We start from the raw sequence: 115,343 nt of genomic DNA on the forward strand, positions 1-115,343 counted from the left end.
CCAAATGAAACTGGGGTTGTTGGTGGCAGCCGCAATTCCAGTAGGCGTTACATCGATAATGTGGACAGCCCTTGCTCAGGGCAATATACCCATAGCCCTTGTGGCTGTTACTTTTGATACTCTCATTGTTCCTGCGCTGCTGCCAGTTTACTTTAATATAATAATGGGTCAGATGGTGGATATCAACTATGTTTCCTTGGTAATACAGCTTCTTTTAATGGTGACTATTCCGAGCATAGCAGGAATGCTGTTTTATGATTGGACAGGTGGTAAAACAGCTGGTTTTTCGAAGGGCGTGGGAGGGATTACTTCCAAACTGGCTTTGTTCATTATTATGCTTTTTAACGGGTCGCTCGTATCACCAGCCATTAGTTGGTCACTAGATACCGTTCAGATGATCATTGTTGCATTGATTATGGTAATTTCCGCTTACGCTCTCGGATATATAGGTTCCTTATGTATACCTAACAGATCCCGCGATATTACGATGGCGATGGTCTATAGTGTCGGTATGCGTAATGCCAGTTGCGGACTTGTCATAGCCATTACCTACTTCCCGCCGACGGTAGCTATTCCCATTGCTCTGCTTATGCTGTTCCAGCAGCCAATTGCTGCGGCGATTCCGAATATCTTCAGATACTTTGAGGAAGGCAGTGCGAGGAGTCGGCGGGAAACAACCGCTTTATAATTGAATAATTCTGTTTCTTTGATAGTTTAAAATGATGATGTAGAGGTCGGCGGCTCGATCTTGCGTATTTCCTTCTAGGTAAATCAAGACTTTGTAATCAATTACAAAGTCTTGATTTTTTTGCGTAAGCGAATATCACATGCTAAGGAACTGAATGAAAAGGTATGCGGTTGGTGGAATCTTTCCGCGAGTATTGAAATTGGAGGGTCCGGACTATCTTCTTTTACCATTCATTGGAACATTACATGATTATTAACATAATATGTAACAGGTTAACTAATAGTGGGGAGCCAAATGAAACTTTCTTTGTATAAGACAATGTTAAACTATCTTTATGATTTTCCAAAATTTCAGAGTGAGCCGATACCGAATGATTGAAATAAAAAATAGGCACACAGATATGCTTGTGATACGCATAGTTACAATCACATAAAATTGTGGAGGATAACGTGAATATGAAACTGGAAGATATCCAAGTAAAATTGTCAGAACAATTTAACATCATAAACTCGTTTTTGTTACCCAGGGGAAGGGCAGTATTATAATTGAAAAAAAGGAATTCGGTTAAAGAAGGTATGCTATTTTAGAATTACTCAACTTCTTTAAAAGTGGAAAACATTATTCAATATATGCATCAAAATATAAATAATAGAGTGACTATGACTGAATTGTCAGAGCTGGTGCAGTTATCATCTCCTTATTTATCAAGCGTTTTCAGACTACAGGATATTCTGTCATTGAACTTTTTAATAAGATGAAAATTGATAAAGCGAAAGAGCTTATTATTGAAGGTAATAAAAGAGTAAAGGAAGATCACAAACACTTGGATTTACTGATGAATTTTATTTTAGCAGGATATTTAAAAGAATTGAAGGGATGAGCCCATCAGAATTTTATAGCAAAAATGTCCATGGAATTTAATATAATGCATGGTATAAAGCCAATCCGTAAGTAAAATGAGGACGTTGTTGCTCAGAAAGGACTATGTTGGGTGGGTATTACGTTAGCTTTTGTAAAAATTTATGGCAGTTAACGGGTTTTCGTTTTTATTAGTATTAGCGGGCGACAAGGGATTTAGGTGCATTTGGAAGGTTAAATTTTAAGTGGACAAGTGTCAGCAAAGTACTTGTTACTGATAAATGCAATATGGATTGTATTTTAAGGTGTATAACATAACTGAATACTCCGTTTCGTGAAGTCATCCCTTTGGGAAGTTAACATATCACGTATAATAAATCAATGAATAGTATATATTAGGATACCAATAAAGAAGCTCGGGAGGGTTTTTATATGTCAAGTGATTGGTTGTCTGAGTTTTTGCGTAACAAACATTCAAGTAATTTGTTGTGTAACGAAAAAGCAAAAGAATTGTTGTGTAAAGCAAGAAAAATGTTGTGTAACAAAAATTTTTGGGAAGCTTGTCGACAATTAACTTTTAAAACCTTAAAAGACAAATTTGATATCAATCAAATTAATGATCTTCTCAAACACATGCCTTATAGTGATGGTGTTTTAACTTGTATAAATGGAATGCCAAGTGGAATAATTGGAGCAGCTGCTACTATTGAGTGTACTCCGTTTACGCTTAGTGAAATTCTCTGTGCTCCATTTGATCAACCATGGTATTTTAAAGAAGAGTCATATTGTCCTCTGGTAGGCGAAGGAGGAACTATTGGTGGTATATATAATGTAGTTGATTGGGATGTCTTTTTTCGTGATACAGCTCAATATTTTGCAGCGGGAGGGGGATATGAAGGTGGTCTCATTCAAATTACTTGGATGAAAAGTGATGGTTACCCAACGGGACAATATAATGGTGTTGGAGAAGGGCATGGTGCTTGTTCATTCGGGGGTACTTGTCATTGGAGAAGTAAGTAGAACTGAAAAAGGGGCCTATTCGCTTCGCCATTTATCGTGCTTTTTTGAGTCCGTTGATACAATCTAACATTGCCTGAAATAATCTCCACAAATTTTGTGGAGATTATTTCTTTATTCTCCGCTTTTTTCCAGTACCAGCGAAGCTGACACCACCCGCAAAGTAGATGGGGTTATATGGTAATACAGCGCAGTTAAACTTAATTGTCAATATCTGGTTAGCGTACGATTTTTTCCGTTTCGTGACGTGATCCCTAGTAAATCAAGATAATTATGCCGGTCATGAATTTCAATAGCTAAATCATTTAAATCCTGGCTTAAATTCAATAAATAAGCAAGAATAACATATCTTTTATCTTTTTTAAACCTACGGAATGAATATGGTTCATATCTAGCTCCCGTTCGGGATAATGAAAGTATAATATGTGGTTTTTCGACATTGCTACCCCTAATATACATTGTTGACCCAATAGGAGCATCCATGACAGCTATGCTTCCGCTGGGCTTTATAGACTATTTCGGAAGTTTATCCGTTATATCCAAAATAAAAAATGTAGAACCCCGGCAGGATACGGCCCGCAAATTTACGGTATCAGCCTTACTCCATTTTTTTATTATATCAGCAGCAAATCAGTGGAAATACAGCTAAATTTATTATCATAGATACCACAAAAAGTTGTTGAAACCACTGGGTAAGCATGATAGTCCTATTTTAGATGAATTGCTTGATAATCGTTATATTATGGTTGCTGATCGAACTTATTTTCAAGTTGACCGTTCTGATAAATTTTTGGAAGAAAACAAATAGCGGAGTGGGTTTTGATGGCGAGACTCATTATATTGCTAACATACCTCGATCATGATCTTACTTTGCCCCTAGTGACACGGATGATCCCACTACCCCGTATAGCTGACTTTTGGTGTCGATTATGCACAAGCCATGCGGAACGGCAAGCTTTTGCAGATGATAAAGTTGCTTAGTTTAGACAGGGAAAAGATGATTAAATTACCGCTTCCATCATCAGAAACAATGAAAAAAGCTTTAACCTGAGCTTGTCTTGGGTTAGATTTTTTTGTCAAAATAGATTTTTTTTGCAGGAATACTAGATATACCGTATAATTAGATTTATACATACCAGATATAGTATATTCTGTTGAGAGGCCTTTTTTGAGGTTTGGTTTTTTGCTTAACTTATCATACAATAAGAAGGTGAAAAAATGAAATGTCCCTACTGCGGTTATGGAGAAAGCAAAGTAATTGATTCTCGGGCAGCTGATGAAGGAAGTTCCATTCGGCGCCGTCGCGAGTGTTTAGCTTGCGCCAAGCGTTTCACTACCTATGAAATGATTGAAAAATTGCCCCTTGTTGTAATAAAAAAAGATGGTCGTCGAGAATTTTTTGATCGGGAAAAGTTGTTAACAGGGATTATCCGTTCTTGTGAAAAACGCCCCATTTCTTTAGATATTATGGAAAATTTAGTCGATGAGGTAGAAAAGGAAATCCGCAATACGATTGAGAAGGAAGTAGCGACGGAACTCATTGGTGAAATTGTTATGCGTTATCTGAAAAATGTAGATCAAGTGGCTTATGTGCGATTTGCCTCGGTTTACCGTCAATTTGCGGATATTGAAAATTTCATGCAGGAACTCCAAAAATTGATGGAAAATCAAAAATTAGCTAAAAAGTAAAGATATATTGGGTAGGGAGAGGAATTTTTATGTTGCAAAAAGTAAAAAAAAGAGATGGACGCGAAGTCGATTTTGATGAAACGAAAATAACGGAGGCTGTGTTTAAGGCTGCTAAAGCCGTAGGTGGCGCGAATAGACAGCTTGCTATGGAAGTGACCCTTGAGGTCATGAAGTATCTTGAGAAAAATTATACTCAGGATGTTTTTGCAGTCGATGATATCCAAGATGCCGTAGAAAAAATATTGATCGAACAAGGTCACGCGAAAACAGCGAAAGCTTACATTCTTTATCGTGCAGAACGTACAAGGATTCGCGAAGGTAAATCCGATTTAATGGATGCAGTGGCAGATATTTTGGTTGAAACAAGTCGGGAAAATGCCAATGTATCTAATTCTCCCTCAGCTAAGATGTTGCAAATTGCCAGTGCAGCAAGTAAAACTTATTATTTGCATCGATTAATTCCTGAGAAAATGGCTGCGGCCCACACGAGGGGGGATATTCATATTCATGACCTCGATTTTTATGGAAAGACTTTAACTTGTGTGCAAATTCCCCTCGGAAAATTACTCCAACATGGTTTTAATAATGGACACGGTTTTATTCGTCCGCCCAAGCGGCCATCATCAGCCACTGCACTTGCTGCTATTATTTTGCAAAGTTCGCAAAATGATATGCATGGCGGTCAGAGCTTCGCTTTTTTTGATCGCGATATGGCACCTTATATGGAAAATGCTAGTGATGACGAAGTATATCAAGCCATGGAGGCACTGATTTATAATCTCAATAGCATGCATTCACGTGCGGGAGCTCAGGTTCCCTTTTCCAGCCTGAATTTGGGGCAAGATACCTCAAAGGGTGGACGAGCTGTGACGAAAAATGTGTTATTAGCTTATGAAAAAGGCTTGGGGTATGGCGAAAATCCTATTTTCCCAAATATTATTTTTCGTTTAAAGGCGGGGGTTAATTTTAATCCAGGCGATCCCAATTATGATTTGTTTAAATTAGCTATTCGCGTGGCTGCGCAGCGTTTAAATCCTACATTTAGTTTTATGGATGCTTCATTTAATGCTGCTTATGGTGATCAAGTGGGGTATATGGGGTGTCGAACACGGACAGTTGCCAATCGGCGAGGGCCGGAAGTAACAGATGGACGTGGTAATTTAAGTTTTACAACGATTAATCTGCCGCGTTTGGCTATTAAGGCCAAGCGGGATGTCATGAAGTTCTATCAAAACCTCTCGGATATTTTTGATTTAGTTTGTGAGCAACTATTTCACCGTTATGAAGTGCAAGCGGCTCTTAGGGTAAAAGATATGCCATTTTTGATGGGACAGCATCTATATTTAGATTCGGATGAGTTAAAGCCAACAGATCGCATTGAAAAAGCCATTAAACATGGTACTTTATCGATTGGTTTTATTGGTTTGGCTGAAGCTCTAGTTTCTCTTACGGGGCATCATCATGGTGAAAGTGAGGACAGTCAAGTTCTTGGTGAAGAAATTGTGGCTTTTATGCGTGATAAGGCCGACAAGGCCTGTGATTATTACAATCTAAACTACTCTTTGTTAGCAACGCCTGCCGAAGGGCTATCAGGCCGCTTTGTTAAGATGGATCGCAAGGAATATGGTGTTCTGCCTGGTGTAACGGATCAAGAATATTATACGAATTCTTTTCATGTTCCTGTGCACTATTCCATCAGTGCATATGATAAAATTTGTAAAGAAGGCGTTTATCACAAATACTGCAATGCCGGGCATATTAGTTATGTCGAATTTACATCTCCGCCCGTAAATAACTTGTCTGCTGTTGAAGACATTATTCGCCATATGGCACGCTGCGATTTTGGTTATGCTGGTATTAATTTTCCTGTTGATTTTTGTGAAAAATGCGGTTATCTTGGTGTGATTGAAAGCGATGCCTGCCCCTCTTGCGGAACGACTATTACAAGACGGATACATCGTCAAGACACCTAAGCTTTATTCGATGAAGTGGAGGATTCGGTATGATTCGATATAAAGATATTTTGGCTGAATCTCTTGTCGATGGCGTAGGGTTGCGTGTGACAGCTTTTTTGCAAGGCTGCCCGCGTCATTGTCAAGGTTGTCATAATCCCTTGTTGCTTCCCATGGAAGGGGGGTATGAGGTATCAGAAGAAAAATTTGTTGATAAAATTTTAGCCCTTGTAACGCCTATCCATCATGGCATTACGTTTAGTGGCGGTGATCCCTTGGCGCAGCCGGAAGCTTTGTTTAAGACAATTGATCTTATTAAACGTCGTCAGCCACGTCTCAATATTTGGGTTTACACAGGCTATACGTATGAAGAGGTACAACGAGTACCGGTATTGTCATTGATTGATGTCCTTGTAGATGGACCCTTTGTAATGGCTGAAAAGGATCTTGATCTACCTTTTCGGGGATCAGCCAATCAGCGAATTATTGATATGGAGCAAACTCGTCAAAAGGGTTGCGTTACTGTCTTGCCTCTCGAGAAGACGGCGCGATCTTGGGCAAGCTAACATCATAGTATCAAGTAAAAAAAGCGGATTTGGGCAGTCTCATTTTAGATGGGACTGCTTTTTTACATAATTTATCTGAGCAAGACAAAGAATACAGTGGTTGCAGAATAAAATTACATCAGTAGCAGGAAAAAATTAACCACGTGGTAAACTTTCTATGTAGATGCATTATTTGGGAGGCTGTCTTATGTCCTGGTCTATTAAACAAAAATTATATGAACGTTATCAACAAGAAGAACAGCCAAAAAGGAGTCAGTCCGGCGATCGGCTGGAAGTGGCACTCGCTTTCCCGAATACGTATCATGTGGGTATGTCTAATTTGGGTTTTCAGGTTATCTATCGGGAGATTAATTCGAGAGTTGGTACGCTTTGTGACCGTTTTTTTTATCCTGATAAGGCTGATTTAGTTGATCATGAACGTACCGAAATGCCGTTACTCAGTTTGGAACGGCAAAAGGTGCTATCTTCTTATAACATCGTTGCTTTTGCGGTTTCATTTGAAATGGACTATCTTCATTTACTCGCGATGTTAAAGCTCGGACGAGTACCGATCTGGTCCAAAGAACGTAAAAATAAGGACCCTTTTGTTGTTGTTGGCGGTCCCTGTGCCACCTTTAATCCGGAGCCTTTGGCTGAATTTGTGGATGCTTTTGTGATTGGTGAGGGAGAAGAAGTGATTCACGAAATTCTTGCTGTTTATGAGAAAGGACAACAAGAAGGTCTCAGTAGAGATGAGGTTTTACTGGAGATAGCGAGCGTTCCGGGTGTGTATGTGCCACGTTTTTATCAGCCTGTATATGGTACAGAGGGCATTATTGAACGATTTGATTGTCTGCAAGCTGTCCCGGAACGTGTTGAACGACGTTGGATTAAAAATATTGGGCACCATCCAGCCGAAACGACAGTTGTTACCGGAAATACGGAATTTAAGGATATGTATTTAATTGAAATTGCCCGCGGTTGCGGGCGGCATTGTCGTTTTTGCATGGCTGGTTATTGTTTCAGGAGACCACGGGTTCAGCCACTTTCTGTACTGGAACAGGCTATTGACCGCGCTCAAAAGTACCGTAATAAAGTGGGATTGGTTGGGGCGGCTATTTCGGATTACCCTGAAATTGATGCATTGTGTGCGATGATTTTAAAGAAAAATATGACGTTATCTGTGGCTTCGCTCCGGGCGGATACACTTACGCCCGCATTAGCAGCTATGTTAGCTCGAAGTGGTCAGCGAACCATAACTTTAGCACCTGAGGCAGGCAGTACTAAGTTGCGACAGGTCATTAATAAGGGGATTAGTAATGATGATTTAGAACGGGCTATGGACCTTGCCGTTCAGGCCAAAATTCCTCATGTTCGTTTTTATATTATGGTCGGGCTGCCTTTTGAGCAAGACGAAGATATTGAGGCCATTATTACTCTTGCTCGTTATATGAAGGCAAAAATGGATCAGTCACAGAGTAATGGCAAGTTAACGCTCAGTATTAATCCCTTTGTTCCCAAGCCGTTTACACCTTTTCAATGGCTCCCAATGACGCCGATGAAGATCGTTGAAGATCGTCTGAAAAAAATCAAGAAATCTTTGCGTGGTGACAGGCGAATTGAAGTTTTAATTGAATCACCGAAAGAAGCCTATATTCAAGGCATACTTGCCCGGGGTGATCGGCGGTTGGCTCAGCCTCTTGTTCATTGTTTAGAAAAGGGCAATTTAAAAGCCTTGAAAAAAGGCTTGGATCAGGCTGGACTCAATGAAGATTTTTATCTTTATCGTTCACGTGAATTTGGTGAATGTCTCCCCTGGCATGTACTTGATATGGGATTAAATCCAGGCTATTTAGAGCAGGAATTAGAAAAATCTCGACGCCTGCAAGCAACAGAACCTTGCAGGGAAGGTTGTCGTCGCTGCGGCGTCTGTATAGAAGGAGAATCTCATGAATGAGTTTCAGTTACGACAGATTCGAGGAATGAAAATAGGAACATTTACCCATTTTGATAAGTATAGTATTTCTCATGGTATTTCTACACGACATGGCGGTGTTAGCAAAAAGCCGTATGAATCACTTAATCTTGCTCTTCATACGGGAGACCAAAAAAATGACGTGCTTACGAACCGGAGACGGTTTTGTCAGGCTGTTGGTGTATCTTTTGATGATACCGTCACAGCGGAGCAAGTCCACGGTTCTCACATTACCGTGGTTACAGCCGTGGATGCTGGTAAAGGAATGCTCAATTACGAGGATTCCATCGCGAAAACAGATGCTCTTATTACGAATGTAGCCGGACTTTCTCTTATGTTGTGTTACGCCGATTGTGTTCCTGTACTTATTGCTGACCCCAAACAAAAAGTAGTGGCAGTCAGTCATGCTGGCTGGAAGGGAACGGTGGCGGCGATTGCTCAAAAAACAGTGCAAAAAATGATGGACGAATTTGGTTGTCAGGCTGTCGATTGTCTTGTAGGCATTGGTCCTTCTATTGGTTTTTGCAGTTATGAGGTAGACGAGCAGGTGATTTCTGAATTGCAACGAGCCTTTTCCTGGTGGGCACGTGTTGTCAAACCAGAAGGAAAGAAGTGGAAATTTGATTTATGGCAAGCCAATGCGAAGCAGCTTATGGATATTGGCGTCGCGGAAGAGAATATTATTTGCAGCAATTTTTGTACAGCATGTAATAAGGATTTATTTTTTTCCCATCGTGCTGAACGGGGGCAAACAGGCCGTATGGCGGCCATTATTTCTTTGCCTTAAGCCTTAAATGAAACACAAGTCTTATTGTTTGGATGAACGAATGTGATATAATTATGTTAATTTAGGAATTTTATTACTATTTATGTAAATTTTCTATTTGCAAAGAGGAAAAATTTATTTATCAGCGAATAATTCAAATTAGGAACGGAGGGGCGACTCATGTCCATTCAAAATAATATTGCAATTGTTGAACGAAACATTCAGACAGCCATGAGAGAGCGGGCGAATATTTCTGGTCAAGCACTTGTACCTGTCAAGCTAATTGCCGTGACGAAAAATCATACGCCAGCAGAAATGCAGCAAGCCATTGATTATGGATTAACGACGATTGGTGAAAATCGAGTTCAAGAGGCTGTCGCGAAGTATGACATTTTCGGGCGCAAACTGGAATATCACTTGTTAGGACATCTGCAGACAAATAAGGTTAAGCAAGCCGTTCCGTTATTTGATTTAATCCATTCACTTGACAGCGAGAAACTTGCCAGACATATTAGCAGGGTTGCTGGCGAATTGGCTAAAATTCAGCCTGCGCTGCTTGAGGTCAATGTGGCAGGAGAAGCAACAAAACAGGGCGTTTCTCTTGCAGATGTTCTTGATTTTGCACGTATGGTGAGTTCATTGCCCAACCTTGTTGTTGCGGGATTAATGACAGTGGCGCCTCATTTTGATGATCCCGAGGAGACGCGACCGTTATTTCACACTTTATATGACAAATTTATGGAATTGAAGCAAGCTTGTATACCTAACTGTACCATGGAATGGTTGTCGATGGGAATGACGAATGATTATTCTGTGGCCATTGAAGAAGGTGCCAATATGGTCAGGGTCGGTACAGCCATTTTCGGTGCCCGTAATTATGATATTGAGCTGACGAGGAGGTAGTAATATGAAATTAATGGAAAAAGTATGGGGTAGTTTAGGTTTGTTGGAACCTGTAGAAGATGACGAACGGATAAAGCCAGAAGATTTTGAACCGAAAAACAAGAAAGGTGTAGGAACACTGATAGCAGGTAGTAATGTTGTTAATTTACCCACGGCCCAAAAACAGCTGAAAGTGATGGTTGTCGAACCATTATCTTTTGACGATGCTCAGAATGTAGCAGAGTATCTGAAAAATCGTAAGCCTGTCGTAGTCAATTTTGAGCATTGCGAGGATAATCTTTCTAAGCGGATGATTGATTTTATTAGTGGGACAACTTATGCTTTAAATGGCAGTATTCAAAAAATCGGTAATCATATCTTTTTGTGTGCTCCCAATAATGTCGATGTGTCTTTTGCATCGCGTGATGATGGTGAAAAGACGGTTTTACCCTGGATGAAGTAAGGTGGAGCTATAGGAGGATAATATGTTAAGTCAAGCAAAAATTAGTTTTATTGGCGGCGGAGCTATGGCTGAAGCGCTGCTTTCAGGCCTGCTCAAAACAGGTCTTGTTGCGGCTGACCAGATTTGTGTTGCTGATATTAATGTGGACAGATTAGCTACTTTGGAAAAAAAGTTTCAAATTACAACAAATGTTAATAGCAGACAGGTAGCTGAAAAGTCCGATATTTTATTTTTAACGGTTAAACCACAAGTTGTGGAGACAGTATTTAAAACACTTCAGTCGGCGGTGAAGCCTGAGACGCTTGTTGTCTCGATTGTGGCTGGCTTGACACTAGAGCGTCTTGAAGCGGCTTTTGCTCAAAACAGTGTCATTCGAGTGATGCCGAATACGCCCCTTGCTGTCGGGCAAGGAATGGCTGCGATTGCTGTGGGTAGTAAAGCAACAGAAGAGCAGGCGCAGGATGTACTGACGATTTTTCAGTCAGCAGGGAAAGCTGTTCGGGTGGCTGAAAAAGACTTGGATGCAGTGACAGGGTTATCTGGCAGCGGTCCAGCGTATGCTTTCCTAATGGTCGATGCTTTGGCTGATGCAGGTGTGCGTGCTGGATTACCACGGGCCATGTCGATTACGCTTGCGGCGCAGACATTGCTTGGAGCTGCTAAGATGGTGCTTGAAACAGGGGAGCATCCGGCTCAGTTGCGCGATATGGTGACATCGCCAGGAGGAACAGCGATTGCTGGCGTACATGCTCTTGAGCGTGGTGGTGTTCGCGTAGCTCTAATTGATGCCGTTATGGCGGCAACAAAGAGATCAAAGGATTTGGGGAAAAAGCATGAGTGAACGGGAAAAAATTCTGCGGTATTATCGCGCAGAAGGGGAAGGCGACATTGCAGCTAAACTGGTTGATGCAGCTGAAAGCGTCGCTCGTAATACAAAGGTAAAGGTATCGGAATTTCTAGATCCTCGTGGCTTTGCCATAGCTGAAACGGTCATTGCTCATTATGAAGGGGTACGACTCGAAGCTTTTGGTGGTTATCAAGGTGCAGAAAGAGTGAAGGTTGCTTTTGTCCAACAAGATTTTGCTGGCAAGATTTCTTATAATCTGACCGCTGTAGCCATTCAATGGGACAAACGTTTTGCCCATGTGGGTCATCGAGATATTCTTGGAGCTGTGCTCGGTCTAGGTATAGAGCGTGGCGTGCTAGGTGATATTGTTATGAGCAGTGACGGTTGTTATGTTATGCTTGATAAAACGCTAATCGATTTTTTGTTAACGGGGTTAACGCAGGTAGGTGCAACAAGTGTTACTGTGAGTGAAATAAATTTAGCTGAAATTCCCCCGAAGGAGGAAAAATTAAAAGAAATTCGCACTACAGCGGCTTCACTCCGATTGGATGTTATTGCTGCGGCGGGTTTCGGAACGAGCCGGACGAAAATGGCTGATGATATTGTCGCTGATAAGGTGAAATTGAATTGGCAGGGAGTACGAAAAAGTGATCATGCTGTGAAAGCAGGTGACATTATTTCGATGCGGGGCCGTGGTCGTTTGGAAGTTAGCGAAATTTTAGGGACAACGAAAAAAGGTCGTTTGAGCTTGCTTTTAAAACGCTACATGTGAATGGGCGAGAAGGATGACATGGAGGAGTGTTCATGCTAACACCGCTGGATATTCAAAATAGAGAATTCAAACGTAGTTTTCGTGGCTACAATGAGGATGAGATTGACAGTTTTTTAGATCAAGTAATCAAAGATTACGAGCAGCTATATCGAGAAAACGTGGAATTGAAAGAAACGATTGAACGCATAAGCGGTAAGCTGGAGAATTATCAGCATATGGAAAACACGCTGCATAGTACGCTCGTTATTGCTCAGGAAACTGCTGAGGAAGTCAAATTAAATGCTAAAAAAGAGTCGGAACTTGTCATGAAAGAAGCCGAGATTCAGGCGCAGCGCATGATTGATGAAGCAACAAGCAAAGTACGGCGTATGACAGGTGAGTATGAAGAAATTAACAAGCAATTGCAGATTTATCGTACGCGCATGAAAACCTTGCTGCAAGCACAGCTTGAAATGATAGCTCAAGCTGCAGAAGATGAAGATTCTTAATTTGACTAATGGATATTAATTCGGTATAATGCAGGTATATTCGTAAGTAAAGTGATGATAGGGATAAGTAATCTGCCATGTGCTTCGTCAGCGAGCTAGGAAGAGTGTAAGCCTAGTAGTGTCATGCAGTTGAATATCACCCTGGAACTGTAAGGCTGAACCTTTTTTAAGTAGGCTTTGACGTTTAACGGGCGTTACTCCGTTACTTAAGTGACAGTAAACATCTGTCATGAGGGTGGTACCACGAGAATAGCCTCTCGTCCCTTAGGGATGAGGGGTTTTTTGATATTTTTGGAGGTGTGAACATGGCAGAAGATTACAGTAAAACATTAAATTTGCCTAAAACAGATTTTCCGATGCGAGGGAACCTTCCCGAGCGGGAACCGGAATTCCTCGAATTTTGGACAAAGGAAAAACTTTATGAACAGAAGAAGGCGGCAGCAAAAGGTAAACCGAAATTTGTCTTACATGATGGTCCGCCTTATGCCAATGGGAATATTCATCTTGGCACAGCTCTGAACAAAATTTTAAAGGATATTATTATTAAATATAAAGGGCTGCGCGGTTTTGATGCACCGTATGTTCCTGGCTGGGACACACATGGACTCCCGATTGAACATGCGGCAATTAAAAATTTGGGCCTCAATCGTCATGAATTAGATCCCCTTACTTTGCGTAACGAGTGTAAACAGTATGCCCTGAAATGTCTCAATATGCAGCGAGAGGATTTCAAACGGTTGGGTGTTATTGGGGACTGGGAAAATCCCTATATTACACTTCGTCCTTATTTTGAGGCCAAACAAATTGAAGTTTTTGGTGAAATGGCTAAAAAAGGCTATATCTATAAAGGATTAAAAACAGTTTATTGGTGTCCTTCCTGTGAAACGGCTTTGGCTGAAGCGGAAATTGAGTATGCTGAAAAGAAATCTCATTCCCTCTTTGTCAAATTTCCTTTAGTTGATGCAAAAGGGAAGTTACCTGAAGGTGTTTGTCCTGAACAGGTCTTTGCTGTTATTTGGACGACAACACCTTGGACGATTCCTGCTAATATGGCTATTTCACTCCATCCTCGGTTTGACTATTCGTGGGTGCAATTTGGTGATGAAGTTTATTTGCTTGCAACAGAATTGATTGATTCTGTTGTGGCTGCGAATCATTTAGGTGAATATACTATTTTAGGCCATGTGACAGGCCAGGATTTAGAGGGACTTATCTTTAAACATCCCTTCCTTGATCGTCAGTCACCCATTTTAGTTGGCGAACATGTAACGCTTGAGGCAGGTACGGGCTGTGTACATACGGCACCTGGACATGGTCAGGAAGACTTTGAAATTGGAATGAAGTATAAACTTCCCATCTATTGCCCTGTCGATGCGCAAGGTAAAATGACGAAAGAAGCCGGAAAATTTGAAGGCCTCTCTGTGGAAGATGCCAATGTTCCTGTCATTAAAGAATTGGCTGCTGTGCATATGTTACTTGGAAAAGGAACGATTCGCCATCAGTATGCCCATTGCTGGCGTTGCAAGAATCCTGTTATCTATCGGGCTACGGAGCAATGGTTTGCCTCTGTTGACGGGTTCCGCGCTGAAGCTCTCAAAGCCATTCAAGATGTTAAGTGGATTCCATCCTGGGGTGAAGAACGTATTCATAATATGGTTGCGGATCGTCATGACTGGTGTATTTCCCGTCAGAGAGTTTGGGGTGTTCCCATTCCAATTTTCTACTGTAATCACTGCAATGAGCATATTATTAATGATGATACTATTCAGGTAGTCAAAACGTTGTTTGCCAGTGAAGGATCGGATGCTTGGTGGGCCAAGAGTGCTGAAGAGATTTTGCCGGAGGGCTTTGCTTGTCCGCATTGCGGCAAAAAGGGCTTCCGTAAGGAATCGGATATTATGGATGTGTGGTTTGACAGCGGTTCTTCTCATGCAGCCGTTCTTGAACAGCGCGAAGAATTGAAATGGCCGGCTGATATTTATTTAGAAGGCAGCGATCAGCATCGTGGGTGGTTCCAGTCTTCACTATTAACTTCTGTGGCAACAAAAGGCCGTGCACCTTATGATTCTGTTTTAACGCATGGCTTTGTTGTTGATGGCGAAGGTCGTAAGATGTCCAAGTCTATTGGAAATGTTATTTTCCCGCCCGAAGTTATTAAAAAATATGGCGCTGATATCTTAAGACTGTGGGTGGCGTCAGCTGATTATAAAGCAGATATTCGTATTTCACCGGCTATTTTGAAGCAAATGTCGGAAGTTTATCGGAAAATTCGTAATACTTTTCGATATATTCTGGGGAATTTGGCTGATTTTGATCCCGAAAAGGATCAAGTGCCTTATGGTGATTTGTTTGAAATTGATCGTTGGGCCTTGTTACGACTTGAGCAGGTTCGTGCTAAAGTAACGCAGGCATATGAAGACTACGAATATCATACGCTGTATCATACGGTACATAACTTCTGTACGGTTGATTTAAGCGCGATTTACCTTGATATTTTGAAAGACCGTTTGTATACGGAAAGACCGAATTCTGTCGGGCGGCGGGCGGCTCAGACGGCGATCTATACAATTATGATGGATCTGCTTACAATGCTTACACCTGTATTAAGTTTTACTTGTGAAGAAATCTGGCGTTATGTTCCGAAAACGGCTGGAATGCCTACGAGTGTTCAATTAACGAAATGGCCAGTGGAACATCGTGAGTATTTAGACAGCAAGCTAGAAGAAAAGTGGACGCAAATTCTTGCTTTGCGCGGAGAAATTACGAAAGCCTTGGAAGAAGCAAGAAGATCCAAGACAATTGGTCATTCGCTTGATGCGGACGTAACTATTTATGCCGCAGGGGATGTTTATCAGGCATTACAGGCTGTGCAAGATGAACTTGCGACGATTTTGATTGTGTCGAAGGTTTCTCTTGTTGAAGGCTTTGATTTGGCGAATGAAGCTGATTTTGCCTCAACAGAATTTGATTTAAAAGTAGCTGTCAAGACTGCAACCGGTGAAAAGTGCGAACGTTGTTGGATGTATAGCGATACAGTCGGAAAGAATGCGGAACATCAAACCTTATGTAAACGCTGTGCTTCTGTCTTAGCAGAATAAATTGATTTCATCTCTTATGAGCATTAAACCGGAAAGGTTTCTTTCCGGTTTTTTTGTTTTTTCCCTGGTCATACTAATAGAGGAGGAAGAAAAAATGAAAAAATCCGGTACATCCTTTGATAACCTCAATCCTGATGAGAAAAATGTGTTTATTGATCGTAAGCTTGAACTTCTGCTCAGGCACTTTGAGTCCATGCGGATTGCTCAATACATGGAAATGCTGGAGAAACCGGCTAAACTTATTTTTACTAATTTTATTGCTGGCATTGCTCGGGGACTCGGAATAGCTCTGGGAGCTACACTGGTTTTTGCTTTAATGCTGGAACTCTTACGGCGAGTCATTCTACTAAATATACCGGGAATTGGCAGTTTCGTAGCTGAAATCATGAAGATTGTTGAAACGCACAGTACAAGATTTTAAGTAAAGACAGTAGGGATAGGAGGAGAGGCTATGACGGAAAACATTCAAAAAATGAAGCAATTATTGGAAAAACAGCGGCAGGAACTACAAAGTGAATGGGATCAACTTCATGAAACAGGCTTGAATTTAGCTCAGGGAGAATCAACAGGCGAATTATCCGCCTATGACAATCATCCGGCTGATTTGGGGAGCGAAACATTTGAACGAAGTAAAGACAGCGCTCTGGCAGATCATACGCGATTTTTACTTGAGCAAATTGATTCGGCTCTCGAAAAAATAGCAAACGGCAGTTATGGTTTGTGTGTAGATTGTGGGCAAGCGATTGATGTCGAACGTTTGCAGGCAGTTCCCTATACTACTCGCTGTCATATTTGTCAGCAGAGCAGAGAACAAGCGGATACGACGCCGCGCCCCTTAGAAGAAACTGTTCTAACGCCGCCGTTTGTCAGAACATTTATCGATGAACAAGATCAGACGGGTTTTGATGGAGAGGACGCCCTGCAGGCTGTTATGCGTTTTGGGAGTTCTGATACACCTCAGGACTTAGCTGGCATGGAAGACTTTTCGGCTCGCATTATTGATAGCAATGAAGAATCGGGGTTAGTTGAACGGATTGATGGAATCCCTGCTTTAGGGCCGCTTGGTACCGGTGGGGCTCCTGATCATTTTGTAGCCAAAAAGAAGTCCTAACTTTTTGGGAGTTATGACTTCTTAAGCAGGAATTATCTGTCTTTATCGCTAACAAGTAAGTAAAAGAATGGTTTGTTTTTGTAAGGAGTTGGTAAGATGAGCCAGCCTGCCCCCTGGACTCTGAATGTAATAAAAATTGGCGTGCTCATCATGGCTGTAACTTTTTATTTTACTGTACCCGAGGTTCATTATTTTTTTGTGATGAGTAGCGAAATTCTTTATGCTCATCACTTTCATGAGCTGAAAGAATTCATCTTGTCGTATGGTGTCTGGGCGCCAATGATGTCCATTTGCCTTATGACGGTGCAGTCTTTATTTCCCTTTGTACCAGGTTTGGCTATTACTATTGCTAATGCCTGGATATTTGGCTGGCTGTGGGGCTCTTTCTATTCATGGACAGGTTCTCTTGTCGGGGCTGCTCTTGATTTTGGTATCGCCCGCTGGTATGGTCATCCAGTAGTAAAAAAGTTTGTAAGCAGCAAATATTTGGATCGCCTGAATACTTTCTTTGAGACCTATGGTTTGGCAGCCATTGCTTTAGCTCGCTTAACGCCTGTTGTTCCCTATAAAGTCGTTAGTTATGGGGCAGGTTTTACAACGCTTGCATTCAGTAAATATTTATTTGCCACAGGGTTTGGACAAACGCCAGCTATTTTGCTTTATTCGTATTTGGGGCAAAATATTACGCGTAGTTTGCATGGTGTTATTTTCGCTACTTCGTTATTTTTACTGATTTTGATTGTGCTTTATGTTTATCGCGAGGCTATTGAAAAATATTTTTTTCGGAAAAGTGAGTAAATAATGATTTGCTGGAATTGATGAATTTTTTGATAACCGGCTATATTTAGGCAAAAAATGTGATTTTTAACACGTTCTTTGTCCACGAATATGGTATAATAAAATTACTATTTCATGGGAGGTGAATCTTGATGTACGTAATTAATAGTGATTGTGTTAAATGTGGTGCTTGTGCTTCTTCGTGTCCTGTTGGGGCCATTTCCGAAGGTGATAGCCAATATGCAATTGATGAAAATTGTGTAGACTGTGGAACGTGCGCAGGCAATTGCCCAGTTGGAGCTATTAGCGCAGGTGAATAATTCGTTCAATGACCAAGGTTACTTGGTTCATATGTTTTGAATTGTTAGGAAGCGTAGCGAAAGCTATGCTTCTTTCCGTTAATCGAACATTTTAGTCGATAGGAGACTTTTTGTGAATCCTTTATTGGTTGCTTTGTTGATCGTCATTTTCGATCAGCTGTCAAAATATTATATTTCTCATAGTCTTGGGTTAGGAATGTCCATACCCGTTGTTCCTAATATCTTTCATATTACTTACATTTTAAACGCGGGAGCGGCTTTTGGTATTTTTGCGAATCAACGATTGTTGTTTATTGTTATTGCGTTACTTATTTTGGGCGGAGTCGGCTATTTTTATCGCAAAATTCCGTCAACTTACAATTTGTTTCGATTCGGTCTGGGTCTTATGGCTGGTGGTGCAGTAGGAAATTTAATTGATCGTATTGCTACAGGCTATGTAATTGACTTTTTTGATTTTCGCATTTGGCCGATATTTAACATTGCTGATATTGCGATTGTTTGCGGTGTGACAATGATGATTGTTACCATTTTATTTATGAAAAAAAAGGATGAAGCGTAATGCAGTTTGAACAAGGTGAAAGTCAAGAAAATACCGTCATCATTGTGCCTAAAGAGAACGAGGGACAAAGGGTGGATGTATTTTTAACAAGTAAGCTTATTGAACTGACGCGGACTCATGTACAGAAGCTGATTACAGCGGAAAAAGTCTTAGTGAATGATAAGAAAGTTAAAGCCAATTATAAAATTCAAGCCGACGATGTCATTCAATTGAGCATTCCTGAACCTGAGCAGGGAACGGTATTACCAGAAAATTTACCGCTTCAAATCTTATATGAAGATGATGAGTTGATTGTAGTGAATAAGGCGCGAGGCATGGTTGTCCATCCTGCTCCAGGCAATGTTAAAGGAACACTTGTAAATGCCCTTTTGTATCATTGTACGCATTTGTCAGGGATTAATGGGGTTATTCGTCCGGGAATTGTTCATCGCCTTGATAAAGATACGACAGGTGTTATGGTTGTAGCTAAAACAGATCGGGCTCATCTATCTCTTTCTAAGCAGATCCAGGAGCGTTCAGCGAGTCGGGAATATTTTGCTTTAGTTCAGGGAGTTATTGGTGAAGAACAGGGGTTGATTGAAGCTCCGATTGGTCGTCATCCTGTGGATCGTAAAAAAATGGCTGTTGTTTTTGCTCATTCTAAGCCAGCTATTACGCGATTTCACGTTGTGGAACGCTTCAGAGGTTATACTCTTGTAAAATGTAAATTACTTACAGGACGGACACATCAAATTCGTGTACATATGGCGTACATTCACCATCCTGTTGTCGGTGATCCGATATATGGGCCGACGCATAGTCCTTTTGCTCAGCTGATTGCAGGTCAGGCGCTTCATTCGGCCAAGCTATCGTTAACACATCCCGTAACACAGAAATCCCTTGTTTTTGAAGCACCCATGCCGGCTGATATGACAGAATTGCTTGCATTTATTCGCCGTCGTGGTACTTGATAAGAAAGAGGTGGATTGCTCATGGAACTAATTGAAAAAACCAGTTTGATGGATGAACAAGCCATTCGCCGCACCATTACGCGCATGGCTCATGAAGTGATTGAAAAGAATAAAGGAGTCAGTGATTTGGCTTTGGCTGGTATTCGGACGCGGGGAGTTCCTCTTGCTTATCGATTGGCTGAAGCTATTCAGAAAATTGAAGGTGTTGAAGTTCCTGTTGGCATTTTAGATATTACGCTGTATCGTGATGATCTGTCGACATTAAGTTATCAGCCTGTTGTGCATGGAACGGAATTTCCCATGGATATTAACGGGAAAACATTAGTTCTTGTTGATGATGTGCTTTTTACTGGCCGGACAGCGAGATCCGCCTTAAATGCCATTATTGATTTGGGACGTCCCAAGATGATTCAGCTGGCTGTACTTGTGGATCGTGGGCACCGTGAATTGCCGATTCGGGCCGATTTTGTCGGTAAAAATGTGCCAACATCTCGGCGGGAAATTGTCAGTGTTCAGTTAACTCCTGTCGATTCTTGTGATCAAGTCATTATTAAGGTTCAGGCTGAAGATAAAGAGTGAATGAAGAATAAAAAGACGGGTGCAGGAAGGCCTTACGGCTGATTCTTGCGCTCGTCTTTTTTTATAATAGTTTTTCACCTTGTTCTGTAGCAGGGTCGACATAGAGAGTCGTTTGTTTTTCGTAAATCACAAAACCGGGTTTGGCACCAGACGGCTTTCTTACATAGCAACGTTTTGTATAATCGACAGGTACTTTCGAGGAATTTCGCGCTTTGCTGAAGTAGGCGGCAAGTGCTGCAGCAAAGCCAATTTGTTCAGAATCAATTTTACCTGTGCTTTGCAAAATGACATGGGACCCTGGAATGTCTTTTGTATGAAACCATAAATCGTCTTTATGGGCGATTTTGAAGGTAAGTACATCATTTTGCTTGTTATTTTTACCAATTAGAATTCGAGTGCCTTGAGCATCGATTACTTCAAGTGGTTTCGAGGGCGGTACAGATTGCCTTCGTTTTGTAGGTTTAATATATTTCGCGGCGACTAATTCCTGGCGAATTTCTTCAATATCACTATTGCGGTAGGCTTGTTCGAGTGACACGAGGACAGTGTCGAGATAAGCCTGTTCTTGCTGACATGTTGCAATTTGTTCAGCAAGAAGTTCTTTTGCGCGTTTTTGTTTGTGATAGGCTCCGTAATATTTTTGCGCATTATCAGCAGCTGTTTTGGCCGGGTTTAGTTCAATCGTAATTTGCGCGTCTTGGTGGGGACTGTAAAAGTCAGCAAGCGTGACAGAATCACTATGAGGGGGGATCTCAGTTAAATTAGCCATTAAGATATCCCCTTGTTGTTTTAACTTATCGGCAGCAAGAGATTCAGCTAATTCCTCAGCTAGTTTTTCGGCTTTGCGTTCTAGTTTGTGCAGTTCTGCAGTCATTTGTCTGACAAGTAAGTCCTTCTCAGGTAAGATTCGGATGGGACGCAACTTGTGAGTATATTCAACAGCTTGGCTCATGGTGGAAAATTGTTTGCAAGTTGCTTCCACTTGCGATGGCCTCAGCGGCTTTACAGCTGAAATGCTGAGTAAGCGGTTACAGGTATCGATGCAGAGGGTTGGCATTGTTTGATGTGTTTTAAAATAGGCTAAATAAGTCGTGACGACGTCTTGGAGTGAGGCTAAATCATCTTTATCTAGTTCAGCTACTTTGATTGAAGGCGGAAGGCCTGCCTGCCATAACCACTCTTTGGCTGTTACCGGACCAATGCCAAATGCTAAATTGACGAGGGCCTTTTCAGCTGTTAATGTTGTTGCGTCTAAAAAGAGCTGCCAGAACTCGGTAAGATCAGTTTGAGTTAACAAGTTGATTTTTTGTTGGCCTGGCGGGGATTCATAGGTTTTTCCAGGCACAATTTGTCGAAATCGGCTGATATTGAGACCGACACGGCGCAGCGAATCAATAATCACATTATTCTGGAGGAGAATAATATTACTGTGTTTACCCATTATTTCAAATACTAATCGCTTGGTGATAATTATTCCTTGCGGTCCCAACGTATCAATATCTATATAGAGGACACGATCCAGTTCTTGCTGGACAATTTGGGCTATACGGCCGTCTTCCAGATGTTTGCGTAATAACATGCAAAAACCAGGTGGCTGGAGGGGACTTTCAAAATTTTCATTCGTAAGATAAATGCTGGCTTGTTCCGGATTGCCGGCGAGCAGTAATTTTAACGTTTGACCAGGCAGACGTAGCCAAAAAAGCAAAGTAAATTTATCTAGCTGAAAGATGCGATCAATTCTTCCACCAGCTAGCTCTGTGTTTAATTCTTGTACCAAAGCAGATAAGTTTAGTCCATCCAAGCTCACGGGTGTATCCCTCCATTATTTCTCACTAGTATAGCATTGAGGCAGGGAAATGGTCAAACTGGGACTGAACTGGACTGGTCTAATTCACTTCTGATTAGAATAATATGGTAAAAAACCCTGTTGTGAGGTGCAAATTCAGTGGTGAAAGAAAAATGGTATTTACGTTCAGCTGATGATGTGATTGACTATTTTAGAAGTCATGGCGAAGAAGGACTGACAACGCAGGAGGTGCGAAGCCGGTTGTCACGTCATGGATATAATGAAATGGCAGCAGCGCAGCGCGCATCGCGTTGGCAGATTTTTATTAGTCAGTTTCAAGATTTTATGGTTCTGGTACTTCTGGCTGCTACACTTATTTCCGCTTTTCTTGGCGAATATGCCGATTCCTTTACTATTCTTGTGATTGTCATCGTTAACGCTGCACTCGGCTATTTTCAAGAATATCGGGCTGAAGAATCCATTGAAACACTAAAAAAAATGGTTGCACCCATAGCGTTAGTCATTCGAAATGGCATGGTCCAGCAAGTGCCGGCACGCTCGCTTGTGCCAGGTGATATTCTGGTCCTTGAGGCTGGTCAAAAAATTGCAGCTGATGCCCGATTGATTGAATGTCAATTTTTAGAGGCCGACGAGGCCGTATTGACAGGAGAATCGCTGTCTGTTCGCAAAAACTGTTACCCTATAGCAGCGGAAAATAGCTCGTTAGGTGATCAAAATAATATGACTTTTAGTGGAACGACTGTGACACGCGGCAGAGGAAAGGGCGTTGTATGTGCTACAGGTATGGACACTGAAGTTGGACAAATTGCCGATCTGATGAGTGCTATTGGACATGAAGAAACGCCTTTGGAAAAACGTCTGGAACAGTTAGGTAAAAAATTAGTCTGGAGTTGCTTAATTATTTGTTTATTAGTTGTTATTACGGGCGTAATGAAAGGTGAGTCGCTGTTTTTAATGTGCATGGCTGGCATTAGTCTCGCTGTGGCGGCTATTCCAGAAGGCTTACCAGCTATTGTGACAGTTGCCCTCGCGTTAGGAGTACAACGAATGATTCGCCGGAATGCTATTATCCGCAAATTACCTGCGGTAGAAACGTTGGGTTGTATTACGGCCATATGTTCCGATAAAACGGGAACCTTAACACAGAATGTCATGACAGTGAGAGAAATTTATATAAACGGTACATCCTATGAGACTACTGGCTTAGGTTATGAAATTCAAGGCGAATTTTTATGTAATAAGCAAAAAGTTTCGTTACAAGCGGAATCTATTTTAGATCGTTGTTTAAGAGTTGGGGTTTATTGTAATAATAGTGTGTTAAAGAAAAATACCGTTTCTATTGGTGGCAGCTGGCGAAAACGAACGACAGAATTTAGTATTGAAGGCGATCCGACAGAAGGGGCCTTAATAATTGCTGGAGCAAAAGCAGGAATTTGGCGTAATGACTTAGAAAAACAAGCTAAAAGAATATGTGAGATTCCCTTTGAACCTGAAAGACGGCGTATGTCTGTTCTTTATGAAGAGAGCCCACAGGAATGGACGCTTTATACGAAAGGCGCTGTGGATACGATACTCGACTTGTGTCGTTATCAAGAATCAGCGACAGGGCCTGCTCTCTTTTCAGATGATGACAAACAATCTATTTTAGCTGCGAATGCTCAGTTAACAGATAAAGCACTACGTGTTTTGGCTTTAGCTTATCGCAAAATCTCTGCACTACCCGTTGTTCAAAGTGAAACGGAAAATTTAGAATGCGACCTTGTTTTTGTTGGGCTCATGGGAATGATTGATCCGCCGCGGGAGGCAGCGAAACAATCTATTATGGTTTGTCGCCAAGCTGGAATTAAAACGATTATGATTACGGGGGATCATCCCAATACTGCTGTGGCTATTGCTCAGGAGCTTTCTATGTATCAAGCGGGAAAGTCCCGCGTATTAACAGGTGCTGAATTAGATGCATTAAATGACAGGGAATTTAAGAAAATAGTGAATGACGTCGTTGTTTATGCACGTGTTTCACCTTCTCATAAGTTGCGTATTGTTAGGGCTTTAAAACAACGGGGGCATATTGTGGCTATGACAGGCGATGGCGTCAATGATGCTCCGGCGATTAAGGAAGCTGATATTGGCATTGCCATGGGAAAAACCGGTACAGATGTTGCAAAAGAGGCTTCAGCTATGATCTTGACTGATGATGATTTTGCGACGATTGTTGCTGCTGTAGAGGAAGGACGGGGTATTTACGATAATATTCGTAAATTTATTCGCTATCTCTTGGCATGTAATATGGGCGAAGTACTGACCATGTTTGCAGCAGCACTACTTGGTGTTCCCTTGCCGCTGTTACCTGTTCAGATTCTTTGGGTGAATTTGGTGACGGATGGGCTTCCTGCTATGGCCCTTGGCGTAGATGGGCATGATCGCAATATTATGTTTCGTCCGCCGCGTTTTCCTGGCGAGAGTGTCTTTTCCCGTGGTCTCAGTCATAAAATTATGGCGCGAGGATTTCAAATTGGATTCAGTACGCTGGGGGTTTTTGCTTATGTTTATTTTATTAAGGATGATTTAGTTTTGGCACGTACGATGGCATTTACGACGTTGGTGTTTTGCCAGTTATTCCATGTTTTTGACTGTCGCTCTGAGGTGGCAAGCATTATGGATGTTGGCTTTTTTACCAATAAATATCTCATTGGGGCCGTGAGTTGTTCCGTCCTTATGCAACTGGCTGTTTTATACATTCCTGTTTTACGGAATGTTTTTGCTACGGTCCCGCTGCTTCCAACTGACTGGGCTCTTGTGCTTATTGTGTCAGGCTGGACTTTTTTACTCACTATATTGAAAAAAATTTTATGGCGTCGGACGGCTTCACGCTCTGTATTTAGTCGTACGTAAAATAAGAAAAGGGTACAAATTTTATCGTTGTTTATGAAGGAGTGTTTTACTAATGCAATTTACGAAGGTTCATGGTCAAGGTAATGATTTTGTAGTGATTGATGGAACAAAAGAAAAAGTTGCTGATTACAGTAAGGCGGCTGTTATGGTTTGTGATCGCCATTATGGCATTGGTGCCGATGGTTTTGTCATTATTTTACCATCGAAAACGGAAGATTTTCGCATGCGCATCTTTAATTCAGATGGCAGTGAAGCCGAGATGTGTGGCAATGTGACGCGCTGTGTGGCACGGTATGTATTTGAACACGGTTTGACGAAAAAAACTAAGATTACGCTGGAAACATTAGCAGGTGTAATTATTCCCGAGCTGATCATCAAAGACGGTGTTATTGAGACGGTACGGGTAGATATGGGCGAACCGCGTTTGACGCGAAGCCTTATTCCTGTGACAGGCGATGGCAATGCTCAAGCTGTCAATATCCCGATTACAGTGGGAGAGCAAATATTTATGGGAACGTGTGTTTCGATGGGGAATCCTCATTGTGTGATTTTTGTTGATAATATGTCTGACGTTGATTTGGAACAAGTGGGGCCGCAAATTGAAACGCACCCCATGTTTCCGAAAAAAACCAATGTAGAATTTGTTCAGGTTCTAAGTAAAGCTGAAATGCGTATGCGTGTATGGGAACGGGGTGCTGCTGTGACACTTGCCTGCGGGACAGGAACGAGTGCTACTATTGTGGCAGCTGTCTTGAATGACAAGACGGAACGGAAGGCCCTTGTTCATCTAGATGGCGGTGATTTAGTTGTGGAATGGGCCGAAAATAATCATGTCTATATGTCAGGCCCCGCTGTAGAAGTTTATTCTGGTCAGTATTTCGGAAATTTATCTTGATGAGGTGAAGCATTTTTCAGGAGTGTGAGAATGTGAAAAAAATTGGCGTACTGATTCTCTTTTTGTTGAGTATAGGATTTTTTTCAGTAGCGTCGGCTACTAGCCTGTATGACCACGTGAATGAGGCGCAATTGTATGGTATTCACAATATCAATCTTTCCAATGAGGCTTTTTTGGCCCCTTGGCGTTCCAATGAAGAACAGGCAGATCAGTTTGGGCCTATTCCTAATCAGGCTTATTGTTATACGCCCTTTTTGGTGGTAGCGGCAGATGCCAGGTCAAAAATGCTGAATAATGCTCCCGTTTTGCTCCAAGACGGTACGAAAATTTGGCAAGACTATGCGGGATTTTTGACCTTTATGATTCAGTTATATTTAACTGAGCCGATAATTCCCACGGATTTATCTGTATGGATTGAACAAAAAAATAGCCGCTTTTTTGTTTATCAGGTTCAGCTGCAAACAGAAACCAAACCTGTGATAATTGTAAAGGATAAATCGTTTTATTTATTTTCGGGTTATTATTATTTTGTAGATGATGATATTCGTTACGATAGTCCGCTTGTACTTGTTGTGGCATTTAAAGATAAGCAGGTTCGTTTTCATTTTAATATGAAGCTCATTCGCTAAAGAAGATCATCTAGCCAAACAACTTCTGCCCGATAGAAAATCAGACAGAGGTTGTTTGGCATTTTTAGTAGTAATAGTTTACTCTTAATAGCCGATTTAGGCATCTGTTGTTTAAAAAAGAGGAAATATACTAAAAACAGCGAAATAGAAACTGTTAGTTAGCATTATTTGTATTTTTTCCGCCTATAATAAGGAATATAAAGGATGGTGCGATAGGTGCTCAAGAGTATGACTGGTTTTGGACGCGGTGAATTCTTGGATCGAGATCACCGACTCGTTGTGGAAATTAAGGCAGTAAATCATCGTTATAATGAGATTGTTATTCGCATGCCAAAAACATTTGCTTCACTCGAAGATAAAATACGTCGGCAAGTCGCGGTAAGTTTGACGCGTGGTCGTATTGATGTTTTTATTTCTGTTGATACCTATAGTGAGTCCAAACGTTTGGTCAGAGTTGACAAGGAACTGGCAATGGCTTACCATAAGGCAGTGAATGAGCTTGCTGAATTGTTTGATACAGGATATAATGAATCAGTTAGTCAAATTGCTCGTTATCCTGATGTATTGAAGGTAGAGGAAGTATGTGAAGATGTTACTTTGTTGTGGCCAAAATTGTCTTCTGCTATCGGAGTGGCTCTTGAACATTTAATGAGTATGCGTGTAGCAGAAGGCAATAATATAGAACAAGACTTTGCTAAACGTATTGCTGGTATGCGTAAACTTTTAGCGCAGATTGAAGAACGGGCGCCACTAGTTGTTGAGGAATATCGGCAAAAGATTACAGAACGCATGACGGAGCTATTGCAATCAGTTCAGGCTGCGCCTGATGAAGGTCGTTTGCTGCAAGAAGCCGCTTTGTTTGCAGATCGCATTTCTATTACAGAAGAGATTGTGCGGCTAAAAAGCCACTTTGATCAGTTTACGAGCATCTTAGATAGTAGTGAGGCAGTGGGACGCAAATTGGATTTCTTGGTGCAGGAATTTAATCGTGAAACAAATACAATTGCATCAAAAGCCAATGATTTTCACATTGCGACGCTTACTGTGGCCATGAAAAGCGAAATTGAGAAGGTTCGCGAGCAAATCCAAAATATAGAGTAGTGAGAAGCGGAATTACTAGAAAGAAAACAGGGGGAATGGAAGCATGGAAATTAAACTTATTAATATTGGTTTTGGCAATATTGTATCAGCAAATCGCATTATATCCATTGTCAGTCCTGAGTCTGCACCAATAAAACGAATTATTCAAGAAGCGCGTGATCGAGGGATGCTAATTGATGCTACATATGGTCGTCGGACGCGTGCCGTTATTATTGTCGATAGTGATCATGTCATTTTATCTGCTGTACAGCCTGAAACGGTAGCTCATCGTCTAGCAAGTAGGGATACGAGTGACGATGAAGAATAAAGACGGCAGAAAATTACGACGCCAGGGAGCTCTGCTCGTAATTTCCGGTCCATCTGGAGCTGGCAAAGGAACGATTTGCAAAGCTTTATTGCGTTCCTCTCCTGCGATTCATTATTCTATTTCCGTTACGACACGTGCCAAACGCGCGGGCGAAGAACATGGTGTGAATTATTGGTTCCTTTCTGAAGAGAGATTTCAAGAAATGCGTAACAAAAATGAGTTATTAGAATGGGCCGAAGTTTATGGAAACTATTATGGAACTCCGCGCCGTTATGTGGAAGAAGAGCTTGCGGCGGGACATGATGTGATACTGGAAATTGATATTCAAGGGGCTATGAAAGTCAAGCATTCTTTTCCACAAGGGGTCTTTATCTACATTTTGCCACCTTCTTTTGATGAACTGGAACATCGAATTGTAACAAGGGGAACAGATAGCGAAAGTGTAATTAGAAAACGGTTGGGCTGTGTTAAGCAAGAACTTACTTGTGCCAAGGAGTATCATTATGTTGTTGTCAATGATATTGTTGAAACAGCAGTTAGTCAGGTAAAATCAATTATTGAAGCGGAACATTGTCGCATTTCTCGTAACACGGCTGTAATTGAACAAATTTGTACATGCGGCAGTCTTGTAAATGAAAAATAGTTAAAAATTAATGGTTACTGCAGGAGGGGATTTCTAATGATTTATCCATCATTAGATAGATTAGTGAATAAGGTAGACAGTAAATATACTTTAGTTGTGCTTGCTGCCAAACGGGCCCGCCAGCTTATGGACGGTGAGGAACAACTTGTTGAATGTAGATCAAGTAAGCCTGTAACGATGGCTTTAGAAGAAATTGCTCAATCAAAGATTGGTTATGAACGCACGAAAGCAGGCATAAAATAGTGTCACTTGCAGGTAAACAGGTTGTCCTTGGAGTGACTGGTGGGATCGCTGTTTATAAGGCAGTGGATATTGTCAGTAGATTACGTAAAATGGGTGCTATTGTTCATGTTATTATGACGGAATCGGCAGCTCGTTTTGTTACGCCGCTGACTTTCCAGGAAATGAGTGCCAACCCGGTTGTTGTCAGCATGTGGGGAGAAATGAAACAGTGGAATGTTGAGCATATTGCTTTGGCAACCATGGCTGATGTCTTTTTAGTTGCACCGGCGACAGCAAATATCATTGGGAAAATAGCGAATGGTATTGCTGATGATATGCTTTCAACGACAGTGATGGCGACGAAAGCGCCGGTGATTTTTGCACCAGCCATGAACACACAGATGTATTGCAATCCGATTGTGCAAAAAAATATCCAGGAACTTACATTGCTTGGTTATCAGTTTATAGAACCTGCGCGCGGGCTACTCGCTTGCGGTACTGAAGGTGTGGGGCGTTTGCCAGATCCTTGTGATATCGTGAATTTTGTCGTCGACCATGTTGCTGCTGAGAATGATTTTGCAGGAAAAAATTTATTAGTCACAGCAGGCGGTACAAGGGAAGCCATTGACCCTGTCCGTTATATCGGCAATCGTTCAAGCGGGAAAATGGGTTACGCCATTGCAGCACAAGCCGCACGCCGCGGGGCAAAGGTGATTCTTGTTTCAGGTGCAACAGGACTTTCCCATCCGCCGAATGTTACGGTGGTTAAAGTGGAAAGTGCTGCTGAAATGCGCGAGGAAGTGCTGAAGAATTTTTTTTCCTGTGATATTGTTGTGAAAGCGGCCGCTGTGGCTGATTATCGTCCTGAAGTTGCTGAGATGCAAAAAATCAAAAAGAATGATGATACGCTTATTTTAAAATTAACAAAAAATCCGGATATTTTGCGGGAATTGGGTCAAATTAAAGAAAGACAGCTTCTTGTTGGTTTTGCTGCTGAGACACAAAATGTTGTGAATTATGCAAAGAAAAAATTGAACGAGAAAAATTTAGATATGATTGTGGCCAATGATGTTACAGCGCCTGGCGCTGGATTTAATGTCGACACGAATATTGCCAAACTTCTTTTTCGGGATGGAAAAATCGTTGATTTGCCGCAAATGCCGAAGGAGAAGCTTGCTTGTTGTATTCTCGACTATATTCGCGAATTAGTTACAAATAGGACTTGATTTTTTTGGGTATTTGCTATACAATTTTATTGGTAAAATACATATCGACTCATCAAGAGATGGTGGAGGGACTGGCCCGATGATACTGCGGCAACCATTTAGTTTAGGCTAAAACGGTGCCAATTCCGGCGAGAGATTCTTGCGAGATGGGAGAGAAATAATCGCTCCCCTTGTTGTGGGAGCTTTTTGTTATGCAAATGATGATTTAGGAGGGATTTATTATGGCAAATAGACAGCAGTTTTTTACATCTGAATCAGTTACTGAAGGACATCCCGATAAGATAGCTGATCAAATATCGGATAGTATTTTAGATGCTTTAATTGGGCAGGACCCCTTTGCCAGAGTGGCTTGTGAGACTCTTATTACAACAGGGCAGGTTCATGTGGCTGGCGAAATTACAACAAATTGTTATGTCGATATACCGAAAATTGTGCGCAATACAATTAAAGATATTGGTTATACGCGGGCAAAATTTGGGTTTGACGGTGACACGTGCGGCGTGTTAATTTCCATTGATGAGCAATCAGCCGATATTGCGATGGGAGTTGATAAAGCCCTGGAAGCTAAAAAAGGTGAAATGGAGATCGATGCTATTGGGGCAGGAGACCAAGGCATGATGTTTGGTTATGCAACAAATGAAACAGATGATTTCATGCCTTTGCCGATTTCTTTGGCTCATAAACTTTCTCTTCAGTTATCATCGGTAAGAAAGTCAAATAAATTGCCTTATTTGCGTCCGGATGGTAAAACACAGGTTACTGTGGAATATGTTGATGGCAAGCCAAAACGGATTGATACCATTGTTATTTCGACTCAGCACGGACCTGAAGTGGACTTAAAAACGATTGAGGAAGATCTTGTTGCTCATGTGATTAAACCGATTGTTCCGAGTGAATTACTTGATAATGATACGAAATATTATATTAATCCAACAGGCCGTTTTGTTGTGGGGGGGCCTCAGGGGGATTGTGGGCTGACAGGCCGGAAAATTATTGTTGATACTTATGGCGGGATGGCTCGTCATGGCGGCGGTGCTTTTTCAGGCAAGGATCCAACGAAGGTAGACCGCAGTGGTGCTTATGCTGCTCGTTATGTGGCTAAAAATATTGTGGCAGGTGGTTTGGCTGATAAATGCGAAATTCAGCTTGCTTATGCCATTGGTGTTGCTCAGCCTGTTTCTATTTTAGTTGAAACATTTGATACAGGTAAAGTGGATGATGCTGTTATTGTAGCGCTTGTGAAGAAACATTTTGATTTGCGTCCAGCAGGAATTATTAAAATGCTTGATTTGCGCCGTCCTATTTATCGTCAGACAGCAGCTTATGGACATTTTGGTCGCAATGATCTAAATCTGCCTTGGGAGAAGACAGATAAAGCGGCTATTCTTCGGCAGGAAGCAGGTTTGTAAACTTTTTTTCGATAGAAAACTTCTTGTGCGGTCATACTAATAACACGTTTATGATTGATTTTGAAGTACGAAGAGTAGTAAAAATTGCTTATTGTTGACAGGAGATGATAACATGAAAGTTCGTTTTTCGTCACCACGAAATCACAAGATAAGGCGTTTTTTCAAACGATCTCCCATGGATACAGGTTATGATGATTGGTTGCCTGATGAACAAGATGCAAACTGCTTTTCAGACAAAACGGAGTTTTTAGCAGGGATCGATGATTTTTTGGCGAAATAAAAATAAGTAATTTATTTTAAGTAAGGAGGCTATTTTTAGTCTCCTTACTTTTTATTGAGTGGTGAAAGTATGACGAAGGTAGCCGAAGTATTTGTGAATATTACAGCAAAGTCACTTGACAAGGCTTTTACCTATTTAATTCCGGGACATCTCAAGGTGACAGTGGGGTGTCGTGTTGTTGTGCCCTTTGGACCTAGGCGGGTTGAGGGTTTTGTCTTGGATGTTAAGGATACGGTAGTAGAGCATGATTCGTTAAAATTCATTTTATCCTCTTTAGATGAAAGCCCTTGGTTTGATTCTGCCATGATTGCAACAGCTCATGCTATTGCTGATTATTATTTATGTTCCTTATCGGATGCTTTACGTCTCTTTATTCCGGGTAAAAGTGGTATTACATCCAAATCAGGCTATGTTTTGAATGAAAAGTTATCTGATTCAGAGAGATCTATGCTGCTAACTGAACTGGGTGATGAACAACAAAAGCTTTTTCAGCTTATTGCCAGCCAGAAATTTGTGACTCAAAAAGACTTGGAGCGACAGGGGATAGGCAAAGGGAATGCCATAAAGGGGCTTATTGATAAAGGATTAGTGTCTGTGAAAATTCTTACAGTCAAAAAGGCCTCAATTAAAACGGAAAAGGTAGTTACTCTTTGTTTAGACCTGGACAAACTTCAGGATGTTGACTTGTCTCATAAACCAGCGCAGCAAAAACTTCTCACGCTACTTAAAGCGCATAGCTATTCATGGAAAGAATTGAAACAGCAAGGTATTCAACTGGCTACAGCCAAAAAGCTTGTCCAAGCCGGACTGATTGAGATGCAGGAAATCCAAGTTTTACGGAATAGTTATCATAAGCCACAGCAAGATGCTGCGCCACCTTGTTATACAGTTGAGCAGCAAGCTGTTCTTGAAAAAATTATTCCGACAATTCAGGCTGGAAAGTTCAAAACCTTTTTACTGCATGGTGTGACAGGTAGCGGCAAAACAGAAGTCTATCTTGCCGCAGCGGCTGCAGCTCGTAAGCAAGGTAAACAAGTCATTGTCCTTGTCCCGGAAATTGCTCTCACTGGGCAAATTGTTCGGCGCTTTCAAGCAAGATTTGGTGATGATGTGGTTGTCATTCATAGCCGTTTAAGCTTAGGTGAACGATTTGATGGTTTTCAGCGAATGAAAGAAGAAAGTGCGGGGATTGTGATTGGTGCTCGCTCGGCGTTATTTGCGCCCGCTCATTATTTAGGACTGATTATTCTTGATGAAGAGCATGAGTTTACGTATAAACAAGAAGAAACACCTCGCTATCATGCCCGGACAGTCGCTGTCTTTCGCGCTTCCAAGACAGGCGCAACGGTTATTTTGGGGAGCGCGACTCCGTCCTTGGAAAGTTTTTATGAAGCCGAGCAGGGGCATTATCAATTGCTATCTTTAACGAAACGCATTGATGGCTCTGTTATGCCGCACGTGACTGTTGTGGATTTGGCAGCGAAGATGAAAGAAGGAAAGCGTTCTATCATTTCTGATGAGTTGGCTGAGTTACTTGTTCGTACAGTCAGCCACAAGCAGCAAGCCATCGTTTTGATTAATCGACGCGGTTATTCCACGTTTGTTTTGTGCCGGGAATGTGGTCATGTTATTCGCTGCCCCCATTGTGCCATTGCCTTGGTTTATCATGCTGTAGGAAAACAATTGAAATGTCATTATTGCCGCCAGACTTTTCCTTTGCCTGATGTTTGTCCAGCCTGTCAGAGTCGTTATATTAAATATTTTGGGACAGGAACTCAAAAGGTCGAAGAAGAACTTGTGAGGTTATTGCCTGAGGCTCAAATTGTGCGGATGGACCAGGATACGACAGCAAGAAAATTTGCGCATGATCAGATATTAACGGACTTTGCCAAGGGGAAACAGGATGTACTGCTTGGGACACAGATGGTTGCTAAGGGGCATGATATTCCCAATGTTACTGCAGTAGGGGTTATTTCAGCTGATACAGCGCTTAATTTGCCTGATTTTCGTTCAGCCGAACGAACCTTTGCCTTAATTACCCAAGCAGCCGGCCGGGCTGGACGGGGAACGAAGGCCGGGGAGGTTGTTGTGCAAACCTATAATCCTGAGCACTATGCAATTTCTTGTGCTGCCGGACATGATTATGAGGGCTTTTATCAAGAAGAAATCAAATTTCGTCGTGAACTGGATTATCCGCCTTTTTGCCATATTGTGAAGATGATTTGGCAGGGCATGCAAGAAGGGCCACTACGTAAAGAGGTGGATCAGGCTGTTTTGGCTTTCAAGAACGTTTTACCGGAAAACAGCGGGGAGATACTAGGTCCTGTCGCTGCCCCGGTGGCAAAGATCCAGGATGTCTACCGCGTTATCGTGCTTGTGAAGACACATCATTTAGGGAATGTTCGGAAAGCGATTAGACAACTTAATTTTCACCATCAAAGCAATGTAAGCGTGGATGTCGATCCTGTTAGCCTCATGTAATGGAGTCGACACTCCCATTAGATTTTTTATTTATTTTATGCTAAAATTGTGTAAAGATTTAACATTCGATCATAGGAGGTAGCGTAATGGCTATTCTAGAAATAAAAAAAGCCGGAGATAAGATATTAAAAGAGCAGGCAAAAGAAGTGGCTCGTGTTGATAAGCGTATGAAACAACTGCTAGATAATATGGCTGAAACCATGTATGATGCCGATGGTGTCGGACTGGCTGCGCCGCAAGTGGGGCAGTCGCTCAGACTAGTTGTCATTGATGTGGGCGAAGGCCTTGTGGAGCTGATTAATCCCCAAATTACCAGCGGCGAAGGGGAAGAAAAGGCTTTGGAAGGCTGTCTCAGCGTGCCTGGCGTTTATGGCGAAGTAAAACGTTATAGTAAGGTGACTGTAGAGGCTCTTAATCGTCAGGGCAAAAAAGTAAAATATACGGGTACAGAATTGCTTGGACGTGCTTTTCAACACGAAATTGATCATTTGGAAGGTATTTTATTTATTGATAAGGCCGAATCTATTGTTACAGCACAGAAAGGTGAGGCGCATGAATAGTAAGCCTTTAAAGGTTATTTTTATGGGTACGCCTGATTTTGCTGTGCCCTGTTTGGAACAACTTGCTAAAAGTCCTTTGACTGATGTTGTGGCTGTCGTGAGTCAGCCTGATCGTCCGAAAGGGCGAGGGCAGAAGCTCGTTTTTACGCCTGTAAAGGAATGTGCCGTCAAGTTTAATATTCCAGTATTGCAGCCGGAAAAAGTGAAAGATGCCGCAGTGATTGACAAGCTAGCGGATTTTCAGCCTGATTTAATTGTCGTTGTTGCCTTTGGACAATTGTTGTCGCCAACCTTATTGGCATTGCCGCGTTTGGGCTGTATCAATGTTCATGCGTCGCTACTTCCAAAGTATCGGGGTGCAGCGCCTATTCATTGGGCCATTATGAATGGGGAAACGGAGACAGGCGTGACAACCATGTATATGGATAAAGGGATGGATACAGGGGATATGATTTTAACAGCCAAAACGGCCATTACACCAAATATGGTAACAGGTGAACTTCATGATAAGCTCATGCATCAAGGAGCTGAACTGCTTATGATGACAGTGGAGAAGCTGATAAATGGCACGGCACCGTGCACCAAGCAGGATGCGGACCAGGCGACATATGCGCCGCTTCTTAAACGTTCTATTGAACGGATTGATTGGAGTAGAACTGCGCAGGATATTCATAATAAAGTACGTGGCTTAAATCCCTGGCCGGGTGCATTTTGTCAAACAGAGAATTTTAGACTAAAAGTCTGGAAAACTGAGGTACTAGATACGGACACGCTTGGCGAGGCAGGTATGCTGATTGCGTGCACCGAACGGGGTTTTGTTGTTCAAACAGGTTCCGGTTTGTTGGAAGTCATCGAGGTTCAGCCAGCAAGCAAACGAAAAATGACTGCCCAGGAATGTATCTGTGGTTACTGCATTCATCCTGGCGATTTGATGGGGTAGAGGTGTGAGTTTATGCTGGAAGTGGTGAGTCGACCACAAAAAAGACTGTTTTTAGTGTTGATCCTGGTCAGTTTGCTCATTGCTGGTTTTTTCAGTTACTGGCTATGGAAAATTAGCATACCTGGTTTAGCCGTGATTAGTAGTTATCTGCCTTGGATGATTGGCCTAGTGCTTGGCACTATTTTATTGATCATTATGGCGGGTGTGACAGGCATTGTTTTGGCTATTATGGGATTTCGCACGCCGCGCTTTTTTCAGGGGATTGCTTGGTCGGCTATTAATATGTTATTTCCCATGACAATTACGATCGGTAAACTATTTGATGTGGACAAGGAACGGATTGAACGCTCGTTTATTGAATTGAGTAATCATTTAATTCGGCAAAAACATATTATTGTCAAGCCGGAACAACTGCTTATTTTAACGCCTCACTGTATTCAACAGGAAAATTGTCCACATAAAGTTACGAAAACCATTACGAATTGTCGTCGTTGTGGTGCTTGTCAAGTAGGTGACTTAGCTGCTTTAGCGGAATATTATGGTGTCCATTTGGCCATTGTTACAGGCGGAACTTTGGCACGCAAGGTTGTGAAAACGATTCGTCCTCACGCTGTGCTTGCTATTGCCTGTGAACGGGATTTAACAAGCGGTATTCAAGATGTCTTTCCTTTACCTGTCATTGGTGTTTTAAATCAGCGACCTTGCGGTCCTTGTTGTAATACGCGTGTTGATATGACACTTGTCGAACAAACAGTGCAAAAATTTTTAGGCCAAAGCCGAGTGGAGTAATCAAATGAAAGCAAGAGAAATTGCCTTACACATTGTCAATGAAGTAGAAAATAATGGGGCTTACGCCAATATTGTTTTGGCAAAAAGTTTAACGGCCCATCAGTTAAGTGATCAAGATCGCCGTTTTGTAACAGAACTTGTGTATGGCACAGTAAGGTCCAAAGAAACGATTGATTATTTTCTAAAAAAATTTATTAGTCGAGGACTGGCTAGTTTGTCGCCTGTCATTTTAAATATTTTGCGCCTTGGGGTGTACCAACTCGTGTTTTTGACGAAAGTCCCCGTCTCTGCTGCTTGCAATCAGTCAGTAGAATTGGCTAAAAAATATGGCCATGCCGGCACGGTGAAATTTGTGAATGGTGTACTGCGCAATATGGCTCGTCACGAGGAAAAACTGACTTATCCGGATAAACAGCAGGACCCTGTGCGGTATCTGTCCCTTGTCTATTTTCATCCCGCGTGGATGGTAGAAAGGTGGCTGAAACGCTTTAGTTTTGATGAAACAGAGGCTTTATGCCAGGCCAATAATGAGATTTTACCACTGAGCCTCAGGACGAATACGCTTAAAATTGATCGGATAGCACTGTTAGAGAGATTAAGAGCCGAGGGAGTCATTTGCGAGGCAGCGCCGCTTGTTCCTGAGGGCATTCTTTGTTCAAAACATCCGTCATTAGGCAGTTTAGCTTCCCTCAAAGAGGGGCTGTTTCAGGTACAGGATTTGAGTTCGATGCTTGTGGCCCATGTACTTGATCCAAAACCAGGTGAATATATTATTGATGCTTGCAGCGCGCCAGGGGGAAAAAGCACTCATATGGCGGCGTTGATGAAAAATCGCGGGCGTATTTTAGCTATTGATCTTTATGAGCACAAACTCGCTTTGATTAAGCAAAATGCGCAGCGCTTAGGCATGGATATGATTGAAACGCGCGCTCTTGATGCGACAGATTTGGTAGCCGCTCATGTGGGGCAGGCTGACAGGGTCCTCGTTGATGCACCTTGTTCCGGTCTGGGGATTTTACGGCACAAGGCAGATGCCAGATGGCGCAAAAGTGAAGCTTTGCTGATGGAGCTTCCTCCTTTGCAGATAGCTATTTTAGAGAGTGCCGCCAAGTGTCTTAAAGGGAACGGCATCCTTGTTTATAGCACTTGTACGATTGAACCGGAAGAAAATGGTGATGTTGTACAGAAATTTTTAGCGGCTCATCCTGAATTTGTATTAGAAGAGACTGGTCGCTATCTTCCTTGCCCTGTACCTGGCTTTTTTGTCCAGTATTTACCACATAAGGATCATCAGGATGGCTTTTTTATTGCGCGTATGCGCCTGAAAGCTTAAGGACAGGGAGGAGGCTGAAATTTTGGGAGTTAATTTATTTGGTTTATCGGCTCAGGAAATCGCGGAGGTTATTGCGCCTTATGGGCTAAAGGCTTTTCGCGGGAAACAAATTGCTAAAGGAATGTATCAACGGTTTCTGGCTGACTTTCAGGATATGACGGATCTGAGTAAAGCAGATCGTGCTTTACTTAGTGAACATTTTTCAATTGATACGGTGACCGTGAAAGCGGAGCAACATTCGAAAGACGGAAAAACAAGCAAATATTTATTGGCCTTTGTTGGTGGTGATTGCGTAGAAACAGTACTCATGCGTCAACCTTATGGCAATAGTATCTGTATTTCTACCCAAGTAGGGTGTGCCATGGGATGTTTATTTTGTGCTTCGACTTTAAATGGACTTGTACGGAATTTAACAGTAGGCGAGATATTGGCGCAGGTAGTTTTTATGCAACAACAACTTGCAGTGGCGCAGCAAAAAGTCGATACGATTGTTGTCATGGGTTCAGGTGAGCCTTTGCACAACTATGATCATTTAGTTCAGTTTTTGAAACTTTGTCATGAAGACTATGTCTTTCATTTGGGATACCGTCATATTACGGTGTCTACAGCAGGCATTGTGCCGAAAATTTATGCTCTTGCCAAAGAGCAACTTCCTGTAACTCTATCAATTTCGCTTCATGCTCCGACTGATGAGCTTCGTTCACGCCTCATGCCTGTGAATAGGCGATTTTCTCTTGCGGATCTTTTGACAGCAGGTGATGCTTATGCAATGGAGACTGGACGACGTGTTACTTATGAATACATCCTCATTGCTGGAGTCAATGACGGCGAGGAACAAGCTCGTCTGCTGGCAAAACTTATGAAAGGCAAGCTGGCTAATGTCAATTTGATTCCGGTAAATCCTGTTGTTGAGCGTGGGCTAGCGCGGCCGAAGGCTGAGCAAATGGAACGATTTGCTAAAGTTTTAGAAGAACGTCATATTACGGTGACGGTGAGACGAGAAATGGGTGGTGACATTCAAGCCGCTTGTGGTCAGCTTCGCCATCAGATTTTAGCAGGAAAAGACGTTAAATGATCTTGAATTTTTTGACTATGCGATAAAATTCGCATATAATGATTTATAAGTTACAAAATTTCGCATATTGGAGTGTCTGTTGTGAAATTTGTGCGCAATTTAGAGAATCTTTTTGAGAAATATATAGAAGGCTATTGTAATGCGAAATTTTCTGGCGATTTACAGCCAGCTGAAATTGCTAAACATGTGATTCGCGAAATGGAAAATAAACGTTCCATCGGAATTTCCAAGACTTATGTACCGAATCACTATTGTATCGCTCTTGGTACACATGATTATGAAAATCTTTTGCCTGTTGTGGCAGCGATTCAAGACGAGCTTTCCCAACATTTATTTGCAGCACTTGAGAGAAGGGGCTATACGATTTTAGGGCAGCCTAGTTTTGAGTTTGTGGCAGATTCCACTGCGAAGAAAAATAGTTTTAGCGTGGAGGGGGAATTTACGGAAGCCATTCCGTATGAGAAAACGGTGCAACAGTCTAAGGCAACGGATGAGCCTACAGATTTTGGTCAAACGAAAAAATTTACTCGAACACCTGTAGTTGGGCAGGAATCTCCTAAGTTTCAGGGGCTCATTACCGTTGTGGAAGGTCCTGATGAAGGACTAAAAATTCCAGTGGGTACGCAACGCTTTCATATGGGGCGGCGGGAGAGCAATGAACTTTCTCTGACTGATATGAATACGTCGCGTCTTCATGCTTATATCTCTTATGAAGCAGGTCAACATGTATTAAGCGATGCGCAGAGCCTCAATGGCACGTATGTGAATGGAAGCCGGATTAGCCGGAAAATACTGCAGTCAGGGGATCAAATTAAAATCGGTCACACCCTGCTAAGTTATGAGGTGATCTGATGTGACGCATATAGCTTTGCCTGTCATTAGTATTGGTCAGACTTTTGCAATCATTGGGATGTTTTTGCAGTATAGTTTATTGCTTTTAATTTATTATTTTTTATATCGCATCATTCATTTCGGCTACGGTGATCTTTCAAAGCAGCCACAAGCTGCTGCTCAGACGGATTCTATTCAAGAAAGTGCAGCAAGACTTGTTGTGATGAATCCAGGGAGTGAACAGCATCTTCAGACAGAGTATGTCATTCATGAAGGAATAACATTTGGGCGCAACAAGCATAATACGGTTATTTTAGAAGATCCATTTGTTTCGTATGAACATGCCTGTATTAGCCCTGTCAGGCAAGATTATGTTCTAACTGATTTACATAGTCGAAATGGTGTTTTTGTTAATGAAACCAAGATCCAGGCAGAATGGATGCTCAGTCCGGGTGATGAAATTCGGATCGGGGCTGTCATATTTCGGTTTGAGAGGTGAGCAACGTGTTAGCTTTTGTGAAAACAGACATTGGTTTAGTACGTGAAGTGAATGAAGATCAATTTGCATTTCAACCGCCGAACCTGTTTGTTGTTGCCGACGGAATGGGGGGGCATGTGGCAGGTGAAATTGCAAGTAAATTAGCTGTTACGACGATTGCCCAATATATTGATGAGCACTTCGATAGTGAGCATATTGAGCAGATGCTTGAACGAGCTGTTCATTTGGCTAATCAGCATATTTACGAACGTTCGCAGCAAGGTCGGCAGTATTTGGGAATGGGTACTACCGTAACGGCTTGTTATGTAGTAGATAATCTTCTTTACTGGGCCCATGTAGGCGATAGTCGGATGTATCTTCTTCATGGCAGTGAACTCAAGCAAATTACAGATGATCATTCGCTTGTTGGTGAATTACTGCGTAATGGCACGATTACCAAAGCAGAAGCAGCCGTCCATCCCCAAAGAAATATTTTAACAAGGGCTGTTGGAACAAGTAGCAAAATTTTAGTTGATTCAGGTCATTTAGAATGGGAAAAAACAGATGTCATACTGCTTTGTACAGATGGTCTTAGCGGACTTGTTTCTGAAGATAAAATCAGCGAATTGTTAGTTGCAGCCCGTGAGGATGGCCAGTCTGCCATTGATTGCCTTGTTCAACAAGCGTTAGCTGCAGGAGGTCACGATAATATTACTGTGATTTTAGCTCATTATACAGGGGTAGATTAAGATGACAACTCTTTGTTCCCGTCAGGAAAGATGGCTGTTTTTCATTGCGTCAGTCATTTTTGTGAATGGGTTGCTTGCAGTGAGTCTGGCACGTGGTGTTATTGATGTGAAGGCACTAGCCATTGCACTCGCTATCATTGTACTTGGGGCTGTCGTTCATTTAGTTATTCGTAAAATGAATCCTGTTGGCGATCCTTTCTTATTTCCTTGTTCTTTTGTCTTGGCAGCAATTGGATTGATCATGATTTATCGTCTTAAACCAGCGTTGTTTGAGCTTCAGGCGCTGTGGACTTCACTCGGGCTTCTTGTCTTTACCGTCAGTACCTACTATTTTCGTAAACTAGAAAAATTAGCTGATTATAAGTATGTTCTTGGCATTATCGGGATTGGACTTTTGCTAGCTGCTGTTTTATTTGGCGTAGATATTGGCGGACATAAAAGCTGGATTGTATTGGGTCCGATTCGGTTTCAACCCTCTGAATTTGCTAAAATTTTTGTCGTCCTTTTTTTAGCAGGGTATTTAGATGAAAACAGCGAATTATTACGCTTTGCTACGAAACGTTATGCCTTTCTTGAAATTCCTGAGTTCCGATTTTTAGCACCAATTATTTTTTTATGGATATTAACGAGTGTCATGTATGTTGTTCAACGTGATTTCGGGTCAGCCCTGTTATATTTTGGAACAGTCATTATTATGGTTTATATGGGGAGCGGCAAGGCAAGCTTCCTAGCTATTGGCTCACTGCTCTTTTTGTGTGGTAGTGCTGTTAGTTATAAGTTTTATTCTCATATTCAAACGCGGGTCGATATTTGGCTCAATCCTTGGTCTGATCCGTCAGGACGGGCCTTTCAGATTGTTCAATCCTTGTTTGCTTTAGGCAGTGGCGGTCTTTTAGGTAGTGGACTGACCTATGGCTTTCCTGAATTGATTCCTGAAGTTCATACGGATTTTATTTTTGCTGCTATTGGTGAGGAATTGGGTTTTGCTGGCGCTACGGCTGTGATGCTACTTTATATTTTTTTGATTTATCGTGCTTTTCGAACGTCCCTTCAGGCTCCCACCCCTTATTTAATGCTTGTAGCAGGAGGACTCGCTACTGTCTTATCTTTGCAGGTTTTTCTTATTGTCGGTGGTGTCATTAAGTTCTTTCCTTTGACAGGTATTCCTCTTCCTTGGATTAGTTATGGTGGGAGTGCCATTGTCTCTAATTTCATTTTACTTGCTATGCTTTACTCTGTATCAGGAAGAAGGTCTGCTTATGAATAATCCACTAGCAGACGCCATTCGTAAAGTTGCCTATAGTTTGCTTACACTACTTGTAGTACTAATTTTCTATTTAACTTATATTCAATTTTACGAAGGTTCCTTTTTATCATCTCATCCGCTGAATCGCCGGAGTGCACTCTTAATGAAACAAGTAGAACGGGGTGCGATACTTGATAAAAATGGCAAGATACTCGCTCAAAGCCGCTTAGACTCTGATGGTTATAAGCGTGTTTATCCGGAGGGCCGATTGTTTGCACAACTTGTTGGCTATTCCAGTGATAAATTGGGTAAAACAGGAATAGAAAGCACTGCTAATGGCGAATTATCTGGTATGAGTGATCCCTGGCGCTATTTTGGTGCCATTAGTCATGTTTTATTTACGCGGCATGGCCATTCTGTTGTTTTGAATGTGGATGCCAATGTACAAGAAGTGGCCTATCGTGCGCTGGGGAACCATAAAGGGGCTGTTGTTGCTATTTCACCGAAAACAGGCCAAATCCTGGCGCTTGTCACGAAACCTGCCTTTGATCCAAACCACATTGAAGAAGAATGGCAATCCATTTCTACTTCGACAGAGGGTCTCTTGCTGAATCGTGCTGTACAGGGACTTTATCCACCGGGTTCGACGATGAAGGTATTAACAGCCGAAGCGGCTCTATTTGAAAATGTCGCCACGATCAACAAAACCTATCAATCAAAGGGTATGCTAAAGATTCCGCCTGATTATGTACTTCATGAAATTAATGATAAAGCTTATGGAAATCTTACATTACAACAAGCTTTTGCTGTATCATCCAACGTTGTTTTTGGCAAAATTGCTTTAGAGTTAGGCCGTGCACGACTGGCCAAAGCCTATGACCGTTTTGGCTTTCAAAAATCCTTAGATCCTTCTATTTCGGAATCTATGTCTCGCCTTCCTGATTTTCCGCAGTTAAGTGACGGTGATTTAGCGCAAAGTGGTATCGGTCAGGCTAGTTTGCTTGTAACACCGCTTCGCATGGCTATGCTTGCTGCCGCTATTGCCAATCAGGGTAAAATGATGGAACCTTATTTGATGAATAAAATTGTTGATGCACAGGGGAGTATCGTCAAACAGTATTCGCCGCATGAGTGGCTGACTGCGACAACACCTGAAATTGCTTTCCTTGTCAAGCAGATGATGGTTTCTGACGTTGACCAGGGAACTGGCCGTGGCGCTGGCATATCAGGCATTTCTGTGGCTGGTAAAACAGGAACAGCTGAAAATCCTCATGGTGAGGATCATGCTTGGTTTATTGGTTTTGCACCTGCAGAACATCCGGTTGTTGCAGTTGCCGTAATTGTTGAAAATGGTGGTTTTGGCGGCACAATCGCGGCCCCAATAGCTAGGCAAGTTTTTTCAGCAGTACTACATTAAGGAGGTGAATGATTTTGCTGATAAACCGTACTCTTGATCACCGTTACACCTTGCTGGAATTAGTAGGTGGTGGTGGAATGGCTGAAGTGTATCGGGCTCATGATGAGTTATTAGATCGCTTTGTGGCTGTAAAAATACTTCGTTCGCAGTTCACGACCAATGAGGAATTTGTAACAAGATTTCGCCGGGAGGCCCAAGCAGCAGCAAAATTATCTCATCCAAACATTGTAAATGTTTATGATGTTGGGATAGATGAAGAAATTTATTACATTGTCATGGAATACATATCAGGTGAGACACTGAAAGATAAAATTGATCGTGATGGTGTTTTGTCTGTTGAAAATGCCGTCCATATTGCCGATGAAATTGCGCAGGCCCTCGAACATGCCCATCAAAATCACTTAGTTCACTGTGATATTAAACCGCATAATATTATGGTAACAACATCGGGACGTATTAAGGTAACGGACTTTGGTATTGCTCGTGCTGTTACGTCGGCTACGATGGTTCATACGGGTACGATTATTGGTTCTGTACATTATTTCTCCCCAGAGCAGGCCAAGGGAGCTCCTGTTAGTGCGCAATCAGATATTTATTCGTTGGGTGTTGTTCTCTATGAAATGCTGACAGGAAAGGTGCCTTTTGAAGGCGATTCACCCATTAGTATTGCTATTAAACATATTCAAGAGGAACCTGTTCCTCCTTGCCAGATTAATTCAGAAATTCCGCCGTTAGTCGAGGCGATTGTTTTAAAAGCGATGGCGAAACAGCCTGAAGACAGATTCTCTAATATTAGTGAAATGATTAATGATCTCCATTTGGCACAAGGTTATTTGCGTGATGACAGCACGCGGCGTATTTCTCGTGAAGAATATCCGACACAGCTCTTAACAGGTATGAATGAAGCCTTACGTGACAGTGGACATGACCGAACAACAGCGTTGCAACCGAACGCAATGGAACTTGCCAATAAGCGTCGGAAAAAAGCCTGGGCCATTGCAATTGTATTCTTTTTATTACTAGGATTTGCTGGTGGTGCCTTTTTAGCATTTGGTAAATTTTGGAGTGGAGCTGAAGTGGCTGTGCCTGACGTAACAGGAAAATCCGTGGAGCAGGCCAAAAATATTTTGACAAGCCATAATCTCAGAGTTTCCGTCTCGGAAGTATTTAATGATAAAGTGGCTGCTGGACAGGTTATTTCGCAAACCCCTGAAGCAGGTAGTGTTGTAAAGGAACAACGGACAATTAATTTGATTGTCAGCCGTGGGGGTGAAGTGACATCTGTGCCTGATTTACGGGGATTAAGCCGCCGCGATGCCGAAATTGCGCTAAAAAATGCCGGTCTTGTATTAGGCAAGGTTGACGAGCAATCGTCTAGTGATGCACCGCCTGATTCTGTTTTAAGTCAGTATCCTCGTCCACCTGCTCAAGTAAGCAAGGGGACGGCAGTGGATATTGTGGTAAATAAGGCGGCAGTGAAGAAGCAGATGTTACCCGATTTTAGGGGAACAGTTTTGAGTGCTGTTTCGGCACAATTAGATAATTTGAAATTGAAAGTAGGGAATGTGACTGAGGTCGCTAGCGATAAATATCCTCCAGGCACCATTATTGACCAACGTCCAGCACCCAATTCGGAACTTGTTGAAGGTGGAGCAGTTGACTTTACTGTGGCTAAAGCAGGCAGTTCTGCCAAACGGGCGACTGTCTCCATTACTGTGCCAGATGGGCCTGTTCGTCAAGCAGTCCAAATTGTTGTAACTGATTCTAATGGTCGCCGTGTTGTTTATGAGAACGTACATAAGCCAGGCGATAAGATTGAAAAGCAAGTGGAAGGCAGTGGCTCTGTGCGTGTCCAAATCTATATTAACGGCGGGCTTTTGCAAGAGCAAACATTATAGGAGTGATGGGAATTGGCAGGAATTCGGCTATGCTGTTAAAAGGAATCGTCGTAAAGGCATACAATAGCTATTACGCTGTACAAACAGACAAGGAATCCAAAATTGTTCTTTGCACAGTGAGAGGACGGTTAAAACAAGCAAGGTTTACCTTGCTTGTTGGTGACCAAGTGGAGTACACCGTAAGCAGCGGACAAAAAGGATCGATTGAAGCCATTTTGCCACGTGTGAGCATGTTAAAGCGTCCCATGGTGGCCAATGTCGATCAAGTGGTTCTTACCTTTGCCTGTCGTCATCCTGATTTTAGTTTGCAAATTGTGGATCGCTTTCTTGTTCTTGCTGAGGCTTCTCAGCTTCATTCTGTGCTGTGTTTTAACAAGGTTGATCTTGCGAATCGGCAGGAAATTGAACAAGTAGCCGATATGTATCGCGCTATCGGTTATCCTGTGCTCATTGTTGCTGCCAAACAGCATGAGGGTATTGAGGACTTGCGTCGGTTACTTCATGATCATATTTCCGTGTTTGCCGGACCGAGTGGTGTGGGTAAATCAACTCTATTAAATGCAATTGAACCAGGGCTGTTACTTAAAACAGGCGATTTAAGTGAAAAAATTGGCCGCGGCAAGCATACAACCCGTCATGCCGAACTTTTATCCTTGATCGGGAATGGCTTTGTTGTTGATACACCGGGTTTTTCTTTTACGGAGTTTATTGATATGGCAGAACAAGAAGTGCGAGATTGCTTTCCTGAATTCCATGAGCTTCAAGCTCCTTGTAAATTTAGTTCCTGCCTGCATGACCGTGAGCCTCAGTGCGGGGTGAAGAAAGCTGTATTACAAGATGAAATTTGTTCAAGCCGTTATGAAAATTACTTAGCCATTCTTCATGAGATACAAGCAAATAAAAAGGGGTATAGATCATGAATACAATTAAAATTGCTCCATCCATTTTATCAGCCGATTTTTCTTGCCTGGCTGACGAAATAAAACGAGTCGAAGAGGCGGGTGCCGATCTTATCCATATTGATGTGATGGATGGTCATTTTGTGCCTAATCTCACCTTTGGTCCACCTGTTGTTGCTGCCATCCGTAAAGTAACAAAGTTACCCTTTGATGTGCACCTCATGATTACCAATCCCGAGGAGTTTATTACGCCTTTTGCCAAGGCAGGTGCCGATATTCTTACGGTTCACGCCGAAACAACGCATCATTTGCACAAAGCCTTACAGGAAATTCATGGTTTGGGTATGAAAGCGGGGGTTTCTTTGAATCCGGCTACACCTCTGACCTTAATTGAGGAAGTCCTAGAGGATATTGATATGATTCTTATTATGACTGTCAATCCAGGTTTCGGTGGTCAATCTTTTATTCCCTCTACTTTACATAAAATTAAGCGCTTGCGAGCTATGCTTAATGAACAAAAGCTTAGTACGAATATTGAAGTAGATGGTGGTATTACGACTCAAAATGCGGTGGAAGCTATTCAAGCAGGTGCAACTATTCTTGTGGCAGGATCTGCTATTTATTCTGCTCAGGACATGAAGGAGACTGTTCAGCTTCTTAAGGGTTGCTAAGGCTGATTGGTTGTGGTAAACTATATGTAAGTTGAGGATATGACCTCGATAAAATATAATAATATAGCCTTTGGGGCCAGGTGAGAAAGAAGTTCTTTCAATTCCTGACCGGCGGTAAAGCCCGCGAGCCGTAATGGTTGATCCGGTGTAGTTCCGGAGCCGACAGTAAAGTCTGGATGAAAAAAGGCGCACAAGTATTGCTTGTTATTTGAGCTGTTTTTAAGCCCCATTGTAAGATTTTCTTACAAGGCTTGAAAACAGCTTTTTATATGCGCATTTTGCGTAATGTTTTAGAAGAGTGGTGGTGATTTTATGCAAAATCAAATCAAAATTCATGAGCACTATATGAAGCAGGCTCTTCAATTAGCACGATTGGCTGCAGGTTGTACAACACCCAATCCGCTTGTTGGGGCGGTCATTGTTAAAGAGGATCAAGTGATTGGACAAGGTTACCATCATATGGCTGGAACGCCGCATGCTGAGATTCATGCTCTCCGTGAGGCTGGCGACGAGGCCAAGGGAGCAACGCTTTATGTAACACTTGAGCCTTGTTGTCATTCAGGGCGTACGGGTCCTTGCACAGAAGCCATTATTTCAGCTGGGATTGCGAAAGTTGTTGTTGCCATTACTGATCCCAATCCCCTTGTAGCAGGTCAAGGCCTGCGCCGTCTTCGTGAGCAGGGAATCGAAGTAATTGATGGTGTTTGCTGCCTTGAGGCTGTGCGTCTTAATGAAGCATTTGTGAAATGGGTTACATCTCATATGCCTTTTGTATTATTAAAGGCAGCCATGACACTAGATGGAAAAATTGCTACAGCAACGAAAAAATCAAAATGGATTACAGGAGATGAAGCCCGGCAGCGTGTCCATCTGTTGCGCAATCAATATGACGGCATTTTAGTTGGTATTGGAACGGTGCTTGCCGATGATCCGCTGCTTACGACGCGCTTACCTGATCGAGAAGGGTGCCAGCCTACACGAATCATTGTGGATAGTTTAGCACGTACGCCACTGACAAGCCAAGTCGTCGTGAATAAACAGGCGCCAACCATTATTGCTGTAACTGAGGCGGCACCGCAAGAAAGAATTGAGGCTCTTAAGGAATGTGGTGTCGAAGTCATGCTTGTTTCGTCTGGAGTCGGCGGCATTGATTTGCGTCCGTTATTTTTTGAGCTGGCCAAGCGGCCCTTGACAAGTATCTTGGTTGAGGGAGGCGCTGGCGTGAATAGCTCTGTTTTGGCCGAAAACCTTGTGGATAAAGTGGAATGGTTTATTGCTCCGAAAATTTTCGGCGGAACAAATGCACCTTCGCCTGTTGCTGGCCCGGGAGTAGCGGACATCGCTGCTGCCTATGAATTGGAAGAAGTCAGTATAACTCAGTTTGGTAGTGATCTCATGGTGAGCGGTTACATAAAAAGCAGGGAGGCGCGTGATGTTTACCGGACTTGTGGAAGAATGTGGTAGAATAAAAAAAATAACAGCTACAGCTCGCTCGGTACGCTTGACAGTCGAAGCAAAAAAGATACTTGATGATGTCAAAATCGGTGACAGTATTGCTGTAAACGGCGCTTGTCTGACTGTAGTAGATCAGGGTGATAGCTTTTTTGTTGCCGATGTCATGCCAGAAACAGTCAAGCAGACGGGACTCAAAGAATTACAGACAGGTGCCGCCGTAAATTTAGAGCGGACGTTGCGCATCGGTGACAGATTAGGTGGTCATATTGTCAGTGGCCATGTTGATGGTATTGGCAAGATTACGGGAATTTCAAAAGACGATATTGCAGTGCTGCTGACCATTGAAAGCACGCCTGATGTCATGAAATATATTGTGAGAAAAGGCTCTATAGCCATTGATGGAATTAGTTTGACTGTTGTTTCTTGTACAGAAAAAGCCTTTTGTGTTTCCTTGATTCCTCATACTTATGCTGTCACAGCTCTTGCTGAAAAAAAGCGGGGAAGTTTCGTGAATTTAGAAACAGATATCTTGGGACGCTATATAGAAAAACTGCTGCATTGTTCAGCGAATCAGGAAGGTCAGCCTGTTTCTCCTTCTGGCATTTCAGCCGGATTTTTAGGTGAACATGGTTTTTTATAATAAAATACTAGGAGGTTTAGCTATGTTTAGTACAATTGAAGAAGCCATTGAAGATATTAAACAAGGCAAGATGGTTGTTGTTGTGGATGATGAGGATCGTGAAAATGAGGGTGATTTGCTCATGGCTGCTGAAAAAGCAACGCCAGAAGCGATAAATTTCATGGCAACTTATGGTAAGGGATTAATTTGCATGCCTGTTGTTGGCAGTCGTCTGGATGAACTGGGCATTTGCCCGATGGTAGAAAATAATACAGACAATCATGAAACAGCTTTTACTGTTTCTATTGATGCTAAGACGACAACGACAGGAATCTCGGCTTTTGAGCGTTGTGATACGATTCAAGCTGTTCTCAAGACGGAGACTAAACCAACAGATTTACGTCGGCCCGGTCATGTTTTTCCGCTGCGTTATCGTGAAGGTGGCGTTTTACGTCGAACCGGGCATACAGAGGCTGCTGTTGATTTAGCCCGACTGGCAGGACTCTATCCTGCGGGAGTTATTTGCGAAATTATGAGCAGTAATGGTTCCATGGCACGCGTTCCGGAACTGAAGGAATTCGTGAAGCAGCACAATTTAAAACTCATTACTGTGGCTGATCTTATCAAATATCGCAAGAGTCATGAGCGGGTCATTCACAAGGCGGCGGAAGCGAATATGCCAACAAAATATGGTCAGTTCCATTTAGTGGCTTATGAAAACGATTTGGATAATTTGTGTCATGTTGCACTCGTTAAAGGGGATGTAGCAGGCAAGAAGGATGTACTTGTCCGTGTCCACTCTGAATGTCTCACAGGCGATGTATTTGGATCGCTGCGCTGCGATTGTGGTGATCAGCTTATTACGGCTATGAAGCGCATTGAAGCTGAAGGAGAGGGCGTTGTACTGTATATGCGTCAAGAAGGTCGTGGCATTGGTTTAGCAAATAAAATTCGTGCCTATGCTTTGCAAGATGGCGGAAAAGACACAGTCGAAGCCAATGAATTACTTGGTTTTGCCGCGGATCTTCGCGAATATGGCATTGGAGCCCAAATTTTGGCTGACCTTGGATTAACAAGCATTCGTCTATTAACAAATAATCCGCGGAAACGGGCGGGACTGGAAGGCTATGGACTCAAAATCAGTCAACGCGTACCACTGGAAATTCGGGCAAACAAATTTAATAATCGGTATTTATCGGTGAAAAAAGCCAAACTCGGCCATTTACTGAAACAATATGAGGAGGTAAAATAAAATGTCACATGTTTATGAGGGAAAATTAACTGCCAAAGGATTGCGTTTTGCCGTCATTGTTGCACGGTTCAATGAGTTTATTACAGGAAAGCTGTTAACTGGAGCGATGGATGGATTGCTTCGGCACGACGCGGCAGAAGAAGATATTGATACTATTTGGGTACCCGGTGCTTTTGAAATTCCTATTATTGCACAGAAATTAGCAAAAAGCGGAAAGTATGATGCCGTTATTTGTTTAGGAACAGTCATTCGTGGCAGCACTTCGCATTATGATTATGTTTGCAGTGAAGTTTCCAAAGGCATCGCTCATGTGGGTCTTGAAACAGGCGTACCGACGATTTTTGGTGTGCTGACAACAGAAAACATTGAACAGGCTATTGAACGCGGTGGCACAAAAGCAGGAAATAAAGGATTTGACGCTGCAATGTCAGCTATTGAGATGGCTAATCTATTGAAAAACATAGATTAAAAATACAAATATTACCAGGGAAATAAAGGGTGATTTTTATGAAAATAGCCGTTGTCAGTGATACGCACGGCTGTGCTCAGACGTGGGAAATCATGTATCGAGAGCATATGAAAAATATTGATAGTATTATTCATGCTGGTGATGTGCTTTATCATGGGCCGCGGAATGACATTCCTGCTGAGTATCAGCCCAAAGTATTAAGTGCCGCGTTGAATAAGCTTCCAGTGCCTTTTTATGCTGTACAAGGGAATTGTGATGCAGAGGTAGATAGTATGGTGCTAGACTGGCCTCTTTATGCGCCGCTGATTTTTTTGCAGCAGGGAGACTTTCAGATTGTTGTTCAGCATGGTCATACATTGTCTGATGAGGAAAAGGTGAAGCTCGCCAAACGCTATCATGCCAATTTATTTATTAGCGGTCATACGCATGTGCCTGTGCTGAAAAAGACGGAAGGTGTAATTCTCTTAAATCCTGGGTCGCCTGCCATGTCTAAGCGTCCAGATAACAGGGGAACCATGGCTTTCTTAGTTGATCACAAAATTCAGCTCATTGCGATTGACAATGGCGAAGTTCTTAAGGAGGAAATCTATGGCTGACCCGTCTGACCATCTCATTACTGCCACAGCAGGCAACGGTATCCGCATTTATGCGGCTGTGACTACGAAACTTGTTGAGGAAGCTAGGCGGCGCCATGACTGCTATCCTGTTGCAAGTGCCGCATTAGGACGGACAATGACGGCGGCGTTGTTGTTAGCGGCAAATTTAAAAACAGCAGAATTATTAACGGTTCGGATTGTTGGCGATGGGCCGCTAGGTGAAATTATTGCTGATACGACTGCACAGGGAACCGTGCGTGGTATGGTAGGTGAACCGCATCTTGATTTACCGCTTAATGCAGCTGGCAAGCTTGATGTAAGCAAGGCTGTAGGACAAGGCAATGTATTTGTGACGCGTTTCACCAAGCTGAAACAGCCCTTTACTGGCAGCTCAGCGCTTGTTTCGGGCGAAATTGCTGAAGACATTACGCAATATTTATATACGTCGGAGCAAACTCCATCGAGTGTCGGATTGGGCGTACTTGTTGAACCGGATCTTTCCGTAAGCGCTGCCGGTGGATTTATTTTACAAGCCTTGCCTGATGCGGATCCGTCTGATTTGGCTGTAGTTGAATCCAATCTTACAAAACTATCGGCTGTGACGACGCTGATTCAAGAAAGTCAGTCAGCCAAAAGTTTGATTGAGGCGGCTTGTCAGGGACTTGAAATTCGCTATCACGCTGAGCAGCCGCTTGCGTTTCAGTGCACCTGTTCACGCGATAGGGTAGAAAAAGCCTTGATTAGTACAGGCACGAAAGAGCTTAATGAACTGATTGAAATCGGTGAAGCTGAACTAGTTTGTCATTTTTGTGGGGAGAAGTATCAGTTGAACCGTGAGGAACTCACGGCTCTTTTGAAGCAGATGTAAGTTTATAAGAATCAGCTATATGGAAAGAGTGGCACAGAGTATTGCTTATTGTATGCAGCAAGAGATTGATGAACGTATCCGTGGCTGTTGCCATTTACTTTTGACGGATCAATTTACTTATGTTACAATAAATAGCAAGAAAATGTATGAATCCAATAGAATTTCATATAGATGGAAATAGGTGCCCTTAAGAGCTTAATAGGAAAGTCCGGTGAAATACCGGCGCAGTCCCGCCGAGATTTATATTTTAGATATAAAAAACATCTCTTGATATATCAGTCAAGAGATGTTTTCTATATTTAAAATTCTTTCAGCGGCACCATAATATAGCTAAAAATACAAATAAAAATAATACATAAACACCAAAGACCAGTTTATCATCAAACGTTATCTTATTATCCTTTTTTCCATCTTCGTTACGTGTGAATTCATCATATTCACCACAAAAATATCCATTCGTCATGATACTCATTCCCTTCCGAAAGCTATAATAAGTTTTTTTTCCAAGAGATGGTTTTTTATCAAATAAGTCGGTTTTTTTTGCATTGTTTAATGTTGATGTGATATTTTCATTGTGGATACAGTTGAATGATTGGTGGGGCGTATAATAGATTGCAAAGTACTATAGGAACTAATGAGTATGAGTAATATGCCGATACCTGTGTGAAAGGCGATATTTTCCTTTAAGATGATTAAGGCGAGCAAAGGTGCGAGTGCTGGTTTAATAAAAAATATAATGGAGGCTGTTGTGGCAGAGGTTACATCAATAGCGAGAAAATAAAGCAGATATCCAAATCCGGTTACAATCACTCCTAAATACAGCAGAACAGCAAGATTGCTATAAGTTATGCCCTTCCAGAAGGAAATATGAGCTAAAAATTCAAATGGGGTATTTTCATTCATGCGAATCCAAGGTGAAAGATTGGACAGATAGATCAATAGAAATAAGATCAGATCGCCTGCTAAAAAGGTGAGACAATTCATAACAAGACTGCCATACTTGGCAAATTTCATTTTCCCTATTACACAATAGAGCGAAAATGTTATTGCCGATAAGATGGATAATAGAATCCCTTTGTAATCTGTACTGATACTGAAGGGATTTAAGATACAAGCGAGGCCGATGATACTGAATATCAAAGAGATGATCGTATTTTTGGTGGGCTTTTCTTTTAAAAGAAAATAAGCTAATGGAATCATGAATATGGGGTTGGTACTAAAGATAACTGCTACAGTGGAGGCCGGGGTAAAGATGAGGGCCAGTTGAAAAAAAGACATGCTAATCACAATGCCGAGAAATCCGGTTAGAAAAAAATAACCTAAGTCTGTTCTGGTTAGTTTAATCTGCTTATGAATCATAATTTGAATTGTTGAAGGAAGTAATACGAGTGCTCCAATAAAAAATCGTAAGAAAGTTAATTGTAAGGGATTGATATCTGTTGCAAGGAGTTTGCCTGCAATTTCCATGGTGCTAAATATGATTGCCGAAGCAACAATATAAATAGAGGCTTTGGACATCATTCAACCATCATATCCGTGTCTCCCCAACGATTGGTTAATACAGGGGGATAGTTAACAGGGGGAAATTCAATTTTATTTTGTTTTACAGATTGTGCAGGCTTTTTTAATGGCTTTTCTAAATGTTTTTCAATCGGTTGTTTTTTTAAAATATTATTTTGTGGCACATTCATGAATAAGCACTCCTTAGGTGAAAAGATTTTTTGAAGATGTCGACATCTTTCAACAGTGATTATAGCAATACTGAAACGATATTAAAAATATTTATTTTGACTATTTGATATTCGCCTATCATATAGCAGAGAATGGATCAGGTGGTTTGACATGGACATTAGACAATTGAAATATTTTCTGGTTGTTGCTGAAGAAGGCCAAATTACGAAGGCTGCTCAAAGGCTTCATATTACGCAACCTCCCCTCAGTCAACAAATTCAATTACTGGAAAGAGAACTGGGGATTCAATTACTTGAAAGAGGTAACAGAAATATTCGACTAACAGAGGCAGGTAAGGCCTTGCGTGATCGAGCAGAACAAATGGTGGAATTAGTCAAATTAACAATGAATGAATTACAAGAAGTGAAAGAGGGGGTGAAAGGCCATTTAAAGATAGGTACAATTTCTACAGCGGAATCTTATTTACTTAATAAAATCCAAAAATTTCATCTCGATTTTCCTAGTATTACCTTTCAGTTATGGCATCGTGAGACAAAGAAATTGTTAGAATTACTAAATTTGAATATTATCGAATTGGGTATCGTGCGGTTTCCCCATGACGTGAGTCGATATGATTATGTTGCTTTACCTGATCAAACATTGGTGGCTGCTGCACTGGAAATAGGCAGTAATGATTCAAAGACGATTTGTTTAAAAGAACTGAGTGATCGGCCATTGATGATGCTTCGACGCGATGAACCTATGATTCGAGAGTATTGTCAACAGGCTGGTTTTGATCCTTATATCTTCTGTCTTAGTGATGATATTATGCCATTGCTATTTTGGGCAAATGCAGGAATTGGGATTGCTTTAATACCGAGTTCGACTAAAAATCTTTTGGCCAAATTCTCATTGGATTTTAAAGAAATTATTAATCCTGGTGTTGCTGTTACGAGTGCGGTTATTTGGAAAAAAAATCATACCATTTCTTCTGCTGCTAAAAATTTTATTTCTATGTTGTAGATAAAAAAATAAAGGGGAGTGAATTCACTCCTCTTTATACCGTGTTTTATTCTATAAAATGGGTGTGTTCTATTAGTGGAAAATACAACGAAGTTTTTTTGCTTGAACAATCCGATTGAGTGCTACCATATAAGCCGCCATTCTTAAGGGAACTTTCTTTTCAATATGAACATTCCATACATCTGTAAAGGCTTTTTTCATAATTCTTTTCAGCGTGGTAGTTACATATTGTTCGTCCCACATAAAAGATTGTCCGTTTTGAACCCATTCAAAATAAGAGACAACGACGCCGCCGGCATTGGCTAAAATATCCGGAACGATAATGATTCCTTTATTTTCTAGAATCTTATCGGCATCTTTGCTCGTTGGACCGTTGGCACCCTCGACGACAATTTTAGCACGGACATTATTGGCATTATTTTTTCTTAACTGATTTTCTAAGGCTGCTAAAAATAAAATGTCCACATTAAGAGCCAGTAAATCTTTATTGGATATGCTTTGCAGGTCTTCTTCGGTGTAGCCTCGGAGTGATTTTTTATTGTTATTCGCATATTCGATGGCGGCTTTGACATTAATTCCATCTTTTTTATATAAGGAGACAAAAGCATCACCAAGAGCAACAATTTTAAATCCTTGCTCTTGCAGTAACTTGGCTCCCATACTGCCAACATTGCCAAAACCTTGTACGGCAACCGTCATGTCTTGTGTTTTTAATCCTAGCTTTTCTAATGTACTCAATGCCGATAACATCACGCCTCGTCCAGTCGCTTATGTTCTTCCCAGTGAACCACCTAGTTCCCAAGGCTTTCCTGTTACGACACAACTGCTTTCATGGTTAAATTTTTTTGACGGATAGATTTATTTGTGTTACAATAAATGGTAATAAATATTAATTTGATAAAATTTCATAGATGAATAGGTGCCCTTAGGGGCTTAATAGGGAAGTCCGGTGAAATATCGGCGCGGTCCCGCCACTGTAATGGGAAGCAAACTCAGAAATGTCACTAAGACGCTAAATTCTTGGCAGGTTTGAGTCGTGATGATCCAGAGCCAAGAGAACTGCCTATTTAACAGTCACCGTTTGACCTGCGAGAGATGGGGAGGAGATTTGTACGATAGCTTTTTTATTGTATTGATTTTATCCCAGTATCGTTGATACTGGGATTTATATTTTTTAGATATTAAAAACATCTCCTGGTTTGATGGCCGGAAGATGTTTTTTTTATAATATTTTTTCTTTACCTGAGCGATAATGAGGAAGATATGGAAGCTCTTACCCTTTCACGTTGATACTTTCATTGTCTAGCTTAGGGATCTATATAATCAAGAATTTTGTTTAATGGTAAGCAAATAACAAAAAGGAGAGGATTTATTTTGAATGGTTGGAGACCTAGCTAGTTATCAGAGTAGATGCATGATACAAGGGTAGCTGTGACGACATCCCGTAATGAGGTGCAGTATATTGTGACTGGTATTGCCGATTTACGAGGCAAATGCCTGCGAGAGCGAGCCAAGGCTTTAATTGCCGTGAGTCATCCTGATTTTCGGTCATCCTTATTAGCCCAGGCAACAGAGCAAGACTTGATTTAAGACAAAATTAGATAGTGGGAGGAATAAGAAAAACATGGATAAACAGTACTCAGTAAGTGAAATAATTAACAAATCAAAAATTGCTCAACAAATTCTGGCGGGTTACACACAAGTACAAGTCGATCAATTGGTTCGTGTCATAGGCAAAGTCGTTTATGACAATGCCGAGATGTTAGCCCGTGAAACGGTAGATGAAACGAGAATGGGCGTTTATAAAGACAAGATAGACAAATGTAAAGGCAATTCACGAACAGTCTGGAATAGTTTGAAAGGGAAAAAATCTGTTGGTATCATTAAAGAAGAACCAGAAAAAGGCCTTGTATATGTGGCAAAACCGAAGGGTGTTATTGGTGCGATTACTCCGACGACGAATCCAATTGTTACGTCCATGTGCAATGCCATGTTTGCTGTTAAAGGGCGTGATACGATTATTGTTGCACCTCATCCAAGATCGAAAAAATGCTCCACTCACATGATACAACTCATCAATGTTGAATTGAAAAAATTGGGTGCTCCAGAAAATTTGATTCAGATTATTGAAGAACCGAGTATCGAAAAGACGCAGGAATTAATGCAATCCGTCGATGTCGTTGTGGCTACAGGCGGTACTGGCATGGTGAAATCGGCCTATTCAAGCGGAAAACCTTCTTATGGTGTGGGTCCTGGTAATGTTCAGGTTATTATGGACCGAGATTATGATGATAACCAGGCTGTGAAGGATATTATTGCTGGTAGAAAATTTGATAATGGCATCCTTTGTACATGTGAGCAATGTATTATTGCACCGGCTGAAAAACATGCTGAGATTATGAGATTGTTTGTGAAAAATGGTGCTTGCTATTTTGACGATGAAGCGATAGTGGATAAATTTAGACAAGCCATGTTTATAGATGGAAGCATTAACAAAAAAATTGTCGGACAGTCTGTTCAATTTATTGCCAATCTCGCGGGAGTACCTGTACCTGAAGGGGCCAAAGTCATTATTTTAAAAGCCAAAGGCAAGGGCAGTGCCGATATTCTTTGCCGGGAAAAAATGTGTCCTGTTATGGTTACCTTTGCGTATGAGAAATTTGAAGATGCTCTTGATATTGCGAAAACAAATTTAGTGTATGAAGGTGCTGGTCATACAGCTGTCGTGCATTCCAACAATAAGGAACACATTATTCAGGCCGGTTTGGCGCTTCCATTTAGTCGTCTGACGATTAATCAGTCTTCTGCTACTAATACCGGAGGTAGTTTTTATAATGGGTTCAATCCTAGTACAACTTTAGGCTGCGGTTCATGGGGCAATAACAGTATTTCAGAAAACCTGACTTACACTCACTTAATTAACATATCGCGTATTGGCTATTTCAATAAAGATGCCAAGGTTCCTACGGATGACGAAATTTGGTCGCTCTATTCATAACAGAGGAGGAGCTTGATGATGCAGAGGCTTCAGGTAAGACCTCAGATTCATCAGTAATCACGTACAGGAATTTGCCGAGTTCTTCAAAAGCGGAGCAGGAGATTTAATTTTAACTCATGAGTTTTTGTACACGCCATATTTGCAGGAATTGCATTTTAATGTAGATTTTTTGTTTCAAGAAAAATAAGGTGTAGGTGAACCGTCTGATGAGATGATTGATGCTATTATTCAGGCGATGGAAGAGAAAGAATGCAAACGAATTATTGCCATTGGCGACGGTACAGTAATTGATATTGCAAAGCTATTGATAATAAAGGATGTTAAACATGCACTAGACTTATTTGAAAAAACGATTCCTTAAACCTTGAAAGAAGTCGTGAAAAAATTTTTTCGAGCAGAGTGTCCGTACATTCAATGCGTTGTGCCTGTTTTTGAAGTAAGTGAAGACTTGATTCAGCAGGCCTTGCATATTTTAAGACAGGGGAATATAGTATGATGAAGCGAAGTGTTTCTAAAATAGGAGGACCTGACAGTGACATGATTGATACTGCCAGGTCCTTTATTATATAAAAAAATTTATTGAACTTATTTGTTTCGTTGATCAGAAATTTATCTTGCCTGAAAGTGTTTTTAGACGAAAATATTATCACAAAATATTATCAGATTTATTTGACTTGTTCTTTAATATATGCTATTTAAAAATCATAAGTAATAAATTTAAAATTTCATATAGATGGAAATAGGTGCCATTGCATTGACGATAAATTTTACGCTTAATTCCGTAGTAGCTCTTCTACTCACACAAATAGACACGATTGTCAAAGCCGCTGCGCCGGCAGCAGTAAACAAGATTATTGCTCATTTGGAGTCGGAAGAAAAAACCTTGTCCAGCTTTTTTGTGACCAAAATTCGAGACCCATTGAGGTGATGCTGTTAACCGATATCGAAACAACGGTTGTGTCTGAATTATCAGCTGGTTTAACTACCGCACTACAAGATATACTTAAAAAATTAGAAAGCCAAAAATAATGATTTTAGCCCAGAAGATGTATCGCGGGATTTTTATTGATTATTTTTTAGTGCGGCAGCAAGCTGGGTTAACTCAAGGGTTCGGTCGCTGCGTGGTAAGGTGATGTTATGTGGGCATACATTAATACACCGCTTTTAGCCAGGCGTTCGGATGGGAAGTGCAAGTGCCGCCGCATCCTTTGCTTGTAACTTCATTGGGAATTGCTATGTTCGGATAAAAATAAATGGTTACTATGCCAAGAATAAGCAGAATCGTTACTAACAATAATCCCCATGCTAAGAGGGCTTCTTTCGAGTACCAATAAGAAAAGAGTAGTTGCCAAGAACTTGCAGGAGTTAATTTATGCATGAGTAGCCTCCTCAATGGAAAATAACTACAGATAAAGGAGTATATGTATTAGTAAGTGCGTCATATGCCAAACTGAAATGAAACATGATTCTCATGGTTAAATTCTTTTGACGGATAAATTTATCTGTGTTAGAATAATAACAAGAAAATTTATTAATTTAATAAAAATTTCATAACGATGGAAATAGGTGCCCTTAGGGGCTTAATAGGGAAGTCCGGTAAAATACCGGCGCGGTCCCGCCACTGTAATGGGAAGCAAACTCAAAAAATGCCACTGAGACGAATTGTCTTGGGAAGGTTTGAGGAAGCGATGATCCAGAGCCAGGAGAACTGCCTATTTAACAGTCGCCGTTTGACCTGCGAGAGATGGGGAGGAGATTGGTACGATAGCTTTTTTATTGTACTTATTTTATCCCAGTATCGTTGATACTGGGATTTATGTTTTTAGTTATTAAAAACATCTCCTGGATAGCCGGAAGATGTTTTTTTTATAATGTTTTTCTCTTTATCCGAGAGCGATAATGAGGGGGATGTGGAAGGCTTTACCCTTTCATGTTGATACCTTCATTGTCTAGCTTAGGAATTTTATGTAATTAAAAATTTTGTCTAATAAAAATTTCATAACGATGGAAATAGGTGCCCTGAGGGGCTTAATAGGGAAGTCCGGTGAAATACCGGCGCGGTCCCGCCACTGTAATGGGAAGCAAACTCAAGAAATGCCACTGAGACGAATTGTCTTGGGAAGGTTTGAGGAAGCGATGATCCAGAGCCAGGAGAACTGCCTATTTAACAGTCGCCGTTTGACCTGCGAGAGATGGGGAGGAGATTTGTACAATAGCTTTTTATTGTACTTATTCTATCCCAGTATTATTGATACTGGGATAGATGTTTTTAGATATTAAAAACATCTCCTGGTTTGAAGGCCAGAAGATGTTTTTTTTATAATATTTCTCTTTTTACCCGAGAGCGATAATGAGGGGGATATGGAAGGTTTAACCCTTTCACGTTAATAACCCTCATTGTCTAGCTTAGGGATCTATAGAATCAGAAATTTTGTTTAACGAACAACAAATTACAAAAAGGAGAGGATTTATTTTGAATGATTGGAGACCTAGTTATCAGAGTAGATGCATGTCAGCTCAGCAAGCGGTGCAACATGTTAAGTCTGGTGATCGAGTGGTAATTGGTCATGCCTGTGGCGAACCGCCTACTTTAGTCGAAGCTTTAGTTGAGCGGGCACCGGAATTGGAAAATGTGGAAATTGTTCATATGGTTGCAATGGGATCAGCCAAGTATGCTCAGCCTGGTATGGAAAAAAGTTTTCGCCACAATGCGCTGTTTGTGGGGGCAACGACACGTAAGGCTGTGGCAGAAAAGCGGGGCGATTTTACACCTTGCTTCTTTTCAGAAGTTCCCCGCCTGTTTCGAAATGGCCTATTATCTGTCGATGTTGTGCTTATGCAAGTAACGCCACCGGATGAGCATGGGTTTTGCAGTTTTGGTGTATCAGACGATTATACAAAAGCTGCGGCAGAAAGTGCTAAACTTGTGATCGCACAAGTCAATCGGTTCTTACCGTGGACAGGTGGAGACAGAATTCATGTCAGTGAGATTGATTGTTTTGTGGAAAAAGATGAGGCTATAGTGGAACTTCAGCCGCCTCCGATTCATGATGTTGAAAAAGCAATCGGTAAAAATGTTGCCAGTTTGGTTGAGAACGGAGCAACATTGCAATTAGGAATTGGCGCTATTCCTGATGCTGTGCTGCTGTTTTTAAAAGATAAAGAAGATTTGGGTTTGCATTCGGAAATGTTTTCTGATGGTGTTGTTGAATTGGCCGAGGCCGGTGTGATGACAAACCGCAAGAAAACGCTGCACCCAGGAAAATTTGTTGCCACTTTTTTAATGGGAACACGCAAGTTGTATGACTTTGTCGATAATAATCCTGATGTGGAAATGTATGGGGTAGATTATGTCAATGATCCCTATATCATTGGTCAAATCGATAATATGGTTTCGATTAATTCGGCATTGCAAGTCGATCTTATGGGACAAGTGAACGCCGAGATGATTGGTACCAAACAATTTAGCGGTGTGGGAGGACAGGTTGACTTTACTCGCGGGGCCAGTCGCTCGCGTAATGGCAAAGCGATTATCGCTATGCCTTCGACAGCCTCGCATGGTAAGATTTCTCGTATTGTGTGTCAGTTAGATACGGGGGCAGCTGTGACGACATCGCGTAATGATGTGCAGTATATTGTGACTGAGTACGGTATTGCCGATTTACGCGGCAAATGCCTGCGGGAGCGAGCCAAGGCTTTAATTGCCGTGAGTCATCCTGATTTTCGGTCGACCTTATTAGCCCAGGCAACAGAGCAAGGATTGATTTAATTAAAATTACATAGCGGAAGGAATGAATAAAACATGGAGAAACAGTACTCAATAAGTGAATTAATTAACAAAGCAAAAATTGCCCAGCAAATTTTTGCGGGCTATACACAAGAGCAAGTCGATCAATTGGTTCGTGTCATAGGCAAAGTCGTTTATGACAATGCCGAAATGTTGGCTCGTGAAACGGTCGATGAAACGAGAATGGGCGTTTATGAAGACAAGGTAGTCAAATGCAAAGGCAAGTCACGGACAATCTGGAATAGCTTAAAAGGGAAAAAATCTGTCGGCATCATTAAAGAAGAACCAGAGAAAGGCCTCGTATATGTGGCAAAGCCGAAGGGGGTTATTGGTGCGATTACTCCAACGACGAATCCCATCGTTACGCCCATGTGCAATGCCATGTTTGCTGTGAAAGGGCGTAATGCCATTATTGTTGCACCTCATCCAAGATCAAAAAAATGCTCCACACACACGGTACAGCTCATTAATGCTGAATTGAAAAAACTGGGTGCTCCGGAAAATGTCATTCAGATTATTGAAGAACCCAGTATCGAAAAGACGCAGGAATTAATGCAATCCGTTGATGTTGTTGTGGCTACAGGTGGCGCCGGCATGGTGAAATCGGCCTATTCAAGCGGAAAACCTTCCTATGGTGTGGGTCCTGGCAATGTTCAGGTTATTATGGACCGCGATTATGATGATAACCAGGCTGCGCAGGATATTATTGCTGGTAAAAAATTTGATAATGGCATTATTTGTTCAGGTGAGCAATGCATTATTGCACCGGCTGAGAAACATGCTGAGATTATGAAATTATTTGTGAAAAATGGTGCTTGCTATTTTGACGATGAAGCGATAGTAGACAAATTTAGACAAGTGATGTTTATTGATGGTACTATTAACGGAAAAATCGTCGGACAGTCTGTTAAGTTTATTGCTAATCTTGCCGGAGTACCTGTACCGGAAGGTTCCCAAGTCATTATTTTAAAAGCCAAAGGCAGGGGCAGTGCCGATATTCTTTGCCGGGAAAAAATGTGTCCCGTTATGATTACCTTTGCTTATGAGACGTTTGAAGATGCGATTGATATTGCGAAAACTAATTTATTGTATGAAGGTGCGGGTCATTCCGCTGTCGTGCATTCCAACAATAAGGAACACATTATTCAGGCCGGTTTAGCGCTTCCATTTAGTCGTCTGACGATTAATCAGCCTTCTTCCACGAATGCCGGAGGCAGTTTTTATAATGGTTTCAACCCTACGACAACCTTAGGTTGCGGTTCATGGGGCAACAACAGTATTTCCGAAAATCTAACGTATACTCACTTAATTAATATATCGCGTATTGGCTATTTCAATAAAGATGCCAAGGTTCCTACGGATGAGGAAATTTGGTCGCTCTAATTTATAAAAGAGGAGGAGATTGAATATGCAGATGCTTCAGGTAAGACCTCAGATTCATCAGTTTAATCACGTACAGGAATTCGCTGAGTTTTTCAATATCGGAGCAGGAGATTTTATTTTAACTCATGAGTTTCTTTATACGCCGTATTTGAAGGAATTACATCTTGACGCGGATTTTTTGTTTCAAGAAAAATATGGTGTAGGTGAACCATCTGATGAGATGATTGATGCGATTATCCAGGCGATGGAAGGGAAAGAATACAAACGGATTATTGCCATTGGCGGCGGTACAGTAATTGACATTGCAAAGCTTTTGACAATAAAGGATGCAAAACATGCACTAGACTTATTTGAAAAAAAGATTCCTTTAATCAAAAGTCGGGAATTGATTCTTGTCCCAACGACTTGCGGAACAGGCAGCGAAGTGACGAATGTTTCTATTGCTGAAATTAAGTCCAAACATACTAAGATGGGGCTTGCCGTGGATGAACTTTACGCGAATCATGCTGTACTCATTCCTGAACTTGTGCGAGGTCTTCCGTACAAATTTTTTGTTACCAGTTCCATTGATGCCTTGATTCATGGCGTCGAATCATTCGTTTCTCCCAAATCCAATGCGTTTACTGAACTGTTTAGCTTGAAAGCCATTGAGACGATTATCAAAGGTTATCAACAAATTATTGAGCGAGGGCCTGATTATCGACTGAATATTTTGTCCAATTTCGCCTTTGGGAGCACTTGGGCGGGGGTTGCTTTTGCAAATACAGGAGTTGGCGCTGTCCATGCTATGTCCTATCCACTTGGCGGAAATTATCATGTCCCGCATGGTGAAGCCAATTATCAATTTTTTATTGAAGTGTTTAAAACCTATAATCATAAGCAGCCTAACGGTAAAATTAAGGAGTTAAATGAATTTTTAGGCAAAATATTGGCAGTGGATGATATTTCTTGCGTATACGACAAATTAGCTGAGCTACTTGAGCAGCTGTTAAATCGCAAGCCACTTCGTGAATATGGCATGAAGGAAGAAGAAATTGAGACGTTTACGGACAATGTTATTTCAGGACAACAGCGATTGCTTGTCAATAATTATGTCCCATTGAGTCGAAATGAAATTCGCGATATCTTTCATGCGCTATATTAATTTGGACAAAAATTTCGGAATTTATTCGTTTTTTGTCATAATCTAGCGGTATAAAAAAATAGCTATATGATTGGCGAAAAAGGAGTGAAGTATCATGTCAAATGGTAAGCTGCCGGAAGAAAACACAACGACTGTTACAGAAGACAGTAATATAGAGTCTGATTCAGAACGAGAGCGCTTAGATAAACAAGCTGTAGAAGAATTTTTAAAGGAATTTGTTTTTATTTCTTTTAAACGACCGCAATGAGTTAGGCGTTAGTTTATCAAGCTAATAAAAATATGAGGGGGTAATTTTTATGACTTTAAAAACACCTGAACAGTATGAGGAAAGCCTAAGAAAACTCAATTTAAAGGTTTATTTGCAAGGGGAGCTTGTTGAAAATCCAGTCGATCATCCTATTATTCGTCCTTCTATGAATTCCGTCAAGGCCACTTATGAATTAGCGCAAGATCCAGAGTATGCTGAATTGATGACAGCTACTTCTTATTTGACAGGCGAAAAAGTAAATCGTTTTTGCCATTTGCATCAAAGTCCGGCTGATTTGGTGAAGAAAGTAAAAATGCAGCGCTTGTTAGGCCAAAAAACTGCGGCCTGTTTCCAGCGTTGCGTCGGTATGGATGCCATTAATGCTGTGGACAGTGTGACTTTTGAAATGGATGAAAAGCTGGGTACTCAGTATCATAAGCATTTTGAAAAATTCTTGCGTCAAATGCAACAGGAAGACTGGACTGTGGACGGAGCCATGACAGATCCGAAAGGGGATCGTTATTTGGCACCAAGCAAACAGGCTGATCCTGATTTGTTTGTTCATATTGTAGAAAGACGGAAAGACGGTATTGTTGTTTGCGGTGCAAAAGCGCATCAAACAGGAGCTATTAATTCTCACTGGATTTTAGTGATGCCGACCATTTCCATGGGCAAAGATGATGCGGATTATGCCGTCAGCTTCTGTGCTCCTGCTGATGAAAAAGGTATTTTCTATATTTATGGACGGCAGTCGTGCGATACGCGCAAACTCGAAGGCGATACGATTGATGTAGGCAATAAGAAATTTGGTGGTCATGAAGCCTTGATGGTCTTTGATCATGTCTTTATTCCGTGGGAAAATGTCTTTATGGCTGGGGAGACGGAATTTAGCGGTCTTCTTGTGGAACGTTTTGCAGGTTATCATCGTCAAAGTTACGGCGGCTGTAAAGTCGGCGTAGGGGATGTGCTTATTGGAGCAGCGGCTCTTGCGGCAGATTATAATGGTGCAGCTCGGGCATCGCATATTAAAGATAAACTGATTGAAATGCAGCACTTAAATGAAACTCTTTATGCCTGCGGCATTGCTTGTTCGGCTGAAGGACATAAAACAGCCTCAGGGACGTATCTCATTGATTTACTGCTTGCCAATGTATGTAAGCAAAATGTTACGCGGTTCCCTTATGAAATTGCGCGTTTAGCAGAAGATATTGCCGGTGGACTCATGGTAACGCTGCCATCGCAAAAAGATCTGAATCATCCTGTTATTGGCAAAGTGGTTGAAAAATACTTTAAAGGTGTGGCGTCGATTCCGACAGAATGGCGGATGCGCATCTTACGGCTGATTGAAAACATTACGTTAGGCACGGCAGCTGTAGGTTATCGGACAGAATCTATGCATGGTGCGGGATCGCCGCAGGCCCAACGGATTATGATAGCCCGTCAGGGAAATATTGAGGCGAAAAAAGAATTAGCTAAGGTCATTGCTGGTATTACTGATCAAGGTGCAGCGAAATAAGGTTCTGTCGTGAAAATAAGTGTAGATGAAGACGGGCGGGAAATGCAATGAATAGAATCGAACAAATTATTGAAGAAAAAATTCGTCCAATCCTTCAGAGCCATGAGGGTGACATCGAGTATTTAGATACGACAGAAGATGGATTTGTTAGGGTGAGACTCACCGGGGCCTGTTCAATATGTCCCGGTGCCCAACAAACCTTGAAAGAAGTCGTGGAAACAATCCTTCGAGCAGAATGTCCTGAGATTCAAGGTGTTGTACCTGTTTTTGAAGTAATCGACGAATTGATTCAGCAGGCCTTGGAGATTTTAAGACAGGGGAAACCTTCGTAGTATGAATAAAGGTTGATGAAAGCGGAGTGTTTCTAAAATAGGAGGACCTGACAGTGACATGATTGATACTGTCAGGTCCTCTATTGTATAAAAAATTTATTGAGCTTCTTTGTTTCATTGGTCAGAAATTTATTTTGCCTGAAAGTGTTTAGACGAAAATACACAGATTTATTTGACTTGCTCTTTGATATATGCTATTTTAAAATCATAAGCAACAATGTGAAAACTTCATATAGATGGAAATAGGTGCCCTTTAGGGGCTTAATAGGGAAGTCCGGTGAAATACCGGCGCGGTCCCGCCACTGTAATGGGAAGCAAACCAAAAAATGCCACTGAGACGCTAATGTCTTGGGAAGGTTTGGGAATGCGATGATCCAGAGCCAGGAGAACTGCCTATTTAACAGTCACCGTTTGACCTGCGAGAGATGGGAAGGGGATTAGTAGAGCGCTTTTTCTTCCCGACTATTTTAGTCGGGATTTTCTATTTTGTCCAGAGACTTTTCTAGCTGATCAGGAAGTCTTTTTATTTTGAGTAAAATTAGTGTCGAAAAGAGGTGTAAAATAATGAAAAATCAGTTGCTTAAAACGGGTGGACTGTTTATTGAGACGAAGCATTCATTGATTTGCCAGTTTCCAGAGCCACGTCTTGTTTTGAGTACATCCAGTTACAATGGCGGTTTTCTTATGGCAGATGCTATTTTTAATCATTGTATCAGTCGTGTCCAAGCAGACTTTGATACGGAACATTCTTCATTTGTTAGTTCATTTGAAGAAGCATCTAATGATTTGTTGAATTTTGCTGTTATGAATGGTTTTAACTGTGAACGCATTACAGGTTTACTTTCGAATACAAAGGTTGATCGTCATGGCTATAGTGCATTTTATTTTCAAGATACGCTGATTGAAGTCATTGCAACAGCAGTAATCGGGACGAATGCGATGAGGGCAGGGGAGCATGGCGAGGATAGTAATCGTGATTGTGCGTTTAATGATGCTATCAATCTGTTAGTCTTAACGAATGCGCAGATAGCAGAGGGGAATATGGTTAAAGCCTTGTTAACCATTACGGAAGCCAAAAGTGCAGCACTTCAGGAACTGGCTGTGATTAATTCTTGTACATTAAGTCCGGCTACGGGTACTGGAGCAGATGGGATTATTTTTGCTACCAATCCAACGGCTAAAGTATTTTGTAATGATGTAGGGACCCAGTCGTTGTTTGGCGAAGCTTTGGCTTGTGCAGTGAAAACGGCATTGAAAGAATCACTAGCTATGGAAAGCAAAATTATTCCCTGGCGTCAAAGTCGAGCGGAAGAACGGCTGTGGCGGTTAGGAATGGATGAAATTTGTAGTGCCGATTTACCTTTTTCAACGGCTAAAGCACAGGTTATTTTGATTTTTTGTCAGGCTGTATGGCAGGAATATTGTTGGGGGCTACTCGGGATTGATGGACTTTATTAATTATTTTCATTGCTTGAAAGTCCCGTTTTTCAACCAGGCGGAATGAAATTATGTGCTGCTTTGCGTCAAAAAATAGCTGCAGTAAATTGCACTGAGGGTAAGTTGAACTGGAATATGATTAGCGAGTTATGAGGATTGAATGGATTTATTTGACTTATTTGACTTATTTGCAGGGACATGTTATAGTGAATACATAGTTTTTAGCATTCGAAAAACTTTATATGTTTGAGATAGGTGCCCTTAGGGGCTTAATAGGGAAGTTCGGTGAAATACCGACGCGGTCCCGCCACTGTAATGGGAAGCAAGCTCAAGAAATGCCACTGAGACGCTAAAGTCTTGGGAAGGTTTGAGCGCGTGATGATCCAGAGCCAGGAGAACTGCCTATCTAGCAATCACCATTTTTACCCACGAGCGATGGGGAGGGGATTTAAGAAGAAATCAATCCTTCCTGGCTGTGAGTGGCCGGGATTTTTTTGTTGTCAAACCTTTTCCTTGCCTTGGCAAGGAGTCATTAGATAGTTCCAATTATTTTGTTTCCATCGTTGCGCCTAGACACCGCAACTGATGCCCCTCCTCCGGGGGCTTTCTTTTTGAAATTTAATTTTTCGACTGACCTTTTGATGGGAATTTTTATTTTCATTAAACGAAGATTTCATGTGTTTGACTTATTTGGAAAAATGTGCTATGTTTTAATTATTAGAAAACTTCATATGTTTGAGATAGGTGCCCGCAAGGGCTTAATAGGGAAGTTCGGTGAAATACCGACGCGGTCCCGCCACTGTAATGAGGAGCAAACCCAAGTATACCACTGAGACAATTGTTTTGGGAAGGTTGGGCGAGCAATGATCCAGAGCCAGGAGAACTGCCTGTTTAGCAATCACCATTTTTACCCACGAGCGATGGGGAGGGGGTTACATAAGAAATCAATCCTTCCCGACTATAGTTATATGGTCGGGATTTTTATTTTTTGATTTTCCTTATAAAAAAACTTCCTTTATTGCGGGAAGTTTTTTTTATTGTCGAATTTTTGGAGGATTGGAGGATATCATGTTACAGCAAAAAGCAATTTTAGTTGTCAGTTCTGGTACGATTTATCGTGAGGCATTACAATCCAGTATTGAAAGTATAGAAAATAAAATACGTGAAGCTTTTCCTGACTATGAAGTGCGTCGGGCTTTTACTTCGCGCAAAGTGATAAAAACATGGGAAGAAAGAAACGGCATTCATGTGGATACGGAACAAGAAGCACTGGAACGGCTTCAGACTGAAAAATATAAAGAAGTCTTGATTCAGCCATTACATCTTGTTGTAGGTGAAGAATATGAAAAAATCAAATGGATAGTTTCTCATTACGTACATGCTAAACTCAAAGTATTTGAGCATGTGGCGATTGGTCGTCCTCTGCTTTATTATATGGGGCTAAATGGCAAATCAGATGATTATCTTAATGCGATTCAGGCGCTTAAAAAGCAACTGCCGCCACTTGGAAGAGAGGAGGCTGTTGTCTTGGTAGGGCATAGCAAAATTCATCCGGTTAATACAGCTTATGCTGCTTTACAACTTAAAATGGAAGAAACCGGGTGGAAGCACGTTTTTATTTATACAATAGAAGGCTTTCCCGAACTGCATCATGTGATTGCCAAATTAAAAAAGGCCCGTATAAAAAAAGTGATGTTAATGCCTTTTCTATTAATGGCGGATGAACAAGTGGAACATGCTTTGGCGAGTCATGACGATTCTTCAGTCAAATCGCAATTAAGTAAAGCCGGTTTTGAAGTTGCCACTTATCTTCACGGACTAGGCGAAAATGAAGCGATTCAGCAGCTTTATGTTCAGCATCTACTTGATTTGATGTGTCCAATTGATCGCTCCAAAGATTGTAAACATTAATGGATAAGAACGTTTTGTATTACATTACCTAAGGTTTGCTCAAGTTACAGGAGGGCGCAGACAATGAACGGAGGAAACCGTTATGCGTAAAATTTCATTTTATGGAAAAGGAGGCATTGGAAAATCAACAACTGCGGCAAACGTTTCTGCTGCATTAGCCGAGAACGGATATTCGGTTTGTCAGATTGGCTGTGATCCGAAAAATGATTCCACTCGGTTGTTATTTGGGAAAACTTGCCGGGTGTGTGGCGCAAATCCAATTATTCATATTGTTAAGAATTTGCAGGTGGCCTTTTAAGTATATTCTTTATTGGAGGAGAAAACATGGAGTCTATTACACAAAGTTTTGCCGTTTTTCAAAAAGGCGGTTTTGCAATGTATCTGATTTTATTTTGTTCTTTTGCCGTGATTGGCATCGCAGTGGAACGGTTTTTCTATTATCGGGAAATGAAACCAAAGCAAGACGGATTTATTGACAAAATAACACCCCTGATTGAAGGACACGACTGGGAAGCAGCATTAAACGCTTGTTTTCAGACAGGTGGAGTTGTAGCAAATGTAACTGCCAAAGGAATCAGGTATTTTGAACAGGAATTGGCGGCTTATGAAACAGTACTTGAAGGTGAAGTAGCGCTTGCAGTAGCCAAATTAAGTGAAAACTTAAATCATTTGGAATCCATTGTTACGGTTGCACCTCTGTTGGGATTGTTGGGAACGGTTCTCGGGATGATCGGTTCATTTAGTGTGTTAAATATTAAGAGTGGTCAGCCCCTGGCAATCACCGGCGGTGTAGGAGAAGCGCTCGTTGCGACGGCTTCCGGCCTTTGTGTCGCCATTTTATCCATGGCTGTGTATAGTTATTTTACTCATCGACTGGATCGAATCATTACCGATTTAGAACAAGTCTGCGTTTTGCTTGTAGCGCAGTTAAAACAGGAGAAAAACCATGAACATCAGTAAGCTTCGCCGGAAACGGCAGCCAAAACTTATGATTATTCCTATGATTGATATCATTTTTTTTCTATTGGTTTTTTTTATGATGAGTACGTTATACATGGTGGAGCAACAGCAGCTCATTCCGGTGCATTTGCCACAAGCGCAGTCGGCGCAAAATGAAAGACCCCATAGCATTGCGATTACGGTGACAGCGGAAGGAAAAATTTTATTTGATAAAGAGGAAATCTCCCTGGAATTGCTGGAAAAACGGACGCAAGTTGAATTGTATAAGCAAAACGATATTGTATTTATTCTACGCTCAGACAAGCAAGTGGAATATGGTAAAGTAGTGGCGGCTTTGGATGAATTGAAATTAGCTGGAGCGCAGCGCATTTCAATCGCAACAGAAAGAAAGGAGAAATAGCGACGATGGCAAAGAGCAAACGCTGGCGGGCGATGCTTGTATCTTTTGTGGTTCATGCCGTGGTATTAACCAGTGTCGGTTGGATTGCATCCCGTGCCCTGGTTCAGCCAGAGGCGATCGAGCAGTATGTGGAATTGGATTTATCGCAGCAAGACGATCCGCTTGCAGAAAGTCAAGATAGTTCACCTGCCGGTAAAGCAGCAGAAGTGGCGCCAATTGCTACACCTCACCCGGCAGCACCTGCCTCTTCTGAAGTTCCCAGTGTCGTGGCGGCAACCAATAGCATGTCTGTACTTTCGGCCGAAGTGTCGACGAATGTCAGTGAATCTGGCGGGGGAGGTGTAGGTCAGAGCAGCGGGGGTTCAGGTCAGGGCAGTGGATCAGGCGGAGGCAACGGAGTGGGAAGTGGTTCAGGAAGTGGCGGCTTAGGCAGCGGAACCGGCTCCGGAAATGGTGGCTCAGGCAGGGGAGCAGGGGGATATACGCATCCTGGAATTTTGTCACAAGTCACTCCAACGTATCCCGAAAGTGCCCGGCGGCAGGGAGTGCAAGGTACAGTACTGCTTAAAATACAAATACTCGCCAGTGGGCGTCCGGGATTTGTTTCAGTATATCGTTCAAGTGGCGACGACAGCTTGGATGATGCTGCAGTGGAGGCAGTGCAGCAGTGGCGGTTTATTCCGGCAGAAGACAGAAGTACGGGTGAAGCCATTACCTGCGTTACAACGCTGCCGGTCGTATTCCGATTAGATTAAACATTGACAATTTATTTGATCGCAGGGATATTACAACAAATGACAAAGTTACTGCAACAGCACCGGCTTACTATGTTATGCCACGCTCTTTCCATCTGACATATAGGTCAAAGTTTTAGTACATGATAGTTGCTGTTTTGATACGAATAATAGGAGAAAGTGAATAGTGCGACACATGTTTTTGATGAAGGTAAACAAAGGACTAATCAAATATTTGATTTGGGGCTGTAGTGCCATTTTCCTGTTCTTTTTTTCCATGTCAAACGGTTTTGCACAAGAAAGTGAAATTTCGCTGTCCTGTCAAATTCCTTATTATTTGGGAAAAGAAAAAGAATCTGTCATACCAGGTGAACAGATTCAAGCATTTTTTAATGTTGAAAATTTAGGACTGCAGGATAAGCAGCTTACAGCTTCTATTGAATTACCGGCAGGCTTTTTACCTATTCACCCGCAGCAAAATTGGCAAGTCATGAATCAAGGGGAGCTATGCCAGCTTCAGCGTCAAATCAATTTGTCCGGCGGTTATAGCCAATGGTTTGATTTGATTCCGCTTAAAGTGAACGACGATGTAGTACCAGGCAACTATCCCGTCCTGATTCGGGCTGGTGATCAAGTTCAGCGTCTGGTGATCGCAGTTTCCGGTACCAGGGAAATTCCGGCAGATACGGCCTTTACCATTGATTCTGTCGTGTTACCGCTGGACAAAGATGGTAAGACAGATGATCGATTGAATCGCAGTACCATTGTATTAAGGGATCGACGCTGGGATTATTATAAAAATGTGTTACAAGGTAAAGGAGCGACCAATCAGGAAATGGAGGCCATTCACCCTGTTACGCATATGGGACTGGATCTAACAAATCCGGCGGGGCAACAAAAACTGATTGTTATTACCACGATGTTGCTTGATGCCTACACGCATGAACCGATACCTGGTTTGTTTACACCAAGTACGACAGGAGAAAATGCTGAGGCCGGAGCGTTGGGCGGTCATGAGAACAGCTTGGTTGCTTTTGCCGCTTTAACGGGTGAAGCGAAACAAAGAATTCGTCTGCCTGTTTATGCCGATGAACAGTTATTTGGCAGTGGCGGCAATTATTTATTACAGGTGACAATCGCGGATGAAATGGATTCAACTGTAATAAAAGAAATTCCAATTAAGATTATTAAGCAGGATAGCCGAGCGGCTGGTGTGGTTTGCTTTGCAGTGATTTTATTAGCCGGCGGACTTTTCTTTGCGGCTTGTCGATTCCAACGTATTCTTCGGACTTTTAGGACGCGCTGGTTGGTAACGATTGCTTTGTTTGGTGCGGCGGCTTTTGCCGTTGTGAATGTGCCTTCTACCTTGTTTGGTGAACTTTTTCATATTTTACTTGGTCCATTTGGTTTTGTAATCAGCGGGCTATTTAGCAGTGTTTTTCTCTATATGATTGTTATGTCGCTGGTTATTTTAATTCCTTATACCGGTGTGATTGCCCTTATATCCATTATTCGCATGTTACTTGGTATGTTGGCATTTGGACAGTTTTCGCCGATCACTTTTTTGTCCTATGGGATTCATGCTTTGTTTCTGGAAAGCTTTCTCTATGGGAGTGGGATGTACCGGTATTTACAGTCGCAACAGACAGGCGATAAGATTCCGGTGCCCAAAATGGCCCTATTGGCATTTATTTGTGCGGCAGCTGATTGTTTATCAATTTATGTATCCCTTCAGTCGATGTCTGTACTCTATCGTATGTATTATGCGGATTGGTATATTGAATTGATTTTACTTGTTAACGGACTTGTCTATACGGCAATCGGAGCGTTTTGCGGCGTTTTGTTAGGCAAGCGATTGTCGAAAGTCGGGGGGGACTAACTTTATGGCAAAGCTGATCGAATGGCAGGATGTATCGTTTACCTATCGACAACGACAGGATCCCAGTATTTCTCACATTTCTCTTACGATAGAGCAAGGCGATTTTGTATTGCTTACAGGCGCAACAGGCTGCGGGAAAAGTACTCTCCTAAAAACGCTTAATGGGCTCATTCCACAGGAAAGCGGGGGGCTATTGACTGGCGATGTTTTTGTTGCGGGAGAAAATACTCGGGACTGCACTATTGCTTATTTAAGTCAATCTGTCGGCATGGTATTTCAAAGTCCCGATGATCAGATTTTTTCGACAACAGTATTTGATGAAACGGCATTTGTTTTGGAAAATATGGGGATGGGTGCCGTAGATATTCAGTCTCGTGTACACGAAACTTTGCGGTTGGTCGGTCTATATGACCAGCGAGACTCAAGTATCTATGCTTTGTCGGGAGGCCAGAAGCAACGTTTGGCTGTAGCGTCGGTACTTGCGGCGAGGCCCAAGATATTAGCGCTTGATGAGCCGATTAGTCAACTGGATCCACAGGGAGCAGCCGAGCTTTTGTCTTTATTACAAAAGCTTAATCGGGAACTCAATATGACCATTGTCATTGTTGAGCATCGGCTGCATGAAGTGCTGCCATTATGTCGTCACGTTGTGATTATGGCGGATGGTAAAATTTTGTGGCAGGGAACACGGGAAGAAGCCTATGGCAAGGCCGCGTTTTTTCATGATCAGGGACTTCGGCTGCCTCAAACCATTGATATTTGTTACGGTTTAGGAATTTTGAACCGATCCGCATCCGTAAACGATACGGTACAGGCTATTAAAGAACAGTATCAGGTGCCTGCCTGGCATTGTACACCGAAAGAAATAAGGCCTGATGCTGTTTCTTTGCCTTTGGCAGCAGTAGAAATCAATCATCTTACCTTTCAATATGAAGCACAAGGCCGAATGATTTTGCAAGATATTGAACTTAGGATTCCGCAGGGGCAATTTGTGGCTTTGATGGGAACGAACGGGGCAGGAAAGTCGACGTTACTGCACCAAATCGGCGGCTTGCTCAAACCGGTGAAGGGGCAGGTACGTGTGTTGGGGCAAATCATTCACGGTATGAATCAAAACGTGGGGATGGTACTGCAAAATCCGGATTTAATGCTTTTCAATTCATCCGTTGCCGCGGAAGTGACCTTTTCCTTGCAACAAAAAAACGGACAGGTCGGATATTCTTTTCGCTACGAGCAATTAATGGACGCATTAAAACTGCGCGGGCTCGAAAATGATTTTCCCCTTGCCTTAAGCCGTGGACAGCGACTGCGGGTCGCAATCGCTGCGGTACTTTCTGCTGAGCCGCCTGTTTTGCTTCTGGATGAGCCAACGACAGGCCAGGATATTGGTCATATTGAAGACATTGTCGCTTTGTTAAAAGAGTATACAGTTCAGGGAGGAACCGTCATTTTTTGTACTCATGATACGGAAGTAGCGGCGCGATTTTCCGACCGGATCATTGTGCTTGGACAAGGAAAAATTGTCGCCGATGATACACCGCAGGTTGTTTTTTCTCAAGAAGCCCTGTTACGGGAAAATGGATTAAAAGCGCCTTCTGCTTTGCTTACGGCGAAAAATCTATATGATGGTCAGGCTGTGACCGTTCAGGAGGTGGTCGATTATGTACGACAGGAAGGTGTGGGAAGCTACGCCGGACCATACGCTGTTTCATAAACTAGACGTTCGCACCAAACTGATGTTGCTTGGCTGTTTTGCGATTGTTTCGCTCCTAATTGACAGTTCCCGTTCTTTGTTCATTTTGTTTTGCCTTACTTTAGTTATGCATGGATTGGCCCATTCATCCTTGGGACGTTGGCGGATTTTGGTGCTGTTTACTTTGCTGGGAATTTGGGGATCCATGGCCAGCCAGGCGTTATTTTATAGTCAGGAACCACGCTCCATTGTGGCTTGCCTGATTGCACCGACCGTACCTATCATTGGAAAGCTAACAGGCGGCGTTTTTGTTTATCGGGAGGGATTGGAATATGGGGCAGTCCAGGCATTACGGTCAGGAATTATGCTCTCATTGGGTCTTTTATTAACGTGGACTTCCGATCCCAGAAAGTTATTGCGCAGCTTTATGGCCTGGAAAATGCCGTATGAATTGGCATTTATGCTGATTACTAGCATTCGTTTTCTTCCTGTGATTTTCCAGGAGACATCGGTTGTGCTCACGGCCCAGCGATTACGGGGTTTTAAGCCTTTTCGAACGATCTCACCGCGCCATCTCATTCAAACGGCGTTTCAAACTTTATTTCCAATACTGGCAAGAACGCTGCGCCGGGCTGCCACGCTGGCTTCTTCCGTTGAAAGTCGCGGTTTTGGACGTGGATTTCATCGTATTGATATGGAAAATTGGCCAAAGGTAGAGCAGCTTTTTAGCTACGGTTTCATTCTTGTGATAGTCAGCATGGGTGTATTAAAAATCATGGATGTTTTGCAATTTAATGGTCTGATTTATATTCCAGCTTGGCGTGTTTTATACGATCTGATGAAAGTATGGATGTGAGGAAAAAATGAAAAAAATCCGTACCGCTTTGCTGTTTGGCCTGTTTGCCGTAACGATGGGGGCCATTGCTTTACATATTTTTGGCGGCTCTGGCAGTATGTTTTCGTCGACTGTTGCATCATCTGATTCTAAGCAAGGGCTTTATCGAAAAACCGCTGAAATTTCTTTGGGAAAAGTAGAAGTACAGAATTATCAGCGCATGGGATTTACGAAAGGGTTTATTCAATTTTCACCGGATAATCGCGAGTTGGCTATGGGAACGGATAATGGTGAATTGCTCATGTTTTCCGCTACGGGAAAGCTATTATGGCGGAAAAATTTAGGACTTGGCACCATTTCAGCGTTAGAATTTACCCGAGATAATCGTTCTTTGTTAATTGGCGAAACCAGTCAGGAAGGCTGTTTACTTTGTCTTGATGTCAATGACGGCCGCGAAATATGGCGGCAGGCCAGTGTAAGTGAACTTGGTGTCGGCATTAAGGATAAGACCTATCCCGGAATTGTCAGTATTAAAACAGATCAAAGCGGAAAAATTTATGCCGCTGGATTACGCTATATTCGTTTTTCCGACGGTCATAATGAATATAAAAGTCGAATTTATCAGTTCGACGCAGACGGTAACCGGCTGGCGATGTTTCCAGAACAAGAAAATATGGATGCCTGGGCGGGATGGGTCAGTGTAGATGAAAGGGGTGACAAAGTCTGCTTCGGTACAGCTAACTGGGATAACCGCAAAGTACTAAAATACACGGATATTCTTTATTGTCTTGATGGTCAATTGAAAAAGGTGCTGTGGACGCAAAAACCCGATGTGGTTTATCCTTACGAAACTGTGACCATGCGTTGCAGCCCTGAAGTTACGTCGGATGGCTCTCTTGTCGCTGGTGTTGCGAGCGATGGGCGCTGCTTCTTATATGACGGAACTCAGGGACAGTTATTATGGCAGCGTACGGTGAGTTTGCCGCAAAAAATTGGTGGCGTCTACATGAATACAAGCGGTAATTACTTGAAAACCATCGGCAGAGAATTTTTGTTTACTACAGGTAACACTTACAACCGGGCCAATTGGCAGCTGCCAACGCCGATTGAACATCCCAGTTCCAACAGCTTATTTGTTTTTGATCAGACAGGTGAATTGGTGAATCGCTTAAAATTCGGGGGAATGATTGAACAACTTGTTGTGAATGAGCAACATGCCGTACTAGCCGTTGGCCGCAATGTGCGTACTAAGGATCCGAGTATTCATGGCCTTTATATTGTATCGCTGCCTGACGCAGCATTACAGGATTCCGTTGCTACAACCGGGCCTTGCGTGGGTGTGGCGATAAGTTCGGACGGCCGCTGTGTCGCCGGGGTGGAAGCGCCGCTTCAACTTGATGACGGGCAGGTGATTGGTGAATATAAGCTGATTATGTTGGAGAAAAAATAATTGTAATGTGATTTTTTATAAATACAGATGAATGATAGGATAGAAATAAGGGGGACTATTTAAATATGGTTATTACTAAAACGAATAAAAACCGAGTAAAAATACAACTTACTGCAATGGCTTTGAGCACAGCTCTATTATCAGGTACAGCGAGTGCTGATACAGTAAAAACCAGTAATGCACCAGATGATAAGTTAGATCCAGTTCTTGTAACGGCGCAACGTTATGAAAAACGTGATGTGGACACACCAGCAACGACCAGTGTTTATTCAGGCGAAAAATTACAGGAGACTGGAGCGAAAAATGTTCTCGAAGCATTAAAATTAACGGAGGGTTTCGTTTATTCTGGTTATGGCGCTTCAGGGGCTTCTCAGGGTACAATGACAAGTAAAGTGATTATGCGAGGCGTATATAGCGGTACCTTGGTATTGATTAATGGTACACCGATCAATATAAGAGGTTTATATAATTTAGAAGATATTCCTTTGGAAAATGTAGAACGTGTTGAAATTGTCAGAGGAGGGGGTTCTGTACTCTATGGCAGCGAGGCTACCGGCGGAGTCATTAATATTATTACGAAAAAAGAACGGCAAAATTCCATTACGGTGTCAGAGGGGAATTACGGTCAACAGGACTATGATTTAAATCTACAGATGGGTAAATTAGGCATGGGCTATAATTATGAAAAATGGGGTAATGCGGGTAAAGCCTCTTCTTATGTAACAAGCGGCAAAGAAATGTATAATATTTTTGCTGGTTTAGAACGCAATAATTATTCATTTAATTATAATTTCGATACAGCATTATCCTTATTGTACGATCATAGTGATTCAAAGTCCCGGTATAATTATTGTTTTGGCGAAGGGTATGCAAGTAATTTGGCAGATAAAACCCGATATACTCGAAATTATTACGATAACAAGAATTTAGTGCAGTTACAGTATCATCAGGATCATGTAAAAGGTACCGTGTACTATAATGATAAAAATCTTGAAACATTGGGCGTCGATAGTTATTCTTCCGCAGGCAGTATCAAAAATTATCCACAATATACCGATACGGAGGAAAAAAACCGAACTTATGGCTTGGATTTACAACAAGATTGGCAGATTAATGCGAATAAGTTATTACTTGGTCTTACCTATCAAAATGAGTATTATTTGCCGAATGTCAGTAAAAGTTTAAATTATGAACGGAATAATTATTCGGTCTATGGTCAGTGGGAGCAGCCTTTTAATGACGTCAACACGATGATACTCAGTGGGCGTGAGACTTGGACCGGCGGCGCGCCGAATGATAAAAATTATGATAACTTTAGTTCCCAAGGTCAATTTATTCATAAAATTAACGAAAACGAAAGTATTTATACCAGTGCGGGTCAATCGTTTAAAATGCCAACTTTTAGCCAAATTTATGGCAGTAGCAGTAGTTTAATGGTGGGGAATCCCAACGTGAAACCGCAGACAGGAATGCACTATGAAGTAGGCTGGAAGAAAAACAGTGATCATCATCAATGGCGGGTAGCTTTATTTAATTATTATATTAAAGACAATATCACTTCTCAAAATATCACGACAACAGACCAATATCAATATACCAATGAAGACTTGAAAAATACCGGAATTGAGCTAAGTTGTAATATTGAAGGAACTGACGGCTGGAGTTATAACTGGGGTGTCACTTATGGTAATCCACAGTCCAAAACAACGGCTAAACCCTATTGGGACAGGACCTATGGCCGCTGGCAAGTTAATAGTGGCGTAACCTATCAAAAAGATAAGTGGCGTGCCACTCTTACGGAAAGTTATTTAGCTGACCGTGTTATGACACCGAGTTCGGCTGCTTCCTATGGTCAGAAGCCTTATCTTATGACGAGTTTCAATGTTGATTACGAGATAGATAAAAAACAGGACATCTTCTTCACAGCAAATAATGTCTTAGACCGTGATGATGTCATTTCGCATCAAAGCTCGGAATATTATTACACGCCATTTAATTATAGTTTAGGTTATAAAGCAAAATTTTAATGAGTCATAATCCGGTAAAAATGGGTTAAGATTTTTAACTCAAAGGTGTTGTAGAACGCTATGACTTTTCCGCTTTTGGCCTAGTAGTAGCTGAAAATATCGTTGATAATATTATTTTTAGGAGTAAATCTAGGTAAATAATGAATGATAAAGTGGTATATAAGAAATACTTTTATAAGAAAGAAGGAATTAATTCATGTCAAATTCATTTTCTTTTTCAGTTCCTGAAGAGATTAAAAATAATCCGGATTTAGCTTCGAATCTTATCGATACAGTTCCGCTGACGCCCTTAACGGAACGTATTGTCAAAAATCAGCCTCACTTGATATCGAAACTAGAAAAATTAAAATCATTGATGGGAGAACAAGCATTTACTCAATGCATGGAACGATTAGCTTCGCTGAAATTAATCGACAACACTTTATGGCTAACAACTAATTATCAAATGGATCGATCCATATTGGAACGCAATCATCTGTTACAGTTAAAACAGGCTTTTGACGTGAAATACGTACGCATCATTTGTATATGAATTTTTGGTTCATGAATTTATGCAGCTTTCCTTGGAAGAATGGGCACGAAAAGTACAGCAACAGCAACAGACATTGCAAATTGCAGGCTCAAAAAAGTGGATAAGGCAGGTATAGCTTGATTCTTTTTCCATGAAGTGCTAGAATATTTATGTAATTATATTATTTTGAAAATTTTATAATGATCAAATAGGTGCCCGAAAGGGCTTAAAAGGGAAGTCCGGTAACACGCCGGCGCGGTCCCGCCACTGTAATGGGGAGAAACCCAAGGTTTACCACTGAGACAAGCTGTCTTGGGAAGGTTTGGGCAAACAATGATCCAGAGCCAGGAGAACTGCCTATTTCATAATCACCATTTGTACCCACGAGCGATGGGGAGGGGATACGCAGAGCGTTCTATTTGATTTTCCTTCCCGGCTATTTTGTAGCCGGGATTTAATTTTAAATGGATTTCTCAGAAACAGCCTTCCGATAGTTATGGATGGCTGTTTTATTTTTTCCCACAAGGTGATTATTTTGAAGAGTATTTGTTGAGGAGGAGAAATGATGCTAAAAAAAAGAACAATGAACAAAAAAAGCCATGCAATGCTATGTGCTCTCGTAAGTAGTGCCTTGCTATTGCCGGCAACAGGAATTGGGTATGCCGCAGAACAAAGCGATTATTCTTTTGATCAAGTAGTGGTTACGGCAACGAAAACACCTGTAAAACAGTTTGAAGCCAATGCGAACATTTCGGTGATTACAAGGGAACAAATCGAAACAAATCACTATCAGGATTTAACAGAAGCTTTACGTAGTGTGCCAGGAGTTGGGATTAATAATTATGGCAATGGTGTAGGTACGGCCTATTCGAACAGCGTTAGTATCAACGGTTCTAAAAATATTGTGGTTTTAATTGACGGTGTCCGGGTCAATGTGAATGGCAGTGGATTTCCTGCCGGATTAATTAATTCTATGGATAGCATTGAAAGAATTGAAGTGCTGAAAGGAGCTGCTTCGACTCTTTACGGTTCAGATGCGCAAGGCGGTGTTATCAATATTATTACCCGTAAAGCGGAAACGAATAAAACGACATTGACAATGTCCGGGGGAAGTTATGATAAAGAAAATTATTCCCTGTCTAATCAGGGAAAATCCGGTGATTATAGCTGGTTAATTACTAGTCAAAAGGACATTTCTGGAAATTATAAGGACGGACATGGTAATGAACTTCCGACTCATTTGAATGCGATTACTAATACCTTCAAACTGACCAAAAAAATCAATGATGCATCCGATATTACGATGAGTTACGATCAATATAAAGATAATTTCTTGTATTCCTATTATGGTCCGAACACAGGATCAGATGATAATTACAAGTGGAGAGTTAATTACAGGTATAAATTTTCAGATAATTCATCTAACTCTTTGACTTTTTATACGAATCGAAATAAGGTGAACACTTATTTTAATGGTGGTTATTCATGGCTGCTAGATACAAAGACAAGAGGAATTCAGGATCAGTATACGCAAAAGGTCGGTAAAGATCATGTGATAACAACCGGTTTTGATATTTATCAGGATGAGATGGTTCATTATAAAGATTCTTCTTCTTCGGCAGATAATAGCCCTATTAACGGGAAAACCATAACAGACCGGGCAGTATATTTACAGGATGAATGGAATTTATCTAATCAGTGGAAACTGACTTCTGGGATTCGCAATGATAACAATTCCAATTATGGAAATCATGCTACTCCCAGTTTCAACTTAGGATATACACAAGATGATCATACCAATTATTATATTGCTTATAAAGAATACTTTATTTCACCTAATTTTTATCAATTATATGATGGGGCACATGGAAATCCAAATTTAAAAGCAGAAACAGGCCATACAACAGAGGCAGGTGTGAATCATAAATTTGATGAGACCTTGACTGCGTCAGCACATATTTTTGAAACCAGTAGTAAAAACAAATTTAATGTTCCGTCGCCGTATGGTTCTGACCCGTATGAAAACATTGATAATGATATCATTCATGGCTGGGATGCACAATTGAATAAACAATGGTCAAAAGCATGGAGTACGTTTGTTGGGTATACACACCTTAAAGAGACGACAGTAAGCCAATATGCAAGTACACCCGGCGGTGTTTGGAATATCGGCGTAAATTATCAGCAGGATAAATGGGATGTTCATTTACAAGGCAATGACTATATAGGTGCACCTCAATATTTGCCGTGCAGTACCTATTGGGTATGGAATACGGCAATAAATTATCAGATGACCAAGGATACTAAAGCGTTCTTTAAAGTAAATAATTTATTCAATAAATACTATTCAGAATATACGGATGGATCTGGTCCTTATGGTGGTTGGTCCTATTATACGAGTCCAGGCCGCAATTATCAATGGGGCGTCCAGTATCAGTTTTAGATAAAATATTAAGTTCTTCTTTGTCGAATTTATGATGCTAGCAGTTTAAATGAAGGGAGAATAAAAGTGATGGAAAAGCATGGATTAGTCATTGTACATACGGGAAATGGTAAGGGGAAGACGACTGCTTCGCTTGGCATGGGGATGCGCGCCTGGGGACAAGGACTTAGGGTGTTAGTCATTCAATTTATCAAGGGCAATTGGATATATGGCGAATTGAAGGCTGCGGAACAACTAGGTCCTCGTTTTGTAATGCATCAGATGGGGGAAGGCTTTTTGAAAAATTCTTCAGATGATAAAATGTCAGTTCATCGTCAAGCAGCAGTTGAAGCACTAACAACAGCGAAAGCAGCGATTCAATCAAGCGAATGGGATATGATTATTCTTGATGAAATTAATTATGCTGTGAAGTTTGGCATTGTAGCGGTGGAAGATGTGTTGGAATTAATAGATCATAAGCCATCCTTGCTGCATTTGGTTTTGACTGGCAGAGACGCTAGGCCTCAGATAATTGAAAAGGCAGATTTGGTTACAGAAATGAAAGAAATCAAACATCCTTATAAGCAAGGTATTCAAGCGCAGCCAGGAATTGAATTTTAAATGAATTGTACTATATGACAAGAATATAACAAAATTGTCCCAAAAAGCAATTAGCGATTAATAGGAAATTTGAGTATTCCTTGAGAAAAAACCTTTCCGTGCTCCGGAAAGGTTTTTTCTTAAAGGTGCTGTAGAATGGTATGATTTTTCCGTTTTTGGCCTAGTAGTAGTTGAAAATATCCCTTGATAATATTATTCTTAGTAGTAATTTATAGGTAAATATGAATGAAAAATAGAATAGTGGTACATAAGAGATGCTTCTATTTTTTATAAGAAAGAACGAGGATTTATTCATGCCAAATCCGTTAAGGTTTACTATGCTACAGAAGTACGGACTGCGGATGGTATTCGGACGTTTTGCAAACTTGAACAAGGTATCGCTGAACTGATAAATTTTTTGCAGTAAAATTTATCAGCGAGATGTTGGTGCTTCGCAACTGATTCAGTCCCAATTTATTTATAAATGCATGAAGAAGCAAGAGTCCTGCATTCGTAGATAAATTGCCACCGTTGAACTTGATTTTGATTTGAATATTACTTGAATTTATTGGCATTGCATCGAATTTTGAAATTTACGTAAATTAAGGCCAATTTATAGAAAAGGCATCTCATTTTTATGGATCATACGATTTCAGATTATAAAGCGAAAGAGACTGATTAATCCTTATAAATATAGTCATAAGTTATCGGCAGTTTATTATTTAAGCCTTTTGTAAATACCAGTTGGTCAATATCTAGGCCGGATACCCGGAAGGCTGCTGCACAGCCGCGTAAATATAAGCTCCACATGCGAACAAAGCGTTCTCCATATTTAGACTTTACTTCGTCGATATGTTCTTTGAAGTTGTCAAACCAATGATCTAGTGTCAGAGCATAATGCAACCGTAAACTTTCCGTATGGAGCAGGTGAAAATCATATTCTGGTAATAGCCAAATTGTCTCACGCAGTGAAGGAACATAACCGCCTGGGAAAATGTATTTTCCCATCCAGGTATTCGGTGTTCCCTCAAACATGCCTGTTATCGTATGTAATAAGGACATTCCTCCCGGAACCAATAATTCATGTATTTTATTCATATATTTGGTCAGATTTTCTTTTCCTACATGTTCAAACATGCCGACACTGATAATCTTATCAAATTGCCACTTGTCAGCATTTAAATCTTGATAATTCATCAGTTCAACGTTTACTTGAGATTCTAATCCCAACTCTTTAATCCGCTGTTTTGTTTTTTTATATTGTTCCGTACTTAATGTAATGCCAGTAGCTTGCACATGATATTGTTGGGCGGCACGGATGATTACCCAGCCCCATCCACAGCCAATATCGAGTAATTTTTCACCCGGTTTCAGGTTTATTTTTTTGAGAATATGGTCAATTTTTTGTAACTGTGCTTGATATAGAGAATCTTTAGCAGTCTTAAAATAAGCACAAGAGTAGCTCATCGTCTTATCCAACCAAAGCGAGAAAAAGTCATTTCCTAAATCATAATGATGGTGAATATTTTCCCGCTGAATATGGGTATCTGAAGGAGTCATGAGCGGCTCCCTTTTTGGTTCTTGTGGTTGCGTATTAAGCGCAACAACGCGCAATATATCATCCATTGATCCTTCAAAATCAATGAGTCCGTCCATATAAGCTTCACCAAAAAATAACACCGCATCATCACTATGAAATTGTAGTGGCGGCTCTTTGTGAAAAATTATTTTAAAAGCAGGTGGCTCATTACCATAATTTTCTTGTTCACCATCCCAAAAAACGACTGAAAACCCCCCTTGATGCCACTTATTTAACAATAATTTTAAAGCAATTTTTTTAAACATTTTGTCATGATTCCTTTCATTTCACTCAAGATAAGTAAAATTACTCCCTTTATGTGAGAATTTGTTTGAAGAGATGTCGACATTTCTTCAAATGTAATTATAGCAATAACTCAACAATATTTAAAATATTTATTTCGGCTATCTGATATTTAATTATCGAATATCAGGAAATATAATGTACCCATAAAACCAGACCTGAATTATTCATGGCGAGTTAAAAACGCCACATTACGCTATCGCGTGCATACCAATAAAAAAGGCCATGAAATGAATCATAGCCTTAAATTTTTTTAATATTATTCAGCTTTTTGTAGGTCAATAAGGTCGCCCCAATTTTTAGCCGTAATCGTTTCAACGGCCCGTAAGGTTCGACGTATATCTTGAACATCTTTTTGAGTAACATCAATTGCTATTTTCAAATCGGTAAATCCAGATATCATTTTTTGTTCTAAATTTTTCTGTCCCTGCTCAAGATTTCTTTGCCCTTGCTCAATATTACTTTGTCCCTGTTTAAGATTTCCTAATCTTTGGCAGATATCTTTTTGTCCTGCCAAAATCTGTTTTAACAATTCTTCCATGCCGATCGCTCCCTTAAATTTATTTTAACATATGTGAATAAAAAAGACCATGAAATGAATTAGCTGTGGAAGAAATATTAAAGCAGATATATTGATTCTGAAAGAAATTTCCTCGCTCAATAAATTTTGAAAATTGCCTAGCAGGAGATAGGTAGCATTTGTCAAATATAATAACAACGCAAAAAATTGCGTTGTTATATGAGCAAGAGGCTCATTTTTGATACCTGAAGGTAGTTAGTTTTTTAGTTTTCTAGTTGTTGTGGTTGTGATTGAGATTCCTGTGCATGAAACCAGGTAATCCTATCTCTGCGAAAGAGAGGGGCTTGCCTGGTTTTTATTTTGTGCGAAAGGAGGTAACACAGAATGACGAATACGATGAAATTAGTTTACACGGCATTATTTATGGCGTTGGGGGTAGTTTTGCCGATCACTTTTCACTTTGTAGGAGCCATGGGAGCAATATTTTTACCGATGCATATTCCTGTTTTGATGGCTGGTTTATTGCTTGGGGGCAAATCGGGCATGGCGGTTGGCGTTATTGCTCCGGCTTTAAGCAGCTTTTTTACGGGTATGCCGCCAGTCATACCTGTTCTGCCGCTCATGGTCATTGAATTGGCTTTATACGGTGTTGTCAGCGGATATTTATATCATAATAGGAAAATATCGTTGTTTGCTTCATTGGTAGGTGCGATGATCCTGGGGCGATTGGGAACGGTTGCTGCTATATTTTTGATGGTTCAGCTTGTACATATTAACATTCCGCCCTTAGGGTATTTGATCGGTGGTATTACAACGGGTTTTCCTGGCATCCTCATACAAATGGTTTTGATACCCTTGCTTGTAAAAAGGTTAGAAGGCAGCTATTTGAAAATTTCGCACATTAAAGGAGAACAGTCATGAATAGAAACAAGCTAATGATTCATATCTTACTTGCCTTAGCACTTACATCCACAACTTATGCAGCAGAAACTCCAAGTTATGAAATGGAAGAAATTATTGTTCATGCGGATCCTATTCAACAGGCAACGGATGCTACGAATGTCAATGTCAAAAAAATTAGTCCAGGCAAGGCATCTACGCTGCCTGAACTGCTAAGCCATGTTACAGGAATTGATATTCAAGTTCGTACAGGTCACGGTGATAATGATGATGGCGCGGTCAAACTTAGAGGGTTCGATTCGCGGCGCTTTACGGTGCTTGTGGATGGCGTTCCGGCTACCCTGTCTGGTGTGATGGGCGGTAGTTATATGGATTGGGACAGTATCCCACTGAATACGATAGAAAAAATCGAAATTATCAAAGGGGGCAAGTCGGCAGCATATGGCAATACTTTAGGCGGCGTTATTAATATTATTACCAGGAAAGCCACAGCGGCTGGCGGTGAAATCAGTATTCTTACTGGACAATACAATAAGCAGCAGTTGCGTTTTAATTATGGTGCTACACAAGATAAATTGGGCTGGCAGGTCAGCTATAATAAAAGCAGTGAAGATGCTTTTTTACGCAATAATGACTACGATGCCAAACAGTATGGATTAAAATTAGATTATGCGTTTACGCCCAAAGATAATGTGAAATTGAATGTTCGGCAGTCAGAAGAAAAGCGGGGTTACATTTTGCGAAATACGCCAGGGACAGCAGGTTATGATCCTAGTTATCCCGTGATTTCAGCGACGGATGCTGAAACGGCTTATTCTAATTATGGTCCCCTAAATAATGGTGCCTACTGGAAAAAATACAATACCAATTTTGATACGGCCTGGACTCATCAGACAAACAATGGCTTTATTACACTGGATTACTGGCAGAGCCGTGAAAGACGTCATGAGGTAAATTTTAAAACCGATGGCACTCTTGATTTAGATCGGACCATTGTAACGGATAGGTCACGTGGCTGGCTGTTAAATGGTCGGATTAAAGAGGGTTCCCACACTTATACATATGGTACGGAGTACAAACAGTTGCGATATGGTTATGGGTGGTATAATGTACCGGCAGGTACAGCGAGTGATCTCTATCCTTCCCAGAAAGAAGATATTTATGGAATCTATGCGGACGATACTTGGGCATTAACGAACCGTTGGACAGCCAATGTGGGGCTACGCTATGATCAAATGAAGGCGAGCCGAGATGATGAGCGTGCTACAGATATGAAAGATACGAATTATCATGGTTTGTCACCTAAATTGAATTTCTCGTTCCGCAATAATAAAGATACAACGACCTTTATTGCCATGGATCATGTCTGGCGTGCTCCGTCCATGGCGGAATATTTTTGGTGGCTCAATCCGATGTGGGGGAAGTTAGGGACAGGCAGAGAGCTAAAGCCGGAACAGGGATGGTCTTATGAACTCGGTATGACTCATCGGGTGAATGAGCAATTTAATACGAAATTTGATTTTTATTACCAGGATATTTCTGATTATATTAATTTTGAGCATCAATACCCTTTCAGTTGTTATAATATTCCCAATGCTAAATTGTGGGGCTTTGAGTGGGAGAATAATTATCAGCTCAATGAATACTCCAGCCTCATGCTCAATTATACCAATCAGCATACCCAAAAGAGTGGCGTCTTGCCCGGTGATAAGCTGGGGCTTTCCGGCGAATTGGATTATCGACCCCGTCATAAGATTGGTTTGACTTATTTGTATGATCAGAAGCCTTGGCAGTTTCGTTATAATGTGACATATACAGGACAACAAACAGCGAATTATCCCGTTGGATCCACTCAGAAAATAGGGATTGGCGGCTATGTTGTTCATAGTGCGTCCCTTGTAAGAGATCTTGGTAAGGGTCGAAGCTGTACGTTAGCTGTCGATAATCTTTTTGACAAGCATTATGTCGAACAATACAATTATTCCATGCAGGGGCGGTTATTCAGTGTCAGTCTTACACAAAAACTGTAATGAAGGCGGGTGGCTATCATAGCAAGTGAACGTGATTTTTTTAATCGACTGGCCACATCTTGGGATGATATGCGGGATGTCAATGAGCATATGCTGACCTATCTGTCAGGTTTAATGGGGCTTGAACAAGGGGATCGGGTTCTTGATATTGGTTCAGGGACTGGCGTGTTACTACCGTTTATTCATCGCGGGATTGGCAGCACCGGGATGATTACGGCACTAGATTTTTCGGAAAAGATGCTGGAGTGCGCTGAACAGAAGTTCAAAAATTTGTCCAATATTTCTTTTGCAGCCACGGATATTATGACTTTCCAGAATGATTATTTTTACGATAAAGTTGTTTGTCTTAATTTTTTCCCTCATGTACAGAACAAGCAGACTTTTTTATTAAAAATTTATTCCTTATTAAAACCGGGCGGTTCCTTGTTTATCATGCATGACATTCCACGTTCTGCAGTCAATGCCATTCATGAAAGTAGTGAAATCGTCAAGGAAGATCGGCTGCCTGAAGGCAGTGTTCTTAGTGAAATGTTGGTTTCAGCCAATTTTCGCGTGGAAACCATGATTGACGATGAACAATGCTATTTTATTAAAGTCGTTACTGTATAGAAAATGAACGGATGATTGCCAAAAATGGTTAAGGACAATCACCCGTTCAATATGATTTTTGGTTTTTTATAATAAAAAAAGCCATGAAATGAATCATGGTCTTAAGAAATCATTGGCTGCTGAATTATCGAAAGAGCAAGTTAACAAACTCAATGAATTGCAGAATTATTTTTCGGATCAGGAAACAGTTGCCGGGGATATCTACTATAATCAAGGCTTTGCCGATGGCGTAAGTTTAATGATGCAGTCCTTGATGTGGGAAGCGGTTCGAAGGTAGAAAAGCTTGGTAAAATCATTTACGTTTGTTTATATTAGATGGTCATGAATATATGGAACAGGAAACAAAAGAAAGCTACCCTTAGTCAATTTGCTGACTAAGGGTAGCTTTTTTCGTAACAAAATTGTCTGTTTTATGATTTATAGTATTTATTATGAACTTTACTTCAGTAATTTATTGACAGGGAATAGCAGAACTTATATAATGACATTGATAATCATTATCAATTGTGATACCGAATAGTTTTTTGTTTGGCATCGTCCATCTACTAAAGGACATTATAAACGTTGGGATGGACGAGGCTATCAAGTTTAGAAAAAGCGCTCATTGGCTTTGAATGAAAAATGGCCAGTTTGCTATGTTGGAAAGAGAGGTGAAAAATATGTCGATTGTTGTTGTTGGTGCTGATCATCTAGGGGGTATTGAAAAGAATCTATATTCATTAGGTGTTACCGAAATTACCCATGTTTCAGCAAGAAAGTCTTTGACTAGAAGTAAGTTAAAATTGCCCAAAGCCACAGCTTTGGTGTTAGTCCTTACTGATTATGTAAATCATGGAACTGCTGCTCATGTTAAATTTGTGGCTAAAGCTCAAGATATTCCTCTAGTTTATGCCAAGAGATCGTGGAGTTCAGTGGAAGAAAAATTAAATGCCTGTCATTTTTTTGATGTCACATAAGTGACATCTGTCTTATTATTCTATTTATTTTAGTAGAAGTAATATTACATTATGTTTCGGCGCTGTCGCTTGTACATAATGATTTGTACATAAGTGAGAGATTTTCATAATTCAAATATAGTTATCCACAATATAATATATAGTTTGTTTCAACATGCATACATTTATATGTTGTGATGATATGGCAAATTTCATCTTGAAATCAAATTATGAAAAAATCTCAACTCATTATTATTGCGCAGAAGGGGTGTTTTTGTGAGAAAGTTTACTACGATGATGATTTTAACAGGATTGAGTTTTTCTATGACTACGGTGGCTTTGGCTGCTCCTGTTAATTTGACTGGTAATACCGTGATTAAGTATGAAAAAGATACAGCTACAGGCGATCCCAGTATTTCGGGTATGATGTATAGTGCTACTCTTAATGGGGAAACCGACATTGGCAGTGAATTTTCACTGTATGCTCGCCTTGGTGCTCAGTATGCTACACAGCCGTCACTTAGTGATTATAATCTCGACGCTTACGGATCTGATAGAAAATCGGTGTTTTCCCTTGATCTGTTCGGACTGAATTATAAGAGTAGCAACTTTCTTTATAAACTGGGTCGTCAGGCTGTGACGGTCGGTACTACAAGCCTATTATATAGTCGCTCTGATTCTAATATTGGTAAACACAATTTTGTTGACGGACTTAGTGCCACAGGCAGGGCAGGGGTTTTGGATATTGCAGCAGTTGCGGCACAAGAAGATAATGTGGGATCGGAAAAAAACAAGTTATATGCTATTAGAACGGGGTATAAGGCAACTGAAAATTTCGATTATGGTCTGACATTAGGACGCTATCAATTTGATGGTGGGGAACATACCAATCATTGGGCGGTGGACGGGACCTATAAAGTTGGTAAACATAGTGTGACTGCTGAATATGCGAAATCAAATAGTAATGCAGATAATAAAGCCTATGCGGCTAGTTGGAATTATGGTTTCGATGATAAGACAGCTGTTTACATTACTGGGTTTAAGGTTGAAACAAATGGTGATATGGGGAAACAAAGTGATTTTGACAATGACAATCGGGGAATTTACTATGGGCTTACCCATAGCTTGACTGACGCGGATAGCTTAGAAGTCGTTTATAAAAATCAAAAAATTATTAGTAGTGGGCAGAAAAATACGAAATTGGAAGCCACTTTTACTCATTCTTTTTAATTCTCTAATCACGAATAAAGTGTCGCCTTGAGTGGAAAATACAAGATGGCACTTATTCGTGAAGCAACTTTAATTATTATTGTACGTTATACATACCATGACTGTTCATATAATTGAAAATCCCCTCGACGTGTTCCTGTTCTTCTTTCTGGATATGATTTAACGCTTGCCGGACTCCAGTACCAGCTGGTATAATAAATGACTACGCCGCCCAAGAGAACTCCTTTAAAACAACCTGGCTATAAACCAATGCTTCAATGGGGTTTACACCAGACATTAAAATTCCTAACGCAAGAATAAAAAATCCAGAAGCCCATCTCTGAAGGCTTCTGGATTTTTATTGGATATAATCATCAGCATTGCCATTCCAATTTATTCCCGGGGTAGGGGCTAGTTTGTTACGCTTTACATAGAATGCTTTTTTGTCTACGGTTTTAAACTAGCACATTACTTATTTTAAACTAGTATAAATCTCCTCTAGATTATTACGCATACTCTGTATGTAATCTTTATTGTCTTCTTTACTTTCAATCGTATAAATTTTTTCTGCCTTAGCTCCAACTTCATTAGCTAAGGCTTCTGAAACTTTTGGACTTACCATATCTTCGACAAAAATTGTTTTAATTTGGTTTTCCTTACAATAGTCAGTTAATTCTTTTAGCTTTTTTGCACTTGGTTCACCATCCGCAAAGACATCTTCCACGCTGTTTTGTTTCAATTCAAAATCTCTTGATAAATAACCAAAAGCCGCGTGTCCCGTAACAAAACTTTTATTTGTTACGCTCTTAAATTTATTATCATACTCAGTATAAAGTTGTTCCAGTTGATTATAAAAATCCGTATAATTTTTTTCGTAATAATCTTTGTTCGCAGGGTCTGCTGTTACAAAAGCATCTTTTATATTTTTCGCTTCGATTTCGGCTCCTTTTAAGCTAACCCATAAATGCGGATCGTATTGTCCATCATCTTTGATTACTTCCGGGTCTGTATTAGCTATAGGTGTAGCACCTTTCGATGCTTCTACTATTATTAAATTTTTATTATTTACTGCTTGTAAAGCTTTATCTAGCCATGAATTTTCCATGCCAAAACCATTGTAAATAAATATTTTGGCAGTACTTAAGCCTTCTAAATCATTGGCCGTTGGTTCAAAATCATGTGGTTCAGTACCATCGGGTATTATGGTTTGAATGTCAACTTTATCCTTACCTATTGCTTGGGCAAATTCTTTCATCGCATTAAAAGAAACTACGACTTTTAGCTTAGCTTGTTGTTGCTGAGCTGTTGATGAATCATTACCGGATGATCCGCAAGCTGACAAGCTGAGAATCATACAAAATAAAAGGAAACTTAAAAAAAATTTTTTTACCATATTATCACTTCCATCCTAGTTGTAAAAGCAAATAATTTGCATTTGCTTCTGCAATTAGGATATAATGATATTAAAGAAATGTCAATACGCGCCAAGGAAAATAATGGAGGAAAAAATGATTACGATACAAAATTTGTGGTTTTCTTATACTCCCAATAAGCCTTATTTTTTAAAGGATTTGAATTTAACCATTCATCAAGGCGACTATATTTCCATCTTAGGGGAGAATGGATCAGGTAAAAGTACGTTGATAAAGTTACTGTTGAAGTTGCTGACACCCACTAAGGGTAAAATTGTTAATGATTTTACACAAGCAGCTTATGTTCCGCAACGCTTTGAGAACTTGAATATACAATTTCCTATAACGGTATATGAAATTTTAGACTGTTATAGGAAAACTTTAAAGATTAAAGAGAAAGATTGTATCTTTAAATATTTGGATTTAGTAAAAATGAGCAATTTCAGCAAAGCTTTAATTGGGACTCTCTCAGGCGGTCAGTGTCAAAAAATATTTATTGCCCGCGCATTGCTGGGAAATCCAGATTTACTTGTATTGGACGAACCGTCTAATGGAGTTGATCTAAAGAGCCAGGATGAAATTTATTGCTTAATTAAAAACATAAACCGAACCAATCAGGTTACAGTTATTTCGGTGGAACATAATCTTAAAGCGGCGATTGATAACTCTACACTTATTTACCACTTATGCCAAGGAAGCGGACATCTCTGTAGTCCCAATGAGTATATCAACGAATATCTAGCTGCAACTACAGGGGGTGACCGTTATGCTTCATTATAGTTTTATGCAAAATGCGTTTATGATTTCCATACTTATTTCCATACTGTGCCCGCTTATCGGGATGTTTCTCGTTTTAAGACGATATTCCATGATCGGCGATACCTTATCGCATGCTTCTTTAGCAGGAGTTGCGGTTGGTCTTATGCTTAATATGAATCCAATAATAAGCGCATTCTTATTAACCTCGCTATTTGGGATCATTATTGAAATTTTACGAGAAAATTTTAAGAAATATGCCGAACTTATTTTGGTCATCGTATTATCTTTATCAGTTGGAATTGCAATTACGATTATAAGTTCAGGGGCAGCTCATGCTAATGTAGAGGCTTTTTTATTTGGAAGTGTATTGACTGTAACGCGAGGGGATTTTTATACAGTTTTAATCCTGAGTGCTGTTTCTCTTGTAACAATAAGCGGATTATACCATCAATTAGTTTTTATAACCTTTGATGAAGAAGGCGCTAAAATTGCCGGAATTAAAAATAAAATGATTAATTATATATTTTCTGTCTTGGTTGCGGCGACAATTTCTGTTACTCTAAGAATTGTAGGCATTCTCGTCATAAGCTCATTAATTGCACTCCCAGTTGCAACAGCTTTGCAACTTAATAAGGGATTCAAATTGACCATGGTTTATTCGATACTGTTTAGCTTTGTTGATATCATGCTTGGTATTATTATTTCATACTGGATTAATGCAGCGCCAGGAGGCGTAACAGCAATAATTTCGGTATTCATTTTATTATTTATCCTGTTATTAAAAAAAATGAAAATTTATAAATTGATTACGCAGGTTAATCAATAGCTTTTAAAATTTTTAAAAGAGGATGTGACTTCAATGGAACAGAAAAATTTAACTGATCACAAAGAATATCTAAATAAGCATGGCATGAAAAGTACGAAACAGCGAAATTTGATTTTTAATATTCTCAATCAAGCCCGTAATATTATGACGGCGGAAGATATTTATTTAGAGCTTAGAAAAGCAAATTATTTAGTGAACTTATCAACTGTATATCGAATTTTGGATATATTTGTTGATAAGGGAATTGCTTTAAAATCAATTTTACCTGAAGACAATAAATGTGTATTTGAACTAAATCGTTTCGAACATAAACACCATTTAATATGTTTGAAATGCAAAAAAATAATTAGTATTGACAAGTGTCCATTAACAGAATTTGAACGTCACATAGAACAGCAAACTAATTTTAATATAACCAATCATAAACTTGAAATGTACGGCTATTGCAATAATTGCAAAGAATCTGCGCCAAAGTCTACTTAATTTAAAGTTATTCAAGGAATGTCAAGAATTTAGTCTTATTGTGAATTTTTGTAGAAGGAAGGTATTCGTATTGAAAAAAACATTACTTTGTTTTGTAATTCTTTTTACTTTTTCTGTTGGTATGGCACTAGCTGCACCACCAAATACGCAAATACAATATGAAAAAGGAATTGTACTTTCCGTTAGTCCGCTTAATAGTTCTGGTCAAGAAAGTCCTATTGCAGGTAAAGGTGAATTGGTCAAAATCAAATTAACATCTGGTCCGGAAATCGGCCAAGAAGTCAATTCAATTAATTACCGGCTAGAACAATCTGCTTTTACTTCTATGAATGTAAGTCCTGGTGATCGAATTATCGTAGCAATTACTAATGATTCAGGTGCAACCCAATATAATATTAGTGACTTTGAGCGTACAAATTACGTTTATATATTATTAGGAATATTTATCTTAAGTTTATTAATTTTTGGTGGCATTGTTGGAATTAAATCGGTTATTGTTATCGGGTTTTCCTGTTTTTTAATTTTTAAAATTTTTATTGCTCAAGTCTTATCCTTTCATACTAATATTACATTATTGGTGTTTATCATCAGCGCAGTAATCGCCATAGTAACACAGACGTTCATAAGTGGCTGGACAGTAAAAACACGCGCTGCAATTTTAGGCTCAGTTGGTGGTGTCGCGATTGCCGGTATCTTGTCAAATCTGGCGATTCATTTTATGCATTTAACTGGCTTAGAAAGTGAAGAGGCTATGATGTTAAAAGCCACTCTATTACCGACCGTGGATTTTCAGGGCATATTATTTGCTGGTATGGTACTTGGTTCCCTGGGAGCAGTAATGGATGTGACTATTTCAATTGCTTCAGCTGTAAATGAAGTAAGAAACTGTATGCAAGAAATTAAATTCAAACCACTATTTCTTACTGGAATGAACGTAGGGCGGGACATCATGGGTACTATGTCCAATACGTTAATTTTAGCATATGCAGGTTCCTCGCTGCCTTTGATTTTGTTGATCTCCGCCCAAAAAGATATTTCGTCGATAAAAATAATGAACTTAAACTTGATTGTCACAGAAATTGTACGCGCCTTAACTGGAAGTATCGGTCTGATTTGTGCAATTCCATTAACCGCTTTTTTTTCCGCTATTCTGTTTCGCGATAAATCTTCACGTTTATTACGTCGAAATCAGATAAGAAAATAAAAGAATAATGTTGAAAAAATTAAGTTAGCTGTGTTAGATAAAACCTGCTTTTTCTAGGGAATAAGCATTATTATTATTTGTCATATAAGGTTAAGCAACTATGACTTTGCAGAAAATGCAGCTTTTTTTATGTCATTTATTAGTTAATCAACACTGGTGATAGAAGTTATTTATTTTTTGTGCTATATTTTATACAGCCTAATATTTATTATACCAAGAAATAGCTTCAGCAATTATATCTCTGGAAATGGAGGATACGTATGATAACAAGACGTCAATTTTTAACTGGTTCCGCTGGTTTTTTTGCAGCTTTGTCAGGCCTGTCTCTTTTTTCAAAATACGATTTAATAAATAACATATCAAATAGCATACCGATACTTTTGTACCATAGGGTTGGTTTGGAAGGTGATCCACTAACAATCACCACTAGCCGGTTTCAAAAGGATATAGAAACTTTAAGCCAAGAAGGTTATACGCCTCTATCCCTTACGCAGCTTAAGCAACATATAAAATCTCCTAATGAACCGCTTCCATCAAAGCCCATAATAATTACATTTGATGACGGTTATTTAGATAATTATACGAATGCTTTTCCCATCTTGCAAAAATATTCTATGAAAGCCAGCTTTGAGATCATTACAGGTATGGTTGGACAAAACGATCGCATGACCATTCCACAAATTCGTGAAATGGAGGCTGCCGGAATGGGTTTTGGCGCACATACAGTCACACATCGGTCACTTGCTGAGTTGAATCGTAAAGATGCAGCGACGGAACTCACTAAATCAAAAGCTGATTTAGAGCAAATTATAGGAAAGACCGTTGAGTTTATTGCTTATCCCGGTGGTTATTACACTGCTGAAACTATAAATCTTGCGCGCGAAGCTGGTTATATTGGAGGATTTTCGGTAAATCCAGGTTTTGCGATGTTCAAGGATGCTATGGCAATAAGACGAATGCCAATCTTTCATTATGACAGATCTATTTCTTATGTTATGCTTCGTAAAGGACTGTTACCAGATATGCTTAGCTAGACATTATTGTTATCTGAAGGCAGTGTTCTTACTGAAATGCTGGTCTTAGCTAATTTTCGCGTGGAATCCATGATTGACGATGAACAATGCTATTTTATTAAAGCCGTTGCCATATAGAAAATGAACGGATGATTGTCAAAACATGGTTAAGGACAATCACCCGTTCAATATGATTTTTGGCTTATTATAACAAAAAAGGCTATGAAATAAATCATAGTCTTAAAATAGGACATTTAATTAATTTTTTTCTTGATTGTTTCAACTTCTGCCTCGGTTTTTAATTGACACAAAGCAAGTATATTAATGGATTCTCCTTATGACCTAACATACCTGCCACATCTTTTTGCGTTGTAAGAGCTAGAGTATCTAATTTTTTATCGATACTATCAACCTTAGATTCAAGCAATGTTGAATCTTGGGGAGGAGAAATCATATTATGAGTAATATTTGCTTCAGCACAGGCTTAGTTTGTGAAAGTGGCACATTACTGGCAATCTCAATATGAGCAGCGGACAAGGCGACTTGTTCTTCCGCTAGGCACCAGACATGAATATCCCTGGCCGCTTTTACATTCGGCAAGCGGCAATTTCGGTTATGGACGTTCATTTTAGAATAAGGCGGGCCTGTTTGTTTTCATCCACTTTTACAGGGTAAATATAACCAATCAAATGAAATTGATTAGCAAGTGTGTCGAAATCAATGGAAGATTGTATAAAAACACCATCTTTATTGGTTAATTCATAGACGATATGATCGGCAGTAACTTGGCGGACTATGCCGACGGATATTTCGCGATTGTCATTTTCCCATAAAATAATCGCTCCTACCCTAGCATCTTGAGGAGCTGTCTTTTCTATCCAGTCAAATTGAGCAGCATTAGAAAACCAATCATCAGCATCGCCATTCCAATTCATTCCCGGGGCAGGCGCCAGTTTGTCAAACTCTTGTGCGATATAACCAAGTGATTGGTTTGGAAGATGCTTGTACCATGGGCTGGCATCAGGATTACAGTCGCAAGCAAATACGGTGACAGGTATCCATAATGCTAGAAACAATAAATAATAAAAATGGCCCATTTTCAAAACAAATTCACCTCCGTTAGCTAATAAACTTCAATTTTCGGTAACATTTAGATTATAGTAAGGAGTCAATTAACTGGGAGAAATCATCCAATGAAGGATCATTTGTCAGATGAATTCCATTGATGAAAAAGGCAGGAGTGTTGTGAAACCCTAGGTTCTTTTCCTCGTCAATATTGTTTTGAATGGCTTCTTCGATTGTTGGATCGGCCAGATCGCGATTCAACTGGTCCTTCTCTGGTTGCGATAAATTGAGTTTGTCCACTAAATATTGCAGTCCGTTGTTGCCATTTTTTAAAACGGGCTGTTCAGCCATGGCCAAATCATAAAATGCCCAGGCTTTTTCTTCGTCTTGGCGGTCTAGAGCCTCAAAAACTTGTGCAGCGGACATCGCAAAGGGGTGAGTGGCATGGGGATAGTGTTTTAATTTTAATTGGACTTTGCCATCATATTTAGTCAATACTTGATCGACTAGCTTTTTCGCTTGAACACAATCAGGACATTGAAAATCAACGTATTCGACAATTGTAATGGGTGCCAGAGGATTGCCACGAATGGCCTGCGCTGATACAGTAGACAGCGTTGTCCCATAATGAATCATTACCATGAAGAGCAATAAGACTTTCGCAATTTTGCAGAGAATTTTTCGCATTTGTTTTCTCCTTGCTGTATGGGGCAGTGGGGATGATATTTATAATCAAATAGGAATATTCTTATTTGTTGGTGAAATAAATAGTCAACTAGTTACTTACTAGTCAACTAAACGACTCTAATGTGCATATTCTCTATTAAACCGCAGCGGGGACACCTATTAATAATGTTGAATTATTTAAGTATAGCCCAGTAGATCGAAAAAATCAATAACTTCAAGAAGCATTACTCAGGTGTTTCATAGGGAAAAACATAGGGATGCATGGGTTCTGTTATCTTTTTTATTGATGACAATTTTATCATACCGACAGGTTCATTGTCATATTTTCCCTTCTGGACAACTCCCTGTATTTCCAGCCATGTACCGTCCGGATATTGTTTGGCAGAGGCAGTTTCACACAATATCCCATAGGGTAAAGCGTCTGCTGTGCAGCAAGTGATTACATAGCGAACAAGCGAAATTTGATTGCTGGATTGTCCCGGACTCCGAAATACAAATCCTGTCATATTCACTTCTTTTCCGATATAATCATCAGGGAATTGATTTAACTCAGACATAATTTCTGTGTATTTTAGATCTGTTACTACAATTCCCTTTGGTGTCTTCAATTCTTCGGCTAATGGTCTAGGCAGATTCTCAATTGTTGCAGTATTCGGCGTAATTCTTGTATTTAGGCCACGATTGGAAACCTGAGTGGCATCTAATGTAGAATTGGGGAATACCATTGCAAAAAACAAGGTAGCAACAAACAGGATATATCCACCGTTAAGATCGTGCCCATGTGAATGTTGATGAAGGCTATTTACTGGTACATTAGAAATCGAGACAACTCGGCTAAATTCTGCTAAAGCCAAAATTAGTAACAAATAATCTGCTACTTCTGTAAAGAAAGTAAATCGGGGATGAATATAAAGAGATAATTGTTCAGCACTTAATAAAACACGTATTAAATTGAAACTACTTAGTAAAACCAGCGATTTAATTAAACTATGAATATGAAAATGCAGTTGCCGATTCATATGATTTTTCCTCCACTTACAATATTAATAAGTACGGCACCAGTAATACAAAAACCTATCGTAATAATGATAAGTAGGGATACAAATCGAAATTTAAATGCCGATAATAACATTAGCGTATTTTTTACATCAATCATAGGTCCGAAGGCCATGAAAGCAACAAGTGATCCTGATGTAAAAGAAGTTGCAAAAGAAGAAGCAATGAAAGCATCAGCAGAAGAGCAAACAGAAATACCAAATCCAAATAACATCATGGACAATATGGAAAGAATATTATTTTGACCAACTCCCAGTAAAGAAGAACGTGGAACAAAGTTTTGCACCAAAGCTCCAATCATTGCACCCAATATTAAATATTTACCCATGGAAAAAAACTCATCGCAAGCTCCATATAGGGTATTACGAAGTTTTAAAAAAAAGTTAGACGACTCAATATTGTCCGCGCAGGTACAACTACATTCTGCATAAAATTGGGTATGACGATTCAGCTCTTTGCTCTCTCCGAATAGTAGGCTTATCATCCATCCGGTAAAACAAGCAATGAAAAAAGCCATTCCTAGTCGTAAATAAACCATACTGACATGGGGAGTAAATGCATAATGCGTTGCTAACACTGTTACAGGATTGATGATCGGAGCTGAAAACATAAATGGAATAACAAGGTATAAGGGAACCCCTTTTACCACTAAACTGCGGGCAATCGGAACGGTTCCACAATCGCAAACAGGTAACAAAATTCCAAAAAAACAAGCGGGTATAATACCATATATCTTTCTTTTCGGCAACAGCTTGTAAATGGTTTCGGCATTAATAAACTGATGGATTAATGATGATACAAAGACGCTCAGTAATAAAAATGGCAGTGATTCGATGATAATACTCAAAAAAGTGACTTTAAAATTAATAAACTGGCTTAATTGTGTCGGTTCTATAAATGAACTAAGTATGTTGCTGAACATATCCATGGTTTGCATAATTATCTCCCCTAGTATCTTAAAAATAGCAGTATACTGAATAGATATTATTAGAGCCTATAGATTATGCATAACCATCGATAGAATTGTAACAGCTTTTGTTTTTTACCTGTTAAGCATCCCAGGGATCGCCATAATCGATTGTTGCTGCCAATGTCTGATGGAAAAGACGAGAAGGCGGCTCAGGGCTGTTCTTTTATTTCGCGTTGTCCTGTTAGTGAATCTCGGTGCGCTTCTTCTGTTCCTTTATTATGAGAAGCAAGGCATGGTGGTAGCGTAGCCTGTCATTTGCAATGAAGAAATGGTGAATCGTTTTCAATAGCGATTCAAAAAAGAGGGGATTTTATGCAATTTCGACCAACGTCGTTTGTTGGTGGAACGGGGAAAAATTGACTGGTATCCTACTGTGGATAAAAAACGATGTATCGGCTGCAAAGCGAAATGTCCGGTTCAGGCGATTTCTTTTCCAGCGAGCAAGGACTTTGAGCATTTTGTCGCTTATGAAGATGAATAACGCGAATAAGTTATTTGACAAAAACTGTTTAATTATATAGAATTATACATGTAAGTAAAAAATTCATATATGGACACAGGTACCCGAAAAGGTTTAATAGAAAAGTCGGTAAAAAGCCGACGCGGTCCCGCCACTGTAATGGAGAGCAAATCCAAAAGATACCACTGGAACGATGAGTTCTGGGAAGGTTTGGAGGCGCAATGATCCAAAGCCAGGAGAACTGCCTGTGTAGCAATCGCCGTTTGACCTGCGAGAGATGGGGAGGGAGATTAATAGAGAGATTTTTCTTCCCGGCTATTTTTAGTCGGGATTTTCTATTTCTTTAGGGACTTCCCTATCTGCCTAGGAAGTCTTTTTATTTTGAATAAAACAGAAAAAACGTTTCGACAAATGTTTATTAAAATACCTCATTTGAGGGATATACGCTGTAACTTTTTTGTAATATTCTTAAATTAAAAGTTGCTTTATTATATAAGCATTTTTCCATATGTGCCTGACATTTGTTTTTTTTTGCGGGTTTCTGTTTAGATAGCAATCCTTGAAAGTTTGGAGGCTTAAAATGTTAGGTTCAATTTATTGGGAGATATTACGAAAATCCAACCAAGGTATCTGTATTTTTAATTGTCGATCCGAAAAAATATATATTAATGACAAAGCCCGGGAAATTTTTTTGATTATAAAATCCGAATTTTATCAACAAATTCGTGTTTTTTGTCGCGAAACCGTAGAAATGTTTAATACGACTGAAAACTCTTTTTTTAATCAAAGCGGTGTGTTGCGTGATTCTTCAGGGGTCATTAATTTTATTTGTTTTTCTCTTCGTCAAGGAGAACGGGCTTTTATTTGTGTTGTTTTTGATTATCATCCAATCGAAAAGTGGGAGTTTCATTATCGGAAAATTTTTACGCCACGGGAAAAGCAAATTTTACAAGCTATTGCCCACGGAAAAACCAATAAGGAAATTAGCGAATTGTTGTGGATCAGTATCGAAACAGTGAAGTCTCATATTCGTAATTTATTTGCAAAAACCGGCGTTAGTTCACGGGCTGAGTTGATTGGAGAGATTTCTTCTGGTACATCGAGGAGAAAGCAATCTAAAAAAAAGACTCCGCGGGCGCGAAGGTGTTAATAAGACACGACTGGGAAACTTTTCAAAATATCCCTCATTTGAGGGATATACATAAGAACGTTTTTGTAATATTCTTAAATTAAAATTTCATATCGGTACAGGTACCCGTAAGGGTTTAATAGAAAAGCCGGTGTAATACCGGCGCGGTCCCGCCACTGTAATGGGGAGCGAACTCAAGAAATACCACTGAGATAGTTTATCTTGGGAAGGTTTGAGTAAGCCATGATCCAGAGCCAGGAGAACTGCCTGTACAACAATCACCGTTTTACCTACGAAAGATGGGGAGGGGATTTGATTGCAGTTTTTTGTGCCGGGAAATAAACCGGAATGCAAAAAGAGCCTCTTATGATGGTTGAAGTCATCATAAGAGGCTCTTTCTTTTGAAATGATTATGAAGCTGTTGAACGATTTTAGCGGACAAGCTTTGTTTAGAAAAATAAAGGTACAGGTGCCTTTTTAGAAGGCTTAATAGGGAAGTCCGGTGTAATTCCGGCGTGGTGCCGCCACTGTAACAGGGAGTCAGTCCTAAGAGGCCACTGGAATGAGATAAACATTCCGGGAAGGCGGGACAGATGATGAACTGGAGCCAGGAGAACTGCCTGTACGGATAATCCTCGCTTTACCTGCGAGCAACAGGGAGAGGATTCGGCTGCGGCTTCAGCGCATTACCTGTGAGATTTATCCTCAAAGGAGAACCTGGAACGAAGAGAGGGGAGATAGAACCGTACGGAAAAGCAAAAATGAAATCATTTTAAAATCATTTTATAGGAGAATGTTCAGTGAAAAAATTATCGTTTCAAAGAAACAACTGGGGAGGGTTGCTAGTAGCTGTATTTTTCATATTCAGTACCGCCGGGCTTGGGGTTCCCAATCAGGCACTGGCCGCCAAGGCCGACAGCACGGCAACCCTCGGCTACGTGAATCGGCAGCAGGTGTTCGCCGCTTACCCCGGCATTCAGGACATAATGAGCCGCATCCAGGCTATGCGGCAGGCTGCGCAAAAGGATTTTGATGAACATGGCAAAGCGCTGCCGCAGGAAGAGAAAACGGCTTATCAGAACAAACTTTCACGCGAAGAAGCGCAGCGGGAAAACGAACTGATGAAACCCGTGGGCGATAAGATCAAGGCGGCAATAGAGAGCGTCAAAGCGGAAAAAGGATTAAGCGTCATTGTCGATGCCAACGCAATTGTTTCCGGTGGGGAAGATATTACGGCGGCAGTCATCGAACAGGAAAAAAAATAACGTCCTGTCTATTAAACTGAAAATTCACGGACGTACGGAAGCGTCCGGCAAAAAATACAAGGATGTGAGAACGGTTGAACCATATCTATAAAGTCATCTGGAACCGCGCGCGGGGATGCTGGCAGGTGGTTTCGGAATTAGCGAAAAATAAGGGAAAACAAAAATCCAGCCGTCGCCAACGGCTTGGCGGTTGTGCCATGAGGCGGCTGTTAAGCAGGACGGCGGCGCTGACGGCCCTCACGATCGGCTTGACCTGCCTGCCGGTCGGCCTCATGAGCGTGGCCCGGGCCGACGACGGTACGACCACTGCCAGCGGGTTGCTAAGCTATGATGCGAATAACAACTACAATGGGGGGGTTACCGCTAAAACCCTTTTTTCCGACTGGGCAAGCGGCAATGTGAGGGAGGATGGAACGGGCGGATTATTTAATACGATTGAACTGTCCAGTTTTGATACAATGCTTAGAGATCCTACCAAAACTTATGATCCCATTGCTTTTACTGGATGGGCGGAAATGGATGGGAGCAGTCAGGTAGCTACTCTAATTCAAGATATAAATACGGCGCATTCAAAAAGTTACAATGCCTTATTAGCGGTCATTCAAGTTCCCGATCCCAGTAATCCGGGGCAGACGATAACTAAGGTCTATAATATGACTAGCCAGACGTGGAGCGGTTTGGTTGATAGCATAAATCCAGATTATTGGGAAAATACAACAATTGCTAAAGCCATTGCCCAGGCTATAAAAAATAATGACCAAGCCGCTTTAAAGATGCTAATTAGCAATGGGTTGCCAAAATTTTATGTGGCGAACGGCACTGACTGGCAAGACGGAGTCGAAATCGGTATTTATGAAGATACGGCTTATCCAAACCTGGACGGATATTTTAGCTTATACTCAGTTATGGTGACTGTCGGTTCTACTCCGTCCACATCTTCTTCCTATTCATTTTCCTACCCAACGGTAACCGTGCCAGCCGGTGGCGTCTGGCGGCCCTTAGACCGTTTGTTGACGACAAACAGCTCTATTTTTCAAGGTAGTGAAGGAACCTATTCAATTTCTAAGTATTGGGATACATATGGCGGCACCCTTTCAAATCCTCTTACGGATACCGTACAGATTATCAACAGTACTACTTCTACGATAGTCACCGGCCCGACCATCATCACGGTAAACAACCTGATGGTCGGTAAAGGCGGCACGATTGACCTGTCCTATCTGAACACCCACTACGATATAAACGGCAACTACAATCCTCTCGATCCGGCAGTCAGTCATGACTGTATGACGGCAAATGGCCAGACTAGTCTCTATGGACAAGTCGATTATGAAGGCAACTATCCAACCGGAATTTACTATACCGATAACGGCCAGACGTACGAATACTACCGCTCCCTCAACAGGGACCTCTTGGTTCAGAACGCCAGCCTGGCCGACGGCACCACGTTGCGGCTGGGCGTTTATGGAAGTGCAGAGAGTGCGATCACGAATAAGGTCGGGCAAATTGCTACGATTGGATCCAATTCCGTTGATGCGGTGTATATCAAGAACGCCACGACTCCCGACAGTCACGCCAATTTGTACATCACTCTCGGCTGGGTGCCGGGTCTGGGCCATTCTACGCAGGGAGAAGCCGCTTATAGCACCCAAAATGGCTATCCGCTTCTTCTCGGGATTGAATCGGGGGCGAGCAATTTTACGGTGACCGGCAAATCTTCCGTGGCCGACGGGATTTTCAGCCAGTATGAGATTACGCCGGTCATTGGCGAACTGGACAACTACTTTACCAATTCCAGCGGCAGCGCCATTACCGGCAGTACCGCCTGGTATCTGCAGAGCTACAGTTACCTGGATTTAGGGACCGCGTCGGAATCCGGCCGGTCGGCGGCCGACAATAATTTGATCATGAACAACCTGTGGCGGAACGACTATTTGAATATGTTTCGCCGGGTGGGCAGCCTGCACCGTCTAGGTCTTATCCCGCAACCGGCCGCGGTGCCAGATAAGGCGGCGGCTGCTGCGGGCGGTTCGGCTAATACCAATCCATCATCCAACCCCGCTTCCTGGAAAGCGAGCCTGAGCGCGGCGCCTGCGCCCGTCGAGGATCAAAAGGAGAACATCTGGGCGGAGACCTGGCATGGACAGTATCACAGCGCCGACGGGTACGGCCGTACAGTCGGTCAGAACTATAACGGCCTGGAGGTCGGCTACGATAAGTTGCTCAACCATGACATCGCGGATGGCAAGGTCTACGCCGGGATTTACGCCAGCAATGTAGAAGGCGATTCGAATACCGCTACAGGCGGCGGTACGCAGAAAAGTCAGGGCCTGGGGATTTACGAAACCTGGGTGGGCAATAAGGGCCATTATCTGGATGTGGCGCTGCTCACTTCCCATCTGAAAGACAATTATCATTTGACAGGCAATACAGGCAGCGGGGTCGGCCAGATAAATGGCGACTACAGCACCTGGGGCTATGGCTTAGGAGTACAATACGGCTATCACGACGCCTTGAAGAACAACTGGTACTGGGAGCCATCGGCTTCTCTCTACGCCGGACGGATCAACGGCCTTAGCTACAGTTTAAGCAATAATCTGGGCATTCAGCAAAATAACGCGAGCACTTTAACCGGCCGTCTGGGAATGCAGATCGGCAAGCAGTTAGATAGCGGCCAGGGCAGTGTACACGCCGGGGTGGCATTACTGCATGAATTCGAGAATGGCACGGCCATGCACGAATTTTTCGGCGATCAGACTAGGACGCTTGATACGATGGGTGGCAAGGATACTTGGTGGGAATTCAACGTAGGCGGCAATTACCGGATTTCACCGACTGGCGTGTTTAATCTGGACGTCAGTAAAACGGACGGCAGCCGGGTTGGCAGCGGCTGGCAGATTAACGGCGGACTCAACTGGACTTGGGGCGGTTTCTGGAGTCCTAGTAAGGCGAGTTCAACGGCAACACCGAAAGCCACAAAAAATGAGACCGTAAAGCCAGAGAAAAATGTGACCGTGATTGTCGGTCGGCCGGGGGATAAAATGTCTGAAGCGAAAGTTGCGACGGACGCAGTGAAACAGCCGACCAAATCTAAGCAGGAAACGGCCGTCGCCAAAGGGCAAACTGCTGCCAAAGAGCAAACTGCGCCGAAAGCAGTGCAGAACGAGACGCCGTCGTCTCCAGTGGCCAGCACGACCGACAAGGAACCTGTCGCAGCCACTGCCGCGCAAGGTGGCACGGTACCGGCGGAAAATGCACCAACGATGGTACAGCCTGCCGAGGTGGCAAACACCGCAACAAACACGGCAGAAAACGGGGAATACTCCTTTGCCCCGGTGACGGTGGAAGCGGAGCGTCCGGACTGGGAAAAAGCTTTATCGCCGGGTCAGGTGACCGTGATCTATCCGGAAAAATTTGAAGGCGAGCAAAAAGACCTGCCCGATCTGTTAGAACGAGTGCCGGGACTGTTTGTTCAGCGGGTAGACGGGATCGGCCACTATACGGTGGCCCGGGTGCGCGGTTCGACGGCGGCTGAAGTAGCCGTCTACGTGGACGGCGTGCTGATCAACCTGAACAGTGAAGCGGCAGTGAATCTTTCGGCCATTCCGGTGGATAACGTGGAACGCATCGAAGTCTATCGCGGCTATGTGCCTGTGCAGTTTTCCGGCGCACCCATGGGCGGCGTCATCAACATCATTACCAAGAAGCCAAAGGAAGTCGGCGGCAGCGTCAGTCAAGGCTTCAAGTCCTATGGCGGCTACAACGCAACCTATCAGCTGACAGCGCCGATCGGGGACGGCAGCCTGCTGGCCACTTTCCAGCGGGACATTTGGGGCGGCAACTTCCCGTTCCGTATGCTTACCAACGGCGGCACCGATTTGGGCGAATTTACCCGGCGGTCCAACGGCTACCAGAACGACGACGGCATGGTAAAATGGCAGGACGATCACTGGGATATCAAAGCGTCCTGGAAGCAGCTTCATGAGCAGCTGCCTCGTTCAGTGACTGCTTTTCTCGCCGGATCCGGAACTGGCAGCGTCGGGTACAGCAATTGGTATGAAAAAGGCTATTACGATGCGCAGCAGGATATTGACGAAAAGGACTTCCAGATCGGCCGCCGGAACACGGCAGGCAATCTGGACTGGGGCTGGAAGGTCAGTTATATTGACAGCCGAAAGTCTTATCGCGATACGGGCTTGATCAACGGAATAGCGGCGGGCGCTATGTCTTACGGCGGCTGGGCGCCGAATCCCGGTCAATTTTGGGCCGAGTATCACTCGAAGAAGTGGGATGGAAACCTGAACGGCGCCTGGAAGCTGGGCGACAGTCATTTGCTGGAATTTAATGCCGATGTAAGTCAGGAAAAGATGCACGCCAACGGCAGCGACTGGAGCAGTGCCATGTTCTCCAGTAATTACTCCAGCAATAATCCCTATTCCAGCGACGTTATGCTCAGCGATTATCATATCAAGGAGTATCATCTGACCTTGCAGGATACGATGACGCTCAATGAGGCCGGCGATTTCAAGTTTACGCCGATCGTGCGGGCCGACAAGGTGGACATCGAGTCCCTCGGCGGACAGGATCGGCAGTGGAAATATTCCGGCGCCGCTGCGCTGCAGAAGCAGCTCAACAACCACTGGAGCGTCAAAACCACGTGGGGGACCTACAACCGTCATCCGAACTTCTATGAACTGTTCGGCGACGGGGCCGATATTCAGCCGAACGCAGGTGCGGGAAAATTCTTCGGACTAAACGGCGACAGCACGTGGGAGACGGGAAAGCAGTTCGACTTCAGCCTCAATTGGCAGGGAAAACTGGCCAAGGCCGATACGGAAACCGTGCTGACCTGGTTCGATCGCCACTCGCAGAATCAATTGGTGTTGTGGACGCCTCTGGCGCCGCATGCGCCGAGCACGTATCTGCCGATGGACAGCACGCAGGTGCACGGTCTTGAACTGACTCACACAATGACTTGGAACCGGCTGACCATGAGTCTGGCCGCCACATGGCAGGAATCAGAGATGAAGTCGTTGGACACAAATTATCTGCCCTATACGCGCTCCATGACGTATATGCCGGAATGGGTCTATAACGTTCGCTTCGATTACCGCTTCCCTGGCGACAAGCTGAACGTATTTACCGAATATCACTATACCGATCGTCAGTATATCGGTTGGAGCAGTCAAGACAAGTATGATGAATATATTGACGCCCTGGGAACGGTCAATGTGGGAATGAAATACGCCTTTAATCCGAAGTGGGAACTGAGTACCGGCGTGAATGACCTGTTCAATCGGGGGTATGATGGACGTTTGTTGGCAGCATACGATGGTTCTGTTGGGGGCACGCTTCCTTATCCGTTTGCTGGACGCATGTACTATATGACGATGAAATACAAATTTTAAGTCGGGATGAAAGGCGCGTGCCGTCTTTCGTGCAAAAGGCGGCATGATACAAAAAGGCAAGGGGGTGGCCCAGATGTAGGACTCTAAGAATCCGGTGAACGTGTAATGTGAAACAGGGCTGTACAAAAAAATTAACGAAAAGAGGTTTTGTATTATGTCCAATTCAACATTAGCTTGCGGAGTAGTCAACAGCGGTTACAGTCAGGGAGTTGTCAGTACCGTCGATTCGTCGGGAACGATTTATACCGGCGTAGTGACGAAAGAAGGCAATACGTCGACGAATTTGTCCGGCGATCCGATTGTGAATCATTTTAAATATAACGGCGCCGACTATGCGCTAATTGCCAGCTACCGTTATACCACAGGGAGCGTGGGTACGGCGATGTTCGGTATCTATACGCCGAGCGATAGCAGCAGCGGCTGGACGCTGGTTGTTGAGAAAAGCTCGACCGACTGGGGCTTCAGCAATCCCTACGGTTTGGTCGTGATCGGCACGAAGTTGTATGTCTCTGATTATGATTCCGGGAAAATTACGGCGGTTGATCTTTCCAGCAGCAGCTATCCTGCAACTACTTTGTATACGCAGAGCTCTAGCCCGACCCCGGGCGACACCAAGACCTATACCGTCCACGGCAATGGTTTGGATTACTATGTATTTAGAGGAACTACGTATTTAACGGCTCTTTATGGTCAGTCCATCTACGATTCAACCACGTACAGTTATACTTATACTCGTTCGCTGCTCGTAATCATTGATCCGACAAGCGGTACGGCGACGGCGACGGTTGCGATTAATCCGAACGCCCTGTCCGTCACGGTGGATCATACGAATCTGTATGCTTATGTAAGCAGCAGCGGCGCGGCGCAGCAAGCCGGCGGCAACGGCGCTAGCTCCAAGTTGCAGGTCGTCAAATTAAATCAGTCCACTCCGGCGGTAACGGCGACGCTCACCGGGATGACTTCACCGTCGACGTTCGGCGATTTTGTCGACGTGGCTTTCGTTACCGTGGGTACTACGAGTTATGCCTATGTACTGCTGGCCAACTATAATAGCAGCTATAGTTCCTATACCTATCGAATCATCCGGACGCTGACCAGCGATCTGCAGAGCGGCAGTTTCGGTTCGACCAGTGATTATTCTAGTTACATAACGACGGTATCTCCGTTTGCTGCTACTTGGCTGCTTGCCCCGGACGGCACGCATCTTTGGTTCGTCAGCGGCAATTATGCAAACATGATCAATACATCTTCGGCGATTTCTGCCTCTGTGATTACGGAGAAGGGGAGCGCTAGTACACTGGGAACTTCTACGATCAACACCTACCTGAATACGGCGTCCGTAGTGATTGAACAGACTACGACGCTGCTCAAAGGCGGCGTTCCGGCTGCGGTATCTGCTTCGCGCAGCAAACGGGCCATCCGCCTGCTGCCGCCGGACAAGCTCAAGGAAGTTCTGGACCAGACAGCGGCTGCCAAAGAGAAATAATGCTAAGCATCCGTTGCAATTTCGGTACAATCAAATGCCTGGACGATCTTGTCCAGGCATTTTTTTATCAATATCTGGATAGGAGGGATTCCCATGAAGTCACAAGTAGTACTGTCCGACAATACTCTAGTGAGGACCGGCTGGCGGCCGCCACTGCCGGATTTGCGCGATTATCATGAAGGGCATCCGAAGGTGGCCGAGGCGGTAAAACAACTGGGACTCGTCGTGTCGGAGGCGCTGCCGGAACGCGTCGATCTCAGACAGTGGTGCTCGCCAGTCGAGAATCAGGGAAAATTGGGAGCCTGCACCGCTCATGCGGCGGCAGGCATGGTCGAATATTTTGAAAACCGATCGTTTTCCCGAGATTTAACTGCTTCTCGTTTGTATATTTATAAAAATGCCCGCAATTTGCAAGGCGTGATCGGTGACCAAGGGGCTTATATCCGCGATACCATGGCGGCCTTGGCGCTGTGCGGCGTGCCGCCGGAAAAGTACTGGCCCTATACGGATCAGGACCCGGATTTCGACAAGGAGCCGACTTCCTTTGTTTATGCAGTAGCCGAAAATTATGAGGCCCTGCAGTATTTTCGTCATGATGCCCTGGCGCTCAAGCTGTCACCCGCCGCTGTGCTGGCCAGCGTCAAGAAATATTTAGCCGCCGGTGTTCCCGCTATGTTCGGTTTTTACGGTTTCGCTTCGTTTGACCACTCCGACGTACCCGGCGGCATTCCTTATCCCGGACCAGAGGAACAGTCCGAGTGGGGCCATGCCGTGGCGGCGTTCGGCTATGACGACGCGCTGAAAATCGAGAATACCCAAAGCAATCAGGAAACCACTGGCGCGCTCTTAATCCGTAATTGCTGGGGAACAACCTGGGGCGATCAGGGTTACGGCTGGCTGCCCTATGATTATGTTCTGAATAAATTGGCCACTGATTTTTGGTCGCTGCTGAGCATGGAATGGATTGGCACCGATCAATTCGGTCTGTAAAAGGGTGGGAACCGCTTTTTTTTCTAAATAAATCGCAGACAAGGAGGTCGTTTTCCATGGGGAAAGTCACTGTCATTGAAACGAATTTGTCCTTTACCCATCCGTTGGATCCCCGGTCAAGTACAAATTATTTTGTCGTCCATCATGCGGCTTCAGCCGGAGATATCAGCGCGGCTGACATCCATCAGGAGCATCAGGCTTTTGGCTGGGCGGGCTGCGGCTACCATTATGTCATTCGCTATCATGGGGATATCGAACGCGGACGGCCTCGGGATACCGTCGGTGCCCATGCTCAGGGGGTGAATGCTTGCTCGGTGGGCGTGGTGCTGGCCGGTAATTTTATGGCGGCTGAGCCGACGGCTGCCCAAATGAATTCCTTAGAGAACTTGCTGGCTGATTTGTGTGATATTTACAGCCTCAATCCAGTAAATATGATTGGACATCGTGATGTTGCCGATATTGTTCACGATTCTACGGATGCGACGGACTGTCCAGGCGATAGGCTTTATGCCAAAATGGATGAAATCAAGCAGAAAGTACAGGCTTTGCGATCATAAGGGAGGGAACGGTTATGAAAGAAGGTACCTTAATGAGGTCTAAGCTGGCGGATAACTATGATTTGTCCGAAGGAGTAACTTTTCATCTGGTGCATAATCTTTATTTAAATGGTCGGCCAATGTACTTGGTTCATGATAAAAGTTTGTGTCACAAAACCAAAAAGTCGTCTTTATGGAGAAGGCGTAAATGAGCGGTACCGCCAAAATCATGTTTCTCTGGCCAACGGGTTCCAATGATATTCTCGGTAAAATCATTCAGACGGGTGAGGGGGGCGAGGATGAGCCGACTCATGTCGCTGTGGTGTTGGACAGTTGTCTACTGGAAGCGACGGCGCTGGGGGTTCGCAAAACGCCGCTGCCTAAATACGCTCACCGCCGTCGGCAAGTTTGGGAAATCGAAGTGCCCGAGCCTACGCATGGCGTTCTTGCGGCTGAAATATTAGAAGGACGCAGCTACAGCTACTTAGCTTGTTTTTCCGGACTGCTGCGGGATCGATTCGGCATAAAACTGCCTTTTATCAGTTGCTGTCAGGATGATTGCAGCGAAGTGGGGACCATTTATCTGCGCTGCCAGGGACTCGAGGTGTTCGGCATAGATAATCCCGCCGCGATAACGCCGAAGGATCTATATGTTGAGATGATGCGGTTAGGTGGAAGGTTAGTGGAAGAATGGCTGATTAAATAACCGACTGCTGGACGAGTCAAGGGTAAAAAAACCGTGAGGAGTGAATCGTTATGTCAGAGGATGCAACAGGAACAATTTCTGTTCATGTAACAGATAGCAATGGCCTGGCTCTTAACGGAGCAACAGTGAGTTTTAAAATCGACTCAATCACAAACACATCCATTACGGATATGGATGGTCAGGTGGAGGTCACAGGATTACCTGCCGGTGATTATGCTGTTACGGTGTCCCTCACGGGATATGCGAGTCAGACGGCGAATATTACCATTAGCGATGCGAAAACAACGACAGCAACTATCGTATTGGCGGTAAATGTTACGATTAATTCCGTAGTAGCTCTGCTGCTTGCGCAAATAGATACGATTGTCAAAGCTGCTGCGCCGGCAGCAGTAAACCAGATTATTGCTCATCTGGAGTCAGAAGAAAAAACCTCGTCCAGCTTTTTTGTAACCAAAATTCGGGATCCCATTGAGGTGATGCTGTTAACGGATATCGAAACAATGGTCGTGTCGGAGTTATCAGCGGGTTTAACGGCAGCATTACAAGATATCCTTAAAAAATTAGCGAGCTAAACATAATGAGTTTAGCCCTTTACCCCAAATTTATGAAGAAATTATTCCAAATTATTTGACTTGTTAGCGAGGACATGCTATATTAAATATGTAGTATTTGACATTCACAAAACTTCATATGATCGAAATAGGTGCCCTTAGAGGCTTAATAGGGAAGTCCGGTGTAATACCGGCGCGGTCCCGCCACTGTAATGGGAAGTAAACCCAAGGTTTACCACTGAGACATTTTGTCTTGGGAAGGTTTGGGCGAGCAATGATCCAAAGTCAGGAGAACTGCCTATTTAACAATCACCGAATACACCCACGAGCGATGGGGAGGGGATTAGGCTAGAAATTTTTATTTTGTGAATTTTTCTTGTCGTCTAAACCTTCTTGAATCGTTCAAGAAGGTTTTTCTTATTGTCAAACCTTTTCCTTGCCTTTTGGCAAGGAGTCATTAGACATATCTTTACTTCCCAAGTTGCGCTTGGTAACCGCAACGGGTCCCTTCTTGTCCGGGGGGACCTTCTTTTTTAAAAATTCGTAAGAATGCCATAATTTTAACTGTAAGTTTGGCGCTGTTTTTGCGAATTGCGAATACATTTTTTAATTTATATTAGGAGGAGATAAAAATGAACCCGAATTGGAAAAAAATGATTGTTGCTTCTATGGCCTGTGCCGCATTCATTGGGGTAGGAGTAACAACGACTTACGCGAGCTATCAATTAAATCCCGAAGTTAAGAATGCAACTCCGGCATTAAAAAAGGCCGCAGAAATTGGTGTACGTGTTGCAGAAAATCCGGACATGAAAGATTTACCGAATAAGGATGCTATTGTTGTAATGAGTTTTGGGACAACTTATGCTGATTCGCGCAAAGCAACGATTGAACAAACCGTAGCAGATATTCAGGCGGCGCATCCAGATACGAAGGTTGTACTGGCGTTTACTTCTCATATTATTGTTGACCGTATTCAGAAAAACGAAGGGATCACAATTCCAACGCCGGAAGATGCTTTAGCGCAGCTTAAGGCAGACGGATATACCCGTGTGGCATTAACCTCGCTCGATGTTATTCCGGGTATGGAATATGCCTATGATAGTGCTATTTTTGATTTATATAAAGACCAGTTTAAAAAAATGACACTGGGAACTTCTCTGATGTACTGGATGGGTCAGGAAAAACAGCGTGATGATGTTAGTGAAGCATTAAAAGCGATGAGTACAGAATTCCCTAAAGTTGGGGAAAACGATGCGATTTTGTTGATGGATCATGGTACACCGCATCCTTCTAATGCCTATTATTCTGTTATGCAGGCACGCTTGAATGAGCTTGGCATGAAAAATATTTTCATCTATACTGTCGAAGGATGGCCGAGTTTAGAAACGGCTATTTCTCAACTGAAAGAAAAGGGCATAAAAAATGTTACCTTGATTCCAATGATGATGGTTGCTGGTGATCATGCTAATAATGATATGGCGGGTAATACGCCGGAATCTCATAAATCAGTATTGGAAAAAGCAGGATTCCATGTGTCAACGTATATCCATGGATTGGGAGAAAATGAAGCCGTCCGTAAACTTTTCGTTGATAGAGCAAACGAATCATGGAATGCATTGCAAAATGAAGTTCCACGTGCATCTCATCATATGATGCATTAAGGACAGAGAAATTATAACAAAATATAAAAGATATTTTGAGGTTAATAAGTTCTGCTTCTAGTGTTATAGGAACTTATTAACCTCAATTTGCCTTGACATACTAATACTCTCAATCATAGCTTATTATTCTATGATTGAGAGTATTCTTGCTACGTCGTTTACCCTGATTTTCAGGATTGTTTATTTTGACAAATAGAATTGTGTTTTTGCTGTAGTAGTAGTTTGCCAATAAGCAATATAACCGCATAAATAATCACT

Annotated in this window: 109 protein-coding genes, 4 pseudogenes, 13 riboswitches and 1 other annotated feature (2 of these 127 cut by a window edge); of the genes and pseudogenes, 98 read left to right on the forward strand and 15 right to left on the reverse strand. The window is 41.7% G+C overall.

The window, feature by feature from the left end; translation table 11 throughout:
- The 22 genes and pseudogenes from Ga0466249_RS06360 to pyrR all read left to right on the forward strand — a co-directional run.
- Window positions 1–688 carry the 3' portion of a bile acid:sodium symporter family protein gene (locus Ga0466249_RS06360; protein ID WP_215828610.1) on the forward strand. The gene continues 296 nt to the left of window position 1, outside the view, so the window shows 688 of its 984 coding nt (coding positions 297–984); its start codon lies beyond the left edge, outside the window; the stop codon is at window positions 686–688.
- 825 nt (window positions 689–1,513) lie between these two features.
- Window positions 1,514–1,609: pseudogene (locus Ga0466249_RS27720) on the forward strand (AraC family transcriptional regulator); the annotation flags it as partial.
- A gap of 369 nt (window positions 1,610–1,978) precedes the next feature.
- The gene (locus Ga0466249_RS06370) at window positions 1,979–2,566 is read left to right on the forward strand and encodes a hypothetical protein (protein ID WP_215828611.1); all 588 of its coding nucleotides are present in this window, start codon (window positions 1,979–1,981) and stop codon (window positions 2,564–2,566) included.
- A gap of 673 nt (window positions 2,567–3,239) precedes the next feature.
- Entirely contained in the window at window positions 3,240–3,371 is a 132-nt protein-coding gene (locus Ga0466249_RS27080; RefSeq protein ID WP_281422587.1) for a hypothetical protein, read from the forward strand.
- Window positions 3,372–3,781: 410 nt separating this feature from the next.
- Complete coding sequence (gene nrdR / locus Ga0466249_RS06375) at window positions 3,782–4,252, forward strand: transcriptional regulator NrdR (protein WP_215828612.1); 471 nt, start codon at window positions 3,782–3,784, stop codon at window positions 4,250–4,252.
- A 29-nt stretch (window positions 4,253–4,281) separates the two neighbouring features.
- Window positions 4,282–6,225, forward strand: a complete 1,944-nt coding sequence (nrdD, locus tag Ga0466249_RS06380; RefSeq protein WP_215828613.1) for an anaerobic ribonucleoside-triphosphate reductase — start codon at window positions 4,282–4,284, stop codon at window positions 6,223–6,225.
- A gap of 29 nt (window positions 6,226–6,254) precedes the next feature.
- A complete protein-coding gene (gene nrdG, locus Ga0466249_RS06385; RefSeq protein WP_215828614.1) occupies window positions 6,255–6,770 on the forward strand; it encodes an anaerobic ribonucleoside-triphosphate reductase activating protein in 516 nt (171 codons plus the stop codon).
- 187 nt (window positions 6,771–6,957) lie between these two features.
- The gene (locus tag Ga0466249_RS06390; RefSeq protein ID WP_215828615.1) at window positions 6,958–8,706 is read left to right on the forward strand and encodes a radical SAM protein; all 1,749 of its coding nucleotides are present in this window, start codon (window positions 6,958–6,960) and stop codon (window positions 8,704–8,706) included.
- Window positions 8,699–9,511, forward strand: a complete 813-nt coding sequence (pgeF, locus tag Ga0466249_RS06395) for a peptidoglycan editing factor PgeF (protein WP_215828616.1) — start codon at window positions 8,699–8,701, stop codon at window positions 9,509–9,511. Before Ga0466249_RS06390 ends, pgeF begins: the two co-directional genes overlap by 8 nt.
- A gap of 159 nt (window positions 9,512–9,670) precedes the next feature.
- Window positions 9,671–10,393 (forward strand): YggS family pyridoxal phosphate-dependent enzyme, encoded by a 723-nt coding sequence (locus Ga0466249_RS06400; RefSeq protein WP_215828617.1) that lies wholly within the window; start codon window positions 9,671–9,673, stop codon window positions 10,391–10,393.
- A gap of 4 nt (window positions 10,394–10,397) precedes the next feature.
- The gene (locus Ga0466249_RS06405; RefSeq protein WP_215828618.1) at window positions 10,398–10,835 is read left to right on the forward strand and encodes a cell division protein SepF; all 438 of its coding nucleotides are present in this window, start codon (window positions 10,398–10,400) and stop codon (window positions 10,833–10,835) included.
- A gap of 22 nt (window positions 10,836–10,857) precedes the next feature.
- The gene (gene proC / locus Ga0466249_RS06410; RefSeq protein ID WP_215828619.1) at window positions 10,858–11,676 is read left to right on the forward strand and encodes a pyrroline-5-carboxylate reductase; all 819 of its coding nucleotides are present in this window, start codon (window positions 10,858–10,860) and stop codon (window positions 11,674–11,676) included.
- On the forward strand, window positions 11,669–12,454 hold the full coding sequence (locus Ga0466249_RS06415; protein WP_215828620.1) for a YlmH family RNA-binding protein: 786 nt from the start codon (window positions 11,669–11,671) through the stop codon (window positions 12,452–12,454). Before proC ends, Ga0466249_RS06415 begins: the two co-directional genes overlap by 8 nt.
- A 32-nt stretch (window positions 12,455–12,486) precedes the next feature.
- A complete protein-coding gene (locus tag Ga0466249_RS06420) occupies window positions 12,487–12,942 on the forward strand; it encodes a DivIVA domain-containing protein (RefSeq protein ID WP_215828621.1) in 456 nt (151 codons plus the stop codon).
- A gap of 45 nt (window positions 12,943–12,987) precedes the next feature.
- Window positions 12,988–13,210, forward strand: a binding site (T-box leader).
- Between the two features lie 37 nt (window positions 13,211–13,247).
- The gene (gene ileS, locus Ga0466249_RS06425; protein WP_215828622.1) at window positions 13,248–16,040 is read left to right on the forward strand and encodes an isoleucine--tRNA ligase; all 2,793 of its coding nucleotides are present in this window, start codon (window positions 13,248–13,250) and stop codon (window positions 16,038–16,040) included.
- Window positions 16,041–16,134: 94 nt separating this feature from the next.
- The gene (locus tag Ga0466249_RS06430) at window positions 16,135–16,461 is read left to right on the forward strand and encodes a DUF5665 domain-containing protein (RefSeq protein WP_246588523.1); all 327 of its coding nucleotides are present in this window, start codon (window positions 16,135–16,137) and stop codon (window positions 16,459–16,461) included.
- 30 nt (window positions 16,462–16,491) lie between these two features.
- Window positions 16,492–17,151, forward strand: coding sequence for a TraR/DksA C4-type zinc finger protein (locus Ga0466249_RS06435; RefSeq protein ID WP_215828623.1), 660 nt, complete (start codon window positions 16,492–16,494; stop codon window positions 17,149–17,151).
- 96 nt (window positions 17,152–17,247) lie between these two features.
- Window positions 17,248–17,949, forward strand: coding sequence for a TVP38/TMEM64 family protein (locus Ga0466249_RS06440; protein WP_246588524.1), 702 nt, complete (start codon window positions 17,248–17,250; stop codon window positions 17,947–17,949).
- A 131-nt stretch (window positions 17,950–18,080) separates the two neighbouring features.
- A complete protein-coding gene (gene fdxA / locus Ga0466249_RS06445; protein ID WP_215828624.1) occupies window positions 18,081–18,248 on the forward strand; it encodes a 4Fe-4S ferredoxin in 168 nt (55 codons plus the stop codon).
- Window positions 18,249–18,360: 112 nt separating this feature from the next.
- Window positions 18,361–18,807: a signal peptidase II gene (lspA, locus tag Ga0466249_RS06450; protein WP_215828625.1), complete on the forward strand. Its 447-nt coding sequence runs from the start codon at window positions 18,361–18,363 to the stop codon at window positions 18,805–18,807.
- A complete protein-coding gene (locus Ga0466249_RS06455; RefSeq protein WP_215828626.1) occupies window positions 18,807–19,757 on the forward strand; it encodes an RluA family pseudouridine synthase in 951 nt (316 codons plus the stop codon). The genes lspA and Ga0466249_RS06455 overlap by 1 nt, the downstream gene beginning before the upstream one ends.
- A 21-nt stretch (window positions 19,758–19,778) precedes the next feature.
- Window positions 19,779–20,336, forward strand: coding sequence for a bifunctional pyr operon transcriptional regulator/uracil phosphoribosyltransferase PyrR (gene pyrR, locus Ga0466249_RS06460; protein WP_215828627.1), 558 nt, complete (start codon window positions 19,779–19,781; stop codon window positions 20,334–20,336).
- A gap of 61 nt (window positions 20,337–20,397) precedes the next feature.
- Here the strand turns inward: pyrR and Ga0466249_RS06465 are convergent, their stop codons facing one another.
- Complete coding sequence (locus Ga0466249_RS06465) at window positions 20,398–22,143, reverse strand: Rqc2 family fibronectin-binding protein (protein ID WP_215828628.1); 1,746 nt, start codon at window positions 22,141–22,143, stop codon at window positions 20,398–20,400.
- A 138-nt stretch (window positions 22,144–22,281) separates the two neighbouring features.
- On the opposite strand from Ga0466249_RS06465, the gene Ga0466249_RS27500 reads away from it, so the two are divergent.
- From Ga0466249_RS27500 to hslO, 30 genes are all read left to right on the forward strand, one after another.
- Window positions 22,282–25,035, forward strand: a complete 2,754-nt coding sequence (locus Ga0466249_RS27500) for a cation-translocating P-type ATPase (protein ID WP_312889724.1) — start codon at window positions 22,282–22,284, stop codon at window positions 25,033–25,035.
- A 52-nt stretch (window positions 25,036–25,087) separates the two neighbouring features.
- On the forward strand, window positions 25,088–25,930 hold the full coding sequence (dapF, locus tag Ga0466249_RS06475) for a diaminopimelate epimerase (RefSeq protein WP_215828629.1): 843 nt from the start codon (window positions 25,088–25,090) through the stop codon (window positions 25,928–25,930).
- A gap of 32 nt (window positions 25,931–25,962) precedes the next feature.
- Window positions 25,963–26,559: a hypothetical protein gene (locus Ga0466249_RS06480; RefSeq protein ID WP_215828630.1), complete on the forward strand. Its 597-nt coding sequence runs from the start codon at window positions 25,963–25,965 to the stop codon at window positions 26,557–26,559.
- Window positions 26,560–26,775: 216 nt separating this feature from the next.
- Window positions 26,776–27,660: a YicC/YloC family endoribonuclease gene (locus tag Ga0466249_RS06485; protein WP_215828631.1), complete on the forward strand. Its 885-nt coding sequence runs from the start codon at window positions 26,776–26,778 to the stop codon at window positions 27,658–27,660.
- Window positions 27,661–27,703: 43 nt separating this feature from the next.
- Complete coding sequence (gene remA / locus Ga0466249_RS06490) at window positions 27,704–27,967, forward strand: extracellular matrix/biofilm regulator RemA (protein ID WP_215828632.1); 264 nt, start codon at window positions 27,704–27,706, stop codon at window positions 27,965–27,967.
- A complete protein-coding gene (gene gmk / locus Ga0466249_RS06495) occupies window positions 27,957–28,610 on the forward strand; it encodes a guanylate kinase (protein ID WP_215828633.1) in 654 nt (217 codons plus the stop codon). Before remA ends, gmk begins: the two co-directional genes overlap by 11 nt.
- 36 nt (window positions 28,611–28,646) lie before the next feature.
- A complete protein-coding gene (rpoZ, locus tag Ga0466249_RS06500) occupies window positions 28,647–28,853 on the forward strand; it encodes a DNA-directed RNA polymerase subunit omega (protein WP_215828634.1) in 207 nt (68 codons plus the stop codon).
- Window positions 28,853–30,058 (forward strand): bifunctional phosphopantothenoylcysteine decarboxylase/phosphopantothenate--cysteine ligase CoaBC, encoded by a 1,206-nt coding sequence (gene coaBC, locus Ga0466249_RS06505; protein WP_215828635.1) that lies wholly within the window; start codon window positions 28,853–28,855, stop codon window positions 30,056–30,058. The genes rpoZ and coaBC overlap by 1 nt, the downstream gene beginning before the upstream one ends.
- 46 nt (window positions 30,059–30,104) lie before the next feature.
- Window positions 30,105–30,211: riboswitch (SAM riboswitch) on the forward strand.
- A 68-nt stretch (window positions 30,212–30,279) separates the two neighbouring features.
- Window positions 30,280–31,467: a methionine adenosyltransferase gene (metK, locus tag Ga0466249_RS06510; RefSeq protein ID WP_215828636.1), complete on the forward strand. Its 1,188-nt coding sequence runs from the start codon at window positions 30,280–30,282 to the stop codon at window positions 31,465–31,467.
- Between the two features lie 112 nt (window positions 31,468–31,579).
- On the forward strand, window positions 31,580–31,747 hold the full coding sequence (locus Ga0466249_RS06515; RefSeq protein ID WP_215828637.1) for a hypothetical protein: 168 nt from the start codon (window positions 31,580–31,582) through the stop codon (window positions 31,745–31,747).
- A gap of 69 nt (window positions 31,748–31,816) precedes the next feature.
- Entirely contained in the window at window positions 31,817–34,228 is a 2,412-nt protein-coding gene (priA, locus tag Ga0466249_RS06520; protein ID WP_215828638.1) for a primosomal protein N', read from the forward strand.
- A gap of 86 nt (window positions 34,229–34,314) precedes the next feature.
- Entirely contained in the window at window positions 34,315–34,788 is a 474-nt protein-coding gene (def, locus tag Ga0466249_RS06525) for a peptide deformylase (RefSeq protein WP_215828639.1), read from the forward strand.
- Window positions 34,781–35,728 carry a methionyl-tRNA formyltransferase gene (gene fmt, locus Ga0466249_RS06530; protein ID WP_215828640.1) on the forward strand — a complete coding sequence of 316 codons (948 nt, stop codon included), beginning with the start codon at window positions 34,781–34,783 and terminating at the stop codon, window positions 35,726–35,728. Before def ends, fmt begins: the two co-directional genes overlap by 8 nt.
- Before the next feature lie 12 nt (window positions 35,729–35,740).
- Window positions 35,741–36,517, forward strand: a complete 777-nt coding sequence (locus tag Ga0466249_RS06535) for a DUF116 domain-containing protein (protein ID WP_215828641.1) — start codon at window positions 35,741–35,743, stop codon at window positions 36,515–36,517.
- Window positions 36,518–36,521: 4 nt separating this feature from the next.
- Window positions 36,522–37,850 (forward strand): 16S rRNA (cytosine(967)-C(5))-methyltransferase RsmB, encoded by a 1,329-nt coding sequence (gene rsmB / locus Ga0466249_RS06540; protein WP_215828642.1) that lies wholly within the window; start codon window positions 36,522–36,524, stop codon window positions 37,848–37,850.
- A 22-nt stretch (window positions 37,851–37,872) separates the two neighbouring features.
- The gene (gene rlmN / locus Ga0466249_RS06545; protein ID WP_215828643.1) at window positions 37,873–38,925 is read left to right on the forward strand and encodes a dual-specificity RNA methyltransferase RlmN; all 1,053 of its coding nucleotides are present in this window, start codon (window positions 37,873–37,875) and stop codon (window positions 38,923–38,925) included.
- Between the two features lie 81 nt (window positions 38,926–39,006).
- Entirely contained in the window at window positions 39,007–39,777 is a 771-nt protein-coding gene (locus tag Ga0466249_RS27095; protein ID WP_215828644.1) for an FHA domain-containing protein, read from the forward strand.
- Between the two features lies 1 nt (window position 39,778).
- On the forward strand, window positions 39,779–40,255 hold the full coding sequence (locus Ga0466249_RS27505; protein ID WP_215828645.1) for an FHA domain-containing protein: 477 nt from the start codon (window positions 39,779–39,781) through the stop codon (window positions 40,253–40,255).
- Between the two features lie 5 nt (window positions 40,256–40,260).
- Window positions 40,261–40,983 (forward strand): Stp1/IreP family PP2C-type Ser/Thr phosphatase, encoded by a 723-nt coding sequence (locus Ga0466249_RS06560; protein WP_215828646.1) that lies wholly within the window; start codon window positions 40,261–40,263, stop codon window positions 40,981–40,983.
- A 1-nt stretch (window position 40,984) separates the two neighbouring features.
- The gene (locus Ga0466249_RS06565) at window positions 40,985–42,250 is read left to right on the forward strand and encodes an FtsW/RodA/SpoVE family cell cycle protein (protein WP_215828647.1); all 1,266 of its coding nucleotides are present in this window, start codon (window positions 40,985–40,987) and stop codon (window positions 42,248–42,250) included.
- The gene (locus Ga0466249_RS06570) at window positions 42,243–43,646 is read left to right on the forward strand and encodes a peptidoglycan D,D-transpeptidase FtsI family protein (RefSeq protein WP_215828648.1); all 1,404 of its coding nucleotides are present in this window, start codon (window positions 42,243–42,245) and stop codon (window positions 43,644–43,646) included. Before Ga0466249_RS06565 ends, Ga0466249_RS06570 begins: the two co-directional genes overlap by 8 nt.
- A 14-nt stretch (window positions 43,647–43,660) precedes the next feature.
- Window positions 43,661–45,544: a Stk1 family PASTA domain-containing Ser/Thr kinase gene (pknB, locus tag Ga0466249_RS06575; protein ID WP_376769291.1), complete on the forward strand. Its 1,884-nt coding sequence runs from the start codon at window positions 43,661–43,663 to the stop codon at window positions 45,542–45,544.
- A gap of 5 nt (window positions 45,545–45,549) precedes the next feature.
- Complete coding sequence (rsgA, locus tag Ga0466249_RS06580; protein ID WP_246588526.1) at window positions 45,550–46,464, forward strand: ribosome small subunit-dependent GTPase A; 915 nt, start codon at window positions 45,550–45,552, stop codon at window positions 46,462–46,464.
- Complete coding sequence (rpe, locus tag Ga0466249_RS06585; RefSeq protein ID WP_215828649.1) at window positions 46,461–47,114, forward strand: ribulose-phosphate 3-epimerase; 654 nt, start codon at window positions 46,461–46,463, stop codon at window positions 47,112–47,114. Before rsgA ends, rpe begins: the two co-directional genes overlap by 4 nt.
- A 62-nt stretch (window positions 47,115–47,176) precedes the next feature.
- Window positions 47,177–47,306, forward strand: a riboswitch (FMN riboswitch).
- Between the two features lie 120 nt (window positions 47,307–47,426).
- Complete coding sequence (gene ribD / locus Ga0466249_RS06590) at window positions 47,427–48,578, forward strand: bifunctional diaminohydroxyphosphoribosylaminopyrimidine deaminase/5-amino-6-(5-phosphoribosylamino)uracil reductase RibD (protein ID WP_215828650.1); 1,152 nt, start codon at window positions 47,427–47,429, stop codon at window positions 48,576–48,578.
- Entirely contained in the window at window positions 48,547–49,209 is a 663-nt protein-coding gene (locus Ga0466249_RS06595) for a riboflavin synthase (protein ID WP_215828651.1), read from the forward strand. The genes ribD and Ga0466249_RS06595 overlap by 32 nt, the downstream gene beginning before the upstream one ends.
- A gap of 22 nt (window positions 49,210–49,231) precedes the next feature.
- A complete protein-coding gene (locus Ga0466249_RS06600; protein WP_215828652.1) occupies window positions 49,232–50,440 on the forward strand; it encodes a bifunctional 3,4-dihydroxy-2-butanone-4-phosphate synthase/GTP cyclohydrolase II in 1,209 nt (402 codons plus the stop codon).
- 1 nt (window position 50,441) lies between these two features.
- Entirely contained in the window at window positions 50,442–50,909 is a 468-nt protein-coding gene (gene ribH, locus Ga0466249_RS06605) for a 6,7-dimethyl-8-ribityllumazine synthase (RefSeq protein ID WP_215828653.1), read from the forward strand.
- A 38-nt stretch (window positions 50,910–50,947) separates the two neighbouring features.
- Entirely contained in the window at window positions 50,948–51,505 is a 558-nt protein-coding gene (gene yfcE / locus Ga0466249_RS06610; RefSeq protein WP_215828654.1) for a phosphodiesterase, read from the forward strand.
- Window positions 51,498–52,373 carry an Hsp33 family molecular chaperone HslO gene (gene hslO, locus Ga0466249_RS06615; protein ID WP_215828655.1) on the forward strand — a complete coding sequence of 292 codons (876 nt, stop codon included), beginning with the start codon at window positions 51,498–51,500 and terminating at the stop codon, window positions 52,371–52,373. Before yfcE ends, hslO begins: the two co-directional genes overlap by 8 nt.
- A 310-nt stretch (window positions 52,374–52,683) precedes the next feature.
- Here the strand turns inward: hslO and Ga0466249_RS06620 are convergent, their stop codons facing one another.
- The 3 genes from Ga0466249_RS06620 to Ga0466249_RS06630 form a co-directional block, all read right to left on the reverse strand.
- Window positions 52,684–52,836: a hypothetical protein gene (locus Ga0466249_RS06620; RefSeq protein ID WP_215828656.1), complete on the reverse strand. Its 153-nt coding sequence runs from the start codon at window positions 52,834–52,836 to the stop codon at window positions 52,684–52,686.
- A gap of 86 nt (window positions 52,837–52,922) precedes the next feature.
- Window positions 52,923–53,894 (reverse strand): DMT family transporter, encoded by a 972-nt coding sequence (locus Ga0466249_RS06625; protein WP_215828657.1) that lies wholly within the window; start codon window positions 53,892–53,894, stop codon window positions 52,923–52,925.
- Complete coding sequence (locus tag Ga0466249_RS06630; RefSeq protein ID WP_215828658.1) at window positions 53,891–54,064, reverse strand: hypothetical protein; 174 nt, start codon at window positions 54,062–54,064, stop codon at window positions 53,891–53,893. The genes Ga0466249_RS06625 and Ga0466249_RS06630 overlap by 4 nt, the downstream gene beginning before the upstream one ends.
- A gap of 151 nt (window positions 54,065–54,215) precedes the next feature.
- On the opposite strand from Ga0466249_RS06630, the gene Ga0466249_RS06635 reads away from it, so the two are divergent.
- Window positions 54,216–55,067 (forward strand): LysR family transcriptional regulator, encoded by an 852-nt coding sequence (locus Ga0466249_RS06635; RefSeq protein WP_215828659.1) that lies wholly within the window; start codon window positions 54,216–54,218, stop codon window positions 55,065–55,067.
- A gap of 72 nt (window positions 55,068–55,139) precedes the next feature.
- On the opposite strand, the pseudogene Ga0466249_RS06640 reads toward Ga0466249_RS06635, so the two are convergent.
- Window positions 55,140–55,823: pseudogene (locus Ga0466249_RS06640) on the reverse strand (Glu/Leu/Phe/Val family dehydrogenase); the annotation flags it as partial.
- A gap of 144 nt (window positions 55,824–55,967) precedes the next feature.
- Window positions 55,968–56,148, forward strand: a riboswitch (cobalamin riboswitch).
- A 329-nt stretch (window positions 56,149–56,477) separates the two neighbouring features.
- On the opposite strand from Ga0466249_RS06640, the gene Ga0466249_RS06645 reads away from it, so the two are divergent.
- The 3 genes and pseudogenes from Ga0466249_RS06645 to Ga0466249_RS06655 form a co-directional block, all read left to right on the forward strand.
- Window positions 56,478–56,657, forward strand: a complete 180-nt coding sequence (locus Ga0466249_RS06645) for an acetyl-CoA hydrolase/transferase C-terminal domain-containing protein (RefSeq protein ID WP_215828661.1) — start codon at window positions 56,478–56,480, stop codon at window positions 56,655–56,657.
- A 34-nt stretch (window positions 56,658–56,691) separates the two neighbouring features.
- On the forward strand, window positions 56,692–58,065 hold the full coding sequence (locus tag Ga0466249_RS06650) for an aldehyde dehydrogenase family protein (protein ID WP_215828662.1): 1,374 nt from the start codon (window positions 56,692–56,694) through the stop codon (window positions 58,063–58,065).
- A gap of 205 nt (window positions 58,066–58,270) precedes the next feature.
- A pseudogene (locus tag Ga0466249_RS06655) lies at window positions 58,271–58,426 on the forward strand (iron-containing alcohol dehydrogenase); the annotation flags it as partial.
- Between the two features lie 789 nt (window positions 58,427–59,215).
- On the opposite strand, the gene Ga0466249_RS06660 reads toward Ga0466249_RS06655, so the two are convergent.
- Entirely contained in the window at window positions 59,216–59,443 is a 228-nt protein-coding gene (locus tag Ga0466249_RS06660; RefSeq protein WP_215828664.1) for a hypothetical protein, read from the reverse strand.
- Window positions 59,444–59,612: 169 nt separating this feature from the next.
- Window positions 59,613–59,795, forward strand: a riboswitch (cobalamin riboswitch).
- Window positions 59,796–60,060: 265 nt separating this feature from the next.
- A riboswitch (cobalamin riboswitch) is annotated at window positions 60,061–60,243 on the forward strand.
- A 295-nt stretch (window positions 60,244–60,538) separates the two neighbouring features.
- On the opposite strand from Ga0466249_RS06660, the gene Ga0466249_RS06665 reads away from it, so the two are divergent.
- From Ga0466249_RS06665 to cobO, 20 genes and pseudogenes are all read left to right on the forward strand, one after another.
- Window positions 60,539–61,834 (forward strand): acetyl-CoA hydrolase/transferase family protein, encoded by a 1,296-nt coding sequence (locus Ga0466249_RS06665; protein WP_215828665.1) that lies wholly within the window; start codon window positions 60,539–60,541, stop codon window positions 61,832–61,834.
- 33 nt (window positions 61,835–61,867) lie between these two features.
- Window positions 61,868–63,235 carry an aldehyde dehydrogenase family protein gene (locus Ga0466249_RS06670; RefSeq protein WP_215828666.1) on the forward strand — a complete coding sequence of 456 codons (1,368 nt, stop codon included), beginning with the start codon at window positions 61,868–61,870 and terminating at the stop codon, window positions 63,233–63,235.
- A gap of 25 nt (window positions 63,236–63,260) precedes the next feature.
- Window positions 63,261–64,379, forward strand: coding sequence for a 4-hydroxybutyrate dehydrogenase (locus Ga0466249_RS06675; RefSeq protein WP_215828667.1), 1,119 nt, complete (start codon window positions 63,261–63,263; stop codon window positions 64,377–64,379).
- Window positions 64,380–64,473: 94 nt separating this feature from the next.
- A complete protein-coding gene (locus Ga0466249_RS06680; RefSeq protein WP_215828668.1) occupies window positions 64,474–64,626 on the forward strand; it encodes a hypothetical protein in 153 nt (50 codons plus the stop codon).
- A gap of 49 nt (window positions 64,627–64,675) precedes the next feature.
- Entirely contained in the window at window positions 64,676–66,142 is a 1,467-nt protein-coding gene (locus tag Ga0466249_RS06685) for a 4-hydroxyphenylacetate 3-hydroxylase family protein (protein ID WP_215828669.1), read from the forward strand.
- A gap of 47 nt (window positions 66,143–66,189) precedes the next feature.
- Window positions 66,190–66,474 (forward strand): NifU family protein, encoded by a 285-nt coding sequence (locus Ga0466249_RS06690; RefSeq protein WP_215828670.1) that lies wholly within the window; start codon window positions 66,190–66,192, stop codon window positions 66,472–66,474.
- Window positions 66,475–66,701: 227 nt separating this feature from the next.
- Window positions 66,702–66,885, forward strand: a riboswitch (cobalamin riboswitch).
- A gap of 153 nt (window positions 66,886–67,038) precedes the next feature.
- The gene (locus Ga0466249_RS06695; protein WP_215828671.1) at window positions 67,039–67,932 is read left to right on the forward strand and encodes an adenosylcobinamide amidohydrolase; all 894 of its coding nucleotides are present in this window, start codon (window positions 67,039–67,041) and stop codon (window positions 67,930–67,932) included.
- A 215-nt stretch (window positions 67,933–68,147) separates the two neighbouring features.
- A riboswitch (cobalamin riboswitch) is annotated at window positions 68,148–68,331 on the forward strand.
- Window positions 68,332–68,636: 305 nt separating this feature from the next.
- Window positions 68,637–68,816: riboswitch (cobalamin riboswitch) on the forward strand.
- Window positions 68,817–68,979: 163 nt separating this feature from the next.
- Entirely contained in the window at window positions 68,980–69,822 is an 843-nt protein-coding gene (locus Ga0466249_RS06700; protein WP_215828672.1) for a sirohydrochlorin cobaltochelatase, read from the forward strand.
- An 82-nt stretch (window positions 69,823–69,904) separates the two neighbouring features.
- Window positions 69,905–70,054 (forward strand): annotated as a pseudogene (locus tag Ga0466249_RS06705) (nucleotide-binding protein); the annotation flags it as partial.
- 92 nt (window positions 70,055–70,146) lie between these two features.
- Window positions 70,147–70,782 carry a MotA/TolQ/ExbB proton channel family protein gene (locus tag Ga0466249_RS06710; protein WP_215828674.1) on the forward strand — a complete coding sequence of 212 codons (636 nt, stop codon included), beginning with the start codon at window positions 70,147–70,149 and terminating at the stop codon, window positions 70,780–70,782.
- Window positions 70,769–71,182 (forward strand): ExbD/TolR family protein, encoded by a 414-nt coding sequence (locus Ga0466249_RS06715; protein ID WP_215828675.1) that lies wholly within the window; start codon window positions 70,769–70,771, stop codon window positions 71,180–71,182. The genes Ga0466249_RS06710 and Ga0466249_RS06715 overlap by 14 nt, the downstream gene beginning before the upstream one ends.
- A gap of 5 nt (window positions 71,183–71,187) precedes the next feature.
- Window positions 71,188–71,937, forward strand: a complete 750-nt coding sequence (locus Ga0466249_RS06720) for an energy transducer TonB (protein WP_215828676.1) — start codon at window positions 71,188–71,190, stop codon at window positions 71,935–71,937.
- 166 nt (window positions 71,938–72,103) lie between these two features.
- A complete protein-coding gene (locus tag Ga0466249_RS06725) occupies window positions 72,104–73,795 on the forward strand; it encodes a hypothetical protein (RefSeq protein WP_215828677.1) in 1,692 nt (563 codons plus the stop codon).
- A gap of 4 nt (window positions 73,796–73,799) precedes the next feature.
- Window positions 73,800–75,509, forward strand: a complete 1,710-nt coding sequence (locus tag Ga0466249_RS06730; protein ID WP_215828678.1) for an ABC transporter ATP-binding protein — start codon at window positions 73,800–73,802, stop codon at window positions 75,507–75,509.
- Window positions 75,457–76,344 carry an energy-coupling factor transporter transmembrane component T family protein gene (locus Ga0466249_RS06735; RefSeq protein ID WP_215828679.1) on the forward strand — a complete coding sequence of 296 codons (888 nt, stop codon included), beginning with the start codon at window positions 75,457–75,459 and terminating at the stop codon, window positions 76,342–76,344. The genes Ga0466249_RS06730 and Ga0466249_RS06735 overlap by 53 nt, the downstream gene beginning before the upstream one ends.
- A gap of 7 nt (window positions 76,345–76,351) precedes the next feature.
- Window positions 76,352–77,773 (forward strand): outer membrane protein assembly factor BamB family protein, encoded by a 1,422-nt coding sequence (locus tag Ga0466249_RS06740; protein WP_215828680.1) that lies wholly within the window; start codon window positions 76,352–76,354, stop codon window positions 77,771–77,773.
- A 65-nt stretch (window positions 77,774–77,838) separates the two neighbouring features.
- Complete coding sequence (locus tag Ga0466249_RS06745; RefSeq protein WP_215828681.1) at window positions 77,839–79,800, forward strand: TonB-dependent receptor plug domain-containing protein; 1,962 nt, start codon at window positions 77,839–77,841, stop codon at window positions 79,798–79,800.
- A gap of 196 nt (window positions 79,801–79,996) precedes the next feature.
- Window positions 79,997–80,332: a hypothetical protein gene (locus tag Ga0466249_RS06750; protein ID WP_215828682.1), complete on the forward strand. Its 336-nt coding sequence runs from the start codon at window positions 79,997–79,999 to the stop codon at window positions 80,330–80,332.
- A 172-nt stretch (window positions 80,333–80,504) separates the two neighbouring features.
- Window positions 80,505–80,686, forward strand: a riboswitch (cobalamin riboswitch).
- Window positions 80,687–80,873: 187 nt separating this feature from the next.
- Window positions 80,874–82,754 (forward strand): TonB-dependent receptor plug domain-containing protein, encoded by a 1,881-nt coding sequence (locus tag Ga0466249_RS06755; RefSeq protein WP_246588527.1) that lies wholly within the window; start codon window positions 80,874–80,876, stop codon window positions 82,752–82,754.
- Window positions 82,755–82,823: 69 nt separating this feature from the next.
- Entirely contained in the window at window positions 82,824–83,354 is a 531-nt protein-coding gene (gene cobO, locus Ga0466249_RS06760) for a cob(I)yrinic acid a,c-diamide adenosyltransferase (RefSeq protein WP_215828782.1), read from the forward strand.
- A 657-nt stretch (window positions 83,355–84,011) separates the two neighbouring features.
- Here cobO and Ga0466249_RS06765 read toward each other — a convergent pair.
- Window positions 84,012–85,178, reverse strand: a complete 1,167-nt coding sequence (locus Ga0466249_RS06765; protein ID WP_215828683.1) for an SAM-dependent methyltransferase — start codon at window positions 85,176–85,178, stop codon at window positions 84,012–84,014.
- Between the two features lie 296 nt (window positions 85,179–85,474).
- On the reverse strand, window positions 85,475–85,756 hold the full coding sequence (locus tag Ga0466249_RS06770) for a hypothetical protein (RefSeq protein WP_215828684.1): 282 nt from the start codon (window positions 85,754–85,756) through the stop codon (window positions 85,475–85,477).
- A 363-nt stretch (window positions 85,757–86,119) separates the two neighbouring features.
- On the opposite strand from Ga0466249_RS06770, the gene Ga0466249_RS06775 reads away from it, so the two are divergent.
- From Ga0466249_RS06775 to Ga0466249_RS06800, 6 genes are all read left to right on the forward strand, one after another.
- Window positions 86,120–86,656 carry an ECF transporter S component gene (locus Ga0466249_RS06775; RefSeq protein WP_215828685.1) on the forward strand — a complete coding sequence of 179 codons (537 nt, stop codon included), beginning with the start codon at window positions 86,120–86,122 and terminating at the stop codon, window positions 86,654–86,656.
- Complete coding sequence (locus tag Ga0466249_RS06780) at window positions 86,653–88,665, forward strand: TonB-dependent receptor plug domain-containing protein (protein WP_215828686.1); 2,013 nt, start codon at window positions 86,653–86,655, stop codon at window positions 88,663–88,665. The genes Ga0466249_RS06775 and Ga0466249_RS06780 overlap by 4 nt, the downstream gene beginning before the upstream one ends.
- A gap of 9 nt (window positions 88,666–88,674) precedes the next feature.
- Window positions 88,675–89,274: a class I SAM-dependent methyltransferase gene (locus Ga0466249_RS06785; RefSeq protein WP_215828687.1), complete on the forward strand. Its 600-nt coding sequence runs from the start codon at window positions 88,675–88,677 to the stop codon at window positions 89,272–89,274.
- Window positions 89,275–89,362: 88 nt separating this feature from the next.
- Entirely contained in the window at window positions 89,363–89,551 is a 189-nt protein-coding gene (locus tag Ga0466249_RS06790) for a hypothetical protein (protein ID WP_215828688.1), read from the forward strand.
- A gap of 382 nt (window positions 89,552–89,933) precedes the next feature.
- Window positions 89,934–90,230, forward strand: a complete 297-nt coding sequence (locus tag Ga0466249_RS06795) for a DUF2325 domain-containing protein (protein WP_215828689.1) — start codon at window positions 89,934–89,936, stop codon at window positions 90,228–90,230.
- 255 nt (window positions 90,231–90,485) lie between these two features.
- On the forward strand, window positions 90,486–91,439 hold the full coding sequence (locus Ga0466249_RS06800) for a hypothetical protein (protein ID WP_312889725.1): 954 nt from the start codon (window positions 90,486–90,488) through the stop codon (window positions 91,437–91,439).
- A 76-nt stretch (window positions 91,440–91,515) separates the two neighbouring features.
- Here the strand turns inward: Ga0466249_RS06800 and Ga0466249_RS27100 are convergent, their stop codons facing one another.
- A complete protein-coding gene (locus tag Ga0466249_RS27100) occupies window positions 91,516–91,635 on the reverse strand; it encodes a spore coat protein (RefSeq protein WP_215828784.1) in 120 nt (39 codons plus the stop codon).
- Window positions 91,636–91,890: 255 nt separating this feature from the next.
- Window positions 91,891–92,811, reverse strand: coding sequence for a metal ABC transporter substrate-binding protein (locus Ga0466249_RS06810; protein ID WP_215828690.1), 921 nt, complete (start codon window positions 92,809–92,811; stop codon window positions 91,891–91,893).
- A gap of 115 nt (window positions 92,812–92,926) precedes the next feature.
- On the opposite strand from Ga0466249_RS06810, the gene Ga0466249_RS06815 reads away from it, so the two are divergent.
- The 5 genes from Ga0466249_RS06815 (at window position 92,927) to Ga0466249_RS06835 (ending at window position 97,136) form a co-directional block, all read left to right on the forward strand.
- On the forward strand, window positions 92,927–93,610 hold the full coding sequence (locus Ga0466249_RS06815) for a metal ABC transporter ATP-binding protein (protein ID WP_215828691.1): 684 nt from the start codon (window positions 92,927–92,929) through the stop codon (window positions 93,608–93,610).
- Entirely contained in the window at window positions 93,597–94,415 is an 819-nt protein-coding gene (locus Ga0466249_RS06820; protein ID WP_215828692.1) for a metal ABC transporter permease, read from the forward strand. The genes Ga0466249_RS06815 and Ga0466249_RS06820 overlap by 14 nt, the downstream gene beginning before the upstream one ends.
- Before the next feature lie 33 nt (window positions 94,416–94,448).
- Window positions 94,449–94,898, forward strand: coding sequence for a Fur family transcriptional regulator (locus tag Ga0466249_RS06825; RefSeq protein WP_215828693.1), 450 nt, complete (start codon window positions 94,449–94,451; stop codon window positions 94,896–94,898).
- 70 nt (window positions 94,899–94,968) lie between these two features.
- A complete protein-coding gene (locus Ga0466249_RS06830; RefSeq protein ID WP_246588528.1) occupies window positions 94,969–96,102 on the forward strand; it encodes a YibE/F family protein in 1,134 nt (377 codons plus the stop codon).
- A gap of 260 nt (window positions 96,103–96,362) precedes the next feature.
- The gene (locus Ga0466249_RS06835) at window positions 96,363–97,136 is read left to right on the forward strand and encodes a polysaccharide deacetylase family protein (RefSeq protein ID WP_215828694.1); all 774 of its coding nucleotides are present in this window, start codon (window positions 96,363–96,365) and stop codon (window positions 97,134–97,136) included.
- Window positions 97,137–97,738: 602 nt separating this feature from the next.
- On the opposite strand, the gene Ga0466249_RS06840 is transcribed toward Ga0466249_RS06835, so the two are convergent.
- From Ga0466249_RS06840 to Ga0466249_RS06855, 4 genes are all read right to left on the reverse strand, one after another.
- Window positions 97,739–98,218 carry a CHAP domain-containing protein gene (locus tag Ga0466249_RS06840; protein ID WP_215828695.1) on the reverse strand — a complete coding sequence of 160 codons (480 nt, stop codon included), beginning with the start codon at window positions 98,216–98,218 and terminating at the stop codon, window positions 97,739–97,741.
- Between the two features lie 52 nt (window positions 98,219–98,270).
- The gene (locus tag Ga0466249_RS06845; RefSeq protein WP_215828696.1) at window positions 98,271–98,867 is read right to left on the reverse strand and encodes a DsbA family protein; all 597 of its coding nucleotides are present in this window, start codon (window positions 98,865–98,867) and stop codon (window positions 98,271–98,273) included.
- A 224-nt stretch (window positions 98,868–99,091) separates the two neighbouring features.
- On the reverse strand, window positions 99,092–99,886 hold the full coding sequence (locus Ga0466249_RS06850; RefSeq protein ID WP_215828697.1) for a TIGR03943 family putative permease subunit: 795 nt from the start codon (window positions 99,884–99,886) through the stop codon (window positions 99,092–99,094).
- Window positions 99,883–100,860, reverse strand: a complete 978-nt coding sequence (locus Ga0466249_RS06855; RefSeq protein WP_246588529.1) for a permease — start codon at window positions 100,858–100,860, stop codon at window positions 99,883–99,885. The genes Ga0466249_RS06850 and Ga0466249_RS06855 overlap by 4 nt, the downstream gene beginning before the upstream one ends.
- Window positions 100,861–101,233: 373 nt before the next feature.
- On the opposite strand from Ga0466249_RS06855, the gene Ga0466249_RS06860 reads away from it, so the two are divergent.
- From Ga0466249_RS06860 to Ga0466249_RS06910, 11 genes are all read left to right on the forward strand, one after another.
- The gene (locus Ga0466249_RS06860; RefSeq protein WP_215828698.1) at window positions 101,234–101,374 is read left to right on the forward strand and encodes a hypothetical protein; all 141 of its coding nucleotides are present in this window, start codon (window positions 101,234–101,236) and stop codon (window positions 101,372–101,374) included.
- Between the two features lie 60 nt (window positions 101,375–101,434).
- A riboswitch (cobalamin riboswitch) is annotated at window positions 101,435–101,616 on the forward strand.
- Between the two features lie 317 nt (window positions 101,617–101,933).
- Complete coding sequence (locus tag Ga0466249_RS06865) at window positions 101,934–102,503, forward strand: response regulator transcription factor (protein WP_215828699.1); 570 nt, start codon at window positions 101,934–101,936, stop codon at window positions 102,501–102,503.
- A gap of 82 nt (window positions 102,504–102,585) precedes the next feature.
- Window positions 102,586–102,767: riboswitch (cobalamin riboswitch) on the forward strand.
- A gap of 165 nt (window positions 102,768–102,932) precedes the next feature.
- Window positions 102,933–103,120: riboswitch (cobalamin riboswitch) on the forward strand.
- Between the two features lie 162 nt (window positions 103,121–103,282).
- Window positions 103,283–103,747, forward strand: coding sequence for an OmpH/Skp family outer membrane protein (locus tag Ga0466249_RS27510; protein ID WP_215828700.1), 465 nt, complete (start codon window positions 103,283–103,285; stop codon window positions 103,745–103,747).
- 74 nt (window positions 103,748–103,821) lie between these two features.
- A complete protein-coding gene (locus Ga0466249_RS06875; protein WP_215828701.1) occupies window positions 103,822–109,155 on the forward strand; it encodes a TonB-dependent receptor domain-containing protein in 5,334 nt (1,777 codons plus the stop codon).
- Between the two features lie 154 nt (window positions 109,156–109,309).
- Entirely contained in the window at window positions 109,310–110,641 is a 1,332-nt protein-coding gene (locus Ga0466249_RS06880; protein WP_215828702.1) for a hypothetical protein, read from the forward strand.
- Window positions 110,642–110,734: 93 nt separating this feature from the next.
- Window positions 110,735–111,631, forward strand: a complete 897-nt coding sequence (locus Ga0466249_RS06885; protein WP_215828703.1) for a C1 family peptidase — start codon at window positions 110,735–110,737, stop codon at window positions 111,629–111,631.
- A 56-nt stretch (window positions 111,632–111,687) separates the two neighbouring features.
- Window positions 111,688–112,188 (forward strand): N-acetylmuramoyl-L-alanine amidase, encoded by a 501-nt coding sequence (locus Ga0466249_RS06890; protein WP_215828704.1) that lies wholly within the window; start codon window positions 111,688–111,690, stop codon window positions 112,186–112,188.
- Window positions 112,189–112,202: 14 nt separating this feature from the next.
- Entirely contained in the window at window positions 112,203–112,379 is a 177-nt protein-coding gene (locus Ga0466249_RS06895; RefSeq protein WP_215828705.1) for a hypothetical protein, read from the forward strand.
- Window positions 112,380–112,396: 17 nt separating this feature from the next.
- Window positions 112,397–112,873, forward strand: coding sequence for a hypothetical protein (locus tag Ga0466249_RS06900; RefSeq protein WP_215828706.1), 477 nt, complete (start codon window positions 112,397–112,399; stop codon window positions 112,871–112,873).
- A 50-nt stretch (window positions 112,874–112,923) separates the two neighbouring features.
- Window positions 112,924–113,445 (forward strand): carboxypeptidase-like regulatory domain-containing protein, encoded by a 522-nt coding sequence (locus tag Ga0466249_RS06905; RefSeq protein WP_215828707.1) that lies wholly within the window; start codon window positions 112,924–112,926, stop codon window positions 113,443–113,445.
- A 112-nt stretch (window positions 113,446–113,557) separates the two neighbouring features.
- Window positions 113,558–113,740, forward strand: a riboswitch (cobalamin riboswitch).
- A 316-nt stretch (window positions 113,741–114,056) separates the two neighbouring features.
- Entirely contained in the window at window positions 114,057–115,085 is a 1,029-nt protein-coding gene (locus tag Ga0466249_RS06910) for a sirohydrochlorin cobaltochelatase (protein WP_215828708.1), read from the forward strand.
- 170 nt (window positions 115,086–115,255) lie between these two features.
- On the opposite strand, the gene Ga0466249_RS06915 is transcribed toward Ga0466249_RS06910, so the two are convergent.
- Window positions 115,256–115,343 carry the 3' portion of a PDGLE domain-containing protein gene (locus Ga0466249_RS06915; RefSeq protein WP_215828709.1) on the reverse strand. It continues 251 nt past the right edge of the window, so the window shows 88 of its 339 coding nt (coding positions 252–339); its start codon lies off the right edge, out of view — the gene reads right to left on this strand; its stop codon occupies window positions 115,256–115,258.

The sequence above is a fragment of the Pelorhabdus rhamnosifermentans genome, from assembly GCF_018835585.1.
Classification (GTDB): Bacteria; Bacillota; Negativicutes; order UMGS1260; family UMGS1260; genus Pelorhabdus; species Pelorhabdus rhamnosifermentans.

Excerpts from the sequence above, each read along its gene's own strand:
- ribH (WP_215828653.1), top strand. The coding sequence starts at position 50,442 with ATGTCACATGTTTATGAGGGAAAATTAACTGCCAAAGGATTGCGTTTT.
- Ga0466249_RS06770 (WP_215828684.1), bottom strand. The coding sequence starts at position 85,756 with ATGGAAGAATTGTTAAAACAGATTTTGGCAGGACAAAAAGATATCTGC.
- gmk (WP_215828633.1), top strand. The coding sequence starts at position 27,957 with ATGAAGAATAAAGACGGCAGAAAATTACGACGCCAGGGAGCTCTGCTC.
- Ga0466249_RS06740 (WP_215828680.1), top strand. The coding sequence starts at position 76,352 with ATGAAAAAAATCCGTACCGCTTTGCTGTTTGGCCTGTTTGCCGTAACG.
- rpoZ (WP_215828634.1), top strand. The coding sequence starts at position 28,647 with ATGATTTATCCATCATTAGATAGATTAGTGAATAAGGTAGACAGTAAA.
- Ga0466249_RS06825 (WP_215828693.1), top strand. The coding sequence starts at position 94,449 with ATGGAACAGAAAAATTTAACTGATCACAAAGAATATCTAAATAAGCAT.
- Ga0466249_RS06885 (WP_215828703.1), top strand. The coding sequence starts at position 110,735 with ATGAAGTCACAAGTAGTACTGTCCGACAATACTCTAGTGAGGACCGGC.
- Ga0466249_RS06645 (WP_215828661.1), top strand. The coding sequence starts at position 56,478 with ATGCATGATACAAGGGTAGCTGTGACGACATCCCGTAATGAGGTGCAG.
- Ga0466249_RS06900 (WP_215828706.1), top strand. The coding sequence starts at position 112,397 with ATGTTTCTCTGGCCAACGGGTTCCAATGATATTCTCGGTAAAATCATT.
- cobO (WP_215828782.1), top strand. The coding sequence starts at position 82,824 with ATGGAAAAGCATGGATTAGTCATTGTACATACGGGAAATGGTAAGGGG.
- Ga0466249_RS06790 (WP_215828688.1), top strand. The coding sequence starts at position 89,363 with ATGAATCATGGTCTTAAGAAATCATTGGCTGCTGAATTATCGAAAGAG.
- Ga0466249_RS06405 (WP_215828618.1), top strand. The coding sequence starts at position 10,398 with ATGAAATTAATGGAAAAAGTATGGGGTAGTTTAGGTTTGTTGGAACCT.
- Ga0466249_RS06695 (WP_215828671.1), top strand. The coding sequence starts at position 67,039 with ATGAAAAATCAGTTGCTTAAAACGGGTGGACTGTTTATTGAGACGAAG.
- Ga0466249_RS06810 (WP_215828690.1), bottom strand. The coding sequence starts at position 92,811 with ATGGTAAAAAAATTTTTTTTAAGTTTCCTTTTATTTTGTATGATTCTC.
- Ga0466249_RS06700 (WP_215828672.1), top strand. The coding sequence starts at position 68,980 with ATGTTACAGCAAAAAGCAATTTTAGTTGTCAGTTCTGGTACGATTTAT.
- Ga0466249_RS06680 (WP_215828668.1), top strand. The coding sequence starts at position 64,474 with ATGTCAAATGGTAAGCTGCCGGAAGAAAACACAACGACTGTTACAGAA.
- Ga0466249_RS06780 (WP_215828686.1), top strand. The coding sequence starts at position 86,653 with ATGAATAGAAACAAGCTAATGATTCATATCTTACTTGCCTTAGCACTT.
- Ga0466249_RS06895 (WP_215828705.1), top strand. The coding sequence starts at position 112,203 with ATGAAAGAAGGTACCTTAATGAGGTCTAAGCTGGCGGATAACTATGAT.
- Ga0466249_RS06430 (WP_246588523.1), top strand. The coding sequence starts at position 16,135 with ATGAAAAAATCCGGTACATCCTTTGATAACCTCAATCCTGATGAGAAA.
- nrdR (WP_215828612.1), top strand. The coding sequence starts at position 3,782 with ATGAAATGTCCCTACTGCGGTTATGGAGAAAGCAAAGTAATTGATTCT.
- Ga0466249_RS06845 (WP_215828696.1), bottom strand. The coding sequence starts at position 98,867 with ATGCGAAAAATTCTCTGCAAAATTGCGAAAGTCTTATTGCTCTTCATG.
- Ga0466249_RS06855 (WP_246588529.1), bottom strand. The coding sequence starts at position 100,860 with ATGCAAACCATGGATATGTTCAGCAACATACTTAGTTCATTTATAGAA.
- Ga0466249_RS06660 (WP_215828664.1), bottom strand. The coding sequence starts at position 59,443 with ATGCATAAATTAACTCCTGCAAGTTCTTGGCAACTACTCTTTTCTTAT.
- Ga0466249_RS06435 (WP_215828623.1), top strand. The coding sequence starts at position 16,492 with ATGACGGAAAACATTCAAAAAATGAAGCAATTATTGGAAAAACAGCGG.
- Ga0466249_RS06420 (WP_215828621.1), top strand. The coding sequence starts at position 12,487 with ATGCTAACACCGCTGGATATTCAAAATAGAGAATTCAAACGTAGTTTT.
- rsgA (WP_246588526.1), top strand. The coding sequence starts at position 45,550 with ATGGGAATTGGCAGGAATTCGGCTATGCTGTTAAAAGGAATCGTCGTA.
- Ga0466249_RS06815 (WP_215828691.1), top strand. The coding sequence starts at position 92,927 with ATGATTACGATACAAAATTTGTGGTTTTCTTATACTCCCAATAAGCCT.
- Ga0466249_RS06455 (WP_215828626.1), top strand. The coding sequence starts at position 18,807 with ATGCAGTTTGAACAAGGTGAAAGTCAAGAAAATACCGTCATCATTGTG.
- Ga0466249_RS06755 (WP_246588527.1), top strand. The coding sequence starts at position 80,874 with ATGATGCTAAAAAAAAGAACAATGAACAAAAAAAGCCATGCAATGCTA.
- priA (WP_215828638.1), top strand. The coding sequence starts at position 31,817 with ATGACGAAGGTAGCCGAAGTATTTGTGAATATTACAGCAAAGTCACTT.
- fmt (WP_215828640.1), top strand. The coding sequence starts at position 34,781 with ATGAATAGTAAGCCTTTAAAGGTTATTTTTATGGGTACGCCTGATTTT.
- Ga0466249_RS06910 (WP_215828708.1), top strand. The coding sequence starts at position 114,057 with ATGAACCCGAATTGGAAAAAAATGATTGTTGCTTCTATGGCCTGTGCC.
- Ga0466249_RS06750 (WP_215828682.1), top strand. The coding sequence starts at position 79,997 with ATGTCAAATTCATTTTCTTTTTCAGTTCCTGAAGAGATTAAAAATAAT.
- Ga0466249_RS06620 (WP_215828656.1), bottom strand. The coding sequence starts at position 52,836 with ATGACGAATGGATATTTTTGTGGTGAATATGATGAATTCACACGTAAC.
- Ga0466249_RS06765 (WP_215828683.1), bottom strand. The coding sequence starts at position 85,178 with ATGTTTAAAAAAATTGCTTTAAAATTATTGTTAAATAAGTGGCATCAA.
- Ga0466249_RS06890 (WP_215828704.1), top strand. The coding sequence starts at position 111,688 with ATGGGGAAAGTCACTGTCATTGAAACGAATTTGTCCTTTACCCATCCG.
- Ga0466249_RS06715 (WP_215828675.1), top strand. The coding sequence starts at position 70,769 with ATGAACATCAGTAAGCTTCGCCGGAAACGGCAGCCAAAACTTATGATT.
- rsmB (WP_215828642.1), top strand. The coding sequence starts at position 36,522 with ATGAAAGCAAGAGAAATTGCCTTACACATTGTCAATGAAGTAGAAAAT.
- dapF (WP_215828629.1), top strand. The coding sequence starts at position 25,088 with ATGCAATTTACGAAGGTTCATGGTCAAGGTAATGATTTTGTAGTGATT.
- nrdG (WP_215828614.1), top strand. The coding sequence starts at position 6,255 with ATGATTCGATATAAAGATATTTTGGCTGAATCTCTTGTCGATGGCGTA.
- Ga0466249_RS06850 (WP_215828697.1), bottom strand. The coding sequence starts at position 99,886 with ATGAATCGGCAACTGCATTTTCATATTCATAGTTTAATTAAATCGCTG.
- Ga0466249_RS06745 (WP_215828681.1), top strand. The coding sequence starts at position 77,839 with ATGGTTATTACTAAAACGAATAAAAACCGAGTAAAAATACAACTTACT.
- nrdD (WP_215828613.1), top strand. The coding sequence starts at position 4,282 with ATGTTGCAAAAAGTAAAAAAAAGAGATGGACGCGAAGTCGATTTTGAT.
- Ga0466249_RS06370 (WP_215828611.1), top strand. The coding sequence starts at position 1,979 with ATGTCAAGTGATTGGTTGTCTGAGTTTTTGCGTAACAAACATTCAAGT.
- Ga0466249_RS06570 (WP_215828648.1), top strand. The coding sequence starts at position 42,243 with ATGAATAATCCACTAGCAGACGCCATTCGTAAAGTTGCCTATAGTTTG.
- Ga0466249_RS06390 (WP_215828615.1), top strand. The coding sequence starts at position 6,958 with ATGTCCTGGTCTATTAAACAAAAATTATATGAACGTTATCAACAAGAA.
- rpe (WP_215828649.1), top strand. The coding sequence starts at position 46,461 with ATGAATACAATTAAAATTGCTCCATCCATTTTATCAGCCGATTTTTCT.
- Ga0466249_RS06535 (WP_215828641.1), top strand. The coding sequence starts at position 35,741 with ATGCTGGAAGTGGTGAGTCGACCACAAAAAAGACTGTTTTTAGTGTTG.
- pgeF (WP_215828616.1), top strand. The coding sequence starts at position 8,699 with ATGAATGAGTTTCAGTTACGACAGATTCGAGGAATGAAAATAGGAACA.
- proC (WP_215828619.1), top strand. The coding sequence starts at position 10,858 with ATGTTAAGTCAAGCAAAAATTAGTTTTATTGGCGGCGGAGCTATGGCT.
- Ga0466249_RS06595 (WP_215828651.1), top strand. The coding sequence starts at position 48,547 with ATGTTTACCGGACTTGTGGAAGAATGTGGTAGAATAAAAAAAATAACA.
- pyrR (WP_215828627.1), top strand. The coding sequence starts at position 19,779 with ATGGAACTAATTGAAAAAACCAGTTTGATGGATGAACAAGCCATTCGC.
- Ga0466249_RS06440 (WP_246588524.1), top strand. The coding sequence starts at position 17,248 with ATGAGCCAGCCTGCCCCCTGGACTCTGAATGTAATAAAAATTGGCGTG.
- Ga0466249_RS06635 (WP_215828659.1), top strand. The coding sequence starts at position 54,216 with ATGGACATTAGACAATTGAAATATTTTCTGGTTGTTGCTGAAGAAGGC.
- Ga0466249_RS06670 (WP_215828666.1), top strand. The coding sequence starts at position 61,868 with ATGGAGAAACAGTACTCAATAAGTGAATTAATTAACAAAGCAAAAATT.
- Ga0466249_RS06820 (WP_215828692.1), top strand. The coding sequence starts at position 93,597 with ATGCTTCATTATAGTTTTATGCAAAATGCGTTTATGATTTCCATACTT.
- Ga0466249_RS06735 (WP_215828679.1), top strand. The coding sequence starts at position 75,457 with ATGTACGACAGGAAGGTGTGGGAAGCTACGCCGGACCATACGCTGTTT.
- Ga0466249_RS06415 (WP_215828620.1), top strand. The coding sequence starts at position 11,669 with ATGAGTGAACGGGAAAAAATTCTGCGGTATTATCGCGCAGAAGGGGAA.
- Ga0466249_RS06905 (WP_215828707.1), top strand. The coding sequence starts at position 112,924 with ATGTCAGAGGATGCAACAGGAACAATTTCTGTTCATGTAACAGATAGC.
- Ga0466249_RS06775 (WP_215828685.1), top strand. The coding sequence starts at position 86,120 with ATGACGAATACGATGAAATTAGTTTACACGGCATTATTTATGGCGTTG.
- hslO (WP_215828655.1), top strand. The coding sequence starts at position 51,498 with ATGGCTGACCCGTCTGACCATCTCATTACTGCCACAGCAGGCAACGGT.
- fdxA (WP_215828624.1), top strand. The coding sequence starts at position 18,081 with ATGTACGTAATTAATAGTGATTGTGTTAAATGTGGTGCTTGTGCTTCT.
- def (WP_215828639.1), top strand. The coding sequence starts at position 34,315 with ATGGCTATTCTAGAAATAAAAAAAGCCGGAGATAAGATATTAAAAGAG.
- Ga0466249_RS06730 (WP_215828678.1), top strand. The coding sequence starts at position 73,800 with ATGGCAAAGCTGATCGAATGGCAGGATGTATCGTTTACCTATCGACAA.
- Ga0466249_RS06630 (WP_215828658.1), bottom strand. The coding sequence starts at position 54,064 with ATGAATGTGCCACAAAATAATATTTTAAAAAAACAACCGATTGAAAAA.
- Ga0466249_RS06625 (WP_215828657.1), bottom strand. The coding sequence starts at position 53,894 with ATGATGTCCAAAGCCTCTATTTATATTGTTGCTTCGGCAATCATATTT.
- Ga0466249_RS06565 (WP_215828647.1), top strand. The coding sequence starts at position 40,985 with ATGACAACTCTTTGTTCCCGTCAGGAAAGATGGCTGTTTTTCATTGCG.
- Ga0466249_RS06880 (WP_215828702.1), top strand. The coding sequence starts at position 109,310 with ATGTCCAATTCAACATTAGCTTGCGGAGTAGTCAACAGCGGTTACAGT.
- metK (WP_215828636.1), top strand. The coding sequence starts at position 30,280 with ATGGCAAATAGACAGCAGTTTTTTACATCTGAATCAGTTACTGAAGGA.
- Ga0466249_RS06675 (WP_215828667.1), top strand. The coding sequence starts at position 63,261 with ATGCAGATGCTTCAGGTAAGACCTCAGATTCATCAGTTTAATCACGTA.
- Ga0466249_RS06865 (WP_215828699.1), top strand. The coding sequence starts at position 101,934 with ATGTTAGGTTCAATTTATTGGGAGATATTACGAAAATCCAACCAAGGT.
- Ga0466249_RS06515 (WP_215828637.1), top strand. The coding sequence starts at position 31,580 with ATGAAAGTTCGTTTTTCGTCACCACGAAATCACAAGATAAGGCGTTTT.
- Ga0466249_RS06650 (WP_215828662.1), top strand. The coding sequence starts at position 56,692 with ATGGATAAACAGTACTCAGTAAGTGAAATAATTAACAAATCAAAAATT.
- Ga0466249_RS06690 (WP_215828670.1), top strand. The coding sequence starts at position 66,190 with ATGAATAGAATCGAACAAATTATTGAAGAAAAAATTCGTCCAATCCTT.
- Ga0466249_RS06720 (WP_215828676.1), top strand. The coding sequence starts at position 71,188 with ATGGCAAAGAGCAAACGCTGGCGGGCGATGCTTGTATCTTTTGTGGTT.
- Ga0466249_RS06600 (WP_215828652.1), top strand. The coding sequence starts at position 49,232 with ATGTTTAGTACAATTGAAGAAGCCATTGAAGATATTAAACAAGGCAAG.
- Ga0466249_RS06685 (WP_215828669.1), top strand. The coding sequence starts at position 64,676 with ATGACTTTAAAAACACCTGAACAGTATGAGGAAAGCCTAAGAAAACTC.
- ribD (WP_215828650.1), top strand. The coding sequence starts at position 47,427 with ATGCAAAATCAAATCAAAATTCATGAGCACTATATGAAGCAGGCTCTT.
- Ga0466249_RS06795 (WP_215828689.1), top strand. The coding sequence starts at position 89,934 with ATGTCGATTGTTGTTGTTGGTGCTGATCATCTAGGGGGTATTGAAAAG.
- ileS (WP_215828622.1), top strand. The coding sequence starts at position 13,248 with ATGGCAGAAGATTACAGTAAAACATTAAATTTGCCTAAAACAGATTTT.
- remA (WP_215828632.1), top strand. The coding sequence starts at position 27,704 with ATGGAAATTAAACTTATTAATATTGGTTTTGGCAATATTGTATCAGCA.
- Ga0466249_RS06835 (WP_215828694.1), top strand. The coding sequence starts at position 96,363 with ATGATAACAAGACGTCAATTTTTAACTGGTTCCGCTGGTTTTTTTGCA.
- yfcE (WP_215828654.1), top strand. The coding sequence starts at position 50,948 with ATGAAAATAGCCGTTGTCAGTGATACGCACGGCTGTGCTCAGACGTGG.
- Ga0466249_RS06710 (WP_215828674.1), top strand. The coding sequence starts at position 70,147 with ATGGAGTCTATTACACAAAGTTTTGCCGTTTTTCAAAAAGGCGGTTTT.
- Ga0466249_RS06400 (WP_215828617.1), top strand. The coding sequence starts at position 9,671 with ATGTCCATTCAAAATAATATTGCAATTGTTGAACGAAACATTCAGACA.